Source organism: Carboxylicivirga taeanensis, assembly GCF_051851475.1.
GTDB classification, from domain to species: Bacteria; Bacteroidota; Bacteroidia; order Bacteroidales; family Marinilabiliaceae; genus Carboxylicivirga; species Carboxylicivirga taeanensis.
Map to the genome: position 1 here is coordinate 1 of NZ_JBPUSJ010000002.1, position 115343 is coordinate 115343.

95 protein-coding genes and 5 tRNA genes (1 of these 100 running past the window's edge) are annotated in these 115343 nt (G+C 42.9%); 44 read left to right on the forward strand and 56 right to left on the reverse strand.

All coding sequences use genetic code 11. The features are described from left to right. Positions 1–163 precede the first annotated feature (163 nt). Entirely contained in the window at positions 164–1036 is an 873-nt protein-coding gene (locus ACSX1H_RS03495) for a hypothetical protein (RefSeq protein WP_439182246.1), read from the reverse strand. Between the two features lie 230 nt (positions 1037–1266). Beyond that, on the reverse strand, positions 1267–2187 hold the full coding sequence (locus ACSX1H_RS03500; RefSeq protein WP_439182247.1) for a hypothetical protein: 921 nt from the start codon (positions 2185–2187) through the stop codon (positions 1267–1269). Positions 2188–2709: 522 nt separating this feature from the next. Between ACSX1H_RS03500 and ACSX1H_RS03505 the strand changes: the two genes are divergently transcribed. Next, complete coding sequence (locus ACSX1H_RS03505) at positions 2710–4569, forward strand: helix-turn-helix domain-containing protein (RefSeq protein WP_439182248.1); 1860 nt, start codon at positions 2710–2712, stop codon at positions 4567–4569. Positions 4570–4753: 184 nt separating this feature from the next. After that, positions 4754–5434: a hypothetical protein gene (locus ACSX1H_RS03510; RefSeq protein WP_439182249.1), complete on the forward strand. Its 681-nt coding sequence runs from the start codon at positions 4754–4756 to the stop codon at positions 5432–5434. A 94-nt stretch (positions 5435–5528) separates the two neighbouring features. On the opposite strand, the gene ACSX1H_RS03515 is transcribed toward ACSX1H_RS03510, so the two are convergent. The 12 genes from ACSX1H_RS03515 to ACSX1H_RS03570 form a co-directional block, all read right to left on the reverse strand. After that, positions 5529–6329 (reverse strand): YybH family protein, encoded by an 801-nt coding sequence (locus ACSX1H_RS03515; RefSeq protein WP_439182250.1) that lies wholly within the window; start codon positions 6327–6329, stop codon positions 5529–5531. 240 nt (positions 6330–6569) lie between these two features. Then, positions 6570–7289 (reverse strand): sulfite exporter TauE/SafE family protein, encoded by a 720-nt coding sequence (locus ACSX1H_RS03520; RefSeq protein ID WP_439182252.1) that lies wholly within the window; start codon positions 7287–7289, stop codon positions 6570–6572. Between the two features lie 4 nt (positions 7290–7293). After that, complete coding sequence (locus ACSX1H_RS03525) at positions 7294–8217, reverse strand: YeiH family protein (RefSeq protein ID WP_439182253.1); 924 nt, start codon at positions 8215–8217, stop codon at positions 7294–7296. Positions 8218–8290: 73 nt separating this feature from the next. Then, entirely contained in the window at positions 8291–9178 is an 888-nt protein-coding gene (locus ACSX1H_RS03530) for a LysR substrate-binding domain-containing protein (RefSeq protein WP_439182254.1), read from the reverse strand. 178 nt (positions 9179–9356) lie between these two features. Beyond that, complete coding sequence (gene katG / locus ACSX1H_RS03535) at positions 9357–11522, reverse strand: catalase/peroxidase HPI (RefSeq protein WP_439182256.1); 2166 nt, start codon at positions 11520–11522, stop codon at positions 9357–9359. Positions 11523–11818: 296 nt separating this feature from the next. Further along, complete coding sequence (locus tag ACSX1H_RS03540; protein ID WP_439182257.1) at positions 11819–12247, reverse strand: hypothetical protein; 429 nt, start codon at positions 12245–12247, stop codon at positions 11819–11821. Positions 12248–12287: 40 nt separating this feature from the next. Then, the gene (locus ACSX1H_RS03545; RefSeq protein ID WP_439182259.1) at positions 12288–12905 is read right to left on the reverse strand and encodes a hypothetical protein; all 618 of its coding nucleotides are present in this window, start codon (positions 12903–12905) and stop codon (positions 12288–12290) included. Positions 12906–12946: 41 nt separating this feature from the next. Further along, on the reverse strand, positions 12947–13471 hold the full coding sequence (locus ACSX1H_RS03550) for a GNAT family N-acetyltransferase (RefSeq protein ID WP_439182260.1): 525 nt from the start codon (positions 13469–13471) through the stop codon (positions 12947–12949). Positions 13472–13559: 88 nt separating this feature from the next. After that, complete coding sequence (locus ACSX1H_RS03555) at positions 13560–14009, reverse strand: copper resistance protein NlpE (protein WP_439182262.1); 450 nt, start codon at positions 14007–14009, stop codon at positions 13560–13562. Positions 14010–14081: 72 nt separating this feature from the next. Beyond that, a complete protein-coding gene (locus ACSX1H_RS03560; protein WP_439182264.1) occupies positions 14082–14591 on the reverse strand; it encodes a hypothetical protein in 510 nt (169 codons plus the stop codon). 44 nt (positions 14592–14635) lie between these two features. Further along, entirely contained in the window at positions 14636–15277 is a 642-nt protein-coding gene (locus tag ACSX1H_RS03565) for a TapB family protein (RefSeq protein WP_439182266.1), read from the reverse strand. A 476-nt stretch (positions 15278–15753) separates the two neighbouring features. Next, positions 15754–16203, reverse strand: a complete 450-nt coding sequence (locus ACSX1H_RS03570; protein WP_439182268.1) for an OsmC family protein — start codon at positions 16201–16203, stop codon at positions 15754–15756. A gap of 168 nt (positions 16204–16371) precedes the next feature. Between ACSX1H_RS03570 and ACSX1H_RS03575 the strand changes: the two genes are divergently transcribed. Together ACSX1H_RS03575 and ACSX1H_RS03580 are read left to right on the forward strand one after the other, a co-directional pair. After that, a complete protein-coding gene (locus ACSX1H_RS03575; RefSeq protein ID WP_439182269.1) occupies positions 16372–17037 on the forward strand; it encodes a Crp/Fnr family transcriptional regulator in 666 nt (221 codons plus the stop codon). A 140-nt stretch (positions 17038–17177) separates the two neighbouring features. Then, complete coding sequence (locus tag ACSX1H_RS03580) at positions 17178–18014, forward strand: DUF4382 domain-containing protein (protein WP_439182271.1); 837 nt, start codon at positions 17178–17180, stop codon at positions 18012–18014. A 142-nt stretch (positions 18015–18156) separates the two neighbouring features. Here ACSX1H_RS03580 and ACSX1H_RS03585 read toward each other — a convergent pair whose 3' ends face one another. The 4 genes from ACSX1H_RS03585 to ACSX1H_RS03600 form a co-directional block, all read right to left on the reverse strand. Beyond that, the gene (locus tag ACSX1H_RS03585) at positions 18157–18660 is read right to left on the reverse strand and encodes a hypothetical protein (protein ID WP_439182273.1); all 504 of its coding nucleotides are present in this window, start codon (positions 18658–18660) and stop codon (positions 18157–18159) included. Between the two features lie 363 nt (positions 18661–19023). Next, complete coding sequence (locus ACSX1H_RS03590) at positions 19024–19704, reverse strand: deiodinase-like protein (RefSeq protein WP_439182275.1); 681 nt, start codon at positions 19702–19704, stop codon at positions 19024–19026. Between the two features lie 177 nt (positions 19705–19881). Beyond that, on the reverse strand, positions 19882–20880 hold the full coding sequence (locus ACSX1H_RS03595; RefSeq protein ID WP_439182277.1) for a TRM11 family SAM-dependent methyltransferase: 999 nt from the start codon (positions 20878–20880) through the stop codon (positions 19882–19884). A gap of 305 nt (positions 20881–21185) precedes the next feature. Next, positions 21186–22595 (reverse strand): M64 family metallopeptidase, encoded by a 1410-nt coding sequence (locus ACSX1H_RS03600; protein WP_439182278.1) that lies wholly within the window; start codon positions 22593–22595, stop codon positions 21186–21188. Between the two features lie 177 nt (positions 22596–22772). Here ACSX1H_RS03600 and ACSX1H_RS03605 point away from each other — a divergent pair, with 177 nt between their 5' ends. Then, positions 22773–23240 (forward strand): hypothetical protein, encoded by a 468-nt coding sequence (locus tag ACSX1H_RS03605; RefSeq protein WP_439182280.1) that lies wholly within the window; start codon positions 22773–22775, stop codon positions 23238–23240. A 47-nt stretch (positions 23241–23287) separates the two neighbouring features. On the opposite strand, the gene asnA is transcribed toward ACSX1H_RS03605, so the two are convergent. After that, a complete protein-coding gene (asnA, locus tag ACSX1H_RS03610) occupies positions 23288–24325 on the reverse strand; it encodes an aspartate--ammonia ligase (RefSeq protein ID WP_439182282.1) in 1038 nt (345 codons plus the stop codon). Positions 24326–24589: 264 nt separating this feature from the next. Here asnA and ACSX1H_RS03615 point away from each other — a divergent pair, with 264 nt between their 5' ends. Next, complete coding sequence (locus ACSX1H_RS03615; RefSeq protein ID WP_439182284.1) at positions 24590–25279, forward strand: PAS domain-containing protein; 690 nt, start codon at positions 24590–24592, stop codon at positions 25277–25279. A gap of 245 nt (positions 25280–25524) precedes the next feature. Further along, positions 25525–30024 carry an InlB B-repeat-containing protein gene (locus ACSX1H_RS03620; RefSeq protein WP_439182286.1) on the forward strand — a complete coding sequence of 1500 codons (4500 nt, stop codon included), beginning with the start codon at positions 25525–25527 and terminating at the stop codon, positions 30022–30024. Between the two features lie 108 nt (positions 30025–30132). Here the strand turns inward: ACSX1H_RS03620 and ACSX1H_RS03625 are convergent, their stop codons facing one another. The 6 genes from ACSX1H_RS03625 to ACSX1H_RS03650 all read right to left on the reverse strand — a co-directional run bounded on the left by ACSX1H_RS03625 (position 30133) and on the right by ACSX1H_RS03650 (position 41004). Beyond that, a complete protein-coding gene (locus tag ACSX1H_RS03625) occupies positions 30133–32436 on the reverse strand; it encodes a beta-N-acetylhexosaminidase (RefSeq protein ID WP_439182288.1) in 2304 nt (767 codons plus the stop codon). 273 nt (positions 32437–32709) lie between these two features. Next, positions 32710–33210 (reverse strand): outer membrane beta-barrel protein, encoded by a 501-nt coding sequence (locus tag ACSX1H_RS03630; protein ID WP_439182290.1) that lies wholly within the window; start codon positions 33208–33210, stop codon positions 32710–32712. 89 nt (positions 33211–33299) lie between these two features. Further along, entirely contained in the window at positions 33300–33797 is a 498-nt protein-coding gene (locus tag ACSX1H_RS03635; RefSeq protein WP_439182291.1) for a hypothetical protein, read from the reverse strand. Between the two features lie 70 nt (positions 33798–33867). Beyond that, complete coding sequence (locus ACSX1H_RS03640) at positions 33868–36006, reverse strand: DUF3857 domain-containing protein (protein ID WP_439182293.1); 2139 nt, start codon at positions 36004–36006, stop codon at positions 33868–33870. A gap of 104 nt (positions 36007–36110) precedes the next feature. Further along, positions 36111–38012: a transglutaminase-like domain-containing protein gene (locus ACSX1H_RS03645; protein WP_439182295.1), complete on the reverse strand. Its 1902-nt coding sequence runs from the start codon at positions 38010–38012 to the stop codon at positions 36111–36113. Positions 38013–38202: 190 nt separating this feature from the next. Beyond that, a complete protein-coding gene (locus ACSX1H_RS03650; RefSeq protein WP_439182296.1) occupies positions 38203–41004 on the reverse strand; it encodes a T9SS type A sorting domain-containing protein in 2802 nt (933 codons plus the stop codon). Between the two features lie 397 nt (positions 41005–41401). Between ACSX1H_RS03650 and ACSX1H_RS03655 the strand changes: the two genes are divergently transcribed. The 5 genes from ACSX1H_RS03655 (at position 41402) to ACSX1H_RS03675 (ending at position 49948) form a co-directional block, all read left to right on the forward strand. Further along, positions 41402–41956 (forward strand): RNA polymerase sigma-70 factor, encoded by a 555-nt coding sequence (locus ACSX1H_RS03655; protein ID WP_439182297.1) that lies wholly within the window; start codon positions 41402–41404, stop codon positions 41954–41956. A gap of 134 nt (positions 41957–42090) precedes the next feature. Beyond that, positions 42091–43266: a FecR family protein gene (locus ACSX1H_RS03660; protein ID WP_439182299.1), complete on the forward strand. Its 1176-nt coding sequence runs from the start codon at positions 42091–42093 to the stop codon at positions 43264–43266. Positions 43267–43436: 170 nt separating this feature from the next. Beyond that, entirely contained in the window at positions 43437–46988 is a 3552-nt protein-coding gene (locus tag ACSX1H_RS03665; protein WP_439182300.1) for a SusC/RagA family TonB-linked outer membrane protein, read from the forward strand. A gap of 39 nt (positions 46989–47027) precedes the next feature. Next, complete coding sequence (locus ACSX1H_RS03670; protein WP_439182302.1) at positions 47028–48542, forward strand: RagB/SusD family nutrient uptake outer membrane protein; 1515 nt, start codon at positions 47028–47030, stop codon at positions 48540–48542. A gap of 74 nt (positions 48543–48616) precedes the next feature. Continuing rightward, positions 48617–49948, forward strand: a complete 1332-nt coding sequence (locus ACSX1H_RS03675; RefSeq protein ID WP_439182303.1) for a TlpA family protein disulfide reductase — start codon at positions 48617–48619, stop codon at positions 49946–49948. 196 nt (positions 49949–50144) lie between these two features. Here the strand turns inward: ACSX1H_RS03675 and ftcD are convergent, their stop codons facing one another. Together ftcD and hutI are read right to left on the reverse strand one after the other, a co-directional pair. After that, positions 50145–51833 carry a glutamate formimidoyltransferase gene (gene ftcD / locus ACSX1H_RS03680; RefSeq protein WP_439182304.1) on the reverse strand — a complete coding sequence of 563 codons (1689 nt, stop codon included), beginning with the start codon at positions 51831–51833 and terminating at the stop codon, positions 50145–50147. A gap of 199 nt (positions 51834–52032) precedes the next feature. Continuing rightward, on the reverse strand, positions 52033–53280 hold the full coding sequence (gene hutI, locus ACSX1H_RS03685) for an imidazolonepropionase (RefSeq protein WP_439182306.1): 1248 nt from the start codon (positions 53278–53280) through the stop codon (positions 52033–52035). A 754-nt stretch (positions 53281–54034) separates the two neighbouring features. Here hutI and ACSX1H_RS03690 point away from each other — a divergent pair. The 5 genes from ACSX1H_RS03690 to ACSX1H_RS03710 all read left to right on the forward strand — a co-directional run bounded on the left by ACSX1H_RS03690 (position 54035) and on the right by ACSX1H_RS03710 (position 58067). Next, complete coding sequence (locus ACSX1H_RS03690; RefSeq protein ID WP_439182308.1) at positions 54035–54709, forward strand: hypothetical protein; 675 nt, start codon at positions 54035–54037, stop codon at positions 54707–54709. Between the two features lie 180 nt (positions 54710–54889). Beyond that, on the forward strand, positions 54890–55084 hold the full coding sequence (locus ACSX1H_RS03695; protein ID WP_439182310.1) for a hypothetical protein: 195 nt from the start codon (positions 54890–54892) through the stop codon (positions 55082–55084). After that, on the forward strand, positions 55077–55268 hold the full coding sequence (locus ACSX1H_RS03700; RefSeq protein ID WP_439182311.1) for a hypothetical protein: 192 nt from the start codon (positions 55077–55079) through the stop codon (positions 55266–55268). Before ACSX1H_RS03695 ends, ACSX1H_RS03700 begins: the two co-directional genes overlap by 8 nt. A gap of 554 nt (positions 55269–55822) precedes the next feature. Beyond that, a complete protein-coding gene (locus ACSX1H_RS03705; protein ID WP_439182312.1) occupies positions 55823–56278 on the forward strand; it encodes a hypothetical protein in 456 nt (151 codons plus the stop codon). 199 nt (positions 56279–56477) lie between these two features. Beyond that, entirely contained in the window at positions 56478–58067 is a 1590-nt protein-coding gene (locus ACSX1H_RS03710) for a YfcC family protein (protein ID WP_439182313.1), read from the forward strand. Positions 58068–58177: 110 nt separating this feature from the next. On the opposite strand, the gene ACSX1H_RS03715 is transcribed toward ACSX1H_RS03710, so the two are convergent. Then, positions 58178–58759: a hypothetical protein gene (locus tag ACSX1H_RS03715; RefSeq protein WP_439182314.1), complete on the reverse strand. Its 582-nt coding sequence runs from the start codon at positions 58757–58759 to the stop codon at positions 58178–58180. A gap of 123 nt (positions 58760–58882) precedes the next feature. Between ACSX1H_RS03715 and ACSX1H_RS03720 the strand changes: the two genes are divergently transcribed. The 3 genes from ACSX1H_RS03720 to ACSX1H_RS03730 all read left to right on the forward strand — a co-directional run bounded on the left by ACSX1H_RS03720 (position 58883) and on the right by ACSX1H_RS03730 (position 63696). Then, positions 58883–59437: an NUDIX hydrolase gene (locus ACSX1H_RS03720; protein ID WP_439182315.1), complete on the forward strand. Its 555-nt coding sequence runs from the start codon at positions 58883–58885 to the stop codon at positions 59435–59437. 72 nt (positions 59438–59509) lie between these two features. Beyond that, positions 59510–60157: an urease accessory protein UreH domain-containing protein gene (locus ACSX1H_RS03725; protein ID WP_439182316.1), complete on the forward strand. Its 648-nt coding sequence runs from the start codon at positions 59510–59512 to the stop codon at positions 60155–60157. 122 nt (positions 60158–60279) lie between these two features. After that, positions 60280–63696, forward strand: coding sequence for a sensor histidine kinase (locus ACSX1H_RS03730; protein WP_439182317.1), 3417 nt, complete (start codon positions 60280–60282; stop codon positions 63694–63696). A 52-nt stretch (positions 63697–63748) separates the two neighbouring features. Here the strand turns inward: ACSX1H_RS03730 and ACSX1H_RS03735 are convergent, their stop codons facing one another. After that, positions 63749–64315 (reverse strand): DUF4251 domain-containing protein, encoded by a 567-nt coding sequence (locus ACSX1H_RS03735; protein ID WP_439182318.1) that lies wholly within the window; start codon positions 64313–64315, stop codon positions 63749–63751. A 27-nt stretch (positions 64316–64342) separates the two neighbouring features. After that, complete coding sequence (locus tag ACSX1H_RS03740) at positions 64343–65554, reverse strand: acyloxyacyl hydrolase (protein ID WP_439182319.1); 1212 nt, start codon at positions 65552–65554, stop codon at positions 64343–64345. A gap of 158 nt (positions 65555–65712) precedes the next feature. Here ACSX1H_RS03740 and ACSX1H_RS03745 point away from each other — a divergent pair, with 158 nt between their 5' ends. Next, positions 65713–66672 carry a lipid A deacylase LpxR family protein gene (locus ACSX1H_RS03745; protein WP_439182320.1) on the forward strand — a complete coding sequence of 320 codons (960 nt, stop codon included), beginning with the start codon at positions 65713–65715 and terminating at the stop codon, positions 66670–66672. On the opposite strand, the gene ACSX1H_RS03750 is transcribed toward ACSX1H_RS03745, so the two are convergent. Continuing rightward, entirely contained in the window at positions 66662–67561 is a 900-nt protein-coding gene (locus ACSX1H_RS03750) for a DMT family transporter (RefSeq protein WP_439182321.1), read from the reverse strand. The two genes, ACSX1H_RS03745 and ACSX1H_RS03750, sit on opposite strands and share 11 nt — an antisense overlap. Before the next feature lie 84 nt (positions 67562–67645). On the opposite strand from ACSX1H_RS03750, the gene ACSX1H_RS03755 reads away from it, so the two are divergent. Continuing rightward, positions 67646–68353 carry a pseudouridine synthase gene (locus ACSX1H_RS03755; RefSeq protein WP_439182322.1) on the forward strand — a complete coding sequence of 236 codons (708 nt, stop codon included), beginning with the start codon at positions 67646–67648 and terminating at the stop codon, positions 68351–68353. Here the strand turns inward: ACSX1H_RS03755 and ACSX1H_RS03760 are convergent. Then, positions 68316–69233: a YitT family protein gene (locus tag ACSX1H_RS03760; RefSeq protein WP_439182324.1), complete on the reverse strand. Its 918-nt coding sequence runs from the start codon at positions 69231–69233 to the stop codon at positions 68316–68318. The genes ACSX1H_RS03755 and ACSX1H_RS03760 overlap by 38 nt on opposite strands. 72 nt (positions 69234–69305) lie before the next feature. Continuing rightward, the gene (locus ACSX1H_RS03765; protein WP_439182325.1) at positions 69306–70427 is read right to left on the reverse strand and encodes a GNAT family N-acetyltransferase; all 1122 of its coding nucleotides are present in this window, start codon (positions 70425–70427) and stop codon (positions 69306–69308) included. A gap of 119 nt (positions 70428–70546) precedes the next feature. Here ACSX1H_RS03765 and ACSX1H_RS03770 point away from each other — a divergent pair, with 119 nt between their 5' ends. From ACSX1H_RS03770 to ACSX1H_RS03780, 3 genes are all read left to right on the forward strand, one after another. Beyond that, a complete protein-coding gene (locus ACSX1H_RS03770) occupies positions 70547–71605 on the forward strand; it encodes a DUF3810 domain-containing protein (protein WP_439182326.1) in 1059 nt (352 codons plus the stop codon). A gap of 163 nt (positions 71606–71768) precedes the next feature. Beyond that, the gene (locus ACSX1H_RS03775) at positions 71769–73217 is read left to right on the forward strand and encodes a TrkH family potassium uptake protein (protein ID WP_439182327.1); all 1449 of its coding nucleotides are present in this window, start codon (positions 71769–71771) and stop codon (positions 73215–73217) included. A 63-nt stretch (positions 73218–73280) separates the two neighbouring features. Continuing rightward, entirely contained in the window at positions 73281–74732 is a 1452-nt protein-coding gene (locus ACSX1H_RS03780) for a TrkH family potassium uptake protein (protein WP_439182328.1), read from the forward strand. 6 nt (positions 74733–74738) lie between these two features. Here ACSX1H_RS03780 and ACSX1H_RS03785 read toward each other — a convergent pair whose 3' ends face one another. The 7 genes from ACSX1H_RS03785 to ACSX1H_RS03815 form a co-directional block, all read right to left on the reverse strand. Next, positions 74739–75083, reverse strand: a complete 345-nt coding sequence (locus ACSX1H_RS03785) for a helix-turn-helix domain-containing protein (protein ID WP_439182329.1) — start codon at positions 75081–75083, stop codon at positions 74739–74741. A gap of 502 nt (positions 75084–75585) precedes the next feature. After that, a complete protein-coding gene (locus tag ACSX1H_RS03790) occupies positions 75586–76200 on the reverse strand; it encodes an L-threonylcarbamoyladenylate synthase (protein ID WP_439182330.1) in 615 nt (204 codons plus the stop codon). Positions 76201–76293: 93 nt separating this feature from the next. Further along, positions 76294–76376 (reverse strand) — tRNA-Tyr (locus ACSX1H_RS03795). A gap of 44 nt (positions 76377–76420) precedes the next feature. After that, a tRNA-Gly gene (locus tag ACSX1H_RS03800) sits at positions 76421–76493 on the reverse strand. Positions 76494–76509: 16 nt separating this feature from the next. Continuing rightward, a tRNA-Thr gene (locus tag ACSX1H_RS03805) sits at positions 76510–76583 on the reverse strand. A gap of 3 nt (positions 76584–76586) precedes the next feature. After that, positions 76587–76672 (reverse strand) — tRNA-Tyr (locus tag ACSX1H_RS03810). A gap of 53 nt (positions 76673–76725) precedes the next feature. Next, positions 76726–76799 (reverse strand) — tRNA-Thr (locus ACSX1H_RS03815). Between the two features lie 322 nt (positions 76800–77121). Between ACSX1H_RS03815 and ACSX1H_RS03820 the strand changes: the two genes are divergently transcribed. From ACSX1H_RS03820 to ACSX1H_RS03830, 3 genes are read left to right on the forward strand one after another with little or no spacing between them, the layout of a single operon-like run. Beyond that, positions 77122–77715 carry a DUF4199 domain-containing protein gene (locus ACSX1H_RS03820; RefSeq protein WP_439182331.1) on the forward strand — a complete coding sequence of 198 codons (594 nt, stop codon included), beginning with the start codon at positions 77122–77124 and terminating at the stop codon, positions 77713–77715. A 1-nt stretch (position 77716) separates the two neighbouring features. Beyond that, on the forward strand, positions 77717–78667 hold the full coding sequence (locus ACSX1H_RS03825; RefSeq protein ID WP_439182332.1) for a glycosyltransferase family 2 protein: 951 nt from the start codon (positions 77717–77719) through the stop codon (positions 78665–78667). Then, positions 78667–79386: a class I SAM-dependent methyltransferase gene (locus ACSX1H_RS03830; protein ID WP_439182334.1), complete on the forward strand. Its 720-nt coding sequence runs from the start codon at positions 78667–78669 to the stop codon at positions 79384–79386. Before ACSX1H_RS03825 ends, ACSX1H_RS03830 begins: the two co-directional genes overlap by 1 nt. On the opposite strand, the gene ACSX1H_RS03835 is transcribed toward ACSX1H_RS03830, so the two are convergent. The 3 genes from ACSX1H_RS03835 to ACSX1H_RS03845 all read right to left on the reverse strand — a co-directional run bounded on the left by ACSX1H_RS03835 (position 79376) and on the right by ACSX1H_RS03845 (position 81357). Then, on the reverse strand, positions 79376–79825 hold the full coding sequence (locus ACSX1H_RS03835) for an NUDIX hydrolase (protein ID WP_439182336.1): 450 nt from the start codon (positions 79823–79825) through the stop codon (positions 79376–79378). The genes ACSX1H_RS03830 and ACSX1H_RS03835 overlap by 11 nt on opposite strands. Before the next feature lie 68 nt (positions 79826–79893). Beyond that, positions 79894–80802 carry a tRNA (adenosine(37)-N6)-dimethylallyltransferase MiaA gene (gene miaA, locus ACSX1H_RS03840; protein ID WP_439182337.1) on the reverse strand — a complete coding sequence of 303 codons (909 nt, stop codon included), beginning with the start codon at positions 80800–80802 and terminating at the stop codon, positions 79894–79896. Positions 80803–80808: 6 nt separating this feature from the next. Beyond that, on the reverse strand, positions 80809–81357 hold the full coding sequence (locus tag ACSX1H_RS03845; RefSeq protein ID WP_439182338.1) for an IS1096 element passenger TnpR family protein: 549 nt from the start codon (positions 81355–81357) through the stop codon (positions 80809–80811). A gap of 141 nt (positions 81358–81498) precedes the next feature. On the opposite strand from ACSX1H_RS03845, the gene ACSX1H_RS03850 reads away from it, so the two are divergent. The 11 genes from ACSX1H_RS03850 to cobA all read left to right on the forward strand — a co-directional run bounded on the left by ACSX1H_RS03850 (position 81499) and on the right by cobA (position 92788). After that, positions 81499–81978, forward strand: a complete 480-nt coding sequence (locus ACSX1H_RS03850; protein WP_439182340.1) for a DUF302 domain-containing protein — start codon at positions 81499–81501, stop codon at positions 81976–81978. Between the two features lie 32 nt (positions 81979–82010). Then, positions 82011–82439 (forward strand): c-type cytochrome, encoded by a 429-nt coding sequence (locus tag ACSX1H_RS03855; protein ID WP_439182341.1) that lies wholly within the window; start codon positions 82011–82013, stop codon positions 82437–82439. Positions 82440–82496: 57 nt separating this feature from the next. Then, on the forward strand, positions 82497–83732 hold the full coding sequence (locus tag ACSX1H_RS03860) for an aminotransferase class V-fold PLP-dependent enzyme (RefSeq protein WP_439182342.1): 1236 nt from the start codon (positions 82497–82499) through the stop codon (positions 83730–83732). Positions 83733–83741: 9 nt separating this feature from the next. Continuing rightward, positions 83742–84908: a BamA/TamA family outer membrane protein gene (locus ACSX1H_RS03865; protein WP_439182343.1), complete on the forward strand. Its 1167-nt coding sequence runs from the start codon at positions 83742–83744 to the stop codon at positions 84906–84908. Between the two features lie 208 nt (positions 84909–85116). Further along, positions 85117–85539 (forward strand): RrF2 family transcriptional regulator, encoded by a 423-nt coding sequence (locus ACSX1H_RS03870; RefSeq protein WP_439182345.1) that lies wholly within the window; start codon positions 85117–85119, stop codon positions 85537–85539. A 21-nt stretch (positions 85540–85560) separates the two neighbouring features. Next, on the forward strand, positions 85561–86484 hold the full coding sequence (gene cysK, locus ACSX1H_RS03875) for a cysteine synthase A (protein WP_439182346.1): 924 nt from the start codon (positions 85561–85563) through the stop codon (positions 86482–86484). Between the two features lie 271 nt (positions 86485–86755). Continuing rightward, positions 86756–88555 carry a diflavin oxidoreductase gene (locus ACSX1H_RS03880; protein WP_439182347.1) on the forward strand — a complete coding sequence of 600 codons (1800 nt, stop codon included), beginning with the start codon at positions 86756–86758 and terminating at the stop codon, positions 88553–88555. Between the two features lie 18 nt (positions 88556–88573). Beyond that, positions 88574–90292, forward strand: a complete 1719-nt coding sequence (locus ACSX1H_RS03885; protein WP_439182348.1) for an NADPH-dependent assimilatory sulfite reductase hemoprotein subunit — start codon at positions 88574–88576, stop codon at positions 90290–90292. Positions 90293–90298: 6 nt separating this feature from the next. Next, positions 90299–90526 carry a DUF2061 domain-containing protein gene (locus tag ACSX1H_RS03890; protein WP_439182349.1) on the forward strand — a complete coding sequence of 76 codons (228 nt, stop codon included), beginning with the start codon at positions 90299–90301 and terminating at the stop codon, positions 90524–90526. Positions 90527–90537: 11 nt separating this feature from the next. Continuing rightward, positions 90538–91047: a precorrin-2 dehydrogenase/sirohydrochlorin ferrochelatase family protein gene (locus tag ACSX1H_RS03895; RefSeq protein WP_439182350.1), complete on the forward strand. Its 510-nt coding sequence runs from the start codon at positions 90538–90540 to the stop codon at positions 91045–91047. Between the two features lie 16 nt (positions 91048–91063). Then, complete coding sequence (gene cobA, locus ACSX1H_RS03900; protein ID WP_439182351.1) at positions 91064–92788, forward strand: uroporphyrinogen-III C-methyltransferase; 1725 nt, start codon at positions 91064–91066, stop codon at positions 92786–92788. Between the two features lie 118 nt (positions 92789–92906). On the opposite strand, the gene ACSX1H_RS03905 is transcribed toward cobA, so the two are convergent. The 6 genes from ACSX1H_RS03905 to ACSX1H_RS03930 all read right to left on the reverse strand — a co-directional run bounded on the left by ACSX1H_RS03905 (position 92907) and on the right by ACSX1H_RS03930 (position 100425). Continuing rightward, positions 92907–94970 carry a peptidylprolyl isomerase gene (locus tag ACSX1H_RS03905; RefSeq protein WP_439182352.1) on the reverse strand — a complete coding sequence of 688 codons (2064 nt, stop codon included), beginning with the start codon at positions 94968–94970 and terminating at the stop codon, positions 92907–92909. Positions 94971–95085: 115 nt separating this feature from the next. Beyond that, complete coding sequence (locus ACSX1H_RS03910; RefSeq protein ID WP_439182353.1) at positions 95086–96348, reverse strand: hemolysin family protein; 1263 nt, start codon at positions 96346–96348, stop codon at positions 95086–95088. Between the two features lie 54 nt (positions 96349–96402). Continuing rightward, complete coding sequence (lptC, locus tag ACSX1H_RS03915; protein WP_439182354.1) at positions 96403–96981, reverse strand: LPS export ABC transporter periplasmic protein LptC; 579 nt, start codon at positions 96979–96981, stop codon at positions 96403–96405. A 4-nt stretch (positions 96982–96985) separates the two neighbouring features. After that, on the reverse strand, positions 96986–98335 hold the full coding sequence (locus ACSX1H_RS03920; RefSeq protein WP_439182355.1) for a tetratricopeptide repeat protein: 1350 nt from the start codon (positions 98333–98335) through the stop codon (positions 96986–96988). A 31-nt stretch (positions 98336–98366) separates the two neighbouring features. Beyond that, complete coding sequence (gene bamG, locus ACSX1H_RS03925; RefSeq protein ID WP_439182356.1) at positions 98367–99671, reverse strand: BamG family beta-barrel-assembly machinery protein; 1305 nt, start codon at positions 99669–99671, stop codon at positions 98367–98369. A gap of 22 nt (positions 99672–99693) precedes the next feature. Then, positions 99694–100425, reverse strand: a complete 732-nt coding sequence (locus ACSX1H_RS03930) for a type III pantothenate kinase (RefSeq protein WP_439182358.1) — start codon at positions 100423–100425, stop codon at positions 99694–99696. Positions 100426–100522: 97 nt separating this feature from the next. Here ACSX1H_RS03930 and ACSX1H_RS03935 point away from each other — a divergent pair, with 97 nt between their 5' ends. Then, positions 100523–101557 carry a response regulator gene (locus tag ACSX1H_RS03935; RefSeq protein ID WP_439182359.1) on the forward strand — a complete coding sequence of 345 codons (1035 nt, stop codon included), beginning with the start codon at positions 100523–100525 and terminating at the stop codon, positions 101555–101557. Here ACSX1H_RS03935 and mfd read toward each other — a convergent pair whose 3' ends face one another. Beyond that, positions 101558–104911, reverse strand: a complete 3354-nt coding sequence (mfd, locus tag ACSX1H_RS03940) for a transcription-repair coupling factor (RefSeq protein WP_439182360.1) — start codon at positions 104909–104911, stop codon at positions 101558–101560. 224 nt (positions 104912–105135) lie between these two features. Next, complete coding sequence (gene fbp / locus ACSX1H_RS03945) at positions 105136–106161, reverse strand: class 1 fructose-bisphosphatase (RefSeq protein WP_439182361.1); 1026 nt, start codon at positions 106159–106161, stop codon at positions 105136–105138. A 162-nt stretch (positions 106162–106323) separates the two neighbouring features. Here fbp and ACSX1H_RS03950 point away from each other — a divergent pair, with 162 nt between their 5' ends. Beyond that, positions 106324–107583, forward strand: a complete 1260-nt coding sequence (locus ACSX1H_RS03950; protein WP_439182362.1) for an aspartate kinase — start codon at positions 106324–106326, stop codon at positions 107581–107583. A 94-nt stretch (positions 107584–107677) separates the two neighbouring features. On the opposite strand, the gene ACSX1H_RS03955 is transcribed toward ACSX1H_RS03950, so the two are convergent. From ACSX1H_RS03955 to ACSX1H_RS03965, 3 genes are all read right to left on the reverse strand, one after another. Continuing rightward, on the reverse strand, positions 107678–108187 hold the full coding sequence (locus ACSX1H_RS03955; protein ID WP_439182363.1) for a hypothetical protein: 510 nt from the start codon (positions 108185–108187) through the stop codon (positions 107678–107680). Positions 108188–108205: 18 nt separating this feature from the next. Then, entirely contained in the window at positions 108206–109543 is a 1338-nt protein-coding gene (locus tag ACSX1H_RS03960) for a dihydroorotase (protein ID WP_439182364.1), read from the reverse strand. Between the two features lie 150 nt (positions 109544–109693). Further along, complete coding sequence (locus ACSX1H_RS03965; RefSeq protein ID WP_439182365.1) at positions 109694–110428, reverse strand: polyprenol monophosphomannose synthase; 735 nt, start codon at positions 110426–110428, stop codon at positions 109694–109696. A 512-nt stretch (positions 110429–110940) separates the two neighbouring features. Here ACSX1H_RS03965 and ACSX1H_RS03970 point away from each other — a divergent pair. Then, a complete protein-coding gene (locus tag ACSX1H_RS03970) occupies positions 110941–111342 on the forward strand; it encodes a GFA family protein (RefSeq protein ID WP_439182367.1) in 402 nt (133 codons plus the stop codon). Between the two features lie 220 nt (positions 111343–111562). Here the strand turns inward: ACSX1H_RS03970 and ACSX1H_RS03975 are convergent, their stop codons facing one another. Continuing rightward, positions 111563–113221 (reverse strand): uridine kinase family protein, encoded by a 1659-nt coding sequence (locus ACSX1H_RS03975; RefSeq protein WP_439182368.1) that lies wholly within the window; start codon positions 113219–113221, stop codon positions 111563–111565. A gap of 336 nt (positions 113222–113557) precedes the next feature. Continuing rightward, positions 113558–114037: a Dps family protein gene (locus tag ACSX1H_RS03980; protein ID WP_439182369.1), complete on the reverse strand. Its 480-nt coding sequence runs from the start codon at positions 114035–114037 to the stop codon at positions 113558–113560. 119 nt (positions 114038–114156) lie between these two features. Here ACSX1H_RS03980 and ACSX1H_RS03985 point away from each other — a divergent pair, with 119 nt between their 5' ends. Together ACSX1H_RS03985 and ACSX1H_RS03990 are read left to right on the forward strand one after the other, a co-directional pair. Beyond that, entirely contained in the window at positions 114157–115104 is a 948-nt protein-coding gene (locus ACSX1H_RS03985) for a hydrogen peroxide-inducible genes activator (RefSeq protein ID WP_439182371.1), read from the forward strand. A gap of 167 nt (positions 115105–115271) precedes the next feature. Further along, positions 115272–115343, forward strand: partial view of a DEAD/DEAH box helicase gene (locus ACSX1H_RS03990; protein ID WP_439182373.1) — the start only. It continues 1254 nt past the right edge of the window; only the first 72 of its 1326 coding nucleotides appear in the window; the start codon lies at positions 115272–115274; the stop codon falls past the right edge of the window.

The following is a 115343-nucleotide window of genomic DNA, read 5'->3' on the forward strand; positions in this document are numbered from 1 at the left end:
TCTTACGAACTTTCCAAAATGAGCTGAGCCAAAGCGTTGTATTTGAGTTTATCTTTTCATTTCAAAGCCAAATCAGCGATTTGGCGCTGGTTGCCAGAGATGCGAACTTTACAAAACCCTACGAACGCCTTATGCACTATTGCGGTTTGTTGGGCACAGTTATTTATTTTCTCAGGATTTTTAATATCTTTTCTAACAACCTTCTAGAAGTCCGATAAAAATAGTAGTAATGAAAGTACTGTTTTCTGTAAGTATTCACTACGTTCTTCATTTCAATAAATTCATTTGTTGATTGCATTAACGGACTATCAAATATTCTACTAGCTGGTATTTTATGATTTTGCCTACAAATTTCCATTGAGGGTTCCACAATGTCAGTATAAGTTACAAATGGATGTGTCCTAGTTCTTGGGTCTTTTTGTTGCCAATCGCTGAATTTTTTGTCCAACTGAGAATAAAACATTGCATAATCTTTGTGAATTTTTTGTCCATCCACAAATAAAGCCGTTTTTTCAAATAATTTGCGGTATTCTTCTAGCCCTTCACTATATAGGTCCTTGTAATTATTATATTTTACAATCATTTTTTCTAAGGCACTATAAGATGGTTCTTCCATAAACTTTAAACCCCTTATCAAAGACCAAGTTCTATGAAATGCAGTTTCACGCAAGCCATTCTTTTTAGGGCACAAAGAGTATTTACTATGAAATGCCAAATAGATGTCACTATAATTAAAATTTAGGAACGTGTCCATATATGATAGGCTGACATGCTTAATTAACCAATTCTCGAAATATTCTATATGTAAAGTGTCAATTAATTCCTTAATGCATTTCTCCTTCTTTACTAATTCTCTTATAGTTCTCTCTATTAATTTTCGGAAAGTTCTTCTTGTATTTCTTCGACTGATATAGGATGCGTATAGGTTAAATAAGAACTTTACAATACCTCCTGTAAAAAAGACAAATAATGTAATAAAAATAGGAACAGATACATTGTTATCAACTCCAAAATATTCGTTAATAAATTCTATCATAAATTGCTCTTTGAAATCATTTGCTCAATTGTGCCCAACGGCCTGCCGCATGGCGTCGTAAGGCGATTTAACCTTACAAACTTTCAAATTGAGCGGCGCCAAAGCGCATATTTTGTTTTACATTTCCTTTTAAAGCCAAATCTGCGATTTGGCGCTGACCGCCGAAGTTGCGAACCAACCAAAATGAGTGGAACGCCTTATGCGCTATTGCGGTTTGTTAGCACCCGTGTTTATTTAAATTCTTCATCTATTTCTTTTAACATTGTTTCCAGTTCAACGACTCTATCAGAGAAGCTATCCATAAAAACCTCAGCATCATAATTGTTGAGAAGATTATCTTCTGAAATCCAAACATTCATTCTTTCTAAAATATAATCGATTCGTCTAATTACATCTTCAACTCCTTGCAGCGCTGATATTTTTCCATACCTCTTTATAATTTGCTCTTTAACTGATTCAATTGTTGATTTTATTATTGAGAAGTTCATTTCAGCCAAAGGGTAACTATTATAAATTCCTTCATAGACCTTACTAATGGAATAACTAATACCGTTTGTCAATTCACTAATTTTATTGTCTGTAAATTGTTTCTTATGTGCTTCATATTCCTTTTCCATAAGCTCAATAACATTATCTAAAATTCCGACTACACTATTTTCTTGTTTGTCTTTAAGTTCTTGAATCTTTACATCTCGGAATAGATGTTTATTCAAATCTGAATAATGTGACATTAATCTAAAATGTCCATTAGAAATAGAGTATCTGGCAATAAAATGAAATGATTTGTCTTTTCCTCTTTTAGTAGGATGGCCAATAGAATCATTTCTCAATTCTCTTACATGATAAATATCTGGATAATCCTTCTTCCAATTAATTTCCTTGCCAAATAATGCCTCTGATAAATGATTGATGGCGTCTTGTTGTAAAAACAGAGCCTGTAATAAACCATATAGGTATAAGTACCCTCCATTATTTGAGGAAAATGAAGGCAAACTAAAAAAATCATTAATTGCCAGTTGTGTATCTCCAATAACATCCATAGAAGCACATAGCTTATTCCATTTGGCCTTATCTTCCAACAAGGCCTGCAATTTCCATGGATGGTTTACCAAATCACGGATTCTGTTTTCTCTTTTCTCTACTGCGTTCATTCTGCATGGGTGCTAACTAATTCATATCCGCACCTATTACCGATACATCGCCAATAGCCACTATTACTAAGCAGATACAAGTGGTAATGGATTTATATGTTTTAACAGTAGGCGTTTTCGTTTAAATGTTTTTATGTGGTTATGAGCCTTTGTTTATTCAAATAATCCCCCTTTGGAGCTGTAGCTTACCTGTCTTATGAAGCTAAATTATAATTTATTTCCACAGTAGCCTACTTATCCTAATAAAATGCCGGATAGTGGTGACGAATCCACTTACAGAAGGAGAGAGTGTGAGCGATGGTCTGTAGTTTGGGCAGCTTACCCAAGTTGTCGGGGTGCACAGCCCACGTCATCTGTGCAATAATTAGCTGTTTAGCTAAGCGGTACTATGTCAATTGTCCTCGAGCCGGCCGGGCTGACACGCCTTAACTGCCAGAAGAAGTAATTATTAGAAAGTTAATCCTTACCATTTGCCAAAATATATTGTAATTTACCAATAGGCAAAATGAATGAAGGGACGCCATGGCAGATGATAAGTTTTTGAACAAGGTTAAAGCGGTTATTCTCCAGCACCTTACCGATGAGGACTTTAATGTGAATGAGTTGGCTGCGGCAATGGGGCTGAGCCGCTCACAGCTATTCAGAAAGCTAAAGGAAGAAACCCATCATTCTGCAACGGTTATCATTAGAGATATTCGGCTGGAGGAAGCCCTGAAGTTGATTGAGCAGGAGCAGTACACTATTGCCGAAATTGCCTTTCAGGTGGGGTTTAACAGTCCCTCTTATTTCAACAAGTGTTTTCATGAGAAATATGGTTATGCCCCCGGCGAGTACCAGAAACTTAGGCACATGGAGGCTAACAGGCAGCGCGAACAAGGGAAAAAGGGCGTTCGCATTAAAAACATTATCTATCCGCTTGCCGCAGTAGGCCTGCTTCTCATTATTATACTCCTATTGGGCGAAAAGCGCCATACAGTGGCCCTCTCGCAGCCGGCCGAAGAGCCGTCTATAGCCGTGTTGCCCTTCTTGGACCTTTCTCCGCAGCAGAACAGGGAGTACGTGGCACTGGGTCTTACCGATGCCATTATTCTGGAGCTATCTAAAGTCCGCCATCTGCGTGTTGTATCGAGGGGTTCAGCCGAGTTTGCCCAGGATTCCATTAAGCATTATCCGCTCATTGCTAAAAAGCTGGGGGTTAATCTCCTGCTGGAGGGCTCAGTGGTGTATGTCAACGACAGTTTAAGGGTGAATGCCCAGTTAATTGATCCGGTGCCGGACGAGAAACATCTGTGGGCGCAAAAGTACGAACAGGATGCGAAGGATATCTTCCGGATTACCAACAGCATATCCCGCTCAGTGGCCAATGAAATTCAGCTGGCTGTTACGCCGCCTGGTACTCAATCAGCAGCACTGGAAACGTCTGTTAGTTATGAGCCATACCTGAAAGCAAGGCATTTATGGCAGCAACAAACGCCTCAGTCCCTGCAGGGGGCCATTGAGCTGTTGAAGCATACCATTGAAGAGGATTCAACTTTTGCCCCCGCTTTTAGCCTGCTGGCAGAGTGCTATATCAGTGTGAATAAATTTATCCGTAACAATGAAAAAAAGCTGCAAAACCGGCAGGAGGGACGGTTGGCTATCGACAGGGCTTTGGAAAGGGCCATCGCCTTAGATGGTTCGCTGGCCGAAGCGTTTATCACCAAGGGCAATATTTTGGGTAAATTTGATTATAACTGGCAAGGCATGAAGGAGATGGTTGAGAAAGGGCTTGAACTCAATCCCAACAATGCACTGGGCTATAGTTCGCTCAGTCAATACTATTCGGTAAAGGGTGATATGCCCAAAGCTCTTGCTATGGCCAGGGAAGCCGAAAAGCGAGATCCCCTCAACCCACGCACCTGTAGTTTGGTTGCCAAATGCTATACCTTTTCCGGCTTGTATGAGCAGGCTATCAGGCAATACAGCTATGTTCTGGAAATGTTTCCGAGTTACGGGTTTGCCTGGGATGGCATTGGTTATGCTTATTACATGCAGGGCGATAAGGCAAAGGCCCTGGCCGCCTGGACCGAACTGCACCGGTTTATTGGCAACCACGATTTGGTTGAATACTACCAAAGAGAAAGCTTTGATAGGAGCATCGACTATTGGCTGAAACAAACCACTACCGGCGAAAAGATGTACTGTTCCAATCCGGCTATTATTGCAATGGTTCATTTGTTTGTGGATGATAAAGATGGAGCCATGGACTACCTGGAGTTTGCCTATAAATACAAGGATCCTGATTTGCCATTTATAATCCTGCTGCCCAGTTTCAATAAACTGACTGATACCCCTCGCTTTATGGCCATTGCAGAGCAGGTGGGGGTTCAAATTCCCCGGTAATTAATGGGGCTTACGCTATCCGGCGATTCTAGGGTTGGGGTGTAGGATTCTAACAAAAGAGATGCAACATCAATGCCGGGCTTTCTTATGATTTGAACCATCCGTTTAATACGATGCACTATTTGTTTAATGGCCTGCAACACTTTATGTATGAACTTTGACAGGAACATTAAAATCAATAGCCATGAAAAAGTTTAACTATTTGTCAATTGTATTTATTCTTTTATTGCTCTTTGTTGCCTGCGAAAAAGAAATTAGCGACGTTCAGCAGCCCTATCAAGCCGAATTAAAAGCCGGTAACGCGGATAAAACCAAGCTAACAGGTTTTGATGAATGGGGGTTTAACTACACGGCCCGCCTGTTCGACGGCTACCTTATTAATGCCATGTTTGGCGATCCGGCCTTTATGTACATGCCGCACTATAAAGACATGGTTTATAAAGGTGAAGGGGTGAGCTTCTGGGAAGCTCTTGTGGCCAAATACCCCTACTTTGTGAATATGATGCCTGCTGGCCTGCTCGATTGTAAGCTGATGATGAAATGGAATGATGCCTTGCTATCGAAAGAGGCGGTTTACCCGGATACATGGGTTGATTCCGGCGCCTGGATTGTTTTTCATTACCAGATGGATGATGGAGAGCAGAAATGGACCCAGGTAAGAACACTGGTAGCCAGTAAAAGTACCGATATACTGGATGGTGATTTTTGGTACAATGCCGATGGTGATGAGATTGGAAAAAAATCGTACTACTGGCCCGAATTGATTATTGTTAAGGTGATCAATAATGGAGATAATCCGTATATTCCTTTCGCTATGCCTGATGATTACCTAAGCCCCAATGGAGCAGGAGTTGGTAACTACTAATACAGCAATAGCCAATGTGAAAATAGTTGGCTAAGCAGGATTGCCCCCTTTGGCAGGAAGGGGGCAATCCTGTTTTTAGACATTGCAGGAGCGTTTACCGACTAACGGGTACTACATACATCATTTCCTGCTCAATGAGGCAGGACTTAAAATCTTCCAGATACCGGTCGGCATCTTCTTCCGAGTAATGACTGAACAGGATTGTTTTTACATCATGCGTATGCTGTGGCTTTAGCGGATCGATAAAGTAAAGCAGTTCAGCCTGTCCCTTGGGTTGGTTAAGAACTTTAAACAAGCGGGCTGTGGCCTTTGAATCGGCAAAGTGTTTTTCAAACGCCGGAAAAAATACATCCTTGGCAAAAGTTGTGAGGTGCTCGAGCTTATCGGGCTTAACTTTAGTAATTACCAGGGCCAGCGTATCATTCATAGTGGCTCTGGTGGGCATTGGTCTGGAGCTGTTCCAGATGTCTTTGTTAATTTTCCAGGTATTGTCCTCTTTTTTCCAAACTACCAGGTATCTGCCTTCATCAACCAATTCATTATCCAGCGTGAAATACTGATAGGTTCCCAGCTCATTGGCAGTATTACCATAGGCGATGGCTTCGGAGGTAGACAGTTTAAGGGTGCCCATGCCATAGGCAAAGGCGTCGTGCCACATCTGCTCAACGGCAGCGATGCCCTCCACGGTTTTTTGGTTCGATGGCAAAATAACTGCATCATTGGTGTGGAGGCTGGTGAGCGTCTTGACATCCCGATTTTCGATGGCTGTCATGTAGGTTTTATTAATCGCCTCTATATCAGTAGTAACATCAACAACCTTTGGCGCACAGGCACTAATAAGCAGCAGGAGCAGAGCGAAGTTCAGGTTTCTGCGGACAAACAGTTTTGTTTTCATAACACAATGGTTTTTTTAGGTAAGTACTGCAGGAAGGTTAAGAGATAATTGAGCAGCACAAGTTAAAGTCCTATCGCGTTTTTGTCAATTATTCATTAGGTCATACTCGCGCCGAGGATGGTGCCTTTTGTCGTACTTTATTGATAAAAATCGGCCGCCTGTTCTTTTACCTGGAATAGTGCTATTAAAGGTGTCATCAAGTAATCTGACACCTTACGCGGCTCGTATTTGTCTTGCAGCTTACCCAATTATTAGCATCAGACTCGATAGAAGGGTTATAACAATGTTGATAAGCCGGAAATTACTGCCAGGTATAAGCCGGTTAAGTCGCTTGCCGGCTATTGTGCCCATTAACAGGATAGGCACAAACACCCCAACTTGTTTTAGACTATCCATTGTTAGGAGGCCGGCCGGGATGTAGCCAATGATGGCAATGGAAGCGGTAACTACGCTGAACCAGGCAAATACCTCCCTGAACGCCATTTTATCGATATTGGCTTTATTCAGAAACAGGGCCAGAGGAGGTCCGCTAACCGAAATCGAACCCGTTATTACTCCAATTACTGCTCCTGCCGCCAGATAAGTCCAGTTCGAGAGTTTCTTGAGAGCGGTTCTCTGGGGTTTTAGCGAGAGGAGCGTGATAATGATAAACGCCCCACCGGTTACATGCACCAGCAGCTGTTCATTAATAAATTTAAGGAGCAAGACCCCTGCGATTGTAAAGAGGCCACCTGAAATAATCAGCAGGCGTTCCTGTTTATTAACGAGCTTTCGTTCTTTCTTTTGCAGGATGATAAATATGGAGGCGATGAAATTGCAGATCATCAGAACCGGTATAATTTCTGTCGGACGGTACCACATGATTAGCAAAGGCAGCGATATCAGCGCGAAACCAAATCCGGTGATGCCCTTTACCAGACTGGAAACAGCCACAATTAGTATAATCCAGATGTTAGGCATAGTATTAGTTCATTAATGCAATTAGTGATACAACTCCGGTAATGATCCACAGAGTAAGGCCAAGGGCAAAACTCTTGAAGCCCGATTGTTTAATTTGCTGCACCGAAATGCCGGAGCCAATCAGGAGCAGCGCCACCACCATGCCGCGCTTACCAAGCCAGTAAAGGTGTTCGTAAGTGCTTGAGTACGATGGGAACAGGTAAGCAAACAAAATGGCAACCACAAATAGTAGAATAAACCAGGGAACAGCTACCTTCTTCCCGTTTGTGGTTTTATTGAAAAGGGCTATTACGATGGATAGAGGGATGATCCATAGCGCTCTGATCAGCTTGACTGTGGTGGCTATTTGCAACGCCTCTTCGCCATAAACGGCTCCGGCACCTACCACCGAGCTGGTGTCGTGAATAGCAATGGCTGCCCAGTTGCCAAATACTTCCTGGCTTAACCCAAGTGTATGTCCTACCAATGGAAACACCACCAAGGCCACCGCGTTAAGTACAAAAACCACAATGAGCGCAAAGGAGTTCTGATGGCTTTTGCTGTTAAGAATGGGAGAAACAGCAGCGATGGCACTGCCTCCGCATATGGCGGTTCCGGCTGCTATCAACAGGGAAATGTTTTTTTCTACTTTGAATAGGTGCCCCAACAGCAGGCCGGTCAGCATTACCAGTATAACCGATATACAGGTTTCGATAAACCCATTTTTTGATGCTGCCACCACTTCGGTAAGCTGCATGCCAAAGCCCATGAGCACAATCGACCCTTGTAAAATAGCCGAGGTATACTGCTGTAAGTTTTTTGGCCGCCAACCTAAAAGTGAAAAGGTGATGCCTGCTGCCAATGCTAAAGCAGGTGATACGAAAGGTAAAAAACAGGCGGCAATTAATACCTTATATAGCCAAGTGTAATTTGTAGTTGCTGTTTTCATGCTTCAAAAACTTTCGTTCAAAAGTATTGAAGCTCCATAATCAAAGCAAATACATAATTACTATCACTAATAATTAAAAGTTATAGGAGAATAGGAATGTTTCAAACAGTTCTACCAGTCGACTCTTGTGGCCCTGCTTAAAAGCGGCTCTGAAGGTTCGGGGAATACTAAAATCGGTTACCTTGAGTTTGACCAGACTTTTCATATAGAGCTCGCTCAAAGCTGCTTTCTCCGAAATAATGGCCAAACCGTCAAAGTCCTGCAGAAAGTTTTTGATGGATTCGGTACTGCCTAAATGGATCAGGGTGTTTAAGCTATCGAAGGCAATACCTTGCTGTGTAAACGCTTTTTTAATAACGTCAAGCGTGCCGGATCCTTGTTCGCGTAGCACAAGCGGAAAGTGAAGTAAGTCGTCTTTACTAATGGTTTTTCGCTTGGCATAAACGCTGTTTGCCCCGGTTACCACAATCAGTTCGTCATCCATAAAACGTTTATAACTGATGCCGGCCTGCGACGAATTATTCTCAACCAGTGCAATATCGACCTGATTATTCAATAAGAGCTGCTCCATCTCAAATGAATTGCCATTGATGAGGTGAATCTGAATCTTAGGGTAACGCTTATGAAACGAGGCTATGGTTTTGGGAATTACATACTGCGAAATGGTGGAGCTGGCGCCAATAATAAACTCGCCGGATACAGAATCATGAAGTTGACTCATCTCAAAATCAAGCTCCCGGTATTGGGCGGCAATTTGTTTGAAGGCGTTGTATACCTTTTTGCCGGCGCGGGTCAGGTATACTTTATTGCCTGTTCGCTCAAACAGGCCTATGTCGTAACGGCTCTCCAGCTCTTTAATGTGTTTGGTTACAGCCGGCTGACTGATATTCAGATGTTCGGCGGCCTTTGAGAAACTCAGGTGTTCGGCCACGGCAATAAAAACACGATCGCGGTAATCCATAAGTGCTATAAAATGGGTTGTTAAAGGTAAAATTAGTTAAGAAAATGGCAAAGCTGGCGATTGACTCTAAGAAAATGCTCCGTTGGCAGGCACGAAGGTAAAACTAATGCGCTTATGCATCTAAAAAAGGCCAGACTCAAAGAGGGCCCGGCCCTGTTATTTACAAGCCGTTTAACTGTTATAAATCGAAGCGGTCCAGGTTCATCACCTTATTCCAAACCTGTACAAAGTCTTTTACAAACTTTTCTTTAGCGTCGTTACTGGCATATACCTCGGCCAAAGCGCGCAGTTCTGAGTTGTAACCAAAAAGCAAATCGGCCCGGGTAGCCGTCCATTTTATCTTACCGCTTTGCCTCTCTTTGCCTTCAAACAGCTCCTCATCATCTGCAGTGGCACTCCATTGGGTGTTCATGTCCAGCAGGTTAATAAAGAAGTCGTTGCTTAACACTCCGGGATTATCGGTTAATACTCCGTGTCTGGAGCTTTTGTAGTTAACGTCCAGTGCGCGCATGCCACCAAGTAAAACGGTCATTTCAGGGGCACTAAGGTTTAGTAACTGGGCCTTATCAACCAATAGGGCTTCGGTAGACATCTGGTACTTTGTTTTCTGGTAATTGCGGAAGCCATCCGACAGGGGTTCTAATACCTCTATTGACGTCTTGTCTGTTTGCGCCTGTGTGGCGTCCATACGGCCAGGCGTGAAGGGTACCTCCACGTTAAAACCACCGGCTTTGGCTGCTTGCTCAATTGCCGCACATCCTCCTAATACAATCAAATCGGCCATTGATACTTGCTTGTTTGAGTGACTGTTAAACTCTTTCTGGATAGATTCCAGTACATTCAGTACTTTGTTCAGTTGTGCCGGATTGTTAGCTTCCCAGCTGCGTTGAGGTTCTAAACGAAGGCGGGCACCATTGGCTCCTCCTTTTTTATCAGAGCCACGGAACGTACTGGCTGATGACCAGGCGGTGTAAATCAGTTCGCTTTTGGTAAGTCCCGACTTGATGAGTGCTGATTTGAGTTGTTTAATATCTGCATCGGTAATTACGGGATGCTTAGCCTCAGGAATTGGGTCTTGCCAGATAAATTCTTCTTCAGGTAGTTCCGGCCCCAGGTATAAACTACGTGGTCCCAGGTCGCGGTGGGTGAGCTTAAACCAGGCTTTGGCAAAGGCAATGTCAAATTCTGCAGGATGTTCATAAAAGCGTCTGGATATTTTCTCATACTCAGGATCAAAACGTAGCGATAAATCGGTGGTGAGCATGGTGGGCAAATGCTTCTTATCGGAATCAAAGGCATCAGGAATGATTGCCGGAGAATTTTTGGCGATCCATTGCTTGGCGCCGGCCGGACTCTCGCTTAATTCCCACTCGTTTTCCAATAGAATTTGAAAAAACTGATGGCTCCATTTAGTAGGGGTAAGGGTCCAGGTTACTTCCAGACCCGAGCTAATGGTATCGGCTCCTTTTCCACTGCCATGCTTACTTTTCCAGCCCAATCCTTGCTCTGCCATAGAGGCAGCCTCCGGATCGGGTCCTACATTATCAGCATGACCAGCACCATGGCATTTACCAAAGGTATGTCCGCCGGCTATCAGGGCTACTGTTTCCTCATCATTCATGCCCATGCGGGCAAATGTTTCGCGTATGTCGATGGCGGCTGCCAGTGGGTCGGGATTGCCATCAGGGCCTTCGGGATTGACGTAGATAAGCCCCATTTGCACGGCTGCCAGTGGTTCTTCCAGCTCGCGGTCGCCCGAGTAGCGCCTGTCTTCCAGCCACTTACCTTCGGACCCCCAGTACACATCCATGGCTGACTCCCATACATCGCTGCGGCCTCCGGCAAAACCAATGGTTTTACAACCCATGGCCTCCAGGGCCACATTGCCGGCAAGTATCATTAAGTCGGCCCAGGAGATGTGTTGCCCATACTTTTGTTTGATTGGCCACAGAAGTCTTCTGGCTTTGTCCAGGTTGACATTATCGGGCCAGCTGTTAAGTGGGGCAAAGCGCTGTTGGCCTTGATTGCCACCACCTCGTCCATCGCCAATGCGATAAGTACCGGCACTGTGCCAGGCCATGCGAATAAACAGTGGTCCATAATTGCCAAAATCGGCCGGCCACCAGTCCTGTGAGTCTGTTAACACCTTTTTGATGTCGTTTTTCAAGGCAAAGTAATCCAGACTGTTAAAAGCAGTTTTATAATCAAAGTCTTTGTCCAAAGGATTGGATAAGGCAGAATGCTGCCTAAGAATACTCAGGTCGACCTGATTGGGCCACCAGTCTTTATTGTCCATACTCATTTTTGCCCCCTTGTGAAAAGGGCATTCACCTGATTTTTCCATAACTAACTATTTTTTGATTGCTTGTACACCCCGGTAACGGCATCATTGGCATAGGTGTGCAGTGTATGTTTCATGATAGGGTGTTTAGTGAATCATAAAAGTTACAGATAACCCCGTTAAGTTGCAAGTGCGGGTATTGTTAAAATATTATCTGTTAATTATTTAGGTGGCGGGTGGTCCATGTGTTGGGTTCTGTGTCGGTAGCGTGTAAGGTACAGAGAAGCCGTTGAATAACATGGCATCGATTGGATTGCCTACAGTGTGAAGCTTGCGTTTAGGTGCTGTTTGGCTTTCTATTATTTGCCAGTAAATTCAATGACTTGATCATTCAGGCGAATGGGAATGGAGTCGTGCGGAACTCCTCTGACCAGGTACAAAAACTCAAAACAACAATCGCATTCGTTGTAGCGAGTGTTTAGTTCGTAAATAGCAACCCCATCTTTATAGAGTGTGTCAGTTATCTGGGGAGTGAGCGAATAATACAGGCACAAGGTGTCGTTAACCAGTTGGGCATCGGTTGTAAGCGGTTCGTCTTCATGAGCACAATTGGCGGTGAACCGAATATTTACGAAGCAGGTATCGTTTCTTAGATACAGGTTTGTCACCCGATCTTTGTTACTTGGACTGGCAACATCATCTTGACAGGTCGATGGATAGCACTTAATGAGGTGAGTACTTTGAGCCTTTAAACTTGAGGCAAGAGCTAATACAACGAGGAATATCATTAGTTTTTGCCTGTTAATGTTGGTTTGGGACATGGATTATTTAGTAAGTCGTGTTTCTCAAATATGAATGTATCCTCTGCATGGAGGTAAACCAGCGCTCAATGGTTTGAGGGTCCATCACCCATTCCTGCGGGTTTAGTAATGCAAAATGGGAGACTTCTTTTAGTTCCGGAACAAAATCAACATTGGTTTCATTCAGCGAGAAGTTCATAAACATGTCAGTGCTTAAATTTTCTATCATCATCCGCTGCAGGACTGAATTGCTGAAGTAATGCCTGACACTTGATGCATTATTCCCGCTCGTTACTACTTTGGAATCAAAAAAACGACTGTTGGTTTTGAGTACCTTGGCCGCTAAAAATGGGTTGAGTTTGTCAATAATATTCTTGGGCCGGAAGTTGAGTTGTGTCGCTTTTGGGATAGCTGTTTTAAAGTAGATGCCGCAAAAGATGTTTGGTCCACTTATCCCATTGTAGTAGTCGCTGAAGAGAACGTAGAAGAGCTGCTTGTGCTCATCATAGGGAATGTAAACCGTTCGTTTAAAATGCGGTATTTTTCGATAAGCGGGCAGTGTATATTGTTCTTCTTTTAAAACGATTTGACGACCGCTTCTTTTAGCAAAATCCTTTAGTTTATCAATGTTTGTACTTTCTACCATGAGGGTCTGATTCTGTTTGTTAAATAATCAGCTTTTATCGATTAACGATGAGCGCTGTTTGTTTTTTCAATAATATACTCCAGAAAGGCTTTCCCTTCGCTGGTTTGGCCAGCTCCGGTTTTGAGCATTCCACATTTCTCAGATAAATTGACAGAGCTTTTGTTTTGGGCATACATCCTTGCAACCAGTGTATGTGTTGGCAGTGTATTGAACGCATAGTTGATAAGTCCGAGGCACACTTCTTGTCCGTAGCCTTTTTTCCAATACTTTGAATCGATGATATAGCCCAGTTCCAGTTTTTCAAGGCTATTGAATGAGTCGAATAAGCCAGCCTCTCCAATCACTGTATTGTCTACTTTTAATACAACGGCAAAAATGCCCGTCCCAAGGTGATATTGACGGTTGGCACGTTCGTATTTATTCATCAGCTCTTGTTGTGTCCAACGGTAGTTGCCATCGGCGATAAAGCGCATATTGTTCTTTTTGCAATAGATGGTGCAAAGAGGCTCAATGTCCGAGTGTGCGATCTGACGAACGAGTAATCGTGAGGTCTCGAATACAGTCATTATAGCTGGTTTGATTGACTCCTTTGTATTGGAATGACGATAGGAAGCGACCGAGTAACTGGTGAATAGCTTGTTGCAGACCTTTTTCTTAATTAATAGGAGCTTTTTTTTTGAGTATATAATGGGAGGCAAGCTCGCCACTAATTCTGTTTCCTTCCTTATCTAAGTGAATTAACTGACCTTCGCCTACGAAGTAAAGGTGTTCTTCGATAGTTATTTTATTGTTGTCATCCGACCAATAAAAAGTGCCTGTAGTAGTTTCTGGTTCACCATCTTCATCGATGTACTCAGTGGTTTTTTGGTAAGTCCCATTTTCTTTAAGTTGGATGTTGATTTTAATCCCAGGGCACGAAGCACAAGGAAGTATGCCTGCATAATGGCCGGCCCAATCCAAGGCAATTTTTGCATTATGCATATCAGCGAACTCATTTTGATGGTTTTGCTGCTTCTGTTCTGATTTATTGAAGTTGCATGCGCTGAGCGTCAGGAGCAAAATAAATAGAGCGGTGTGTCCCGGGAGATTCTTTATACTAGTCATGTGTTTGATTTTTGATGAACAAAGATAGGTTCTTTTCAGAGGGTTGTATTTGTAGAAATTATTATTTGAGTTTTACTCTTCAAAAACTTTTTCGATTCGAATACTTTGGGTTTTATCCAGCAGAATCAGCGGGATGCTGTTGAGATTGATTGAGTAGGTGAGTAGCTTATCACCATTGTTCACCATCGCAATGGCCTCTTCATCAAGTTGTGCAACCAGGAGCGTTTCACCATCTTTATCGCACAGATTAAAGCTGAAGTATTGTTTTCTGCTTCTATCGTTGTTGATATGTAGCTCTTTAATTTTTACGGTGGTTGTAAATTCGAGCCGCCAACATTCCATGCCATAGCCATACCCATAGCCTGCATCCATGCCACTGTTATATTCAAATTTGGCCAGACCTCTTTTTACAATTGCCTGTGACTGCACCGGCAATTCAACGGATGCGCTGGTGAAAGTAAAGTTGGTTGTGATGCCTCCAGTCTTTTCGAGCAGTGATTGTGAGTGGGCTTCTGTACCCGCAAGGAGTAATATTGTAAAGGCAAGAAATTGTTTTAGTATTGCAACAGGGATGTGGGTCATAGTTGTTGAATTAGGGGGTTTAGTTCAAAATTAGTAAAATAAAGTTATTTTATTAATTCATAGCTGATTAGCTCTTGCGAAGAGAGTAGGGATTTTAATTCGAAATGTTCACTTTTCACAATGCCAATGTTTTTTGCAAAGTAGTACCTGAAAACATTTTCTCCGGCGTTGGGCGATTGTTCAAAAGCTATACAGTTAAAAGTTCCGCTTGGTGTTGTAATTAGCGTGTCAGAATTGAGGCAGGTGACTAGCAGTGTTCGACTCAAAAAACTTCCATTTTCATTTAGTTGCACATTATCTACCGCCCAGGATTCTCCTTTTTTTGCATCATACTTGTAATAAGTTGAGGAAACAAGTAATGTATCAACATCTGAAATCCCGCCCACTAAAATCAGGTTGCCATCTATATCTTTATTTATTAGAAAGGTAGCGTTATGTGGTCTTTCACCGATGTTATAAGCATATCCTTCAAAGCCGGAGATGATTGTTTTCTTGCCAATCTCATTTATGATTGTATCGATGTATTCAGTCGCATAGTTTTCCCAAGTCTGTTGATAAGTCCATGAGTTGTTTTCGTGAAGCGGTAAAAGGGCTTTCGCGTGATCTGTTATTGTATCTTTTTGGCACGATGTTGACAGAAGAGTCAGGCCTCCCAGAAAAAAGAATAACGTAAAAAAGTTTTTCATTATCAAGATATGGTTAAAATGAATGAATACAGTTGGGTTTTATTATGATGCTTTCGTGAGCCAAACTATAATTATATTTTCCTCGTCTGTTTATTTACTCATTGATATAAATAAAGGTAACCAGATTTATGTTAGTATGATAACCTGTGCTTCACAAAAATCATTTTGTAACTTTCCCCAATCATCGTTTCCTCTATTCACCTGGCAGTGTGGGGGAATCATTACCTTTTCACCGTACTAAATTAATCGATTTCATGAGATGGACGAAATTGTATCAATTTAATTGTTGTGGTTGGTAATGTGTGGGTGAGCAATTGACAGCAGAATGAAAGTTTTGTGTTAGAAGAAGATTTTGCTACCTGTTAGCCTTAGGTTTTTATGTAATGTGAAAGGAAAAAAAGACCCGGTCTGTCCGATAGTTTCCTATCAACAAACCGGGGGAAGGTATGCATATTCATGTAAGTGTTTGCGCTTATCTAGCTAACTTTAACCTCTACTGGTGTTTCGCGGCTAAGGTTATCAAGTACCGGACTGCGGTCGGCCATAACGCTTCGCCACTTTTCGATGGTTTCAGTATCCGCATTGGTTTCGGGGTGCAGCTCAATGGTAATGCCCTGGTAGCCGGCACGATCTTCAGTAGGCATTCCAAAAAGTTTCATGGGGTTAAGTTGACCTGTAATATTAATTTTAAGATCACTCAACTGCATCTCCAGCTCAGTGGCCACTTTAAAGCCCAAAATGTGCATGCATCCGGCTAAGCCACAAAGAATGTATTCAACAGGGTTGGGCGCCTGGTCGGTGCCACCCAACTGGCTGGGTTCGTCAATTAGTACATTAAACTGTCGCACTTTTATTTCAGACAAGGAACTCGATTTGGTAGTTGACTCCACATTAAAATCGATGATTTGCTCTTGTAATGTTTCCATTTGAAAAAATTTAATTTAATACTTTTACAAAACTATAGCTTTGTCTGCGTGTGGTAATGGATGCAAGCATGTATTAAACTATGGGGTGGGGTGTAATTTTACACCCTTGTAAGGGGCGGGGCATACTGCTTAGCCAGCCAACATATAACTATTGAATAATTGTAGCTTATGGAAATTATTTATCCAACGGGCAGTACCTGTATTAACGAGCTTCGGGTTGAAGAGAAGGCCGAACTGTTTGATAGCGCCAAATACCTGGATTTTAAGCTGGGTGAGGTGGTGGTTAAGAAAGGAGCTCCGGTTCATGATTTGTACTTGCTGCAGGCAGGCACTGTCGAATTAGCTCTCGACGATGATCGCAGTAAACAGTCCCTAATGCTGCTTTTCCCGGGGGAGATTATTGGTATTAACTGCGCTTATTCAACCAAAAACTATCGATTTTCAGCACGTGCTCTCACCGATTGTAAAGTGCTTATTATCGATTATCAGCTATTTACCCGTTTGCTAACCAGTAATCCGCGCTTTTCCATGGCTTTTATTCAGTATATATCCATGGTGAATGAGAATTTTCTCAATTGGCATATGAAGCTGACAGAGCGTAATTCGGCTGGCGCATTGGCTTTTTTATTGTGCGAATTCGAAAAGAGCTACGGGCAGCGTTCGTTTGAAGTGCCACTAACCAGGAGTGATATAGCCCGGGTAATTGGTTTCTCAAAAGAGAGCGTACTGAAAAACCTGGCTGACTTCAGAAAGGAGGGAATTGTGGAAAGTGAGGGTCGTAAAATCACCATCCTTAATTACGAACGACTTCAGGATATTTCGGCTTACGGCTAGTGGCTTCAAAAGCAGGCTGTGTGCCAATTGCAAAAGGCTTATTGCTGTGTATTACCTGGTAAAAATATAAGCGGGTGAAAGTAACTTTTAGGTGTTTATAACGTTTTACAGCATTGAAAAACAATTAAGTGTTACTTTTTATGGACGGAAAACATTTGATTGCCATCATGGCGATCGTATTTGCAAGCCTATTTTATAGCTGTAGCAGTGATGAGGTACCTTCTAATGGTCAATTGAAAATGCAACTGGCAGGTGCATCTTTTCCAAGCGATCTGGTGGAAGCCGCTAATGTCATCATTAATAAAATTGAAATCCGAAAAACGGATGATGAAGAGGGTAGTGCCTTTATCACCCTCAGCAATGAGAAGATGGAGTTTAACATGCGGGATTTATCCAATGGTGTATCTACTCAGTTGCTTGACAAAAGAATGGCTGCAGGCGAATACGATCTGGTTCGCTTATACGTAAGTGCAGTCAGCATCAAACTAAAAGATGGACGGGTGTTGGTCGAAAACGTGCCTGGTGATGATGAAACAGGAGTTGACCTATTTATAGAGCCGGTTCTCAAGATAAAAGGAGGGGTAACATCGGACCTGCTGCTTGCTTTAGATGTGAGCAAATCCTTTGTGCTTGAAGGTGATTTATCCGCTCCCACCGGTGTTGAAGGCTTTTCTTTCACACCTGTAATAAAGGCTGCAGATCTGTCAATAACTGGCAGCCTGAAAGGCTACATTATGGATGCCACTGAGACACCTATTGAGGGGGTTCGGGTTCTTGTGCTGGATGGGCAAGAGGTATACACGACCACTTTTACCGATGCGGCGGGTAATTTTGCCATATTGGGGCTGGAAACCGGCATTTACAGTCTGGTATTCGAAAAGCAAGGCTATAAAACCATTACCATAGATAAGGCAGAGGTGTATGCAGCCAATACCACCATTGCTGAACTGATGATGGGGATTGAGGCAGTAGACTAAGGACCTATTTTGCAATAATATAAAAACAGGGAATTCGTTTGTGAATTCCCTGTTTTTGTTTTTTCAAACTGGTGTAGCTGTAACTTATTAGTTGTTGCCGATATTTATTTCCAAGTTCTTTTAAGGTAATACGAATGGATTTTTAAAATCCAATACCCACATGCAGCCCCAAACTGATGTGCACATCCTCCGAATCGGTAGCCACTTCGAGCACAGGGCCAATATGAAAGTCTTTTATTTCGAATTCGTAGGTGGTTTCAAAGTGCATCGCAAAGTGACCTTTACTATGCCCGCCATCTTCAAATGCAATGCCGGGCGACAAGTTAAAGCTTAAACGGTCGGTAGGGCGGTAGGCACCTACCACACCAATCGTATTATGGCCGTGATGGTCAAATATACGTTCGTACCCCAGTCCGATACCAAAGGGTGAGTGTGGTTTCATGTAAATGTAGTGCAGGTGCAAGCCGTAGGCAAGCTCTTTTTCGCTGGTGAAATACACCAGCGAATTGGCAACTCCCAGCTCTGAAGTGTGGTTGTGATGATGATGCTCATCGTGATTTTCAGATTGCGCCTTTACAGGCACCAAACAGATTACAGCCAGTAAGGCTGTCAGGACCAATTTATTTTTTGTACAAACGTGTTTCATGCGATTTTTTTGAAGATTAAACCAATAGTTGACGGTTTTGTTTTTCAGAAAACAAAAATAGTACGAACGGGGCAAAAACTATAGTTGGTATTTGTAATTGCTGAGAAAATTAATGAGACATCATTCCAAGGGCATTAATGGAGGCAATGCGATTGGTAGTTAATTGCTTTCCGATGTTTACCTGCCTGTTTTCTACTGATTAGCTGCTCCCGTAGTTTCCTCAAAGGGAGGATTGAGCGAGCCTGATGTTGGTGTTTTAAATACTCTTCTGTTTTTAATTGCTTACTATCTTTGTAAACGCATGGTTACGGATGCGTCAATCATCATGCGCAAAAGTAACAGGGCGTGTGGCTTCATATTTTATTATCGATGACTGTTGGTCAGATTTTTTATGGCTGCTTCCCATTGCTCTACTTCCTGATCATCAAAAGGGCCTTGTGAAGAGCGAAAGCGAATGCTGCCTTCGCCATCGATCACATAAAGGCGCTCGGGTGAGCCAGCATAGAGCTTATCTACACTGTTGTGCATATCATCCAGGGCTACCGGCATCTTTATTTTTTGGGCTTTTATCCAATCTCTGGCTATGGCAGCGCGGTCGGCTAATGTGGCTGGTTGGTCATATACCACATTATCTTTAAGGTTAACAGGAATAAACCAGCTGTTAACCGGGTGCATTTCATACACATAAATGTGCAAAAATGCAGCTTTGTCCTTGTAGTTCTCGTAAATGGTGTTGATTCGACTATTGTGCCGGCGAAAGATGGGGCATGTGTAGCTGCCTAATACCAAAGCCAATGGTTTGCCTTTATAGTTGTCAAGCGAAACAGCTGAGCCATAGCACTCACCAGCTTCGTTAATGGGAGTGACCAAAAAATCAGGGGCCTGATTATTGAGTTGCGCTTTCATGCTCTTCTCTCGCTTGTTGAGGTCGTTTTTAATCTGGTGCCATTTCTGTTCGGTAAAGTCAATGGCTGCCTCAAAAGCTGCCAAATCTTTTGTTAGCAATTCCTGCCTCAGTTGCTCTGTTAAATCTTCTTTCTTCATTGTTAGTTATGACCTGTTGCAGTTAGCGTTATGTTACCTGCGGGTATATTAAGGCTGTTTTATATGTTGCTTCGGTTCCGCCTCTTTGTATTTCAACTAAATTTAATTGCAATAGTTCACTGTTTGCATAAGGTTATTGATTATTTATAAGTTCTTTGCCCTATTTGAGTTTTAAGCTTATAACGAATTGAGGCTCATGCATTCAGTTGTATTTGATGCGCTTACTGCACAAGTGGTTTTTTCACACACCCATATCTTTCTGGTAAAATTTACTTTTCCACTTTTACTCACACTGCAAACATCCGAAATTGTTAATCCGGCCTTCTTAATTAAAAGAGAAATATCAGTGGTGGATACAATAACAAGTCTGTCAGTAATTTTGGCTGTTGATTCGATGATGTGCAAAGTATTGGCATCATCTGAGTGGCTAAAAATATTGTATGGTAAATCGATAATAGCGGCATCATACCGGCTGCTGATGTCTTTGATATCGGAACGGTAAACATTCGATGTGTAATTGAAGTGCGCAAGGTTTGCCCGCGCCTGCCTGCACACCTTCCAGTTAATGTCGCAGCCTTCGATGATATTGCCCGAGAAGCAGGCCTCCAGCATTATTGAGCCCACACCACAGCAGGCGTCCAGCAATGTTTTTTTCTTGTTGGCTTTTGTTGCAATGTTAATCAGGGCTTTGGCAATGTGGATGTTAATCGAATTACTGTAAGCAAATGGCTTTTGCTTGTGTTTATGCCAGGCAAAATTATTTTTCACCAAACTCCCAAAATACCAAACGCCTTCGTGCACACAAAGGGCATAGGTTATGGTGGGATGATAATAATCCGGAGTGCCTTCAATGCTGTAACCGATGTCCTTTAATTTCTCAAGTCGTTTCGCATATTCAGTTGAATCTGCCTCCAGAACTAAATACTCCACCTTGAAACCCTCAACACAGAGTCCTAATTTTTTAATGTTGTTGATAAGTGTTGGGTAATCGTTTGCGCACAGCATTACATCCAGTCTTTTTTTAATAAAGGCACTGGTGGATGGTTCAGCTTTTATGTTGGATAAGAGCTGCTTATTCTTTTCTTCCTGCTGAAAAATGTATCTCGATTCAAGTTTGCATAGCTCACTCTCTGTCTTGTCGTAGCTAAAAAAGTAGATGTGTTTGATTCCCTGCATTTAGTTTTTTGATTGGCTATCCGGGAAGGCGAAGTGCGCGTTAACCTGGTGAGCAGTTTAAATTATGTGTCTGCTAAATTAGAGTTTTTAGGTCAATAAGTTATCCCGACGATAGCTTATGTTGGCTCCTTTGCGGAAAATAATCGCCGGGCAATGATTAGCTGGTAAAATACTCTGCCAGGCTGTTGTTGGGTAGTCGAAAAAGATGAAAACATCTCAGGTTGGAAGTAATGGTGTCAAATGTTAATTTGCCTTAGTAGATAAAAAAGAAAAGGATGCCTTCTCCGGCATCCTTTGTCATTCTTTTATTGAGTGTATTGTTCAATAATTAGTTTAATGGCTCTTTGGCAGGCCGGGCAAAAATGATCGTGCCGCGTAAACATAATGCAGTTCGCCGCACTCCGATACAAGCCATTGGCTTTGTACTGAGCCCCTTCAAAAGCGCCTACGTGGCCACTGTATTGCATGTTAGCCAACAGCTGGTCGTCCCATGCCTTTTTATCGAGGAAGAAATCTTCCATGACTTTTTCCTCCACTTTGGCCTTGCGCATCTCAACCCGTTTCTTTTGAACCTCAATACTGTGCTTATCATACGTTGTTTTTTCCCAAGGAGTTGGGAGCGGTGTATGAGGGGTCAGAAGTTCTTTCCATTTAATTGTTTCGGGATTGGTATTGGCGGTTACATTCAGCTCCCAGGGTTCCAGGTGCTCGGCATCCATTTCATAGGCGGTGGCCGAGGTGTAGTATTCATCAGCCAGATCGGCAAAATGGTGGCCAAACTCGTGTACAAACAGGTACTCCTGAAACGCGTTGTTAACGGCTGCCGTAATGTACAGGTTGTAGATGCCGCCACCTCCGTAAATAGAGTCGTTCATGAGGATGGCTGTGAATTCGTAAGGTACAGCAGCAGAGGCGTTGCGTATGGTTTTGTTATCGTAACCCAGTGCGTAACGCTCCGAGTCGAAAGCCCCATAGGTAACGGATAGGGCTGAGCGGGTATGAATGCCTTGATGTGGATGATTTACTCCTGAATGTGGTGCAGGTGTTTCAACTGCGCGGATGGAAAACTGATGCTTTTGTGAGGCAAAAGGTTCGGTACTCAGCAGTACTTCGGCAAAACGATGGGCATCTTTGTGGAATTTGTCCATGTCTTCCTTGCCATAGCCTTCGCCCAATACAACAATGTCAACTTGTTTTTCGGGTGCGCCATTCACAACGATGTCAAAGGTGTTGTAGTGTTTGTCAGCCGCAGCGCGAAAGGCTCTGTGGTGATTGGGATCAACCTCATAGGTCCACACCGGGTCGAAGCCATTACGGATGTTGCGCTTGTAAATAGTCACATCAACCTTATTTTTAGGCCAGGGGAAGCGCAGTGATTCATGGAAACTACCCCAGTTCTCTTTGGCTTCGGGCGTGGTTTCCCATTCGCCGTATATGCTTGAATAGCCTCGTGAATAGAGGATCTTGCCGCTGGCCGGATCCTTCACTTCAAAAAAGTATTTCCCTAACCGGAGTTCATCAATTAAAACCGTTTTACTGCCGGCCCATTGGCCATCGTTAACCATTTGATCAAAAGCAAAGTGCTCTTCGTGGGCTGTGCCAATGTGATTATAGTCGAGGCGCATGGTTGCGTTGGTAAAATGCTGTTGGTACTGTGCTGCAGCCATAATTGTTGACAACAAGACCACAAGTGATAATAAATATTTGCGATGCATACGATTTTAGTTTTGAGTTTAATAGAGTGCAAGTTAGTGAATATGCAAATGGGAAAAAGTGTTTTTTGTCATTACAGCCTGGCTGGACTGGACTTTAGTGCACGTGAGGCACTTCCCATTCGGTTTTGGGGTGCTTTAAGCTAATATTATTATCTTCAAGTCTATAAACCTCTGCCGATGAAAAACGTAACTAGCTGCTTTGGAAAAACCTTTGGACCAGTTGGCTCCTTTAGTGGAGTTGTTCTGTTTACTCTAGGTGTAGTATTCTTTATAATGGGCTACCTGGGAGCAATTATTTTGGTGCTTATCGGTGCGTTTATCGCTTTTACAAAGCCATATACAACCATCGATTTCGAACAAAGAAGGGTGCGCAGCGGCGATCTGCTGTTTGGTGTTGCTAAAACAGGCAAGTGGCAGAAAATACAAGCGGATATGCAAATTGGGTTTTGGCACTCAAATAAGGTCTACCGGACATACAGCAGAAGCAACAGGGCCTTGGATATTACTCAGGAGCAGGATCTGATTTGCTTATTTGATAAGCGTGGAAAGAAGCTGATGAATTTGCAACGCCTTGACAATGCAACGAGTAAAGATGTTGAATTGGATCGCTTGTCAAAGCTCATGGGCATCGAACGGATGGGGTAAGAGAAGCTTCCTTAGCATCTGCCAGATACTAAGGAAGTGTTGGATAGTTATACAAGAATAATTTTATTTTCCTTACAGGTTTGTCGCATCTCATCCGGCCAAATGCTCGACTGAATTTCACCAATATGGGCTTTGCGCAGGAAAAACATACATAGGCGCGACTGACCAATGCCGCCTCCAATAGACAGGGGCAATTCTCCTTTGAGCAGGCGTTGGTGAAACAGCAGTTCAGCCCGTTCGGGGCAGTTTTCGATGGCCAATTGCTTGTTCAAAACCTCGGGACTCACACGGATTCCCATCGAAGATATCTCAAATGAGCGTTCCAGAATAGGATTCCATACCAGTATATCGCCGTTGAGTCCATGATAGCCGTTAACGGTTGAGGTACTCCAGTCATCATAATCAGGAGCGCGGCCGTCGTGTTTCTCTCCGTTCGACAGTTGGTGGCCGATACCAATAATAAATACAGCTCCATGCTCTTTGGCAATGGCATCTTCGCGTTCTTTGGGTGATAGCTCGGGGTATTTATCCAGCAGATCCTGCGATTGAATAAAAGTAATGGTTTCGGGCAGGATGGGCTGAATAGCCGGATAGCGCTCAAATACCACAAATTCGGTGCGCTTCATCACCTCGTATATTTTTTCAACAATGTATTTCAGGTAATCCAGGTTGTACTCTGCGCTTGATATATGGCGTTCCCAGTCCCACTGATCCACATAAAGAGAGTGAATGTTGTCCAGCTCCTCATCGGGGCGAATGGCATTCATATCGGTATAGAGGCCATAGCCCTGTTCAATCTCATAGTCGGCCAGCATCATGCGTTTCCATTTGGCCAGCGAGTGCACGACTTCAGCTTTCTGATCATTAAACTCTTTAACCGGAAAGGCCACCGGGCGTTCCGTTCCGTTCAGGTCATCGTTGATGCCGGTTCCCTTCATAACAAACAAAGGAGCTGTGACTCTGCGTAAGCGTAATTCAGCTGAAAGGGCGGTCTGAAAATGATCTTTTATCGTTTTAATAGCATGTTCGGTTTGTTTTAAATCCAAAACAGGCTGATAGCTTTTAGGTATAAATAGTTGTGCCATTCTATATTGTAATGATAAATTATTATTAAAAACGATTCAAAAGTAATGAAATAAAAGCAAAAGACAATAAAAATAGTACAATCTAATCAAATACACCCAAATATGATGACAGATAGAAAGATGACGAGTGCTTATTCTTTGGAACGGACTGTTGGTGATTAGGCGCTCATGCTGTGAAATGTTAGCCGTCAACTAATTATTAAGAGATGAACAAAATTTTAGTATTTTCGGCATGCCTTAAAACTCTGAATCTACTTTGTGAATATGAAGCTGACTGAATTAATGCATTCCATTGAGAAATCTGCCTCCAATACGACTGGCCACTTTCTGCTGTCGTTGCAAGGGGTTATTCTGGTGTGTAATGGCTACGGTGCGCGCCTGTTCAAGTTTGCTTCTCCCACGCAATTGATAGGGCGGCACCTTAACGACCTGGTGCCCGAAGAGTTTGCCAGCCACCTTCCCGAAGAAATTACAGAGGAACATTTAACCAATGGGCAGTTTTTAGAGCGTGTGAATGTTTGTGCAGATGGCGAGCTCATACCCACCCTGGTTAAGACCCAGCGGGTACGAGTGGATGACTTGCAGTTGATTGAGTGTTTTATCCGGTTGAATGAGGCGGCTGATGAGCCTATTAAAGCCCTTCGGTACCGACAAACGGCCGATCTGCTCAAGTGTGAAGTGATGCGACTAAAGCGGCAGGTTAGTCAATCGAAGATTCAGGCCTTAATTGATCAGCGCCTGGTAAAAGCTGCTTGTCGCCTTCAGATACCATTTACACAGGGCGACCTCTTATTTTGTTCCTTGCTTACAAGTGGCTTATCCACTAAAGAGATAGCCGAACAACTTAACATTACACTGGCATCGGCCTATAAGCAGCGTAAACGCATCCGCAAAAAGTTAAGCTTGCCTGTGGAAACCAACCTCTATCATTACCTGATAAGTATTATTGACTAAGCCAGCAGATCAACTTACTGCTTTTCTCGTTTTACATCGAGCAGCTGTGCCTTTAATGTTGGCAGTATTCCCTTGAGCAATTGACCCCATTTTGTCCCCATTCTGTTTTTGTTGTTTCTGAGCAGCCTCAATACTTTCGTGGCCACAGGCATTGACCCACTCAACACCCAAAGCGGAGAGCACTTGCTGTTTTTCCTTTTTTTATCTGTGTCAATGTACTTCATCAACTTTAATTGATTCAAATTATGAAAACATCACACCTGAAGAGAAAAGGTCGAAGCATAGCAAAATGCTGTATGCTGGTATTGCTAAGTATCTTTTTTACACATTTTACTATTGATGCTCAAAGCACCACAGAAACCCAGCCCGTGAAGCCCACTATGGGTGATGGCAGCGCGGAAAATCCCTGGCACATCGAAAATCTGGCCCACCTCAGGTGGTTGTCGGAAGTGTATGAATATAATAAAAATGCACAAAGCTACACACTGATAGCCAATATTGATGCTGCCGAAACAAAGACCTGGAATGGGGGTAAGGGCTTTCAACCAATTCCTTCGTTTTATGGGCAATTTATGGGCAATGGCAATACCATCAGTAACCTTTATATTAATAGACCAGATGAACAGTATGTGGCCTTATTTTCGCAAGTATCTGATGCGACTCTGAAAGGACTTATTTTAGAATCCGTTGATATAACAGGTGGAGAATTCGTGGGAGCTTTGGTTGGTTCTTTGGGTACGTATACAAAAATGACAAAACTGAAGCAATGCAGTGCTAGTGGTAAGGTTACAGGCAAGAAGTATGTAGGCGGCTTATTAGGTAGTACACTTAATGCTTGCGTGGAATTGTGTTATGCAAAAGTTGAGGTTACAGGCGAGTCTGCTATAGGTGGTTTTTCGGGTCGCATAACAAGTGGGGCTTTGGTATATAACTGTTTTGCGCAAGGCGAGGTTTATGGCCCCAATGATGAGGTTGGTGGATTTGTTGGTTTGGCGGATTATAACGGCCGGATAAAAAATTGCTACTCTACCACGCCTAATGTCGGTTTTGTTTCACGTTTCTCTGCAGCTACAATAATTGATTCTTATTTTGTTGGAGCAGGGGTGGATGAAGGAGCTACCGGGTTATCGCCCGAACAGATGGCCGATCAGCAACAATTTGAGGGCTGGGATTTTACTGGTGTTTGGGGCATGGCGGTCCTGGATGAGTTAGCACCGGGGCAAACCTTGCCGTATTTCAACTGGCAGCTGGGTAAGCACGAGCTGTCAATAGCAGCTAACCAGGCCGAAGTGGAAGTAACAGGTGATGGGCACTATGACCCGGGCGATCAGGTGACCTTGTCGGCTGCAGGTGCCTACCCTTTCTTGCACTGGGAGTGTAAGGGAGAGGTGCTATCCAGTGAGCCTACCTATAGCTTTGCTTTTGGCAATGAGCCCATGCCGGTAAAGGCTGTTTTTGGTGAGGCCATGTACAGCTATGGCGGAGGCGATGGTACAGCCGGTAACCCTTTTCAAATAGATGATTATACCCACCTGTTGCTGTTGGCCTATAATATGGCTGATTGGGAAAAGAACAGCCATTATAAGTTAACGGCTGATATTGATATGACGCCTTTAACTTTTAGTAAAGGGTTCTTACCCATTGGAAATGGGGAGCTATTTTTCTCCAGAAAGGTATTTAAAGGGCAGGTGAACGGGAACTTTAAAACGATTAGTAACCTGATGGTGAACCGAACTGATTTTTCTAAAATTGGATTATTTGGTAAGGTTGATGCATCGCTTATCCGGAATATTGGACTTGAGGATGCAACTGTTAATGGTCAATCTCAAACAGGTGCTTTAGTGGGTGAGGCAGTAAATACGCTTGTGCTTAACTGCTATGCTACAGGAATTGTTACAGGCGAGGATGAATTGGGTGGACTTATAGGAGTACAAAGAGGTTCTAATTCCTTTTTAAAGAACTCATATGCCGACGTGCAGGTAAATGGTAAGAATTCAGTAGGAGGCCTTATAGGTTCTAATGGTGGTGAGATAGATAATGCCTATGCACATGGCGAAGTTATTGGTTTTGATTGTGTGGGTGGATTAATTGGAACAAATTACTCCCAACAGGTGGTGAAGACATATGCAAGCGGGGCTGTTACAGGGACTGGTAAAGCAGGAGCTTTGGTGGGAAGTAATCCTTACGGCCCTGCAATACACGACTCATATTATCTTGAGTGCGCTCTGAATAATGGCATCGGTCAGCCACTGGCAGAAGATGCCTTTGCATTGGCAACTTCATTTCCGGGGTGGGATTTTAAACAAACATGGACCTTTTTAGCGCGAAATAGTACAAGTGGGCAACAGATGTACCCTGCTTTTCTCTGGCAAACGGGCCTTGAAGAGTTAACGATTATTTCCAACTGTAAAGAAGTGGAGCTAATTGGCGCCGGCCATTATAAAGCAGGCACAAAAGTGGAACTGTGGGCCACGGGCGCTTATGCCTTTAGCCATTGGGAACAAGATGGTGTAAAGCTATCGGACCAAAACCCGTTTATTTATACGCTTGAAAGCGGTGGCGCTACCATTAATGCGGTGTTTGAGGCCGAGATATATCCCTTAGGTGGCGGACAAGGCACTCCGGAGGCCCCTTATCAGCTTGGGGAGTTAACTCAGCTGTTGCGTTTAGCTTATGATCCCTTGGTGTGGGATAAGCATTTTGTTCTTACTCAGGATATCGACATGAGTAATTATCAATTTCCGGCTGGTTTTAAGCCGATAGGATCAGCTAATATACATCCCACTATCAAATATTTTAGCGGAACACTAAATGGCAATGGTAATGCCATAAGGAACCTTTATATCAACAGGCCTGATGAGTCTGATATTGGATTGTTTGCGAACATTAACAAGAGTATGATTAAGAATATATCTCTAATTAATGGAGAAGTTAAAGGACTTAACGGTGTAGGTTTGCTTGCAGGAAGTAAATTAATATCAAAATTAACCAATATAGTGTGTTCTGGACATGTTGAAGGGCAAAACTATGTTGGTGGTGTTTGGGGGTATAACCGAGATATATACCTTGTCCAAGGGAGCAAAAATAATGTTGAACAGGTGCGGGTTGAGGTATCTGTTAAAGGAAAGAACTATGTAGGTGGAGTGGCCGGAAGCAGTTGTTGCCAGCTCCAATTAACTGCGGCTTTTGTTCAAGTGAATGGAGCAAGCACGGTTGGTGGCTTGTTAGGTGAATCTTCAAATGGTAGAACAGAAAACAGTTTTGCAATTGGAACAGTAACAGGAACGGGTTATAACATAGGTGGATGTATCGGCCGTGGTTATGGTTACGCTGGAGGTGTTACAAACTGTTATGCTTTTACTGATGTGCATGGTGATAAATGGGATGCCGGGGGATTGATTGGTGCAGGTTTTTCAAATGATTATATTGTAAGCTCTTATCGCAAAGAAGGAGTTGGAGGAGAAAGGAATACCCGTGGTACGGCAATGGCAGCAGCAGACTTTGCACAGCAAGCTAAATTTATTGGCTGGGATTTTAAGGATGTGTGGGTAATGTGGACCGATGACAATGGCATCAGGTCACCACGTCTGCGCTACCAGTTACCTGGTTTAATACCCGTATCCATACAGGTCAATGGAGGCCGGCAGCAGCCTTTGGCTGGTGTTCAGCTCAATATCTCATCGGTTGGCCAACTTACAACGGATGAGCAGGGGAAGGTACAATTGGAATTACATGCCAGAGACTATCGTGCCACCATAAGCGCTAACGGTTATGCAGCTATGGAAAAAACATTTGCTGTATCGGCCACGGAGGCAAGCTTTGCCTTAAACCTGATGCCTGTGGAATACACAATCACCTATCAGCTCAATGGCGGTGTTAATGCTGAGGGTAATCCAGTTGCATATACCGTTGAGGATGAGTTGTTGGAAGTGTTGCCTCCGGCTACCCGCGCAGGTTATGCCTTTAAAGGTTGGTATAATAATGCTGAATTCACAGGTGAGCAGGTGACAACTATTCCACAGGGCAGCACTGGTGATTTGGAGCTGTTTGCTAAGTGGGAGCCCATTGCTTATATCATCATTTATCAACTGAACGGCGGGGCAAATGCTGAGGGTAATCCAATAATGTATACCATTGTTGATGAGTCTATTAGTTTACAGCCGGCTACGCGCGCAGGCTATGCTTTCAAAGGTTGGTACCATAATGCTGAATTCACAGGTGAGCAGGTGACCTCCATTCCACAGGGCAGCACGGGCGATATGGAGTTGTTTGCAAAATGGGAGCTGATAAGCTACGGCATCACCTACCAACTCAATGGCGGTGTTAATGCTGAAGGGAATGTGATGAACTACACCATTGAAGATGAAATGCTAAGCCTACAGCCAGCTACCCGCGATGGCTATGTCTTTAAAGGTTGGTACAGTAATGCTGATTTTACAGGGGAAGAGGTGACCACCATTCCACAGGGTAGCACGGGCGATATGGAGTTGTTTGCGAAATGGGAGCTGGCCACATCTGTCAGCGAGCTAGAGGAGACAAGTAAATTATACCCTAATCCGGCTTCGGGAAGTGTTAATATAGAAGCAGAAGCCAATACGCTGGTTGTATTCTACAATGTATCGGGTCAGCTTGTGAAGCAAGTAGTAGCGCTTGGCGGTGCGGAGGTCATTAGTATTGCCGATTTAAAACCGGGACTTTACATTGTGCGGCTGGGCGATGAATATATCCGTCTTTTAGTGAAGTAGTCGCTAATGAATGAATAAAATATAACCTAAGCCCTTAAAAAGAAGGAAGGTGTCTCACGCACGAGGCACCTTCCTTTGCTTTTAAGGATTTCTGACAGCTCTGTGTCTTTATTCCACTACAATTTCATCGATAAACAGGAATACGCCCATTTCTTTTAGCTTCGGGTACTTAGCTTTTACCTTGATAAACTGTGTTTTTACGGTTTCAAAATTCACCGGAATATGCGTATTATTAACGGTTGACGACCATGGTGGCTGATAACGTACTGAGTTTTCCCAAACACCCACCGGTTGATAATCTTTACCGTTGTCCGACACGAATACTTCAACGGAGGCAGGGTAAAAAATGCCGGCCCCATTTTCTTCAATGCAGCTTAATTTAAGCGAGCTGATTGCTTGAGCTTCACTTAGTTCAATGCTGGCCTCAAAATCTTTGTTCAATATACCAAGCCACTTGCCATTGCCCCACTTATCGCCTCCGAATTGTGTATCGGTAAGTGTTGCCGCACCGCTCGAAGCGTATTTACCTTCGGGAGCTGAGTGCAGTGTTACAGTGGCGCCGGCTGCTTTATGAAGAATCGCTTCCTTAATTTCTGTTTTACCGGTCACCTGTTCATCTTTTGTGGCAATGGTTTTAATGGTGGCCGACTCGTTAAGCAGAAAGGGCTGCTCGTATAAAGTGGCATTTTCAGGATTCGGTTCAGAGCCATCGGTTGTGTAATAGATATCAGCATCTAACTCAGTAGTGAGGCTCACTTTTAACTGCTTTTGTTCCCGTAGCAATTCAATCTGAACACTTGGGCGCAAGGCGCTGTAGGCATAGTTAATATCCATGGCCTCGTAATGCTTCAGCATCTGGTTCATTTTTTGCCTGAAATGCAACCAGTTTTTTGTGTTGGGTGCCTGCCAGGCTATTTCAGACAAGGCGGCAATACGTGGAAACAGCATGTATTCCACATGCTTTTCGTTGGGCATGTATTCGGTCCAAATATTGGCTTGAACGCCCAATAGCTGTTCAAGGTGTTTTTGTTCTACTCCGGCAGGAACCGGCTCGTAATCATACACTTTTTTAAGTGGTGCATAGCCCCCAAAGGCTTTGGGTTCTTGTGGACTGAGGCTTTGGTAGTGGTCGAAATACAGATGCGAGCCGGTGGTTAAAACCGTTGGGTGCCCTTCTTTTAAACAGTCGGCCGCCCCCGATTCGGCTCCCCAATACATCACTGTGGCTGTTGGTGAGAGCTCACCTTCCATTATTTCGTGCCAGCCGATTAAGCGACGCCCTTTATTTTTCAAGTAGGTGTCAAAATGGTTGATAAAATGACTTTGCAGCTCATAGGCATCATAGCCTTTGCGTCGCATCATCTTCTGGCAATCAGGACAATTGTTCCAGTTGGTTTTATTCACTTCGTCGCCTCCAATGTGGATGTACTCCGAGGGGAATAGTTGTAATATTTCATCCAGTACCTCCTCCAGTAACTGATAGCCTTTTGGGTTACTGGCGCAATACACGCCACTTCCTTTGATATAGTTACCACTGGCATCTTTACAGGTGAGGTGCGGGTAACATTGAAACACGACTTCGGAGTGGCCGGGTAATTCTATTTCGGGCACCACCGTAATGAACCGTTCGGCGGCATAGGCCACTATCTCACGCACTTCCTCCTGCGTGTAAAAGCCTCCGTACTTTTCTTCCTTATCGCCTTCGCGCCACACTTCAAATTCCTGCCAGGGCATAAGGTCAGGCTTTACTTTGCGCCAGGCACCAATATCGGTCAGTTCAGGATGTGATTTGATTTCGATGCGCCAGCCAATGCCATCAACCAGGTGCCAGTGAAACACGTTTAACTTGTGCATGGCCAGATAGTCGATGTATTTTTTTATGAACTCCTTAGGCATAAAATGGCGCGATACATCCAGGTGCATGCCTCGCCATTCGAAGCGCGGGCGGTCGGTAATGGTGCCTGCCGGTAAGCTCAGCTCATTCTGCGTGCTTTTTATGTCAGCAGGTAATAACTGTCTGATGGTTTCCACTGCGTAGAATAAGCCTTGTGGGCCAGCTGCTTTAATGCTGACTGTTTCATCGGTAATATTTAGGACATACCCTTCGTTGCTTAACGAATCCAGCTGATGGTCGTAAGCGAAAATAAAAGCCGGTTGCGCCGCTGCATCTTTTACTTTCCAACTGGTTTGGAAATCGATTTGGCAGATTTCGCCAAGCAGGGAGATGGCGGGTAGCATGCTCGAGTCTTCGACAATAACAGGAGTAGAAGCGCTAAATTCGAAGGCGCCAGTTTCACTCATAGCCACTTGTAAAGGTTCGGGGATAATGGCAACGGCTCTTGGCTCTTTTGTTTGACACGCGGTGGTCAATAAAATAATGATGTACGTTAAAAATGTTTTCAGCTTTATCATCTGTTCAAATTTATTTTTCAATTGCCACATGGAACTCGCCAACTAAGTCAATTCCCTGTGTGAGAAAGCTCTTCTCATGGCTCGTTTCATAATTGTGCTTGTTTGCAGGTAGCTAAAATAGAGTAAATCAGCTGGAAACCTTTAGTCGGTAAGGGGGATAATTGTTCAATTATTATTGCCGAATGGCTAAAATAAGGTGAGAAAATAGCAGCCAAAAAAAACGACTACCCAATTGCAGGTAGTCGTTTGTTGTTATCAATGCTTTTCTCTTTGTTAGAAGAGGTATTGAACACTTGCTCCAATTCGGAAGTAGGTGTCTTCAGTAATTGTAAAGCGTGCTTCTGGAGCTAAATTAAACTGCTCAGATAGCTTATAGTTCATACCAACCCCTAGGTTTAAACCAACATTTGAGTCAGAAGCTGATCCACCAATCCCAAATGGGTTGGCTGGTATATCAAGCTTTACAGAAGTAATGTTTAATCCTCCAATTCCATAAAAGTTCATTCTTTCATCTTCCTGATGGAATACGTAGTGGGCATCAAAATCAAAGATGTTAAATGTTAGATAATCCTTTTCGAAAATGTGGCTGTAGCCAAAAGCACCTTCCCACTGATCAGTAAAAGCATAAACACCGTTAAGGTTGATGCCGATATTGCCAATCTCAGTTGCATATACCAATCCGGCACCGGCTCTTATTTTTGAAGAATCGAACGATTGTGCAAACAGGTTGCAAGAAAGGATCAAGGCAAAAATCAATAAAAAACTCTTTTTCATGATAATCAATTTTGTTGAGGTTTATTTATAATCTTTCCAAATATAGATAATTAAATTATTTTACAGTATTCTGGTTCTCACCGTTTTTACTAATTCACACTGAACATGACTGAAAAATCACCCCTGTAGATGCCGGTGAACGTCACGCCATCCACCATTGTCAGGTCCATGTCGAGCGTGTAATTGCTGCCTCCATTATGTGTAATAGTAACACGGCCGGATTCGAGGTTAGATGTGGTTATATTGGTCATCTCACTATCGGTGAACATGTAGTTGGTGAGCCAGTCGTTGAGCACTTTATCGCCTTCCTCGGTGGGATAGGAGTAACTGCCTGGGATGGTTTCACGTGTATAGGTATCTATATCGATAGCCAGGTTTTTAACACCACTGGCATTGCCGCCAATTAAGTTAATGACGGTGTGACCGCCATCGCCTGCTGATATGCCCATAATGTTCGCCTCATTGATTGAGAAATCGATCCCATCTGCCTTTAAAGAGTTTGAGTTGGGGCTTTCATCATCTTTGCTGCAACTCAGCAGGCTTAAGAAAATACATAGTGCTAATGTGGTTTTAAACAGGTGTTTCATGTGTCCGTTTTTTTAATTGTTTTGTTACATGGAGCTCTTAGTATGCCGCGTACGGCCGACTTCTAACTCGTTACTTTTTCTTGAGCAGCAGTTTCTGGCTCGAAAAATTAGCCGCTGCGTTCATAAATGCAATGTAATTGGGCCAGGTATCCGCCTTATCGTAAAGGTTGTTGTAGTACTTTTCAGTTTTAAGAATCAGCTGACTGCCTTTCTGTGTGGCTGTGCTGATAAATCCTCCCTGGGGATTGGTCTCTTCGGTGTTTAGCTTGTCAATGCCCTGAACGATATAACCATCGGGTATATTAAGCGTAATGGTATAGGCGTAGGAGCGCGGGCTGTGCTGAAAAATGCCTTGGTGGCGTTCCAGTTCATCCTTTTCCAGGTCGGTCTGTTTCTGAATTAGTTTACCTATTTCAACAATGTAGTTACGTCCTGCTTTTTTTACCAGCTCCTTGGTTGAAAAGGTGTAGCTGTATTTCATTTCGGGTAGGGTATCGAAGCGGCCGCTTTGTACAAGTCTGAAATCACCCACTGTATCCACTTTAAAGTCGTAGTTATCCTGCGTCATTTCCTGCAGTGCCTCATTGCGGGTTTTCTCCCTGTTATTGAGGACTGATTCCCGGAGCGACATCAGTTCTTTTTGACGCCTTCTTGAGCCCATAAAATCTGAACTCATCTCAAATTTGGCACTTTCCTCTTCCTTACAATCGTAATAATCCAACAGCGAGTATTGAGCGTATTTTTTAATGTATCCATCCGTTGCTGCTTCAACAGTAATGTCCGCTTTTTCCATATCACTGCCCAAATCAATGGTCAGTTGGCTGTTTTCGTAGTTATTTTCTTTGCCAATAACAGGCAGAGTGATTCGCTTGGGCTGCCATTTCTTATACTTAACATTGCCATCAACCACATAGGCCTCTGTGCCCATCAGGTCGGCATTAAAGTCGCCCGGCAGGCAGAAATGGTCAACCGGCGACAGGTATAAATAGTCATCCCCTTGCTTTACTCTCAGCAGGTACCTCATTTCATGCTCCAGCAATAAGTCGTCAATGGACGCGATGTCTCTAGGAATGGCTATTACAATGTCGTGAGGAATTTTTAGCTTAGCCAAAAAGGTGGTAAAGCGGTGAAGGTTTTGGTACGGGTTACCACTGTTGGAGCCCCAGTTGCCCCCGTTGGTCACGATATTCTCTTCGTCCCAGCCCAACTCTTCATTACGGCGGAAGTAGAAGCCGGCTTTCGCCTTTTCAAAGTTGCTGGCGCGCTTTGGCTGGTTCTTTTTAACATACTTAACCATGGGCTTGCAAATGGTTAAGGTGTTTTCAAGTACATAGGCCAAAAAGTCGGTCATCTCCTCGTTGCTTACTTCACTTTTTACCTCGCCAGGTTTGCCCAAAAGGACATCGTTTTGGCGCATGGCTTTGCCCGATGCATAAGCGGCCCTGAATTTGATGCATGGCAGCTCGCGGTAGGGATGAAACCAACGCATCTCTTTTACTTCTTCGCGGTCTTTGTCAACAAGGGTGTAAATTATGTCATCTCCGTCATCCTCCACTCTTTCTTTGAGTTGCGGAGCCCCATTGCTCGATTTTAGCGAGATGAAGCAGCGGCGTTGGGCTTTAAATTCAATGTGTTGTTCAACTACCGGATATTCTTGCGGCAGGTAGTACTGTACCGGATCAAAATAGTACATGTAGGTGCTTAGCGGAATGGTTTCTTCTCTGTAAATGTAATAATCCAGAATATCGCCGGCTTCCAGTCCGGGAATGGCCATTTTTTTGTAGGCATAGCGCGAGCTTCTTTCCTTCATTTCCATCTCTACTGCCTGGCTATTATCGATTATTACTTCCCGGCCATCTGGCTTAATAAGTTTAAAACCAGTGTACACTTCAAGCCCCCTACGCTCCGCCGGGAAGGAAATTTCAGCGTATTCGTTCAGTGCACTTTTGTCGTTCAGCTTGATGCGCATATGGTAAATGTTATTGGCCTGAAGCTTACCTATAAGAATAGGTTTTTTATATTCAAGACGGTTCAGTTTTGCCAGTATAATGGCCGATTTATCCTTCCATTTCTCCGGCACATCGGTGGCATTGAACGCCTGATTATCTGATGACCACATGGCTTCCTGAATGGCATTGCTGCGCTCGTCAGCCAAAACATGAAGGCTGCTCAATAGCATGGTGACTATTGCCAGTGCGATTAGTTTCATTGTATGCATGATTTGATGTTAGATTTTTAATGTGCTCAACAAAAAGATGGCTGTCGTTTTAACGGCCCGGTTACTTAACCCTGCCGATGACAGGCTTTAAGCACCTATATCTTTTTTAGAATGATTTGATCGTTGTAAAATGTATTCAACTGCTTTACAATTGTGTTCCAGGTTTCAAATTCATCGGGCAATATTTTGCCTTTAGCAATGGTAATGCTGTTGGTGTAAATAATAACTCCCCCTTTTAGCTGGTAGTTGACATTTACGTTGATGTTATTGCTTTCATAGCTGATTTTTTCGGGGAGGTGACTGAGTTTGTAGCCTTTCGGGATACTCAGCTTTTTGGTGGTTTGGTTCATTATTTTTCGTCCAAAATCAAACGCACTCAGGCGATCTTTTTCAATGTCTGTGCGACTCATCGATTTTTCCCAGTCTAACTCCACAAACAGCTCTTTATCAAACTCATTTACTTTGTTGTTAATACGAAAGTTGTAGTCTATTTTGAGTGGTTTATCTCGTTCTGTGTCAGGGGCGTTGTTAACTTTTACCAGATCTTCATTTGTTGACTCAGCTACCGATAAAAAGTCGTACAGTTTGGCTTTGTCTTCCACTTTACTGTTGTTGGAGAGGTAGAGAATCGATTTTTTGGTTTCTCCGTTGATTTCAATGTTTCCTTCGCCAACCAGGCAGTGGTCTTTTATGGTGATGTTTTCGGTGCGGGCCACCAGGTTTTCATCGGCTGTATGGAGAGGTACCATTTTTCGCATGTAGTTATCCCCATCTTCAATGAGCATTTCTTTCCCCTGAATGCGTTCTGCAATCTTATTCAACGCAATGTATTTCTCAGTTGCATCAAGCACATACATCTTATCGTTAGCAAACGCGGTACATATCATATGGTTGTCAACCGCCAGTGAAGGCAGGTCGTAGTTGTAAGGTATTTTACTGGTGCCTATCCAGGTTAAGCGGGCATCAATACCCGCTACTTCGAGCATCGATTTGGTGAGGATGGCCATCCCTTTACAGTCGCCATAGCGGTTGTTATAAACAGTTTGAGGTGCTTCGGGTTTAAAACCGGCAATGCCATCTTCAAACGCGATGTATTTGATGTTTTCCTGTATCCAATAGTAAATATTTCTAATTTTCTCTTCATCTGTTTGCGTGCCTTCTGTTAGCTCCTTTACGGTTAATTCGTAGGCCGAATGGTCAACATCCACAGATTTTGCCAGGCTGTGGTACCAGTTGTATAAATCATCAGTAGTGGCAATGATGTTCTTTGTTTCTCCATTAACCTGATAGTTCTTGGTTACAACTACAATGTGCGGGGTAGAGTGCAGCAGGCCCGGTGAGTTACTTTCCTGTTCCATCTCATCCAATTGCCGGCAGGTGTACTCAATGTGCTTATTACCATCTTTTTCACTTTCTTCCTTCGTGATGTCGTAGCCGTCAAAATTCATTTCCACCAGTTCAACAGTGGTGTGGGTGGGAATGGTAAAACTAATAGTTCGCAGAAGCGTGGGTTCCTTGTCCTTAAAATAAACTTTCGTCAGGTATTTGGGGTCTTTGTATTTTTTTTCTGCCGAAAAAGTGACTTCTGTGGCTTCGTGAAGCATGGTAAAACTATAGTGCCCGACTTTGGCATCTGAATAAAAGATGTTATCCACTTCATAGTTGCCAAACAGTTTGTTGCAGGTAAGCCTGCCCCTTCCAGAGGTGTATTTGGCATTGCCATTTATGAGTTCTATATTATCATTGTAATACACATTTTTGTAATAGTCAACAGCGCTGTTTAGTGAGATGAGGTCTACCTGATAGGCTTCGTGGGCTACAAGTAGGTTATCTTCAATTTTGAACTGGATGGCCGTATGGCTTTTGGTGGCCACTACCTTATCGTCGCTGTACTGTTTTTGCAAAACCTGTGCTTTCTCAGGGTCTGTGAATTTTTTTTGAGCCTGCGTGGTAACCGCACAAAGTAGCATAGCAAGTGGCACTAATAATTTTTTCATTTTGAAAAGGGGTGTAGAAATTACTATCTAAAAATAATTATGATTGGGTTACGAGATGCTATAGGTTTTGTTTCGTTCAGAAGGGATAATTAATAAAATCCTTTACACTAAATGAAATAAGGGAGGAGATGAGCATAAAAAAAGCGGCTACTGGTGTCAGCGCCGCTTTTAATAAGTGATAATGTTATCTTTAGTATGCTGTTTGTATCAGCTTGCCACTGGTAGATTGGTTTCCGCACTTTAGTTGATAAAAGTAGATGTTACTGCCGGCAACCGGGCTTCTGAATTTGAAAGCATATTTCGTTTGGGCGCTTACCGGGCCTTCGTATAAACACTGGAGCAGTTCGCCATTAACTCCATAAATGTTTAACACTGCATAGTCATCGTCCGTTGGCGTGAATTCAATGGTTGTTTGATCAACAAACGGGTTGGGATAACTCTTTGATGCAAGTTTTGGTTGCACATTAATATGCAATGTGTCGAACATGATGCACTGGCCGGCTTTGTAGGCGACCAAAAAGGATTGGGGAGCAGTTTCGGTACATAACTTAAATTCCAAGCTAAATGATTCGGGATGCTTGCCAAATCCTTCGATGTTATCAATCTTAAACCCATAAAGACCGGTGGTTGGGTCGGTTGAGTTCATTTCTACCGGCCAGTTTTTGGAGTTGCTCACCTCGCTGACAGCCCCTTCGTCGATGTGGATAGTCAGATGGGATAAATCGTATTGGCAATTGCCATTGGTGATTACTTCAGCAGTGTATTTGTAGCAGCCGTCATCAGTCAACTCTATTTTCATTCCAGCAATATCCAAACAATTGTTCTCGCAGGAAGGGACTTCCGGAGTTTCACCTTCCGTGTCGTCTTCATCTGTTGAGTCCTCGCTTGAGCAGCTTAAGGTGATTGTATTGCTGGCGGTACAGCCATCTTTACTGGTTACCTCTAATGTTATGGATGCACTGCCTTCGCCCGATGAATACAGGAGCTGATCAGCCATTTGATTCAGGATCAGCCAATTGTTCGTTGTATGGATGGTCCATTTATAGGTTTCTGCATGTTCAGTAACGGCCTGCAGTACATTATCTGCTGAATTACACAGCGGTGCATTAACGGGGGCTATTATTTTGACCGATGCCTGCGTCGCTGCATCAATTTGAACAGTTTGGGTCAGGCTGCAGCCAATCGCATCTTCAATGGTGATAATGTACTCGCCCGGCTCCAGGTTAGTTCGTTGTAGGCCTTTATAGCCATCGGACCAGATGGCTACATAAGGGTCACTGCCTTCAGATGGTGTTATTGTAACGGCACCGTATGGCTGGTTGCAATTGGGTTGAACGACATCAATATTCGCTGTTAGTACGGCCTCCGGGCGCTCAATAAGTGTTTTTTGGGTTATACTGCATCCATTGGCATCGATTACTGTCAATTCATATTCCCCTTCTTTATCAACAACTAGTTGCTCATCGGGCAGCAGTTCATCGTTGTAATAAATGTCATAAGGCGGTGTTCCTCCGGATGGATGGATTGAGACAATCAGTGTTGAGTCACTTTCCTCACAGCTTTGTTTGCTAACCTGTGTATTGATGCTTATTTGCTGCGGGTTAGTCACTTGAATGTACTTACTCCGCGTACAGCCCTTAGCATCTGTAACACTGACTGAATACCATTCATCTCCGGCGAGGCCATCTATAGAAGCTCCACTCTCCCCATTACTCCACTGAATGTCATAGGGGGCTGTGCCATTTGATATGTCAATGGAGATAGCGCCTGTTTGGTCGCCATAGCAAAGTGGCTGTTCAACGGTTGGTATAATGTTTAGTTTTTTTAGGATAACATAACCTCTTTGCGTTATAGAACATCCATTGGCATCGGTGATCACTACTTCGTAGCTGCCGCTGTTAAGGTTATCAACAGTAGCGGTTGTTTCGCCATTGTTCCATGTGTAGGCATAAGGAGGCAGACCGCCTTGCACATCCACCGTTAACGCGCCATTCCCTTCTTCGTAGCATTCCAGGTAGTGGGAGCTGATGGAGGCTTTTAAGTCGGTTTTAGCCGTGATCGGATAGCTGACTGTTTGGGTGCAGCCTGCAGCGTCGCTCAGTGTTAGTGTGTAGGTGCCTTCGCCCAGCTGGCTGATTGATGAGGTGTTTTCGCCGTTGCTCCACTCATAAGAATAAGGCTCAGTGCCGCCACTGGCAGTTACCTGTATGGCTCCCAGCGATTGACCGCATTCTGTATTGGTAATTTGTGCCGTGCCTGATAGAGGCGCGGGTTCTGTAATTGTTGCTTCCAGACTCACCGTAGCTTCCGTAGCATCTGTAATGGTTACCGAATAGCTGCCGGCAGCCAGGTTCTGAATATTTGCAGTGGTGGCACCATTGCTCCAGCTGTATCGGTAGGGCGGAGTACCGTTGCTCACCGTTACACTGGCTTGCCCGTTGTTGCTGCCATAGCAAGTAATAGGAACCGTGGTAAGGCTTGCTTCCAACTGCTCATTTGATAGTTGAATGCTATCAATGGCAATGCAGTTGGCGGCTTTGTAGGCTACCTTAAAGGTGTCGTATTTTAGCTGATTAAGGCATTCTTCTGTTTCAAAATAAACGTGGTACTGCAAGGTGAATGTGCTGTTTTCACCGTCTTCTCCAAAATTTTTAATGTCATCTACCTTTAAACCATAGATGCTGGTGGTGGCATCGGTACTGTTTATTTCCATGGGCCAGTTATGGGAGTTGTTCACTTCAGTAACGGTGCCACATGGGACTTCAACAGTAAAGTGAGACAGCGCTGCGGTACAATTTAAGGCTTCAACTTTTAGTTCAATAGCCAGATAGTTGTCAAACTCATTGAAAGTGACCAGTTCGGTACTAAAGCACTCCTTGCAGTTGGCGGCGGGTTTTTGGGCGATTATGCCTGAGATCCAACCGTGGAAAAAAACTAATACTAGCAAGGTGAGCAGTTTTCTGAACTGCTTTGTGGTGTAATTAGAATTCATGTGTAATGCGTTTGGGTGTTTGGTTTATACTTTTTGTCAGGCAAAATGTTACGTTAATCACGAATAATCTGATACTAATCAAATCATAAGAATCGTATTTAAAACTGTTTAGTAGTGAACAGATATGAATTATTGCTCTATTATTTAAAGTTTTATAAAAAGGTGATTAATAATGTGAGAGTCGATGAGTAAAAAATCAGATTGAGCAATATTTATTAGGTTGGAAAGGGGTTTGATAGACGCGATAAGACTATAATGTACTTTAGTTCAGGAATAGTGATGGTTTTTGTTTTAATTATTGAACTAAAGTTCAATAGTTGTTGTATTGGTTAATAGTATTTTCAAAGTGTTTAATTTAAATATTTATATTTGGGCCTTTCAAAGAAAACTTACATTGATGCAAATTGAGGATAAGATAGTTTTTAATGAAATTAAAAGAGGAAACAAGGAAGTATATAGACGCTTGTTTGATGAGTATTATAATAAGCTAGTGTTATTTACTCAGAGCTACTTGTTTGATCAGCAGGAAAGTGAAGATCTTGTTCAAGATTTGTTTGTTTACCTTTGGGAAAATGCCAGAAAAGTTAGTATAACTATTTCGATTAAAGCCTACTTTTATCAGGCTATCCGCAATAGATGTATCAATCACCTTAAGGCTCTCAAAGTAAAGGATAAAAACCATTTGCTATATCTGGATGGAATGCTGCAGGCAGATGATGACTTGCAACATTTCGATCCGAAAATATTAGAAGAGATTTTGCAATCAATTGAAGAGTTGCCTGTTCAGATGGCTAAGGTATTTACTATGAAGGTATTAGATGGCTTAACTCGCGAAGCAATTGCTAAAGAACTTAATATTTCTGTCAATACAGTTAAAACGCAGTTGCAGAGAGCCAGACTGCGATTAAGAGAAAAACTACTGAATAAAACTGGTTTATTTTTCTTTCTGTGATTTATACAATTTTAAATTATAGGTGATTATTACCAATGTTTTAGATAAGTTTTTACAAAAGTTTAAAATAACCTACTTTTTTTGTCACCCGTTCATCTTTTAGTTTGTCTCACTCCAAAACGAGCCAATAAAAAATGATCAAGGAGCATAGTAATATAGATATTGAACTGATTCATAAAAGCGTTAAGTCTGACCTTACTAAGGATGAAGCCAGGCAGCTAACGGAATGGTTATCGGACAGTAAAAGTAATGAAGACTACTATGGGAGGGCGGTGTTTTATTATAAAACAAAAGGTGTCTACAATGTCAAAAGTATTGATAAAGTAGAGGCTTGGCGCAAACTCGAAAACCGTTTAAAAAGTGGGAGGCGTTACTCAATGAAGCACTGGTATGCTTTAGCAGGTTCAGTTGCAGCGGTTTTGGTTTTAATTATTATGGTAACGTTAGCTATTAAGCAGCCTAGTGAAAAAATATACGTGTCCCAGCAGGCCGTTGTTATTGAACATGGCAGCCGAAGTGCTGAACTAGAGTTAAGCGATGGAAGAAAAATAAGGCTTGGAACGGGAAGTCAGGACGTGATTGAAGATAACGGTGCTGTTATCAACCTGGACGATGAAGAAGTCTCCTATGCTAGTGAACAAATCAGGTTGACAAGTCATAATCTCAAAAATGTCATCCGAGTAGATAGGGGAGAAGAGTTTAATCTTAAACTGGCAGATGGAACAAAAGTCTGGATTAACTCATTAACCGAAATTCGATTTCCGGTTGCATTTGATGGTGCTATCCGGGAAGTTGAAATATTATCTGGAGAAGCTTATTTTGATGTAGCACGTGATGTTGACCGTCCATTTGTGGTTAAGACACCTGGACATGATGTCGTTGTTCTTGGTACCGCCTTTAATATAAGTTGTTATGGAAATGATGAAGCAATTGAAACCACGCTTGTCGAAGGCTTAGTTCAAATCAATAATCTGAAGGGAACAGAAGAGTCTATTATCATCACCCCAAATCAGCAATACGTGTATTCTAAAACCACATTTAAAACAGAGGTGAAAACAGTAAATGCAAAAGCTTATGCAGCCTGGACGAAGGGGGTGTTTTTGTTTGAAGATGCACCTTTAGAAGCAATTTTTAAACGCTTGGAGCGCTGGTACAATATTAATGTCTTTTATGTGGACGGGAGTTGTCGGGATGAAATATTTAGTGGACAGTTACCTCGCTTTGAGAATGTAGACGTAATCCTTGATATGATGGGTAAAATTAGTGATGTGGAGTTTGAGCTACAGGGAAATACTGTTATTGTGAAGTAGTTATTTGATCACCCCCCAATAAAAAAGAGCAGAAAACTGGTCCTTTTCTACTCTTTAATTTTAAGGGTGATCATCCCTATAATAAATTCAATAATTAATGCAAAACTATGAAAAAAAAATCGAAATGGCTATTTGACTTGATTATAAGCCAAAGGCGTACATTGTTCGTTATGAAGAATCTAATTCTTTTTGCCTTCATTTTAAACCTTCAGGTATCAGCTTCTACTCTAAGTCAGGATCGAGTGACGCTGAACTTGAGGAATGTTAGTTTGAAGGAGTGTCTAAAAGCAATAGAGCAACAGACTAATCTTGGATTTTTGTATAATGGAAGAGAGTTAAGTAAGGTGGAAGGTATTTCCATTAATGTACTGGATGAGCAGCTTAATGATGTACTTGAACCACTATTGGCCGAAAAAGGTTATGCATTTTCGGTTGAGAACGGAGTGATCTTGATTCATAAAGCTTCGGTTCAGTTAGAAGACTTGAGTGTGCCTGTACAGAACCAAAAGGTTAGTTTAAAAGGTACAGTGAAAGATGAAGATGGTGAGCCGATACCGTTTGCTGCTATTAGTCTAAAGGGCACAGCAAGAGGTTGTGTATCAGCAATTGATGGAACTTTCACTCTCGAAATAGAACAGAAAGAAGGCATTGTTTTGGTAATTTCCTGTTTAAGTTACAAAACCGTAGAGCTGCCTGTTGAATTACCAATTGGTCAGCAGCGTCACTATGATATAGTGCTCGAGCAAGAGGTGCAGGGCCTTGATGAGGTGGTTGTAACCGGCTATCAAATATTGTCCAAAGAAAGGGCCACAGGCGCTTTTGATAAGGTCGATAAAGAGCAGATTGACAAGCCATCATCGAATATATCTGAACGATTGGTGGGGACCCTGGCTGGTGTGCAAACAACCGTAGATGCCAATGGAAATGTATCTATGGAGGTACGCGGAAAAACCAGCTTTAGTGGATATGGAGATCAGCCTTTAGTGGTGGTTGATGGCTTTCCTATTCAAGGTGGTTTATCGAGTATTAACCCAAACGATGTGGAGAGCGTGACCCTTCTTAAGGATGCGGCAGCTTCTTCAATTTGGGGCGCCAAATCGGCCAATGGTGTCATTGTTGTTACAACTAAAAAGGCTGCCAAAGGGAAAGCAAAGGTGGAGTTCTCGTCTTTCTGGAAGATATCGCCTAAACTGGATCTGGACTATGTGAATCCGTTGGCCAGCAGTGCTGAGGTGATTGAATACGAGAAGCGTGGCTTTAATTCAGATATGTTTGGAGGTCCCTGGGCTGCACCATCTTTTACTCTATCTAACATAGATACGCCTCATTCTTTAGGCTATATCGCCATGAACGACTACCGCTTGGGACGCATTACTGAGTCGGAAATGAATGCGCGCCTGAATCAATTATCTAAGCTGAACAATAAAGATCAGATTAAAGATAACCTGTTGCAAAATCCGTTTACACAGCAATACAACCTAAGTGTGTCGGGTGCCAGTGAGCGTATGTCCAATATTTTAACCTTAATGTATGAAGGCAATAAAGACAACTTCAAGGAAAACAAAGGTGAGAAATTTATGGTCAATTATCGTAATCAGCTGAAAGTCAACAAGTGGCTTGATTTTGATTTTGGTGCCATGATACAGCTAACGAATAGAACCAATAATGGTGTTAGTCTTAGAGATATTAGTTCCTTATCGCCTTACGACATGCTGAAGAACGAGGATGGTTCATTGACTGATTTAAATCATCTAAATTACTATCAGCCAATACTAAATGAGTTGCTCGACAAGGAGGCCTTCCCATATGCCGATTGGTCGTACAACCCAATTGATGAGATTCAGCACCGCGATCGTACTAACCGTCGTTTGAATGTACGTTTGCAGGCAGGTTTGGGTGTAAAGATTTTACCTGGCCTTAACTTGGATAGTAAATTTATGTATGAGCAGTTTACATCAGCCAATAAAACCTACTATGCAGAGGAGTCGTTTACCATGCGGAGCTTAATCAACGAAACCTCTGAGTGGAATCGGACCACTGGTGAAGTAACTCAGAATGTGCCTTTTGGAGGAGCTTTGCAGCAAAGCTCATCAATGGTGCGTAACTACAATTTTCGTAATCAGTTGAGTTTTAACCGCACATTTAACGATAAGCACGCCATTAATATTATTGCTGGTAGTGAAATCACAGACCGCGTGACAGAGTCGAAATACGATGCGGATATCGTTGGCTATGATGATGATAAGTTAACAGTGGGGCGTTTGTTGAACGATTATAAAACAGCGAAAATGTGGAATGGCTGGCCACTGGCATATGCTAGATATTTCCATCCGATAAGCTTATACAGTATGCCAGCATTTGGTTATGGTACCGACCGCTACTTCTCGTTGTATTCTAATATGTCCTATACCTTTATCGATAAGTACACGTTTTCAGGTAGTATCCGAACCGATGCCTCAAACCTAATTACAGATGATCCGAAATATCGCTATTCACCATTCTGGTCAACAGGTATAGGCTGGCAAATGCACAAGGAGGACTTTTTAAGTAGTGTGGATTGGTTAGATCGTTTACACCTGAGAGCTACCTATGGTTTTAATGGTAACGTCGATCGTTCAACTTCGTTTAAACCATTAATCAGTATACCAGGTACACCAGATGCAGTTACCAACGACATTAAGGCCAGTGTGTCAAGTTTTGGGAATCCGACATTGCGTTGGGAACGTACCCGTACCATTGATGTTGGTGTTGACTTTGCCATGTTGAAAGGTAAGTTATATGGTACTTTAGATCTGTATAATAAGCGTAGTGAGGATTTGATTGTAACCCAGTCGATTCCTTCGGTACATGGAACTAAAAGCGCGAGATTTAACAATGGAACCATGCTCAATAAGGGGATTGAGATAACCCTTGGTAGTAGCTTACCAATTGTTGGTAACGACATTGTTTGGAATGGAAACCTGAATGTATCATATAATAAAAACGAAATTGAAAGCTTGTATAAAACAAGCTATGACTTTTATGACATGACCGGTAATAGCAACCCGACTGTAAAGTATGTTGAGGGACATAATGTGAATACCTTGTGGTCATTACGTTATGCCGGACTGACAAATGTGGGTACAGAGACGGACCCAGAGATGACACCTTCTTTCCATGGTGTTGATGATGAGCAATATACTTTCCGTGCATGGCCTCCGGGAGTCGACGCACGCGAGTACATGTCTGACGAAGGAACAACGGTAGCACCTTATACTTTAGGATTCCGCAACACTTTAAAGGTATATGATTTTGATGTGTCGTTTATCATCACTGGTAAGTTTGGTCATGTGTACCGTCGTCATTCGTTCAACTATCCGGCTATGTCGCAGGGTAATAACCTGGTAAATAACAAATATTCAGAGGTAGTTAATGGGGATCCTAATGAGATAGTTCCAATTCCTGAGCAGGAGAGAAAATACTATTTCTGGGGACGCTTCTATCCATATCTCGACTACCTAACTGCTGACGCATCGCATATTCGATTCCAGGAAGTGAATGTCAGCTATAATGTGCCAAAGCGCATCGTTACCAAGTTAGGGTTTGAGCGCATCAGGGTATATAGCCAGGTGAATAATCTGGGAACCATCGTATTTAATGACTATGATGAGGATCCTGAATACCCAATGGGTGGTATGAAACCACAGGCGATGTACACCTTTGGATTTAATTTCACATTGTAAAAACTAAATCCGGTTAATTAAAAATTAAAATCTATCAAAATGAAAAAATATAGTAGCTTACTTTTAGTTTTTATAGCTCTGCTATTGACTGCTTGTGACGACTTTCTTGATAAAGAGCCCAATAAGTCATCCAATGTGGTGCCCACTAAGGCCGAACATTTCGATGCCTTGCTAAACAGTTACCGGAGTTTTGCATCCGAGGGTAATCGTGATGTGATACATGGCAGTGATGATTATGGACTTTACACCGATCTGTTTGATAACAAAGATATTTATGGTGTTAATATTGTGCAGTTTGCCACCTGGGATGTGGAATATCTACCAGATTATGAGCGCCCCTACTGGCCACACGAATGGGCAAAAATATTTGAGGCCAATATGATTATTTCTAACCTGGATAAGATGGAGGGTACACAGGAAGAGATAAGTTTTCTGGAAGCTGAGGCTCATTTTGTGAGAGCCTACAGTTATTATCAATTGGTAAATACTTACTGTCTGCCATATAGCGAAGAGAATATGCAGGAGATGGGACTGCCAATTAAACAAACCACCAGCTTTGAAGAAGCCATAGAAAGAGCCTCGCTTGCAGATACCTGGACCTTAATAACAAGTGATTTGGAAAAGGCGCTCAAATTACAGCGCGAATTGAAGTTTGACGATGATAAGTATCGTATTTGGCGAGCCAGTACGCCCGCGGTAAACGCATTTGCTGCACGTGTTTATCTCTGTATGCACGATTATAAAAATGCGAAGAAATATGCTGAAGCTGCTTTGGCTGAGCACGGTGAATTAGTGGATTACAATACTGAGATGTACTATTCTGATTTTGTTGAAGATGTAACAGTGGGGGATGGGGACGTCCGTATCGTTTATCCAATGACTTTCGATGGAGGTATGTATTCGCAGAATAGTATGGCCTGGAAAGAATTGTACTATTACCGTTATTTATATAATGGAAGTGAGTATTTCGTGCCTTCTAAAGAGTTGTTGGCACTGTACGACCAAACCCATGATTTGCGTTATAAGTACCATGTGGTAGAAGACTACTCATATACTCGTGGCATGGTTGATCCGCCGTTGAGCTATCCGTCTTACGTTTTCTGTGAAAATGGTTATTTGCCAAGTGGACCTACTGTTGCCGAAATGCTGTTAATTAAGGCAGAGTCAGAGGTACGACAAGGTGAATGGGAGCAAGGTCTGGCCACAGCCAACCAGTTGCGCGTCAAACGTATCAGTAGCGATGCGCCAGCCGATGTGATTAACTTGTCGGCCGTCAATAAAAATGAAGCCTTACAGCGCATTATTGACGAGCGACGTCGCGAAATGCCATTTACACAGCGCTTCTTTGATGTTCGTCGTTATAACAACAACGACGATGCAAGTGATGATGTGGTAATGACACGTGAGTTTTACCCTTATAATTTATCAGCTATCCATGGTAAGGAAGAGCCTATTACCTATACTTTAGATAAGAAGTCGAGGAAGTTTGCACGACCGATCACTACCTATGACATAACTGTTTCAAAGGGAGCCATTAAACAAAATACTTACTAGCCTTAACCAATTGTATTCATTCCGGACCTGGCTTGCCCGTGTCCGGAATGATTTACAGAAATATTGCTTTGAAAATGAAACAGACTTTATTTACGATATTTGGCCTGGCACTCATTTGTGCGGCATGCACCCAAAAGCCATTACAAGAAGTGCATTTAAAGGGTACACTAAAGAATTTTTCACCGGTAGAAACCATGCGTATTGAAACACCCGAAGGGTATATTCTGCGCGAGACAGTTGAAATTAAAACCGATTCTAGCAACTTCTTCGATATAACAATCCCGCTTGATCACCCAACCTATTTCCGTTTAGGTCGCAATACCTTGTATTTATCACCTGGCGATGACTTGACCATGGAGGTGGACTTGAATGACCCGAATGCGGCATTGTTTAATGGAACAGGTGCCGAAGCGAATCGATATCTACGAGCCAAGCCTTTTCCGAAAGGGGGCTCATACATTCCCAATGTTAACTTAATGGACCATCCTGATTTTGACGAGGTGATTGAGCGCCTGGAGAAGGTGGTTGAAAATGCTAATTTGCAACTAGACAGTCTGAGAAATGTTAGTGAGCATTTTAAAAAACTGGAGAAGGGGCGTATCCAATTTGATGCGGCCAACACCCTGCAGAGCTACGGTTTTTATGCAAGTTGGATGAAGAAGATGAGTGATGAAGACGCTAAAAGCTTTAAGGATAGTGCTGATACCTACTTTAAACCTGTTGTAGAAGCTTATTTAAAGGATAGTAACGATCCTGATTATCTACACTTGGATACCTATCGTGGTCTATCTCAGTCGGTGCTTAAACAGTTTGGGACCAGTCAGGTCAATCAGGAATTGGTCGACTTTATCGAGGCTTCGAACCTTTGCTATGGTTTAGCTTCTATGGGACCGGTTAAGCAGGTATTGGAACAGCGTGCTGAGGTGGAGGCTAAAATTCAAAGCGAAAAGTATAAAAGGGTAATTGGTAAAGCATTTCATAAATACGAAGTGCTTGAGCCGGGTAATCTTGCTCCTAACCTGACCTTTAGTGCGCTGGAAGGGCAACAGGTCCGTTTGTCCGATTTTAAAGGCCAGATGGTTGTAATAGATGTATGGGCCACCTGGTGTGGTCCTTGTAAAAATGAAGCGCCTTTTTTTGAAGAATTAGCCCAAAAGTATAGTGATAAACCGATTCACTTTATATCAATTAGTATTGATTCTAATAAGAAAGCATGGCAAAGATATTTGGATGAGCATCCTAAGACATCGCAACAGTTTATTTGTAATCGCAGTGAGTTTAAAAGCTATGAATTATTTGGTGTGCCTAGGTTTATAGTGATCGATAATGATGGAAAGTTTATTGATGCATTTGCTCCTGCCCCCTCTAATCCTGATTTCGAGAAACTAATTTCAGAGCAACTTTAAGTGTTTCTTGACGGATAGGTATAATATTATAGGCGAATTGAATACTGATTTCTTAATACACCTTAATAAGGCTGCCACTTAGGTAGCCTTACTTATTTTGTTAATCAGGTTTGGAGGTTGAATGCTGTAAGTTGGCATAAAAAAACGGCCACCATCAAGGCAGCCGTTTTGCATAAAAGTAAAGAATTGGGTTATGCTAGATCTTGCTATTCACAATCTCCAGGATCTCTTTTTCTTCTTGAATCGCCTTATCTTCAATCGCTTGACCTTCGGCAAGAATACCATCCACAAATGATTTATCATCCAGTCCGGCCGCATTGATCTTCACATTGAGGAAAGCGCCCATCACAGCGGTACGAGCACATAAAGCTCCTACACCTGCATCGGTTACGGAGTTGGGGTTGCCAATCTCGGCCATGGCACGAATCACTTCAAAGCCTTTGAAAGCCACTTTCATTACACGGAAAGGTACTTCAATGGCGTACTTGGTAGCTTCATCAATGGCTTGTTTGCGGGCTGCTTTTTCTTCATCCGTGCCTTTTGGTAAGCCAAAGGCATCCATAATGCGGTTGAAAGCATTGGTATCCTCGTCCACCAGGCTCAACAATTCTTTCTCCACAGCCATGCCTTTTTCGGCCCAGTCGCTGAATTCTTCCCAGCGCTCGTCCCAGCCACGTTTGTGTGCCGACAGGTTAGCCACCATGGTGCCCAGGGCAGCGCCCAATGAGCCCACATAAGCTGAGATAGAACCGCCACCGGGAGCCGGCGACTCAGAAGCCGTTTCGTCAGCAAACTCAGTCAGGTTCATGTCAATGAGTTGCTTCTTATCGTCCTTCAGGATGTACTCAATAATTTTTTTGTCCGGATCGAATGGATAGAGCTCGTCTAATCCCATTGATTTCACGGCTATCTTGATGATCTCACGCTCAGGAATACCCGTTGAGCGCTCTTGCTTGCGCAGGAAGTATTTACCGGCATCCAGCATGGCCTGCAAAGGCACCACACCCACCAGCTCCGAACCGGTTACGCGAATACCACGGGCATTAGCACGCTCATAAACCGCCTCATAGGCTTTATGTAAGGACGTAACGGTGATGTCGGTCAGGTTCATGGAGATTTGTGCAATACCATACTCTTCAATGTACCAGCCAATGCCTTTTACCGATTTCAACATGCCCGGTACATTCACCGGATTGCCGTTTTCATCTTTTACAATTTTACCCGTTACCGGATGGCCTTCGCGTTTTACACGGCCGCGCTCACGCACATCAAAGGCAATGGCGTTGGCACGACGGGTGGACGTGGTGTTCAGGTTCACGTTATAAGCAATCAGGAAGTTACGGGCTCCAACAGCAGTTACACCCGATTTGGCCACGCTCTCATTCCATTCTGCAGGACCATAATCTGGTTTCCACTCGGCTGTTACTATGCGTTTTGACACTGCTTCGTATTCACCCTCCCGACAAGTGGCCAGGTTACGGCGCTTCTCTTCTTTAGCAGCAAATTCGTAGCAGTAGATAGGAATATTTAATTCGGTGCCTATCCGTTCGGCCAATTTATGGGCATAAACAACTGTTTCTTCCATGCTGATGTTGGCCACCGGTACCAATGGGCACACATCGGTAGCTCCAAAGCGTGGGTGCGCGCCTTTGTGATGACGCATATCAATCAACTCCTGGGCTTTTTTCACTGCCTGAAAGGCGGCCTCACACACTTCTTCAGGTGTGCCCACAATGGTTACTACAGTGCGGTTAGTAGCTTGTCCGGGATCCACATCAATTAGCTTCACACCGTCTACTTTTTTAATTTCATCGGTGATTTTCTCAATAATGCTCATGTCGCATCCCTCGCTGAAATTAGGAACGCATTCGATTAGTTGTTGCATGGTATTTAGTCTTTTGTTGATTTTATAATTTAGTGCGCCGTGCGTTGTGCCAAGTGCATTTTATTTCATTTTGTTGTCAGTTGAACGGCTAATGTTTCAACTGGTTTTAGGCCTTGCCTCTTAGGTCTTTTATCTTCTTTTATTACTCCGAAGATCGCTGTTCGAAGTCGGGATGTATAAAGCCGTTAGCCAACAACTATTAGCTGATAACACCATTTAAAATGGTCGTTTCCACCTTATTTTCGCCGTAGGCGTAGGGCAGGTACTCAATGCCGGGAATGGACTTGGTAATAATTACATTAGCCTTCTTACCCACACAGATAGACCCTAGTTCTTTATCAACTCCCATGGCGTAAGCCGTATTTTTAGTAACCGCATGAATGACTTCCTCGGGCAGCATGCGGTATAAAACACTTCCCATGGCCATTATCAGCTGCATATTGCCCGATGGCGATGAACCGGGGTTATAATCAGAGGCCAAAGCCACCGGCAGGCCGGCTTCCATCATTTTACGGGCTGGTGCATAGGCCATGTTCAGAAAGAAAGCCGCACCCGGCAAAATGGTGGGCATGGTTCCCGAATCTTTTAAGGCCTTAATTTCGTCATCACCTGTGAACTCCAGGTGGTCTACCGATAGGGCACTGTATTTAACGCCCACTTGAATACCACCCGAATAGTCCAGCTCATTGGCATGAATCTTAGGTGTAAGGCCGTATTTAGCGGCAGCATTTAAAATCCGATCGGTATCTTCTACGGTAAAGAAACCCACATCGCAAAAAACATCCACGTAATCGGCCAGTTGCTCTTTGGCAACAGCAGGCAGCATCTCATTAATAACTAAATCGACGTATTTCTCTTGCTGACCGCGGTATTCCATTGGTATGGAGTGAGCACCCAAAAATGTTGACTTAATGGTGAGCGGACTGGCCGCTTTTAAGCGCTTAATCACACGTAACATCTTCAGCTCACTTTCCAGTGTTAAGCCATAGCCACTCTTTATCTCAACAGCCCCGGTTCCCCATTTAATAATTTCCTGTAAACGCAGCATGGCATCCTCAAAGAGCTGATCTTCACTGGCTGTTTGCATCAATTTGGCCGAGTTAAGGATACCGCCTCCACGAGCCGCAATTTCTTCGTAGCTCAAGCCTTTGATTTTATCCACGTACTCCACATCGCGACTTTTAGGATACACCAGGTGGGTGTGCGAATCGCACCAGGCTGGCAAAACTAAACGTCCGGTTGCGTCAATCACCTCTATATTTTCCCCAAGCGTTGTTTCATCCAGTTCATCCATTGAACCGAATGCATGAATATAAGGGCCCTTTATCAATAGGTAGGCATTGTTAATAACAGGTAGCTGGGCCATTTGGGCACCGGCTATGTATGGTTGATTCTCTTTTTCAGTCTGAATCAGTTGTTTTATGTTTTTGATTAATAGCTGCTTCATGAGAAACTTTTTATCCTTGTTTTACGGATTTAAAAGTAGAATAATTGTGGCATGGATGTCTATGATTTTAATCAATTGGGTTTTTTAAGTCCACCGCGCGGAGTTCACCGTTTTTAGGCAAAAGGGAGCAGTGAGTCTCAAGCACCCAATTAAGGCAGTGGTTAGTCAGTAGATGGAAGTCCGCGGTCAGTATTGAGAAGCAAGCACTGTTTCGATAAGTACAGAGTGCGAACGCATTCGCAATGGTTATTGAATGCCCGTAAGAAAATGTGTAAGAGCCGTCCGGCTTGTGGACAACTCTATGCCCACAAATACATAGAAGGGAGCAGTGCTTACTGTGCACAAAATACAGAAGCTTTAATAACAGCAAATTATTCATATTTAAACGATTATCTTCTCTTTTTGTCGGTTCATCAACAAAATAATATTGTTTATCAATTGAAAGGCATGCATCTAACTTTAAGTTCTAATTTCACAGGTACTAATCGGAAATATACCGCCTCCCTAGCCGGGGTTAATGTGAGAGTTCTTTGGGGCGGAAAAACAATAAAGGAATAATTAAGGTGTTGGCACTGGGTGCTGATGGTGGGTGATATGTAGCGCCGCTCGGCGTAATTTGCAAATTACGTCGAAACTAATAGGTAGTTTAAAACCACCGGGTAACTTAAACGAAGTCGCAGACTTCGCTTAGAAAGGGGGAAGAATAGACGAAAATTTACTATTGCCTTATGAGACAATTTAATTACATTAAAAAATGAATAAACTATCAATTAAATCAATTATTGACTTTAGAAAAAAGTCAGATAGACGTAAAAAGACCTTTGCTCAGAACCTACAAATAGAAAAAGAAAAAAAGGAAACAGATGGAGGAGGAGACTATTGGGTTATTTGTTTAAGCGCAATTAGTAACGCATTTAAACATAATGATAATAGTATCATTATTGATAAGATACATGAGTTTGAGGCGAAATATGAAAACACAGACCTTAAAAGAACTAAGGACATGTATGAAAGAAATATTGCTATTCTGTATAAGTATGAAGATTACGATTTTAGTAGATGGATTCCAAAGGTGAATTTTCAAACGATTAAAAAGCATCGGCCAGATTTTTTATTGAATATTAAAGGGCTGCAAGTTGAGGCTTTGCCACATCATGTTTTTACTTTTCAAGATGAAAATAAGGAAATCGGAGCTATATGGTTCATTGCTCAGTTAGATGGGTACGAGAGAGATGAATTGGCAATGTTTACAGACATCCTTCATCGGTATCTGGAACTGAATTTTTCAAAGAAATACATTATTAATGCTGAGTTCTGTATTGCTGTTGATGTTGTTAATCAAATTGAAATTAGTTATGCTCAAATATTAAAAGATAATATACCTCTTAAACTAAATTCAACCCTTGAGGAAATCAGAAAACTGATGTAGCATAAAAAAACAGTCTCCCCGTTTGGCGTAGCGTCACGCTACGTCATTCTTACCTCATGTTGGCGTAATTACAAATTACATCGAAACTAATAGGTAGTTTTAAACTACCCGGTACCTCAAACGAAGTCGTAGACTTCGCTTAGCGAGGCCTACTTTTAAATCACATTAAACCAAACCACTATGAAAAAAACCAGAATGACTTTAATCGTTTTCGCCGCTATTATTATAGCCGTGCAGGTGTTTCATGTAAACTACAGCGATTTAAGCTGGGGAGTTAATGCAGCTGCCTATATCGGCATTTGCTCCATGGTGTTAGTGATCATTGCTATGGTGGCTTCTAATAGACATGATAAAAAGAACCAAGCTAATGACTAAGGCACCAGCCAAACGCACCACCTACCTGCTCGAAGTAGGGGAGTCGGAAGCCGCCACCAAAGCCAAAGACGAAGCCCTGGGTAAACTGGACAGATGGATGTCGGAGTTTTATGCGGTGGCCCGCATTGCCCTCGAAGACCAACCTCAATTACTCGAAGCTTTGGGCAAAGCTGTGAAGAGTTAATGCCAAACCAATCGAATTAAAGAGAGCAAAAACCCATCAGTTAGTTAATAGCGATGGGTTTTGTGCTTAAGTTAACAGGAGTTCAGCAAGGAGCAGACAGCTCCTGGTGTTTAAAAAAGTCCGGATGGGTATCTGGAGGCTTTCTGTCTGAATCCTTCTGAAGAACAGATGACAAGCTGTTGGACGAATCATGCACAATAAGCCACCGCTAAAGCACCTCAGCCATTACCGTCCACTTTTGTCTGGGATTGGAATAACCCCATCCGAAATTTCGATGCATAGATAATTAGCAGATAAAATTAACTTTGAGGCTAATTTTAAATGGCACCTCTTGTTCAGGAAATTTAGCCTTTAAACGATTTAATGTTGTCTGCAAACAGGCCGTATAAAATAGCAAGTTACACAAAGTGACTACCGATGGCGGGTTTCAGCCGACACAAAAAAATATAGAAACAAGAAACGACCATGAATTTTAGCGTGCTAAATTACACGCCTGAGCATGATTAAAATTCATTGAGCGTTCTATCTGATAAATGAAGATAAATTATAATCATATGAAAAACATTGCTATTTTACTTTTTTTACTCCTGCCTGTTGTGGCATCAGCCCAAATGTCGTTTGATACCGGAAATGCACGGCTGGAAACAGATTTGAATTCGATAAATGCCAGAGCAAATTTAGATTTTGGTGCTTTTAAAACTGAGTTAAGCATTGGCTATAATATATCGGAAAAGAAAATAGAGTATATGCACGGAAGCCTGGAGATGGCTCCGGGAGAAATTTATCTGGCACTTGAGATTTCTAAAATTTCAAAAAGGCCAATCGATGACATTTTGTGCATATATAACGACCATGGCAGCAAGGGATGGGGATATATTGCCAAACAAGTGGGTATTAAGCCTGGTTCCGAAGAGTTTCATCAGTTAAAGCGGCATTCAAAATATAAAAGCAAAGGCCACAGTAAGGGGAAGGGGAATGGTAAAGGAAACGGTAAAGGTAAAAAACGATAGGCGCTCATTAGAAACGATGCTTATTACAGGTGAATGCCTAATTGAACTTAGGTGTTGCCACATTAAGGTTGGAGACGTTTAAAAACAGTTCATTTGCTACCTTTTACAACCTGAAATTTTATTTTTACGCTTATTCGTAAATCACCCTATTCAGTATTGCGTATTACTTTTAGTACACACATCTAGATCTTTCAAAAATATGTTTAAAAAAGTTCCACACACTTATGTAATTATTTTCTCTCTCGTTATTTTGGCCGCTGTGGCCACCTGGTTTGTTCCGGGAGGTGAGTATATTCAGAAAACGACAGTGGTTGATGGCGTTGAGCAAACGCAGATGGTGTTTCAATACATCGATAGTCAGCCACAAACCTGGGAAGTGTTTGCTTCCATGGTGCATGGTTTCGAAAAGGGGGCCGGTATCATCATCTTTATTCTGATGATTGGCGGTGCTTTCTGGATAATGAATGCCTCTAAAGCAGTGGATGTAGGTATCTTCTCCTTTTTACATTTCGTTAAACGCCTGGATAACTACAGAGCCATTCGCTTCTTCGGCGCCAATAATTTGATTCTAGTGTTAATCATGCTCATGTTTTCGGTGTTTGGGGCAGTGTTTGGAATGAGTGAGGAAACCATCGCCTTTATGGTTGTTTTAATTCCTTTGGCGATTTCGATGGGCTACGACAGCATTACGGGCGTGGGCATTGTTTACCTGGCAGCTCACTTGGGTTTTGCCGGCGCGGTACTCAATCCTTTTACCATTGGCATTGCACAGGGATTGGCCGATTTGCCCTTGTTTTCGGGCTTTGAATACCGTTTGGTATGTTGGTTCGTTATTAATCTGGTTGGCTTTGCCTATATTCTTTGGTATGCGGCAAAAGTGAAGAAGAATCCTAAAGCTTCACCGGTTTATGAGCAGGATGCCTACTGGCGTAACCGCGGTGCCGAGCACGAAGAGGAGCTGGATAGGCCTACTCCACGCGCGGCCTGGTGGGCCTACGGCATCACAACTCTTGTGGTGGGTTTATTTGCTTTTAATCACCCCGAAACAACACTTAAAGTGGGTGGTGGAGAAGGGGTCACCTGGCCGGTTGTGCCGGTTATGGCGGGCTTGTTTGCCCTTACAGGCTTCTTATCGCTGCGTAAGCGGGTCCACTTTTTCATCCTTAACTTGTTAAGTTTTACTATTCTGTTTTTGGTGATTGGTGTGATGGGTTACGAGTGGTACATCACCGAAATAGCCGCCCTGTTTTTAGCCATGGGTATATTATCGGGTATTTCAATGGGGAATGATGCCAACACCATCACCAAGCTCTTTATCGAGGGTGCCAAGGATATAATGTCAGCCGCATTGGTGGTTGGACTGGCCGGCGGCATTATTGTTATTCTCGAAGACGGCAAAATTGTACATACCATTCTGCATGCGCTGGCTCAGTCAATGAGCGATCTGGGTAATATTGCGTCAGTGGGTATCATGTACATGATTCAGACACTGATTAATATATTTATTCCAAGTGGTTCGGCTAAGGCCGCCCTCACCATGCCCATTATGGCACCTTTCAGCGATTTAATTGGTTTATCGCGTCAGGCAACGGTGATGGCCTTTCAGTTTGGCGATGGCTTTACTAATATGATTACGCCCACCTCACCGGTACTGATAGGCGTTTTAGGCGTGGCCAAAATACCTTATACCAAATGGTTTAAATGGGTGGCCCCATTAATTGTGATCATGATTTTATTAGGATTTTTGCTCTTAATACCAACGGTAACCATGGAGCTAAATGGCTTTTAATAGTGGCTGAAATGTTATAACCTGAATTACGACCTGGAGAGTTCAAGAGATAGAGGGTAACCAATGATAAAGGGTGGAGGAGAGCTTCCGCCCTTTTTTAATGAACTGCCTTAAAAAACTTTCGCTGCTTTTTTCTGCTCACTCTTTAGCTCCTCAACTACTTTTTGTAGCGTCTGTATCTGATTTTTCTGTTCTCTGTTTTTATTGGTCAGATGGAGGTTGTTCTCCAGTAAATTATCTTTGGTACTTTTGAGATTATCGATTTGCTGAAGTAAATTTTGCTCCCTTTTGGTCATGCGCTCCATGCGTTTGTCGAGCGACAGGTTTTTATCCAATACTTCTTTGAGGTATTTTTTCAGAAAACCTCTCTCCCTTCGGTGTTCCTTTAGTTTATTATTGGCTGCATCCAGGTGCTGCAGCAAGCCGGTTTTTCTTTTTAAGAGGTGGTCATATTCTTCAGACAAATCATCCAGTCGCTGGGCAAGCAAGTCGCATTCTTTTTCCATTCTTCGCAAAGCCAGTCGCAGGTTAAGGCGTTCTGCCTTTTCAAACCCCCACTTTGTTCGTCTGTAGTGAATGTTATTTCTATCTAAATAAACATTGTCAATTGTTGGGTGTTGCTTCAGCTGAAGGGCATACGCTAAAATGTCGTAAGCCGAAACAGGCAACCGGCGGTTAGCATTATCAGGCATAAAAGGCTAAGTTTCTGATTACGGATAATCGGTTAATTATTACAAATATAAGTCTCTATATGTTATTTGGTCAAATATTTTGTATCATTAATGCCTTACTTGGATGAAAAAACAATAATTATTATGAATATTAACAGTGGTAGTACGCAGCCTAAAGATGTGATCAGGTATTGTGCGAAATGTGGTTCTGACCAATTTACTTACGATGGCACAAAATCTTTCAGGTGCCAGGCTTGTGGGTTTCATTTGTTTATTAATTCGGCAGCAGCTGTGGCAGCCATTATCTGCAATGCCAAAGGAGAGATTTTACTAACACGGCGTGCTTTTGAGCCATGTGCCGGAATGCTTGATCTACCAGGTGGTTTTGTCGATCCCATGGAAACAGCTGAAGAGTGTGTCGCTCGCGAAGTGAAAGAAGAATTGAACCTCACCGTCAAATCGATGCGCTTTATTGCCTCCTTTCCCAATGAGTATGTGTTTTCGAACTATTCGGTTTTTACAACCGATCTGGGATTTGTATGCGAAGTAGACAATTTTGATAACATGCAGGCCAAAGATGATGTGAGTGCTTATGAGTTTATCGATAGCTCAGCCATCGATTTTAGTCAGATTAGTTCCGAATCGATTAGAAACCTTTTAAGAGTCTACATTTCCCTGGGCTCGACTGATTTAGATTAAAAATAAATAAGTGACGAACCTATTGGGTAGCTCATCACATCCGTTAATTATTCTTAATTTTAAAAGAAAAAAATGAGTAGCGAACTTCAAGTTCTTGTTATAAGCGCGGCCTCTATTGGTTTTTTCCACACCTTGTTTGGGCCCGACCACTACCTGCCTTTTATAATGATTGGTAAAGCCCGTTCGTGGAAGCTGGGCAAAGTAATTGCTTTAACGGTTCTTTGTGGCATTGGTCATATTCTGAGTTCAGTTTTAGTTGGTATGATTGGGATTGCCCTTGAGTTGCAGGTGGAAAAACTCAATTGGTTTGAATCTTTTAGAGGGAACCTTGCTGCCTGGGCTTTAATTGCATTTGGTTTGTTGTATGCTTTATGGGGTGTTAGGCGCATGTTTAAAAAGCATCGCCATGGACACATGGATAAACTTGAAGATTCTAAAAACATTACGCCCTGGATACTCTTTATAATATTTGCCTTGGGGCCTTGTGAGCCGCTAATTCCGATATTAATGTATCCGGCCGCAATAGAAAGTGTTGGTGCGCTTGTTTTGGTCACCAGTGTATTCGGATTAACCACCCTATTCACCATGACGGCCGTTGTATTGGCAATGTCGTATGGATTATCGTTTGTTAATTTAAAACGTTTCGAAAGACTGGGGCATCCCATTGCAGGCTTTGTTATTTTCCTGTCTGGATTGGCGATACAGGTACTGGGCTTGTAATTTGAAAAGTTAGCAGTAATAGCATTTATCGGCTATAGTGTTTGAATAATGCATTAACCAAATGAAATATATATGTTAGCTAACTTAATATTTGCATCTTAAATAATTAAACAGCAGGAGTTTTGGAGAGGGTAAAATACGCGTGTGTCTTGTTTATAATGGGGGTGATGAGTCTGTCGGCTCAAAATTTTGCTTTTCAGAACTATGGGGTGGAAGAGGGGCTTGAGCATCCTTTTATCGAAAGTGTGGTGCAGGATTCGACCGGATATACCTGGATTGGGACCACTGAAGGTTTATACATTTTTGATGGCATTTATTTCGATTGCTTCCGGCACGATGTCAATGATTCAACTTCCATTTCCGATAATCTGATAAAGGCTTTATATGTCGATCCGGATAAAAAAGTACTGTGGGTAGGTACACGTCTGGGCGGTATCAACAAATTGTCATTAACCAACTTTAAAGCTGAGCAGATACAACGAAAAACCGATAGAGAGCATAAAATTGGTATCGGTACAGTTAATGTTTTAAGTAGGTACAGAAACTGGTTGCTTATCGGAACTAAGGAGAATGGGCTTCAGGCTTATCATTTGGAAAAGCAGCAGTTTATTGATCTTACTATTAATCGCTCACGTTCAGACTACGAGGTGCTGGATCTGGTGCATCGCGATGGAGTATTGTTCGTTGGAACCGATAATGGCCTTTACCACTATTTGTTGGATGATATGGAGAAGGGACGGTTGCAGATGAGCAAGGTGGCCGCCCTGGAACGATTACAGCGAGCAAATGCGGTCAGTTTTTTGAATGACTCAATGCTGGTTGTGAGCTCCAATACCGAGTTAGTCAAATATGCCCTTTCGAGCAGTAAGCTATCTGCTCTCTATCAACGCACGCCTGATGTCGCCATGCTTACCGGTCATATAATTGACGAATGTAATAATATTTGGTTGGGCACCTATGGCGATGGATTAATGCGTCTTAGCCCAAACGGAAAACTGCTTAACTGGCATAAGGCAAAAGTTGAAGATGAGGCTTTGGCAAATAACTGGGTCAGTTCATTACACTATTCTGCTAAACACAAACTCTTGTGGGTGGGCACTAAGGATGGCTTATCCATGTGTACAAAAAATAAGCTGAGGTTCAAACACCTTCGAACCAGACGCAATGCCGGGCGGATGGCTGATAACCTGTTTTTTTTGCATAAAGACTATAAGAATCGCTACTGGTGGTGGACGCATACCGAGCTTTATTATAAAGATGGAGAGAAGGAGCCGGAGGTTTTTGCTCTTAATAATTCAAAAGGGTTAAACCAGGATACCATTAATTGCGGCTATGAAGATAAACAGCATATTTTGTGGGCAGGCAGTTATGAAGGGCTCTTGGCAATTGATTTAACTAACGATTCATATGCGCGTACCCTTTTTAGTCATGCAGATGTGAATGCACGTAATTTGAACATTATCACTTCCATATTGCCACACAAACAAACGTTTTGGCTGGTTACGTTTGCCGGAGTTATTCACTTTAAATCCGAGGAGGATTATCAGGTTTACCCTTTTCCTGATAACCTGGTGGATGATATGAGTTTGAGAACAACTTGTGCTATTATTGATAATCAAGGGGTATTATGGATTGGTGACAAAGAAGGGTGTTTAACCTCCTTTAACCCGGCAACCAGACGGTTTGAGCGCTACTCATCGGCGGTAACTACCTCTCAGGGAAAGGTCCGGTTCAATTCAATTATGGATTTGCATGTGCAGAACGATAGCACCCTATTTTTGGCCACTTATGGCATGGGCTTACTTCAGTTTGATATCGACAATAAGGCGTTTGCTCCCATCATGGAGAACGAGATGTTGTCCACAAACATCTATTCTATCCATAAAGATCGCGAAGGCTTTTTGTGGATGAATAGCAACTCGCGAATTATCCGCTTTGATCTTGATACGAAACATCTGATGAGTTTTGGTCGATATGACGGCGTCAGGTGTCGCGAGTTTAATCAAACTTCTCATTTTCAAGGGGACAATGGTGAGATTTTAATGGGAGGTTTTGGTGGGTTTGTAGAGTTTAATCCCAACGAATTCATGTATAATACTAAGGTACCCGATGTGGATTTAGGCTCCTATTCGGTCTATAATGATCGGGAAGTAATTGGCGGACAAGTTTACGATCACTGGGTGTATATTGGTAAAGACACACTGGAAATCAACACAGAAGATAAACAGATATCTTTTTATGCCAGCGTATTTAATTATTGGAATGCTAACCGCAATATGATTGCCTGGCAATTGGAGGGGTATGAAGATAATTGGGATACCTTAATGGCAGTAAATGCCAAAACATACGTTTCTTTGCCCGAGGGCAGTTATACCCTCAGAGTAAAAGCTTCAAATAACGATCAGGTATGGAACGAAGAGGGCGATAGTGTGGTGCTGATTGTGAAACCACCTTTTACCCGCAGTCGCCTATTTAAAGGCATCGTTATCCTGTTTATGGTTATTCTGGTTTACTTTGTTTACATTCTTAGAATCAGGTATCTGAATAATCAGAAAAAAATCCTGGCAGAAAAAGTGCTGGACAGAACCCGGCAGCTACAAGCTGTAAACACTGATTTGGAGGATAGTAGGGAGGAGATTCTTAACCAAAAGAAAGAACTGGAACTCCATCGTTATTATCTGGAAGAACTAGTCAAGGAAAGAACAGCAGATTTGGAAGCTGCCAAATTACGAGCCGAACAGGCTGATCGGCTAAAAACAGCTTTTTTGGCGAATCTGTCCCATGAAATAAGAACACCAATGAATTCTATTGTTGGCTTTTCGACCCTCTTGGGCAGCAATGTTTATAGCGCTGAAGAGCGAAAAGAATTTGCCAGCGTGATACAAAAAAGCAGTGATAGCCTTTTAGTGTTGATTAATGATATTCTGGATATTTCTCGTATCGAAACAGGTCAGGTTGCCCTGATTAGACGCGATGTGGATGTATATGCACTTTGTAAAGATGCTTTTAAGTCCCTAAGGCTAAGTGTAAAAGAGGGAGTGAGGTATGAGCTCGATATGGAAGGAAATATTGGTGATCTGACGGTTTGTACCGACAGGGAGCGCTTGAAGCAGGTGTTGATCAACCTTCTGAACAATGCCCTTAAGTTCACATTGCGAGGACATGTGAGGCTGGTTGTTCGTCAAGGCGAGAAGGCTTTTGCCATGCTTGACGAATCATTTGATCGAATACAAATGCCTGATAATATCGTCCTCTTTGCTATTATGGATACAGGAATAGGCATCTCCGAGGATGAATATGAGAAGATTTTTACCCCCTTTCAAAAAGCGCACAGTGGTCATGATGTGCATGGCGGTATCGGTTTGGGGTTGAGTATTGTTAAGCAATTGGTGGAGATGCTGGGAGGAAAAGTCTGGCTTCGCTCACAGTTGCAGAAGGGCACCACTTTCTATTTTTATATACCTAATAACCAAAACGGATACAGCGAAAGTCATCTGGGTAATTCGGCTTTCGACCAAAACAATGGAGCACACCTTTAGCTCATGCTTTTTAGTGTGCTCCCACTGTCAGTTAAACCTGACTGATTCAATATCAGATAATTGGTGTTCCTTTGTAAACTGTTGATTGAGATAGTGGTACAAGAATGCCCCGGTACTGAATTCTGCCCGAGGTATTGCCTTGCACCGTAGCGTTGGCAATTTGACCGTCCGAATTGCAATCGAGGCGTATATCAAATGAGCCGATTGCTGAGCTCACATAGAGGGTGATGAAGTAGGTGCCTTTCTTCTCATTTTTTTTAACTTCATACTTGGTGACTCTGCCACGCACAGAAACACCGCCAACTCCATTTGCACCCATCCCGGTATCAGAACCAAGCTGCACAAAAGCTTCATCTCCTTCCATGGCAATAAAGTTTAAATTGCTATTTACGATGATGGAGCTGCCCCGCTTGCCCGCTAAAGAGTTGGCTTCGAGCACCCATTTTTTCTCTTCTATGGAGGTAGCTATTACCTTGGACATAGCTTCCGATTGTTTTTTCTGCTCAAGTTTTCTTATTTCGCGCATTTCTTTGCGGCTTAAATGTTTCTTATCAGTTTCCTGAGCAATAGCCCCATTCATAAGGCTCAAGGCGAAGATTACTAATATTAGCTGTTTCATAGTTTTTAGGGGTTATTTATACATTCGTTAGTTCCACTTGATACGATAGCCGATGTTCCATTCTATCACTTCGGCCACCGAAAAGTTGTGAGCTCTTACCAAAAGGCCAACATACATATCGTTTTTAAAGTGGTATTTTAAGCCAAACTTCTGGTACATTAGCGGGTTTGAGTGTTCATCTTTTTTACGTAAAGCTAAAAATCCCATGTAAGAGGCAACTGATAAACGGTCGATTGTGAACTCGTAGGTACCATAAATACCCAACATCAGCTTTTCATAAGTTTTATCAGCAAACTCCACCGTTGGTGCCAGGCTGCCATCGGCCGGGTTGGTTATTTTAACATTTGCTTTTTCATCGTAGGTAAGGTCAAGGCCAACACCAAATTTATTTTTCCAGGTTGTTTGCTTTAATATTGCTGCCGATAGGTTTAAATAAGAATGCATGATGTCGGCCGTGCCTCTTTCATCTGTCGGATTGCTAGGTTCATTAGGGTTGTTGTAAAGCACATTGCTCGATCCCGATCCGAGCTGAATAGCAACCTCGTAGTGCTGTGGGTAGGTGGGTTGAGGAGTTTTAATTAAAAGAGGACGATCTTTAAAATGGTAGCTCACCTGAAACGATGGATTCAGCAGGTTAATTCCGCTATTCGGCTTTTTTGTGCCTCCATTTGAAAAATGCGTAAATCCAAAGGCGCCACGTAACGACCAACGGGTGCTGAGGTAATATTCGTAAAACAAATTAGCATCGATGTAAACTGTGCGGTAAGAGCCAATGGCAACATTAAAAGGATTGTCGTATTTATTATATGGTTTCCAGTTATAGGTGAGTCCAAACCCCAGCTCATAACCCCACATACTCTTCTCTTTGCGTTTAATCGGAAAGCCCATAAACCCATACAATGCTGTGGGAGTTCCTAATTCGTCCACATTGAAGAAGTTGGCGTTGTAAAAGGCAAAACCAAAATAGGGAAAGTTAAAGATGTGATGCCACTCTTTGCTTCCATCTGTTTGAACGCCGTAGGCAAGACTGAGCGCCTGGTAGTAATCAATCACCTGGTTGGCATCATTTTCTCCCTTCAGAAAGTCGTTGGTTTGTAATACTCTGCCTGCGTGGTAGCGCAGCGACATGTAATTATAGCGTTTTGATTTTTTCGATTGAGTAGTGTCGTTAACTTGTGCTTGCTGGGCGCTTAGTTGTATGCTAAAGCAAGTGAGAATGAAAAGAGTAATTAGTTTCATGTGTGAGTTGTTAAGGGATTTAGTCTTTTGATTTTTATTGTAAACAAAAATAACTAATTGGTTAAAGAGTTTTTGGCACGATGTAAGTTAGTGATATTTTTTAAGTTTTATTAATAAAATATGGCTCAAACTTTGATGTGTATCTGCAAATTAATCAGATGATTAGGAAGAAAAGGTTCTTAGCCACAATTGCATTCAGTTGGGTAGTGCTGATTTCTGCAAGTAGTCAGCAGACTCTCCAAAACAGCTACTATCAGCTCCGGTGGGATAATGATGTGTTTATGATGACCGATTATTATTACACGCAAGGAATGTCTTTTACAATGTACCATCCGGTTATTACGCATAATCCTCTTAACCTTGTTTTATTAAAGCCCGGGAACCACAAAAATGTGATGTATGGGGTGTCTGTTTTTCAAAAAGCCTACACACCAAAGGATATTAAGAGTGATGAGATACAATTTTTTGATCGTCCATACGCAGGTGTATTAGTTTTTAGTTCTCATTCCAATGCTGCTAATCCGGAAACCGGATGGCTGCTGAAAGCTGAGTTGGATTTAGGGGTGATGGGGCCTGCTTCGGGGGCCGGTAAGGTGCAGTATAAATACCATGATTTTGCAGATATTCAACTACCCAATGGCTGGCACAATCAGCAATATAATTGGCCGGTTATCAATTATAACATTCAGGCCTATAAACAATTGTATGAAACCCCATATACTGGTTTTTATGGTAAAGGAGCTGCTCGCATTGGTACTTTGCACGATGAGGCTTCTTTAGGTCTGTTGTTCAGAGTTGGTAAAATGCCCGGATACATTGAAAGCCTGGGCTTGCCCCTGCCTAATAGTAATCATTCCTGGCAGCTGTTTGTGTGGACCGAGCCCAGCTTAACTGCCGTTGCGTATAATGGAACACTCATGGGAGGATGGCACCGGAATGAAAAGATTCATTACATTGAGTTTGGGGAGATGAATAAATTAATTGGTACCTGGCGAACCGGGCTCAGCGTTGGCTATCATTCATTTGGTCTTACTTTTGGTGTTGTTTTTCAATCAAAAGAATTTAAATCAGGAGCTCCTCATTGGTATACAACTACCCGGCTATTTCTTACTTTTTAGCAACCAACAGGCTGTAAATCACCACTGAGGCACCGATTATCATCATTCCGGCAATAGAGATAATGTCGGGCGATTCATCAGGTAAAATTACCCAGCTTAAGGTAGCCCCAAAAACGGGGATGATGAATTTAAAAACGTTCAGGTCGGAAACTTTAATGCCCGGTTTTTGCAGGAGGAAAAACCAGATTGAGAAGGCCGTAGCAGACAGAAAACTCAGCCATGATAGTGCCAGATAATACTCAGTAGGATAGTCAAATCCGGAAAATGGTTCGGTCAGAAGTGAAAATAAAAATAGTGAAAAACCACCCAGTATCATCTGTATGGCATTGAGAATAATGGGCGAAATAGTGGTTCTGTTTTTGCTGACAAATACATTGCCAATGCCCGAGGCTATATTGGCCATAACGAGCAGAGCCATCCCCGCCAATTCACTCCATTCACCCGGTCCACTGACACCTTTTGGAAGAGCAATGAGAACGATGCCTCCAATCCCTGAAGAGATGACCAGTGTTTTGCGCAGGCTCATTTTATCATTGCTCATCATAACGTGGGCGGTGAGGGCTGCAAACAGTGGCTGTGAACCAATAATAATTGCTGCCAGGGCACCATCAATTAAGGCCACCCCCCAGTAAAAAAGGGCATACAATATAAAGGTTTGAAAAGCAGATACTTTAATAATGAGCCAGATGTTTTGTCGGATGGCCGTCACCAGCTTTTTAAATGAAGGGACGAGGGGGAGCAGCAGCAGGCCGGAAAAGAAAAAGCGCAGACCAGCGAATTGGATAGGTGTTGTATACTTGAGCCCAATTTTAATGCCAACAAAGGCCGTTGACCAAAGGAGGCAAGCAATAATCGCTAATAGTGTGTTGCGTACAGTTTCTTTTTGCATAATGCTGGTTATTAAGGCGCACAAAATTAGTAAGTATTTTGAATTGCGGGCAAGAAAGCACCGGGAAGGCGCTATCTTTGTTAAATGGATATAACAGCCAATGATATTATTTATCAGGATGAGGTGATGATAGCGGTGAATAAACCCGTTGATTTGCCCGTACATAAGAACGATTTTATGCCTGCTGATGCAGCTTATCTCACAAAAGCAGTTGGCCTGCTAACCGGGAAATCGGTATTTCCGGTGCATCGGCTCGATTCAAAAACATCGGGGGTCATTGTTTTGGCCTTTACAAGGGAAGCGGCCGGAGAACTCGGTCGTCAGTTTGAGCAGCGTCAGGTTAAGAAGGAATATCTGATGGTGTGCAAAGGGGCTCCGGGAGAAGGTGTTTTCGATAATCCCGTTTTAATCAAGAAAAAGAAAAAAAGACAGAGTGCAAAAACCTGGTATCAAACACTTAGATCGGTGGAAACAGGTATCTGCTATAAGCAAGAGGTAAATGTGGGGCTTAGTTTAGTACGAGCCAGACCTGAAACTGGTCGGTGGCATCAGTTGCGCCAGCATTTTGCGATGAATCGGACTGATATTCTGGGAGATACTCAACATGGCGATTGGACCCTCAATAAAATTATGACGGAAGTAACAGGTGTGAAGCGCCTACTCTTACATGCCAGTACATTGCAGTTAGAACATCCTGTGACCAAAGAAAAAATAAGCCTCGAAGCAAAAATGCCTGAGGCTTATGAAAAAGTTCTTACTCAATTGGCCGGGGTGCAGTATTCTTTGGTTTAGAGCTTTTTTTGCTGTTGAGTGGTGGTTTGTATTGGTCAAAACCGTGGCCATAAACCGCCATTACATTGGCAACCGAAATAAAAGCATCCGGATCTGTTTCTTTAATAATCTGAAACACCATGTGCGATTCCGATTTCTTAACAATGGTGATAATAAATTCGCGATCGCCGGCATAGTAATAGCCGCGTCCTTTTAAAAAGCTTAAGCCCCGGTTTATCTGCGACGATAATTTATCGGCTATCTCCATGGGTTTTTGCGAGATGATGAGGATTTGAACCGATTGGCGCGAACCGGTTAGCAGCATATCGGCAATGTAAGACATGAGACCAACCACCACAAAACCAAACACCATTGTTTCCAGCGACTCAAATACAAAGAATGAGGAACTGATGATAAAGATGTCGCAAAAAACCATGATGCGACCCGGACTGATATTGTGGTTTTTGTTGATTATCATGGCTATTATTTCGGTGCCACCGGTACTTCCTCCCTGAACAAACAGGATACCGATACTCGCCCCAACCATACCGCCACCGATAATGGCCGCCATGAAGCGATCGCTCACTATCGGGTCGGTGATAAAGTAAGGAAAAACCGTAATAAATACCGACAGTGTAACCAACGAGTAAATCGTTTTAAAACCGAAGCCTTTACCCAGAATCTTCATCGATAATAAAATCAGGATGGAATTCAGTACCAGGTTGGTCGGACCAACTGGTAATTCAAAAATAAAATACAATAACGAGGATAGCCCCATTACACCACCACCAACTATATCGGATGGAATGATAAATCCGGTCCAGCCAACGGCACTTACCATCAAACCCAGTGTTATAATGGCGTAACTCTTCACTTCTTTTAAAATAACTGCTCTTGTCATCTCTTTTACCCATTAAAAAAGGTGCCTGTTAAACAAGCACCTTTTCATCAAAAAATCTTCGTTTATTGTGTATTATAGTGCTTTTTTGTAACAGCGTTTTCTTTTATGCTGGATATGCTCAAACGATTTCCACATTTGTATAGCCACATGGTTGTTTTCCAACATCCCGGTTGTTTCAACATACTTTACTCCGTCTTCTTTGGCCGTTTTCCAAAGGTCATTCATCAGCAAGGCAGCAACCCCCATTTTTTGCAGCTCAGGCTTAACACCTGTAAGCATTAAATCCATTTCCTTAGGATGTTTAAGGGCTTTCATAATGTGCCACCAGCCCAACGGCCACAGCTTGCCTTTAGCTTTTTGCATGGCTTTTGAAAGCGATGGAAGGGCAATTAAAAAGCCAGCCAGCTCATCTTCTTTGTCGAGGATGATTTTCACATAGCGGGGGTTCAATATCGGAAAGTACTTTTTGATATAGAATTGCACCATCTTATCGGGCAATTCGAAAGTTCCAAACAGCTCTGAAAAGGCTTTATTGAACAGGGCGAATACTTTTTGTTTATATGGCTCCAGCTCTTTGCCTGATGTGAAATTAAGCGCTTTCAAACCGTAACGCCTGGTAAGCATATCGGCCACTTTAAAGGCTTTTTCGGGCAGTGCATCCGGAAATGTAATTCGGAACTCTAACCAATCAATTTCTTTCTCGTAACCCAAGGCATTAAAGTGCTCCTGGTAGTAGGCCATGTGATAGTCGGAGGCAACCGACGGCAGCCAGTCATGGCCTTCAATCAAACAGCCTTGATGATCGAGGTTAGAGAAACCCAGGGGCCCCTGCACTTCCACCATGCCTTCAGCTTTTAACCATTTTTCGGCCGTTTCAAACAATAATTTGCTAACTGTTTTGTCATCAATAAACTCAGGGCGCGTAAACCGGCCAATGGACTGCCCTTTTTTCTCTATCCAGAGTGAATTAATTATGCCGCCAATACGTCCAACGCATTTACCATTCTTATAAGCGACCCAAAGTTTCACTTTACAGAAATCAAATGCAGGATTTTTTTCCGGCACAAGGGCGTCCTTCTCTTCCTGTATCATTGGAGGCACCCAGTTGGCTTCATTTTTATAAAGCGAATATGGCAGCTTAACAAAGTCGTTAAGCGTCTTATTGTCAATTACCTCTTTTATCTCAATAGCCATTTTGGAATTTTTTTTCTGTCGCGAAGTTAATACATAAATTTGGCTTAATCCTGAAAAAAAGCGATAATAGAAAACCGATAGGATTATTTTTTCGCTGACAGATTATCTATTTTCGTGTTATGAAGAGAAATTGGCTTAAGAAATGTTGTTATTCAGTGACTTGTGTGGCTGTGGGGATGGGTGTTTTGGTATTTATATTAACCCGTGTGGCCTTACAATATCCTCACTTGGTGGAGAATTGGTATTCACGAGGCTTGTATCCGCTGGTTGTGGCGGCTTTAACAGCTTTTAGCAATCTGGTGTCTTTTTCATTGGATGATTTGTTTTACGCAGGCTTGATTACTTATCTCATCATTAATACAATTCTGTTATTGATGAGGCGATTACGGTTTCTAAGCTTTGTGAAACGGCATTTGGTAACGGTTGCTATCGTTTACAGCGCGTTTTATGTGCTGTGGGGGTTTAATTATTACCGCAGTCAGTTAAATGAGCGGCTCGAATTGCAGGCGGCCGAGCCTGATGTAACCGAGTTAATGCAGGTTTTTGAATGGTTAATTAATGAAGTCAATGAGAGCTATACCCCAATATACACGATTGATCGGCCTGAGGTGCTGAGGCTTATCCGAAAGGAGTACGAGGCACATGCTGATTTTCTGCGGGTGGAAGTGGAGGCGCTTGAGTTTAAGCCCAAACCCATTTCGTTAAGTCGTTTCTTTGCTGCCGCTACCATTTCGGGCTATTACGGGCCGTTTTTTGGCGAAACACATGTTAATAGCTACATGTTACCCCTTGGTGTGCCGGTTGTTATGGCCCATGAAATAGCGCACCAGCTGGGTGTGACCAGTGAGGCCGAAGCCAACTTCTATGCCTGGTATATCTGCAGTCACTCGCCGGATAAGCGTTTGGCATACAGTGCTAATCTACATCTGTTAAGGTATTTTATTTACACTTGCCATCGCTATGAAGGCTATCGGGAGTTGGCAAAAAAGATTCGCTATGAGGTACGGCACGATTTCTATAAATCGCATCGTCATTGGATGGCTTTAATGAATAATAAGGTGGAGCTGGTTGCTACCAAAGTAAACGATGCCTATCTGAAAACCAATAGTGTAACAGCCGGGATTGATGATTATGACGGCGTAGTGAAATATGTGATGGACTACAAAACATCACAATAGAAGCAATAAACCCGATTGGACCTGTTTATTCGTTTGGATCCTATTATGATGAAACCATACCACTTCGAGCACATAAAGTGGGGTGAATTTCCCTCTTTTTTTATTCATCATTTATATATAAGGCAAAAAAATATGAACTTTGCATCCGTTTTAATTGGGAGGGATGTTAAACTATCGTTTTATAGGTAAGGTGCTGGGGCATATTCTGCTTGCACTGAGTGTTTTTATGCTGGTATGTGCTGCGGTGGCGTTTTTTTATGGTGAAGACGACATGCAGGCGCACCTGATGGCCGCTTTGGCCAGCATGAGTTTTGGTGGCGTAGCCAGTTGGCTTTGGCGTTCCACGCCTGATGAGGTAGGACGTCGGGAGGGCTTTGTGATTGTTACCTTAGTTTGGGTGGTTATGTCTTTGTTTGGCAGTTTACCTTATATACTTAGTGGCACTATTCCCGGGTTTACAAACGCCTTTTTCGAAACTATTTCGGGCTTTACCACCACAGGCGCCTCTGTTGTGAGCGACATTGAAGCACTTCCGCACGGCATATTGCTATGGCGGAGCATTACACACCTGATAGGAGGAATGGGGATTATTGTATTGGCCGTAGCCATATTGCCCTATTTTGGTTTTGGCGGTATGTCACTTTATAATGCCGAAGCAGCCGGTATCACCAACGATAAGTTGCATCCGCGCGTCAAGCACACGGCCAAACTGCTTTGGGGAATTTATGTGGTGCTCATTTTGCTCGAAACAGGATTTTTGATGCTGGGCGGTATGCCTCTTTTTGATGCGTTATGCCATAGCTTTGCCACCATTGCTTCAGGCGGTTTTTCTACAAAGAATGACAGTATAGCCGGTTATTCGCCCTATATTCAGTATGTGATTATTGTGTTTATGCTTTTTGCCGGCACCAATTTTACCTTGTTTTATTTTGCGTGGAAGGGAAAATTTAAAAAGGTGACTGAGAACCGGGAGTTCAGGATGTATTTAAAAGTGATAGCGATTGTTACAGCCATTGTTACCATTACCCTGGTTTTCCTCGATCACCATAACGGTGAAGAATCGTTCCGCAAGGCCTTGTTTCAGGTGGTGAGCTTACTGACAAGCACCGGCTTTGCAACGGATGATTATACCGCCTGGCATCCCTATTTAACCTACCTGATGTTTTTGTTGCTCTTTAGCGGCGCCTGTGCCGGCAGTACTTCGGGCGGCATCAAAATTATGCGACATTCCATATTGTTTAGGAATACTTTGCTGGAGTTTAAACGAATGGTGCATCCCAATGCGGTTATTCCTCTTAAAATTGAAGATAAACCTGTATCATCAGATACCGTGTATAAAGTGCTGGCCTTTGTGATCCTTTATATGACCATATTCTCCATTGGCACCTTTGCCCTCACCTTTTTTGGGATGGATATGGATTCGGCAATGGGCGCAGCGGCCACTACAATGGGAGGAATTGGCCCGGGCATCGGTACGGTTGGTCCGGTAGATAATTTTTTCGCAGTGCCTCAGGCTGGTAAGTGGATATTGTCTTTCCTCATGCTGCTTGGCCGGCTTGAGTTGTTTACTGTATTAATTTTATTCTCACCGCATTTTTGGAAGAATAATTAGTATAAAAGTGCTTTATATTAGAAAAAATAACATCTTTGCTTCTTAATCTCTGCTGGTGGAATAATGCTTAATAAACGATTTATAATTCTTGTACTGGGACTGCTTTTGGTAGTCGAGGGGGTTTTTATGCTGTTATCAGCAGGTGTGTCGCTTTTATATGGCGAATACGATTTACCTTACCATTTAATTGCCGCAGCCATCTGTATTGTTTTGGGGGGGATAACCAGTTTTATGTTGCGAAAAGCACCCAAGGACATTGGTAAGCGCGAAGGCTACCTGATTGTTGCTTTAGTGTGGGTGGTATTTTCCTTTTTTGGTCTGCTGCCTTTTTACCTGAGCGGAGCCATCCCTTCCTACACCGACGCCTTTTTTGAAACCATATCGGGGTTTACAACTACCGGGAGTAGCATTTTAAATGATATTGAGGCATTGCCGCATGGCTTATTGTTTTGGCGAAGTCTGATTCAGTGGTTGGGTGGTATGGGAATCATCGTGCTTTCTCTCGCCATTCTGCCCGTATTAGGGGTAGGTGGGATGCAGATGTTTCTCGCCGAAGTACCTGGGCCGGCTCCCGACAAATTGCACCCGAGAATTACAGAGACAGCTAAGCGCCTGTATGGTATTTACGTGCTGTTTACAATTGCCGAAGCTATTCTGCTGGTGTTTGGTGGCATGACGCCGTTTGATGCAATCTGTCACTCATTTACCACCATGGCTACCGGAGGTTACTCCACAAAACAGGCCAGTGTGGCCTATTTCTCATCGCCCTTTATTCAATACACTATTATACTGTTTATGTTTGTTGCCGGCGCCAACTTTACATTGTCATACAGTGTGCTGCGGGGGAAGGTAAAAAAGGTCATTAAGGATGAAGAGTTTCAGGCTTACACCGGTATTATTATTGGGGTAAGTGCCTTGGTTGCTGCTGTTTTATACTTCACCGAAGAGAATATATTCATTGAAAAAGCCTGGCGTGATGGTTTATTCCAGGTGGTGTCAATTATTACCACAACCGGTTATGCTACGGCCGACTATCTGTTGTGGGTGCCTTTCTTGAGTATCGTGATTTTTTTACTCATGTTTACGGGCGGCTCGGCGGGTTCAACAGGCGGAGGTATTAAAATTGTGCGTATCGTACTGCTCATGAAAAACAGCTTTTTCGAGCTGAAGCGCTTGGTGCACCCCAATGCTGTGATTCCTGTCAGGTACAACAACAGGGCTGTTAATCAGGGCATCATTACCAATGTGCTGGCCTTTATTGTTATTTACATGATGACTGTTGGCATTTCGATGATCATCATGAGTATTATGGGCTATGACCTGGACACGGCTCTTGGTGCAGTGGCAACATCCATTGGTAACATCGGGCCGGGATTGGGCGATGTTGGACCTGCATTTAACTTTTACGAAGTGCCGGCTTTCGGAAAATGGTTTCTGTCCTTTCTGATGCTGATTGGCCGTTTGGAGCTGTTTACTGTTATCTTGCTGTTTTCACCGTATTTCTGGAAGGAGTAATTGGTTTTACTCCTGGCGACTTTTAATGAGTTGTTCTACTTCTTCCAATGTTGAAAGAGGCAATGAGTTGAGCTCCCTGGTTAGGTCAAACACCTTTTCTGTCCGACGCAGTTCGTTTAAGGGGTGATTGGCCGGTATTGACAGGTTACTTGGCGTCCATTCCATAAAATCGTTGGGTGTGCAGCCTATGCGTACGCATAAGCGTTCCAGTAAATCCAGATTTAAGCGGTTAACACGGTTGTTCTTCACTTTACTGGCAAAGCTTTCTGAAAATCCGGCTTTACGAAGAAAAGTAAATGGACGGTCGATGGCTTTGGCTTTAAAAATGCGGGTAAAATTGTATCGCAGCATGGTCAATGAGGTTTAGTTGGTTATTGGTTGAAGCAACTTGCGTTAACCGTACTTTAAATTGTTTAAATAGCAAGTTATATTATTTATACTACAATGTAAATAGCGTCAATCAGTCCATATTAGTCTGAATTTGTAGTCAATCATTTTATAACTAAAAAGTAGTTGCGCCAAAAAGTATATTAATTAGTTATAAGCAAATGGTAATTGGTTGTTCTTGTGTTTAAATTGTTCATAAGTATAGAAAAGTGGTGTCAAATAGAAAATAATTAGTGAATCACCAGTGGACGGTGGTATTATTTGCCGATAGGTGAGGTCGTGTTATACTACGAAACGTTCTCAGAACGCTGCATGGCTCGAATATTCGTGTATAACCCGCAGGCTGTTTCTTGTTTCCCGCAGATAGCGCAGATTTACGCAGGGAAGGCGTTATTTATTAAAGGGAAGAAATTTTCCAAAGTTCTCAACTTTGGAAAAGTTTTAGGGAAGAAATCGTCAGGCGCAGTTAGAGTTCAATTTCCCCTTTCCCATACCTCACAACCTCCAGTTCATCGCCGGTACAATCGATTATAGTAGATGGTTCGTTGTTGCCAAAGCCGCCATCAATCACCACATCCACCAAATCGGCAAATTTTTCATAAATCAGTTCCGGATCGGTGGTGTATTCAATAATATCATCTTCGTCTCTAACGGAAGTGGAAAGAATCGGATTGCCCAGCTCTTTCACTAATTCCCGGATAATGTTGTTATCGGGCACCCGGATACCAATGGTTTTTTTATTATTCTTGAAGAGTTTGGGCACATTGCTGTTGGCAGGTAAAATAAACGTGTAAGGCCCCGGTAAGTGCCGTTTCATGAGTTTAAACACATGGTTGTTCAAGGGCTTGGTAAAATCAGAAATATGGCTGAGATCGTAGCAGATAAAAGACAGGTTTGCCTTTTTCAGGTTGATATCTTTGATGCGTGCTACCTTTTCAACGGCTTTGGCATTGTTAATATCGCAGCCAATGCCATAGATGGTATCGGTGGGGTAGATGACGATGCCACCATTACGAAGAACCTCAACGATTTTTCGTATTTCCTTTTCATTCGGGTTTTCCGGATAGAGTTTAACTAACATGGTACCTCCTTAGTTTGCTTAAAAATAGCAAATTAAATCCAAATATTCAGATACAAAAAAAGGTTCTGCTATTGCTAACAGAACCTTTTTTTGTGGGGAGAGCAGGATTCGAACCTACGAAGACATAAGTCAGCGGAGTTACAGTCCGCCCCAGTTGGCCACTTTGGTATCTCCCCAACTGATAAATTCAATAAAAAAGCCATTCAAAAGAATGGCTTTGAGCGGAAGACGGGGCTCAAACCCGCGACCCTCAGCTTGGAAGGCTGATGCTCTATCAACTGAGCTACTTCCGCAATAATTAAAATATTGAGCCTGTGGAGGGACTCGAACCCCCGACCTGCTGATTACAAATCAGCTGCTCTAGCCAGCTGAGCTACACAGGCAAATGGTGGGGAGAGCAGGATTCGAACCTACGAAGACATAAGTCAGCGGAGTTACAGTCCGCCCCAGTTGGCCACTTTGGTATCTCCCCATCAATCACTTTCAATATTTTTAATCTTTTCTCACAACTCGTTTGTTGTTGAGAGCCTGTGGAGGGACTCGAACCCCCGACCTGCTGATTACAAATCAGCTGCTCTAGCCAGCTGAGCTACACAGGCGGGTGGGTAAGCTACCCATATCGCACTGCTACAACCGTCTACCCTTGCTGCCGCCAGGCCCTGGGGGAGTTCAACAGGAGCTAGTCGTATGGGACTTACCCGTGTTTGTTTCTTGATTGCGGATGCAAAAGTAGGGCAATTTTTCATCCTTGCAAATATTCAGCACTACTTTTTTTTGCTGAAATAGCTAAAGTGGTGAAAATGAAAAACAAAATTTTTCATTTTTTTTATTGATAGTTGATGGCCAAATTAAATCTTGGCCGATTCGCCGGGTTTAAAAGGATATTTGTATTTTAGATGTCGATAACTTAAAATCTAAATTATGGAAAATGAAAACAAGACTCCATCTAAAAGTTGGATCAATAACGGAGTAATATTCGGGGCCGTCCTGGTTGTTATGAATGTTCTGATGTATCTCGTGGTTGACCTGGAGAAGATTTCCTTGATGGGATTTGCCGGAATTGGAATCGTATTCGGGTTTTTACCTGTAATTATTGGCTTAATCATTATCATCAGAAATTACCGAAAGGAACTGGGAGGCTATATGAAACTAAAGCAAGGCATGCTGTATGGAACTTATGTAACATTTGTGGCTGCCGTTATTGTTGCGATATATTCTATCGCTTTCAATAATTTCATTGATCCCGACTATGTGCAAAAAACTCAAGAGGCTGTTATAGAAAAAACATACAATTTTATGGAATCAAGCGGTGTTCCTCAGAGTGCTATTGACGAGCAGCTTGGTGAAATGGAGAAGGAAATGCAAAAAGAGGTGGATAATGCTAAATTGATTTCGCCATTGAAATCTATTCTTTATACCACTATTATGGGGTTTGTTATTTCTCTTATCTTAGCAGCAATATTTAAAAAGGAGCCTTCGGTGTTTAATACCACAGAAGGGGTAGAAGAAGCTTAATATGGATTTATCAATTGTCATCCCCTTATATAACGAGGAAGAGTCAATCAACGAATTATATGCATGGATTCAGCGGGTAATTGACCCGCTGAATTGGTCTTACGAGGTTATTTTTGTTGATGATGGCAGCAATGATGCCTCGTGGGAAAAGATACACACCTTACGTAAGGAATCACAGCATGTGCGTGGGATTCGCTTCCGGCGAAACTATGGTAAGTCGGCTGGCTTGTTTTGTGGGTTTGATGCTGCACAAGGCGACGTGGTGATTACCATGGATGCCGATTTGCAGGACAGCCCGGAAGAGTTGCCCGAGTTGGTGCGTATGGTTAAGGAGGATGGCTTTGATATTGTAAGTGGCTGGAAAAGGAAACGCTACGATCCGTTGGGTAAAACACTGCCTAGTAAACTGTTTAACCGCACCGTCCGCATGGTGTCGGGCATTAAATTGCACGATTTTAATTGTGGGTTAAAGGCCTACAGAAAAGAGGTGGTGAAAAACATAGAGGTGTATGGCGAGATGCACCGCTATATTCCTTTAATTGCCAAGCAAGCCGGATTTAACCGTATTGGCGAAAAAGTGGTGCAACACCAGGAGCGGAAGTACGGCGTATCGAAGTTTGGCATTGAACGCACCATCAAAGGGTTTCTCGACCTGTTATCGGTAACATTTATTTCCAAGTTTGGCAAGCGACCCATGCATCTGTTTGGTGCCTTTGGAACACTCATGTTTATTGTTGGGTTTTTGTCCGCACTTTGGTTGGGTATAAGTAAACTGTGGTATGTGTATCATAATATTCCGGCACGCCTGGTTACCGATAGTCCTTATTTTTACATTGCGTTGGCCAGTATGGTGATTGGTACCCAGCTGTTTTTGGCGGGCTTTTTGGGCGAATTGGTGTCGCGCAATGGTAGTGAGCGTAATCAATATCATATTGAAGAAACAATTAACTAATGGCATTTTATAGTGAGATAGTTGAGGCCTATGATGCAATTTTTCCTTTGAATAAAAAGCAGGTGAGTTTTGTTCAGGAGGCACTGGGAGGTGCTTTGGCAGGGAAAACTGTATTGGATATTGGATGTGGCACCGGTTCATTGGCCATTGCGCTGGCCCGGCAGGGTGCCAAAGTCAGAGCTTTTGATTACGATGAAGAGATGGTGGCCAAAGCCGAAGAGAAAAGGCCCCAGGCACTCGATCTTCAGTTTCAGCAAGGCGATATGAGAGCTGTGGGCGATTATTTCCAACCGATGGGCTTTGAGGCGGTGTTGTGTTTTGGCAACACATTGGTGCACCTGAACGCACTCGAAGAAGTGGAGGCCATGGTGCAGCAATCGGCCCATCGACTAAAAGCTGGTGGGAAGCTCTTGCTGCAACTTGTAAATTACGACCGTGTAGTCGGTGAGCGGGTGGTAAGTTTACCAACCATACAAACAGATGATTATGCCTTCGTGCGTAATTATACACATCGCACTGATGGTAAAATTGATTTCTCAACTGTGTTAAAAACACCTGGTTCTATTGTTGAAAATACCGTTCCTTTATTGGCGCTTGCGCGTCAGCCGCTGGAAGCCATTCTCAATAAGTACTTTTCGGAGGTACAATGTTGGGGTGGTTTTGACCGCTCCGAATGGACAGCAACAACTTTTCACCTGGTAGTGGAGGCTAGAAAGTAGCCTTCAGCCGTTCAACAACCTTTTGGTCAATGGGGAAGGTGAATTGGCTGGGCGATAATTGATTAATTGCAAGCCATCTGAAAGCCTGAGCGCCCTCTTCTTGCGGAATGTTATTTGGGGTTCTGGTGGTAGGTATTACCGCTTTATTTGCTAATTCAACGGTGTAGTAAATGCTTAATAGCTGCATCTTATTAAAGAAGCGTGCTTCCTGAAAGTAGTCGGTGGTGTAAAAGTGCTCTTTTATATGCACTTCCACATTTAATTCTTCTCTAAACTCGCGTTTTAAACACTCAAGTGTTCCTTCTCCATATTCCAGGCCGCCGCCAGGGAACTTGGTCATGTACATGCCCATGCGGTACTCGTCGGTCACCAGAATTTCGTTCCGATCATTGACTAATAAGCCATACACGCGAATATTAAAGCTTGGAGAGGTTGTCATAGTGAAGAAAAACACCGGGCCATAAAGTTTGTAAACCGCGAGCAAGGATTTGCTTGTGGCCCGGTGGGTTAAACTGATTCGATTTGTTTATCAACAAATTTAATAATTTCTTCCGTTTGGCTGGGGTGAAACCAGTTTATTTCTTTGTCGCGCCTGAACCACGACAGTTGACGCTTGGCATAGCGGCGTGAGTTGCGCTTAATCAACTCAATGGCCTTATCGGCATCGTATTCGCCATCCCAGTGGGCAAATATTTCTTTGTAACCAACTGTGTTGAGCGAATTGCTTTCTTTCAGGTGGTAAAAGGCTTTGGCTTCCTCAAAGAGTCCGTCTTCCACCATTTGATCTACACGCGCATTAATGCGTTCGTAAAGCTGCTCCCGCTCCATGTCTAAACCTACTTTCAGAATGTTGAACGGGCGCTTCCGGCTCGAGTTGGTTCGCAAAGAGCTATAGGGTTGTCCCGTCATGAGGCACACTTCAAGTGCATGCATCACGCGTTTATGGTTCTTTAAGTCAACCTGATTATAGAATTCCGGATCGAGCATTTTCAATTGACCACGTACCGCTTCCAGTCCATCATTATTGTATAGGTCCATCACCTCCTGTCGTAATTCCGGGTCAATGGTTGGCAGTTCGTCAATGCCTTTGCACACGGCATCCACATACATCATTGAACCGCCTGTCATCATTACTTGTTGGTGTGTTTCAAAAAGTTTTTCGAGGAGCTTTAATACATCCTGTTCAAACTGGTAGGCGTTGTAATAGTCATGAACCGAATGAGTGCCAACCATATGGTGTTTCACGCGCTTAAGCTGCTCCTCAGTGGGAGCAGCAGTTCCTATTTTCAATTCTTTAAAAAGCTGTCGGCTGTCTGACGAAATGATTTCAGTCTGTAAATGCTCGGCCAGTTGCAGGCATAATTCAGTTTTGCCAATGCCGGTGGGGCCAATTAGTACTATCAGTGTATTAGTCATTGTGTGCTAGTATTGGTCAGCCAGGTCATCCAGGTTTAAATCGTCATCGAAATGGTCTAAATCGTTAAATTTCATGGAGTCGAGCGTGCCGTCAAACTCATCATCAAATTGGTCTAGATCTGGCTTTGTGGTCTCTTCTGTGAAATCACCTATCATAATTTGCTGAGGTGTTTCGCCCTCATTGCGGTAGCAGTTAGGCTTATCCAGACTGCCCTTTTTTATTTCTATTACCTCGATAAAAAATGCTCTTTCGGAGAAAAAATCAAACACATAAAGCAGGCGTTGTCCTTCTTCAAATAGAAAATCGGAAATCAGGGTGTTGTGCATTACTTTTATTTCGGATGAATGTCCTTCTGACATGTCCAGTAAAGTAATTTCAGATTCCTTGTTCCACCCACTATCGGTGGTGAAAAATGAAGCCATCTGTGAGGCATCGTAGTTAAGTGTATCCTGTATGCAAGCGTGCAGATCCGCAAAGCTTAGCGTATCGTCTATTGCTATTTCTTTCACGAAATTATCGACCTCATTCGATAATATCCTCAGGTAAATAATCATTACGTTGTTTTTTGGTTGTTGGAGTCAGATCTTCAAAAGTATGAAAAATAACGTTTAGCTGATATATTTTGTTTGTCAAAAGGGTAAACATTGCCCTTGTAAGAATTGTTACTAACACAAATTAAAACGATTCGAAATATTATGAAACAAATGGTTTATTTACTTGTAGGATTGGTCGTTGGTGCAATTGTAACGCTTTTTGTGATAAAAAATATGGCGCCTAAGATGATGCTCGTTGAGAGCAAAAGTCAGTTTAGTTTTGAAGAAACGCTTGAACGTTTGCAGCAGGCGGTTGATGAGAAAGGATGGAAAACGCCTTATGTTCATGATCTGCAGGCTACAATGGCCAAGTTTAACTATGATGTTAAGAAAGTGAAGGTGATGGAAGTGTGCAAGCCAGATGTGGCGCAAATGATACTCACCAAAGATGACGAGCGTATTGCCTCTTCGCTGATGCCTTGCCGCATATCTGTCTATGAAAAAAGTGACGGTCAGGTATATATATCGCGCTTGAACAGTGTTAAAATGGGTGGCCTGATGGGCGGTGTTATTAAGCGGGCCATGGATATAGCCGGTAATGAAAGTGAGGAAATTATTCTCGAGGCCGTTGGGCAGAACTAATTAAAAATCAACCTAAAATAATCGAATAGCTTATGCAGAAGGTAATCATTTTGGCTTTTGCCGTGTTTCTTATGGCCTGTAATTCGTCAAACGGAAAAAAAGAGAGTGGCGTGCAGGTTTCTAAATCCGAACAGTTAAAAACAGACACACATCCGGGAGAGATTCAGTATAAAAGACACTGTTTATCGTGTCACCAGAAAAATGCGGGTGGAATACCTGGTATGTATCCGCCTTTGGCCAAAAATAAAGTGGTTTCAGGGGATAAGGAACCCTTAATTAATATTGTGTTGCACGGTATGAGTGGTGAGATAGAAGTGAATGGAGTGACATATAACGGGGTGATGGCGAGTTATAAAAACCTGTCGGATGAAGATATCGCGGATATATTGAATTACTTACGTTCGGGCTTTGGCAATTCAGGAGAGGCAATTACTCCGGCTGAGGTTAAGAGTTTGCGATAGTTCGGCTTGATAGGATTTTAACTATTTTTACAAGCCTAAAAGCAAACAAACCATAAAATGAGTGATAACAAAAAGGGGTTTATAACCCGTTCATTGCATACTAGTTTTCCCAAGCCGGATGCTTACAATGCATTGCATATGCCGGTGTACGATGGCGTGGCTTATGAATTTGAGAGTGCTGAAGAGATTGCAGACACATTTGCAGGTAAAAAATTTGCACATGCCTATTCTCGTACTTCCAATCCAACCGTTGAGTATTTTGAGCGTAAGATGCAGGCTGTGACTGATGCACGTTCGGTCATCGCCTTGTCATCGGGTATGGCCGCCATATCGAATGTGCTCATAAGCTTGGTGGAAAGAGGAGGTAATGTAGTTGCTTCCAATCAGCTGTTTGGTCATTCCTATGCCTTGTTGAAGCAAACGCTGCCCGCTTTAGGGATTGAAGTGCGTTTTGTTGAAATGACCAATATGGAGGCGGTTCAAAAAGCAACAGATGAACAAACACGGGTATACTTCTTTGAGACCATTACGAATCCCCAGCTCGAAATTGTTGACTTGTCACAATTAAGTTCGCTAGCCAAAGCTAATGGGGTTGCTGTGGTTTGTGACAGCACCATTACGCCACCTTATGTTTTTCGCTCAAATGAGTTTGGAGTGGATGTGGAGGTAATGTCCACCACGAAATTTATTTCTGGTGGAGCCGCTGCTTTTGGTGGGGTGGTAATTGATAATGGTACTTTCGATTATGCGAGTTTACCAGCCTTGAAAACATGGGCCAATCAATTTGGGCAAGGAGCTCTGGTGGCGCGCATTCGTAAAGAAGTATTCAGGCATCTGGGAGGTGCTATGACTGCTCATACGGCTCATTTTATGAATATGGGCCTCGACATTATGCCCTTACGTGTGGATCGCTGTGTGGAAAATTGCCTGCAGCTGGCAGCCTTTTTTGAGGCCCACAAACGCATAGTGGCCTGCAATTATCCGGGTGTGGAAGGCACTAAAGGATATGAGTTGGCGCAACTGCAGTTTTCGGGTAAGCCCGGTGCTGTCATGACTTTCGATCTGGAGTCCAAAGAGGCCTGTTATCAGTTGTATAATCGTCTGAAGGTAATGCGGCGAGCAACTAATTTAAATGACAATAAAACGCTCATTATCCATCCCGAATCAACTATTTACGCTGAGTTTTCGGAGCAAGAAAAGCGTGAGATGGATGTGCGGCCAACCATGATGCGTTTGTCGGTTGGGATAGAAGATATCGAGGATTTGATAGGAGATTTTACCCAGGCTTTGTAATTTTACAGGATGTGTAAATTCGGACCATTAGCAGTTGTAATGCTGCTTGTATTTAGCGGAGGCATTAGGGCCCAAGAGGAGGTAAAAAGTGATTCGTCCAGTCAAACATTGGTTGAACAGGCGGCTGTATTGGTTGAGGAGGTAATCGATATGGTGACGATTGAGCGGGGACGCAATACTTTTTCGTTCTACCCGATGGCAGGTTATTCACCGCGAACCGGTTTTGAACTGGGACTGATGCCGGTATGGCGCATCCGACCGAAACAGTCCGCAGCCAGTCCCTATTACCGACCGTCAACAATAGCGCCCTCTATTAAGGTGTCTACAAAGGGCATGTACGATTTGGAGTTGGATGCAATGATTTTTACTTCAAGCCGATGGATGTTTATTTCTAAGTTTCAGTACCTTTTCTTACCGGATGAATTTTATGGTATAGGTAACTATACCAAGGAGCCACCTTACTCAACATACGATATTAACCGCTTTGCCTTTAATACGGATATTCTGAAGGGGATTAGCGAAAGCCTGTTTTTAGGCCTTCGCCTGGATGTAAACTATGACCGCTACTCTAATTATAAGGGCGAGCTTTTGAATCCCTCTGTTCTTGGTTACGAAGGAGGATGGGCCAACGGTATCGGACCGGGAATGGCCCTTGATAATCGTGATGATCAATTGTATCCCACAAAAGGCTGGTTTATAATTTTTTCGGGCACTGCTTATAATGATTTTACCGGCAGTGATTACCGGTTTGTGGCTGCTAATCTGGATGTTCGAAAATTTTGTTCATTCAATAGTGATAAATCCATTCTGGCGTTGCAGGCGGTTATGAATTCAACCTTTGGTGATGTGCCTTTCTATAAACTTTCATCTATTGGTGGAAAACGCATGCTGCGTGGAATTGCCCACCCTTATCGCTATTTGGATCAACACTCCTGGTTTGCACAGGCCGAATGGCGACAGCATATTTGGTGGCGTCTTGGTGGCGTGCTTTTTAGTGGGGTTGGTAAAGTTTCTCCTGAGTTCCTGCAGCGTCCATTCGCCGATTTGCACCTTGTTGGTGGCGCAGGCCTGCGTTTTAGAGTATTGCCCAAGGAGGGCCTGAACTTTAGAATGGACTTTGGAGTGACCAATAGAGGCGATAATGGCGTATACTTCACCATTAGGGAAGCGTTCTAAAACTGATTCTTCATACCTCTCTCAATACCTATTATTTAGGTAGGAATACAGGAAACTCATACTGTTTTTTTTATTTGTGTAACTCTCACATTATCAAACGCTAATATCATACCCTACAAAACAAATAGGATAAAAAAGTATTTTATTTTTTGGACTTGCTAATAATCTGATTGATATTTGCTAACAGAAAAAAGTAAAATAGTAGGATATGTTTCCAAAGAAAGTACATTATGGCTTACGCTTTTTATTAACCTTGTCGGGTTTAGCAGAGGGAACTCACCTTGGAGTAGCCGAAATTGCTGAACGGGAACAGTTATCGGTAAAATTTTTGGAGGCTATTGCTGTGACCTTGCGTAAGGAGGGAATTGTGGATGTGCGGCGAGGTGCCGGAGGCGGCTACAGTTTGTCACGCCCTTTAAAAGAGATAACACTTTACCAGATTGTATTGGCTCTGGATGAAAAGCTGGAAAAAGAAATCTCAACAGAGGGGGAGCATAATACTGAAAAAGCAGTTGGGCGATTTCTGTTAAGCGTACGAAACGATTATGGGCGCTTGCTTCGAAAAGTTACTTTGGAGAAACTGAAGAACTACTATGCCGAAGAAAATGAAAGAATAATGTATTATATATAACAATATTAAACCGTAGAAACCATGAGTAAAATAGCGCAGAGTATTACCGAATTAATAGGAAAAACACCCTTAGTAAAAGTGAACAGGTTGGCCAATGGTGCAGGCGCCGAAGTTGTAGCTAAATTGGAGTTTTTTAATCCAGCCAGTTCTGTAAAAGATCGTATCGCTTATGCCATGATTGCGGATGCTGAGCAAAAAGGCTTACTGGATCAAGATACCGTGATTGTGGAGCCCACCAGCGGGAATACAGGAGTTGGTTTAGCTTTTGTGGCAGCGGTTAAAGGCTATCGCTTGATTTTAACCATGCCTGAAAGCATGAGCATTGAGCGTCGCAAGCTACTGATTAAGTTCGGTGCCGAGTTAGTGCTGACTCCAGCCGAAAAAGGCATGAAGGGGGCCATTGAGAGGGCTGATGAAATAGCTGCGGAACTGCCTAAAGCTTTCATTCCTCAGCAGTTTAATAATCCTGCCAATCCGGCTATTCACAGATGCACAACAGCCGAAGAAATTTGGGAAGACACGGATGGTAAAGTAGATATTTTTGTAGCGGGTATTGGTACCGGAGGAACCATAACAGGCGTGGGTGAGATTCTTAAGGAGCGTAATCCCAATGTGAAAATTGTGGCTGTAGAGCCGGAAGCTTCACCAATCTTGTCAGGCGGTCAGCCTGGTCCACATAAAATTCAGGGCATTGGTGCCGGTTTTGTGCCAAATGTGTTAAACACCGATGTGTTTGATGAGGTGGTGAAGGTAAGCAATGAAGATGCCATTGAAACAGCTCACAAAGCCGCCAAGAAAGAAGGTATCCTTTGTGGTTATTCCTCTGGAGCTGCGCTGTTTGCTGCCATTTCCGTGGCACAACGTCCTGAAAATGCCGGTAAGCGCATCGTGGTGGTATTGCCAGATACCGGAGAGCGCTACCTGAGCAGCTTCAACATCGACTAAAAAAACTTCAGAATAACTTGAAATATTAAATGGATGTAAACCGTATGGTGGTATTTTACCACCGTACGGACTAGCATCTAACACCCCAAATTTTCAGAGCGATGCCACAGCATAGATGTAAATATTGCAGCTCATCATACCGAATGCCCGGCCGGGCATAATATCATTCTTAAGGCCGGAATAATCTTTCGGTTGATTCATAATTAGATAGTGTTTTTATAGGCGGCTTTTTGCTGCAATTGGTTGTATTACAAGATAAATACGATTTAGGATGTCACAGCATATAACAACCGGTATTTTATCGGACACATTACTCGGTGAAGCTAATCACCTGGTGAATAAACTCTCTAAGGAACAGTTGCTTTGGTTAGGTGGATACCTGTCTGGCATTGGATTGAACGGACAGTCAAATACTGCACTTGCATACCAGCAGGAGGTTACAAATGGAACAGGAATAAAGGGTAATCAAACATCAACAGCAAGCCTTAAGGTGTTGGTAGGTTCACATTCAGGTAATGGCAAACTAGTTGCCAGGCAGCTGGTAGAGCAGGCCAAAAACACCAAGCTGCAACTGGACGTAAGTAGTATGGGTGATTTTCGTCCAAAGCACCTGCAAAAAGAAGAGAATGTAGTTTTTATTGTTTCCACCCATGGGGAAGGAGAGCCGCCGGTTGAAGCAGCCGATTTGCATAAGTTTCTCGGTGGTAAGCGGGTGGGCGATATCTCGCAGCTGAACTATGCCGTTGTAGCATTGGGCGATAGCAGTTATCAGTTCTTTTGTAAAACTGGTTTGGATTTTCATAATCGCTTAAAAGCACATGGTGCCAATGCCTTAAGTGAACCTTTACTCCTGGATGTTGACTTTAAGGATCAACTCGATAATTTGCCCGATACTGTTTTGGCACTTTTCGGCAATTTAAAAAGTTCTTCCTCTGAAACAGTTACTTCAGCGGTAGGTGCACGTAATATTACAGACGGTTTAGTGGAGGCTGAGCTGATTGATAAGGTGCTGTTGAATGGACGGGGTTCCAATAAGGAAACCTATCACATTGAGCTGGATATTGAAGGAACAGGCTTAAGCTACCAACCTGGTGATGCACTGGAAGTGTATGCGGTAAATAGTAGCGAACTGGTGCAGCAACTCCTTACCAAACTCAATTACACCGGCGATGAACCGGTTGTTCATAAAGGAACATCCTATACAATTAGCGAGCTCTTGAAGCACCATAAGGAAATTACAGTCGTTACGATTCCTGTGTTAAAGAAATTATCAGCTTTTGTAAAAGAGCCGGATTTGAACCGTTTATTGGATAAGCGCGATGAGTTGGACAGCTTCCTGTATGGTAGCGATTTACTGGATGTTTTGTCCGACTTTAGCTTATCTATTCAGCCGCAGGAGTTGGCTGATGCCTTACGAACCTTGCCACCCAGGGCTTATTCCATCGCTTCCTCACAGTCGGAAGTGGGCGATGAGGTGCATCTCACAGTAGGGGCCGTGCGCTATGAGAAGAATGAACGCCCTCACCAGGGTGTGTGTTCAACCTTTCTAATTGATCAACTGGATGAAGGCGCTAAAGTAGCGGTGCAGATTAAATCTAATGAGGGTTTTCGTTTGCCTGCTGATGATAAGGACATCATTCTGATAGGTGCCGGGACTGGTATTGCGCCTTACCGCGCTTTTTTGCAGGAGCGGGCCACTGCTGAGGCGACCGGTAAAAACTGGCTGTTCTTTGGTGACCAGCATTTCGAAACAGATTTCTTATACCAGGCTGAGTGGTTGAAGTATCGGCAGAAGGGGGTGTTGTCAAAAGTCGATGTGGCATTTTCACGCGATCAGGAGGAGAAGGTTTACGTGCAGCACCGAATAAAAGCACAGGCTGACGAAGTATATGCATGGCTGCAGAATGGGGCAACCATTTATGTGTGTGGCGATCGTAAGACTTTGGCCAGAGATGTACAACAGGCTTTTATTGAAATACTGCAGGAGCAAGAGAATATCTCTTTTGAGCAGGCTGCAGAGCGCTTGCTGCAGCTGAAAAAAGAAGGTCGTTATCAGGAAGATGTTTACTAACCAACCAAAAACAAGCACATGACATTGAAGCAAAACAATCTGCCTCAGCCGCAGGCCTGGAAGCCTTCTGAGGTGGAAACCATAAAAACCAATAGTAATTATTTGCGCGGTACACTTGAGCAAAGCCTCAACGATGCCATTACCGGTGCCATTGCTCCTGATGACACGCAGCTGATTAAATTTCATGGGAGCTATCAGCAAACCGATCGGGATTTGGATGAGGAGCGCAAGAATCAGAAGTTAGAGCCGCTGTACAGTTTTATGATTCGCGCCAGGGTGCCGGCCGGTATTTCAACTGCAGCTCAATGGCTGGCAATGGATGAGCTGGCTGATAAATATGGCAATGGTACATTGAAACTAACAACACGTCAGGCTTTTCAGTTGCATGGAATTGTGAAAAAGAACCTGCGACAAACCATGCAGGGAATTAATGATGCGCTGTTGGATAGCATAGCCGCCTGTGGTGATGTCAACCGCAATGTGATGAGTACCTCCAATGAAGGATTGTCGCCTGTGGTAGGTGAGCTGGCCGGGTTTGCAAAAGCCATTAGTGAGCATTTGTTGCCTAAAACAACGGCCTACCACGAAATATGGTTGAACAAGCAGCTGATTACCGGCGGGCAGCAGGATGAGGAGCCTATCTATGGCAAAACGTACCTGCCGCGAAAATTTAAAATTGCCATTGCTGTGCCTCCTTACAACGATACGGATGTATTTGCCAATGACATTGGATTGATTGCTATTGTTAAAGACAATCAGTTACTCGGCTACAATGTGGCAGTTGGGGGTGGAATGGGCAAAACCTATGGCATGCCCGAAACCTATCCTCGCCTGGCCGATGTAATTGGTTTTGTGCCAAAAGACAAAGCACTTGAGGTAGTGGAGGAAATAGTGAAAGTGCAGCGCGATTTTGGGAACCGGGAGAATCGTAAGCTCGCCCGTCTTAAATATACGCTCGACCGGATTGGTTCAGAGGTCTTTGTTGAATTATTGCAAGCGCGACTGGGATTTGAGTTGGAGGATTCTAAACCTTATTTGTTTGAGTCTAATGGTGACGTGTTTGGGTGGAAGAAAGCGGCTGATGGTACCTGGTTTTTAGGGCTGCACATTGAGCACGGACGTATTAAAGACACGGATGCTTTGCAACTGAAGCAAGCTTTGAAAGAGGTGGCGCAGCTTGGAGTGTGTGACTTCCGCCTGACTGGTAATCAGGGTTTGGTGCTGGGTAAGGTTATTACACGTGATAAGCTGAAAATACAGGAGATATTAGGGCGTTATGCCGCAGGTGATGCACAAAAACTATCCGGATTGCGAAAGCATGCCATTGCCTGTGTGGCTCTTAATACTTGTACTATGGCCTTCGCCGAAGCAGAACGCTACCTGCCTTCCCTGGTGACTAAGCTGGAGTTGTTGTTGGAAAAGTTTGGTTTGTCAAATGAAGATATTCTCATACGAATGACGGGCTGTCCCAATGGGTGCGGACGTCCATTTCTTGGTGAGATAGGCCTGGTGGGGCGTGCCATGGGTAAGTATAATCTTTACTTGGGAGCTGGCTTTGCAGGGGAACGTCTGAATACCTTGTATAAGGAGATGGTATCGGAAGCAGATATTCTGCAATTGCTGGAGCCTTTATTTGAAAGTTATGCTGGTGAGCGAGCAGCAAAGGAACGCTTTGGTGATTTTCTGGTTCGAACAGGTGTGATTGAAGCATCTCAGCAAGTTCAATCCATCAAATAAGCGGCCATGAAAGACAAACGATACAGAAGCATCATCAAAACCATATCGTGGCGGGTGACAGGTACCATCGATACCTTTCTGGTCTCGTGGCTGGTTACAGGACGCCTTGGTCTGGCGGCCTCCATCAGCATGGTGGAGGTGTTTACCAAGCTCTTGCTTTACTATCTGCACGAACGACTCTGGAACCGCATAAAAATAGGGCAGGAGAAGATCGAACCAGACTATCAGATTTAAAATACGCATGTATGAATTTTTTACCCATTAGTATCAATATCGAAGACGAGACCATCCTGATAATCGGTGGGGGAAAAGTGGCCATTCATAAAATTGAATCGCTGGAGCGCTTTACTCATCGAATCAAGATCATCGCCAAAGAGGTGGTGCCCGAAATTCGTCAGCGCAGCTTTATAGAGATTGTAGAAAAAGAATATGAACCGGGCGACCTGGATGGCCATCTTCTGGTCTATGCGGCTACCAATGACAGTGTTCTGAACAGCCGGATTCGGGAGGATGGCAAAGCCAGACGTTCCATCGTTAATGTGGTGGATAAGCCCGGGAATTGTGACTTTGTTTCGCCAGCCATTTATAAACAGGATAATATGACTGTAGCAGTGAGCTCCAATGGTGAGAATGTGTTTGCAGCCATTCATTGGCGCAACCAGATTCGTGACTTGGCGCAGAGCAATCAGATTGGCAGCTCGAAAACCAAGGAAATTTTTCGGCAGGAGTTTCACGCTGCCAATCAAAAGTCTTAATCATTTAAAAAGTAACATGATGCAAATACAGATACAGGTTTTAGCACCCGTTTTCAATAGTGTATATCACCAGCTAAACAAGGTGTTACCCAAAGGGACAGAGCTGATGGTGAGTAGCCATCGGTATGAGAATCGATTGGATGCCGAACAATTGATGGCCATGCTGATGAAGGGTGTTGACTGTATCGTTGTGCCAACCAATAAGGTGCATTATCCGATTCATGCAGAAGTGCCTGTTGTGGCTGTGTTGGCTAATGAGGACGATGAACTCAACCCGCTTTTGTTACTTGGTTTGAATCAGGAGAAGGCACAATTATTTTCACAGCTGGAGGGCGACTTACGCTTGCGCTACGGCAGTGTAGCTATCGCTGGTTTTGGCCCCGGAAACCCTGAGCTGCTGACCCTGAAAGCGCAGCGTTTAATTGAGGAGGCTGATATTATTTTTCATGATGATTTGCTGGATGATGCCTACCTGAATGCCTACAAAGCTGAGAAAGTATATGTGGGTAAGCGAAAAGGGAAGCACAGTGCGCACCAGGGAACCATTAATGAACTTCTGTATAGGGCAGCACTGGAGGGAAAGCAGGTGTTGCGCCTGAAGGGTGGTGATCCCTTAATTTTTGGACGCGGGGGTGAGGAGCATCACTACTTAACGCAGCGTCTGGTAGATGTAGAGATGGTTCCTGGCATTACGTCAGCTTTGGCTGCTGCTGCTGATGCGGTGGTGCCGCTCACATCGCGTGGAACCAGCACCTCGGTAGCTTTTACACTTGGACATGATGCGCTGTACAACCAGTTGCCTAAGGCCGATACACTCGTATTCTATATGGGCGCCTCTCAACAGAAGCCCTGGGCAAGACGATTGGTCAAAGAAGGATGGCCGGGCAATACGCCTGTGGTTTGTGTTCGTAATGCGTCATTATCAGATAAGGAAATTCGGCGCTACACGCTCGAGGAATTATTATCCAGCGAAACAGTATTGCCTGCGCCGGCCTTATTGCTTGTTGGGCAATCGGCCGGTCAAAGCGGTTATCTTCCAGCAAAAAAGTGGCTGTACACCGGCTTGGATGTAAAATATTTTAGGGAGGAAGGAAGGGTTGTGCATAATCCGTTAATGGAATTACAGCCCTTACCTTTAGTTGAAGAGCATACGCGGGTACTTCAAAATCTGAAGGCCTTTGACCGCATTGTGTTTGCATCGCCCTATGCAGTGCATCATTTTATACAAGCACTTTTTAAACTTGGTTTAGATGCCCGGGTTTTGCACAGAAATGAGTTAACCTCAATAGGCGTTTCGACGTCTGAGGCACTGAAGGAATATGGCCTGAATGTTAAACCAGCTTCGAACGATAATTCGTGGCAAGGGCTGGTCAACGCTTTGGAGGCTGAGGAGCTTACTAATGAGTCGGTCCTGTTTCCCTGTTCCGAAAAAGGCCTTGATAAATTGCCAGCAGCAATGGAGGGGCTTGGAAATCACGCTTATCAGCTGAAACTCTATAAAAGTGTTCTGCCAGAGCGAGCAGTCCGGCATAACCTGGAAGATTTTTATGGTGTCGTATTGACTTCACCAATTGCTGTACATCACTTCTTTCAATTGTATGGTTCCGTTCCTTCAGACTTGGTTTTTCGGGTAAGGGGTAATTATACTCGAAAAGTATTGGAACAATACATCGGTCAGTTAGGGGTTACTAATAAGTTGTTGGTTGGTAAAGATACTTCAGAAATGGAAGCCTGGTTATAGTTCAGCATCGGTGTTTTACGAAAAAGAAATGGGGCTATCACCAAAGCAGCTGGCCACAAGGAGGTATAAAAAAAGCGGAACAAAACTGTTCCGCTTTTTTTAAGTAAACATTATGATATTAAAAGAACTTACTTCTTTCATCAGTAATTTCAGCTTTACTGCGGATTGCCTCAGTTGTTTGGTAATCCACTTTAAAACCAGTGCTCTGAGATAGCTGAGCTTTTTCAGCATCAACAGTCACCGTGTTGTTGGTTACGTTATTTACCTTAACCGCATATACCCCGTTGTTTCCAGCTACAGGAGTGCTCACCTCACCAACTTTAGCGTTGGTAGCTAAGGCAACTAATGCAGGCTCAACACCAGCACCTGGCACCTGGAAGGCACCGAAATCAATTTGGCTGGCACTCATTACTTCGCTGTTGATAGCAGATGCTAAGGCATTCAAGTCATTGCCCTGCTTTTTGCTGTTCATTTCTTTAATGATAACCTCTGCTTTTTTATCGTTGCGAAGTTTTCTTTCAATAGACGCTCTTACCGCTGAAACAGATTGGTAGCCTTCTTCTTTCGCACCAGTTAGGAATGCAATAACGTATGAATCGCCAAACTCGAAGATTGGTGACATTTCATTTACGTCAGATTCGAATGCCCAGCGAACCATTTCGCGTGATTGCTCCAGGTTATTAACAGTTCTGTCATTAGCTTTGATACTTCTGCCATAACGCTTAACCAGGTTATCGGCCGTAATGACTTCGTCAAACTTCTCAATAGTATTGTTTAGCGAAGCAAACTTGGCTGCCTGAGCATATACCTGCTGATTGGTTTTTGTGCTGTAGGTAATATTGCGCTCTAAAGTAGCAATGTTGTATTTAGTAACTGGCTTACCTTTATCCTGAATGTGGATGATGTGCGTTCCAAACTGGCTTTCAACTTTTACAATAGATCCTTTAGGATTTTCGAAACAGGCATCATTAAAAGGTTTCACCATCATTCCTTCAGCAAACCAACCCAGGTCACCGCCATTGATAGCAGACCCCTGATCCATCGAATTTTTACGGGCGATATCAGCAAAATTTGCACCTCCCTTAACTAAAGCATACAGGCTATCAGCTAAAGCAGCATCACCTACCAAAATATGGCGGGCTTTTACTGAGTCAGGAATTTGCTTGATAGCAACAATTCTTGATAGTTTATAAGTGTCGTTTTCCAGGTATGGACCGTACACCTCGTTTACCGAAGCCCCTTTTACAAAACCCTGAAGGGTAGAGCTTAGTTGCTCAAACTTTAGGTTACGATCAATGTAGTTGGATTCTGAGTTCATATTTACGTACTGGATGGCGTCCGTTTCAGGATTAGCAAATTCAACTTTTGAATTTTCAATCCATTCAGCTGCCATCTGACGATCTTCTTCAGATGGTTTTACATCGAATGAAACATACACAACATCGCGCATAGCGTCCTGCTTGTAGTTGTTTTGATGCGCATTGTAGTAGTCCTTAACCTCTTTCTCCGACACGCTAACTGCTGAATCAGGAACCGATGTGTAACGTTTAACCACAAAATCGAAATCAACTTTGTTTGCTTTAGCCTCTGCTTCTGCCTGTGCTTGAGCAGTAGTAACAAACATTCCTTTTTTGATTAGATCGCGGTATTTGGTAAACAAGCGCTCTTTTTTGATTTGTTTTTCGAGAAACAACCAATAAAAGTTAGCATTTGGATCTAAGTTTTTTTGCTGTAGGAAGTTGATTACCTGAGCTCTGTCAAATGCACCTGTCTGTGGATTTGTAAACATCTGACGAATCTGAGGGTGCACATTTTTACCTGTAGCCATCTCAAAAATCTCATCAGCTGTTACCTCTATTCCTAAATCTTCATATTTTTCGTTCATTATGATATCCTGAACCATTTGATTCCAGGCTTGCTCACGAATTTGGTAAGATGTATTTTCATCCAAAGCCGAAGACCGGGCATTGAGCTTGTAATAATCTTCAAGTTCAGTCACATAGCTTTGGTATTCAGGATAAGACACAGATGTTCCATTAATTTCAGCAATCTGCATGTTACGTCTTCTAAAAATGGAATCTCCTGAACTCATTAAATCACCTAATAAAAAGGCTAGGAGCCCTATCGCAATCACGATTATGAGTAATCCAGATTTATTTCTAATTCTCTCTAATGTTGCCATTCTGTTATTACTTAAAAAATTATGTAGATTTCAAAATCAGGTTACGAATATACAAAAAAATGGGACACACGATAAGCTGCAACCATCTTTGCCGCAATAAAGTTTTTGTTAACGATTAATCTGTTTTGTAACTCAACTTAATCAATTCTATTTTGGCATTACTGGCCTCTAATATTTCAAAGGTAAACTGCTCAATGCTTATAACGTCGTTAATCTCCGGAATGGATTGATTATGAAAAAGTATCAGACCCGCTATGGTTTCATATTCATCCGAATGGGGCAGGTGGAATGGGTATTTTTCATTGAGGTAGTCTATTTCCAGTCGGGCTGAAAAAAGGTACTCATTTTCGCCTACCCGTTCTTCAACATGTTCCATGACATCATGTTCGTCATTGATCTCGCCAAATATCTCTTCAAGAATATCTTCTAAGGTCACAATGCCAGCTGTGCCCCCAAACTCGTCAACTACCAGCGCAATACTTTTGTGCTCTTTGGTAAAGAGTTCAAGCGCCTGATTCGCCGTCATCGTTTCGGGGATGATCGAAATTGGGCTGACAATGTTTCGGATTTTTTTTGGGTGCTTAAATAGAGAAGATACATGCACATAGCCAATAATGTTATCTATACTGTCTTTATACACCAGTATTTTGGAAAAGCCTGTTTCGATAAACTGTTTGCGCAAAGGCTCGAGTTCCTCACTTACCTCAATCACCTGAAGGTCGGTCCGGGGGATGATACATTCGCGGATTTTAAGCTTGGAAAAATCCAGTACGTTTTTCAGCAGTTTGATTTCGTTAACCCCTTGTTCGTCTTTATCACTTTTTTCGTGATGCTCGGTAAGCAGGTTGTCTAAATCAATTTTGCTAAGCATCCAATTGGCCTGTTCCGGTGCTGTTTTAGCTTTCAGTATTTTTTGAATGATAAAATCAGAAACCAGCATTGTTAAACTGCTGATGGGGTAAAAAAGCAGGTAAAAAAACATCAATGGCAGCGCAAACACGTTCAGTATAAATGTTGGGTGAATACGGAATAGTGTTTTGGGCAAAAACTCAGCTGTTATAAGAATGACCAGTGTTGAAAACGTGGTTTGAATCAGCAGCAGCCAAATGCTCGATTCGAAATACTGGCTGATAAATGGTTCGATCAAATCGGCCATGTATAAGCCATAAACTACCAAAGCTATGTTGTTTCCAATGAGGATGGTAGAAAGAAATAAGCCTGGGTTCCGCACAAAGCGATCGATGATGCCAGCCTGCAAGGGATGTTTTGTTTTGTTTAACTCCAACAGTAGTTTATTGGAACTAAAGAAGGCCATTTCACATCCGGAAAAAAAGGCGGATAAAACAAGAGTAAGTGTAATTATTAGATAGTCGTCCATTTAAGTTTTAGGCTGTCTTTAACAGGTAAGATAGAAAAAAGCTATGAAATATAATTATTCATCAAGCTCTAAATCCCCGCTTAAATTTTTAATTCGCCAGTTTTGCATGTTTTGGTCTGCTTCGAAACCTGTACCGGTGTAAACACTTTCACCCTGACTAATCGATACAAACTTGTCTGAATAGATTTTCTCCGTCTTCATGTCCCAAAACAACTGTTCGGTGCTTAAAACTTCTCCCTTTTGGTTAACGGCTTCCACATCAAAGTTTAATTCCCATAACTCCTTTTTGTCGTAGAAAATGGCATTGCCACATTTTATCTGGGCATCTATTTCACCATTGCTCTGGTACATGATACAGTGAAGGCCTTGGGGGAAATCGCGGTAGGGCTCTTTTTTACGATCGTATTGCAGCATCTCAGGAGTGATAAACCTTAGCTTAACTTTGCCCGAGTCGGTAATGGTTGTTTCCAGCTCTTCAAGAATAAGCGAAGGTATTTCTTCCCTGTTGGTAATGGCGGCAATAGCCTCGGGTTTATTCGACTGGCATGCCGACAATAAAAAATAAACAGCAAGCAGTAATAAACTGCTTGCTGTATTTATAAATTGAATTCTATTTTTTAATAAAGGTATCAAAGCTTTATTTTTTAACTCTAACGGTAGTTGTTGTGCCAATCCAGCCATTAATTTTATAGTTGTCACCGGCTTTTAATCCCTGGAAGAAGATTTCTTCTGTATTTGGGAAATACTGTGAATAAAGAGCGATGTTTTCATTCGCTTCAGCCGCAACATTGCCATCTACAGCCTTTGCTTTTGCAAACTGATCTACAGCAGCCCAATATACGGTTTTGTGCTCAAATTCTGTAGAGCCATAGCTGCCCGCGCTAGCTGCGTAAGCCTTACCAATTAAGATGTAAGGATCACCCCATCCACCGCGTAATGCGATTGCTTTAAGTGCTTCAGCTCTTGTTTGGCTATATTTCTTTTGCGACATGTAAACTAAACCAAGCGTATGGTGGTATTTGGCTTTGCTGTCGGCATCTTCTTCCAGCGTAATGGCTTCGTTCAAATAGCTTACAGCTTTCTCTAAATCACCTGTTTTCATGTACATACGAGACAGGCCAAAAGCTGATGAAGATGAAGGTTCAATGTTGTGCAGGTGTTCAGACGACTTGTAGAATAGTTCTGACTCACCGCAATCGCCCTTGGCTAATAAGCGGTTAACACGCTTCAACCAGGCAAGATCATCAGTATGATCGGCTAATTGAGGGCCAAAAATTTCTGCCAAAGTTTCGCAGTTAGCAGCACCACTTTGAGCAAATATTTTCTCAACGGTTCCAATGGTTTCCTCAATCTTGTCAGCATACTTTGGCAATGATGTCTTTTGCGTATTCAATGTTTCGGTCACATCTGTGTAAATGTTAACCAGCTTTTCACCCGAAAGCTCATCTAACTTATACATGGCCGCACTGTTCACCATATAGGTCAATAATGCAGGATACTGTGTTTTTACACCCAGATCTTTGTATGAGTTTTCTAATAATGGTTGAGCTTGCTTAATCGTTTCCACATCATCACGATTATGACGCAGCATGGTAATGGCTTTCTTACCCATGATATAAGCTGTTGGGTAGCGCTTGTCGTTACCAAAGTATTTGGCACGCTGGTCGTATACTTTCATTAGCAGATCATAGTAAGCTGCTTTTTTGGCCGCATCCTTTTCCTTCACGTACAAGGCCTCAACAATTCTTTCACCGTGCGAGTATAAGTTCTTATTGGAAGCCGGACATTCGTTGAAAGCAATTTCCCAGCGCGGAAAGGCTTCAGCATAGTTCTTTTGTTTGTAGTACTCGTAATAAAGCGAAAGATTTTCCAAACATCTCAAGCTATCTTCCCCATGGCCGAACTTCGACCCATCTTCAACTCCTTTTTGAGCAAATGCAGATCCAGTAAACAGGAGTCCTGCAATTAATAATGTAGCAATTTTCATTGGCATGGTATTCTGGTTTTTCGTATTAGTTTTAATCAAATTTCCGTTTCATGAACCAATATTCGTGCAACGTCAGGTTCATCGATAAGCGCATATAGTTTTCTTTAATTAAACTATTATTCGTTGTACCTCGTTGACCCCATTCGAAAGCAAGGTTGAAAGACGTTTTACTTCTTTTTAATGGTAATCCCAGTCCAAAAGTTATGCCAAAGTCTTTCAGGTGATCGCCACCGGCCGATTCAGGCATTACCAGGTACTCTTGGGTATAGGAAGTACCAATGCGATATTTAATGCGACTTGGGTAAAAGTTAGCGCTTCTGTAGTTGGGTATAAATTCCAAACCAAACGCAATGCTTTGCTCATCACCAATGGTGAAAACATTCTCATTGGTGGTTGAACTGTTTAATCCAGGGAATGATGATTCGCTCCATTTTGACAGCGAGTAGTCAGCCGTAACAGTCATCATGTCGTCAATGTTATAGGCTAAACCAACACCAAACTTTTCGGGGAGTTCTAAGGCATTGCCTTTAAACTTAGTTTCAGTAAACTTAAGCGAATCGGCATTAATGATGGTTGTTCCATCACGATCGAATCCGGTACCGGCTGCCACTAATTTTGTGACTTTGCCTCGCATACCGGTTTTAGGCTGATAGATGGCCCCGATTACCAGGTTATGACGCTCTTTTAAGTATAATTTATATTGTGCACCAAAATCGATGTAAAAATCATTGATGGATATTTTCTCAGAAGTGGCCACCTTAAAACCGAAGGGGTCGTTGGGGAATTCAGCCAGTGAATTGTGTTCAACACTTCCAAAAATGTAGGAAAAGTGTGCTCCAAACGATAAGTTCTTGATAGGACTGAGGGCTAAGCCCGCATAGGCTTTTGTTGTATTGCCACTGCCCTGATAGTTTGACCTTGTGTAGTCACCATCACTGACGGTTATGTCCGCTGATTCGCTATCATCAAAAAACTTGTAGCCCACTAATGATTCAGGTTTTACCCCAATCGACATAAACCCCCATTTTGATAGTGGATAACCAATGGCAAAATAAGAGAAGTTCATATCAGAAAAGCGTGTACTGGCTTCTTCTGTTTTTATTTTCTGCTCAAAACCGGTTATACCTCCCTCAAAGAAAAAGGAGATCGAGTCCATACTATAGTAGGATGCCGGGTTCACATTGTTTAGGTTATAGGAGCTACTAAGAGCAATACCTGTGTGTCCCATCGCTGCATTTCGGCCAAATCCGTCGGCTTGCAGTTCTCCAATTCCATAGCGAGAGTATGGAGAGTATGTTCTGTTTTGCGCTAAAGCGGCATGTGAAACAAAAGCCACTAGTAAGAAAGTTAAAACAACCTTATATATATTGTGCATTGTGTTCTAGTATTCTGTTAAGTCCAATAAGTACTAAATTAGGATGTACAAAGATGGGATTTTTTAATTTCCTTGCAAAAAATTCTGCATCACCACCTGTTATAATTGTTTTTAACCTTTTATACTGGGAGCTTAAAGCTTGTATTAAGCCCTCTATTTCGAAGGTCAGGCCATGCTGAACACCGGCTCGAATGGCTTCATGAGTGGATGAGCCGACAAGTGGTGTATTGGCTTCTTTTGATAAGTGGGGCAGCCTGCTGGTAAAGTGATGGAGTGCTTTGAAGCGCATGCTCAGTCCTGGCGAAATGTTCCCGCCCCGGTATATGCCATCACTTACCAATTCATAGGTAATAGCTGTGCCGGCATCAATTATCAGCAGATCGTTATCAGGATAGAGGCTGATGGCGCCAGCAACGGCCGCCAGTCGGTCTTTGCCAATTGTTTCTTTGGAGTTGTACTGCCACTCGAAAGGAAGTGGCGTGGTATGGCTAAGATCGATAATTGCTGATGTAACTGTTTTTAAGTTGGTCACTAATTCCTCATGTCTCTCCTTAACAACTGATGATATGATGATTTGTGTAATGTGAAACCTGTCATTCAGCTGCTTAATGGTTTTTTTATCAAGAAAATCAGATAAATCAGAGTGGATGAGCTTACACTGGTCAAAAATCCCAAATTTCAATTGTGTATTTCCCCGGTCAATAACTAAATTCACGTTGCAAAGTGTATTGGTAATCAGTAGTTCGTTTTATTTTTTTCAGCTGCAAGATACGAAACAATATGCAGCTTGTTCACTAACTCAGATGCTTTATATGAGAAAAGTCCTTGTTGTAGAAGACGATAAGTTTATCTCGGCAATATTTACCATGTTCCTGCGCGAATTGGGGCATGAGTTAATAGGTAAATGTGCTGATGGAAAGGACGCTGTGCGCTTATGTCATCGTCTGAGGCCGGATGTTGTGCTGATGGATATTCACCTGGAAGGGGAGATGGATGGCATCCAAACGGCGGAACAACTGCGCAGGGAGTTGGATATTCCGGTTATTTATGTTTCCTCAGACACCAGTAGTCAGGTCATCAAGCGGGCTATTGTGTCTAATTCCTATGGTTTTTTGGTGAAGCCGGTTAATCGCAAAGAGTTGGGGATTGCCATTGATTTAGCCTATTACAAGCACAAGGTGGATCAGGAACAACGTGAGCGGGAACGGGGCTATCGGCAATTTATTAGCGAAGCCTCCATGCCCCTAATGATTTTAAGCGAGGGGCGCATTCAATACCTGAATAATCTGGCGCTCGATTTGTTTAAAACGCATTACATGGAAGATGTACTGCTCTCACCATACTTGCATTTTGTGCACAAGGATGATCAGCCTCAGGTAGAATCTTTACTCGATAATTTCAGGGCGCATGGACATGGTTTTGAGCAAATCAGTATTGCCATGCAAGATGTGCATGGTCAGTCGTTCTTTGCACAAATATCAGGATCTTCCATCATCTTTAATAAGAAGAAATCGCTCCAGATAACTTTAGTGGATAATTCTAAAGAAGTATATGCTCATAAGCGGGTGGAGTTATTGCTCGATTACCTAAATAGTCTTGGTCAGCCCTACTTTATAACCGATGCCCGCCATAAGGTAAAAGAAGTGGCTCCCCACGAGCTGTTTCAGGATGTCCCGCTGGTGGGGCAGCGAATTAACCAGTTGGGCAGCTGGTTTGCTTCGTCAGATAATGGGACCTTAACGCTTACAAAGGGCCAAATTAAGCAGGCTTTTATGGCACAAGAAGTGCTTGATGCCACAGGCGAGGTCTATGAATTACTCTATGTGCCAAAGATTAGGCCGCAATAGCTACTGTACTATTTTTTCCTGCATATCACTTATTAAATGCTTGACTTCTTTAATGGTTTTTATGTCCCTGATGATCAAATATAACTTGCTTTTACCTTCTTTCATCGTGGCTTTTTTGGAGTTGTGCTGTATCCAAAGCAAGGTGTTTCTGAACAGAGCCGATTGGTAAAATGGCGACTCCTGGTTGGAGACAAAATAGAGGTATAGCAGGTTGTTTTTGAAGATGATTTTTTCAATTCCTAACTGCTTGGCCATGCGGCGTATGCGAACCAGTTCGAACAGGCGCTGCCCGGCTTCCGGAATTGGACCAAAGCGGTCAATCAGGTTGGATTCAAATGCTGCCAAATCAGCCTCCTCTTCGATATTGTCCAGCTCCCTGTAAAGATGCATTCGTTCGGCAACGTTTTCAATGTAGTCTTCGGGTAACCTGAGTTCGGTATCGGTTTCAATCAGGCAGTCGCTCACAAACACTGTTGAAGAAGCAGTCTCCTCATCTTCAAAGGTATCTTTGTATTCTGTTTCTCTCAGCTCGAGCAGGGCTTCGTTAAGAATACGCTGATAGGTTTCGTAGCCAATATCTGAAATGAATCCACTCTGCTCTCCTCCCAGGACATCGCCGGCTCCGCGGATATCCAAATCTTGCATGGCAATATTAAAGCCGCTGCCCAAATCAGAAAATTCTTCGACTATCTTCAAGCGGCGGCGAGCTTCTTGTGTTAATGTGGAAAGTGGGGGCGCCATAAGGTAGCAAAAAGCTTTTTTATTGGAACGCCCTACGCGTCCGCGCAGCTGGTGCAGCTCACTCAAGCCAAAGTTGTGTGCGTTGTTAATAATAATGGTATTGGCATTAGGGATGTCAAGACCCGATTCAATAATGGTGGTGGCAATCAGTACATCGTACTCTCCTTCGATAAAGTCGAGCATTATTTTTTCGAGTTTGGGACCCTCCATCTGCCCATGCGCCACAATGGTTTTTATCTCGGGCAAAATTCGGTTAACCATGGCTTCCACCTCTAAAATATTCTGAACCCGATTGTTGATAAAAAATACCTGGCCGCCGCGCTCGACTTCATAAAGGATGGCTTCTTTAATGATCTCCTCATTCATCACATGCAACTCGGTAATGATTGGGTGGCGGTTGGGCGGTGCGGTGTTCAGAATGGACAGGTCGCGGGCTCCCATGAGTGAAAACTGCAGGGTACGCGGAATGGGTGTAGCAGTAAGGGTGAGCGTATCGACATTAACTTTGAGCTGTTTCAGCTTTTCTTTAATGGCTACACCAAAGCGTTGCTCTTCGTCGATAATGAGCAGTCCCAGGTCTTTAAACTCAACATCTTTACCTGTTAGGCGGTGTGTGCCAATTAAAATATCTACCTGCCCTTCTTTGGTTTTTTTAAGCGCTTCTTTAATGCTTTTGGGTTTACGCAGGCGACTAACGTATTCTATATTGGCCGGAAAATCCTTCAGGCGTTCTTTAAAAGTTTGGTAGTGCTGCAGGGCCAAAATGGTGGTGGGCACCAGTACAGCCACTTGTTTATTGTCAGCTATTGCTTTAAAGGCTGCCCGAATCGCAATTTCTGTTTTTCCAAAGCCTACATCACCACAAACCAGACGATCCATTGGGGTGGTTTTCTCCATATCTTCCTTAACGGCAACGGTGGCTTTCGTTTGGTCCGGTGTGTCTTCAAAAAAGAAGGAGGCTTCTAATTCGGTTTGCAGGTAGGTGTCGGGTGAAAAACGGAAGCCGGGTTCGGATTTGCGCTTGGCGTAGAGGGCTATCAGCTCCCGGGCGATGTCTTTAACCTTGCTTTTGGTTTTGTCTTTTAGCTTTTGCCAGGCCGAAGTGCCTAGTTTGTTGATTTTAGGTGGTGTCCCATCTTTTCCTTTGAACTTACTGATGCGGTGCAGAGAGTGGATGTTAACCAGAAGCACATCGTTGTCGCGGTACACCAGCCGGATGGCTTCCTGCGGCTTTCCGTTGACGTTTTGAGTCACCAGTCCGCCAAACCGACCAACGCCATGGTCGATATGTACCACAAAATCGCCGGGGTTAAGTCGGCTCAGTTCTTTGAGTGAGAGCGCTTGCTGCGCGGCTTTGGCTTTTTCGGTTCTTAATGAAAATTTATGGTAGCGTTCAAATATTTGGTGGTCGGTGTAAAAGCAAAGTAAGGCTGTGTGATCAATAAACCCTTCGTGCAGGCTGTGGTTGATTTCACCATATTTGAGGTCGATGCCCCTGTCATGAAAAATGGCCTTCAGACGTTCAAATTGTTTGGTGTTGTCCGATAAAATAAAGCATCGGTACTGCTCGCTTTGTTTTTCTTTGAGATTCTGCTCGAGGAGCTCGAAGTTTTTGTGAAAAACAGGCTGTGGTGACGAGTTAAACTCAATGGTGGTTGCATTGGAGAGGAGCGAAGGCTTACTCAGCGCAACGATGGGAAAATTCAAACAGTCGCTGTAAAAGGCTTTAAAAGAACAAACACTGTCGGGAGAAAGGAAACTGTATATTTTCTCGTCATCTTCCTCTATCTCCAGATTTTGTGAGGCAATTTTCTCCTCAATAATCGCCATGCGCTGCTCAATAAAGTCCATGTCGTCCACCCAAATTTTGCATGTTTCGGGCAGATAGGCCGACAGGGTGGTGAGGGTTTGTTTATTTTGATTTTCAGTAAGGTTAGGGACGATAGTGACCTGTTCCAGCTTTTCTTTGGATAGCTGATTTTCGAGATTAAACTTACGGATGCTGTCCACTTCATCACCGAAAAAATCAATCCGATAGGGATCTTCATCAGAGAATGAATATACATCGATGATGCTGCCTCTGACCGAGTATTGTCCCGGTTCAAACACAAAATCTACGCGCTGAAAATGGTATTCGTTTAAAACATCTGTAATGAATGAAATATCCAGTTGATCGCCCTTATTGATGATCAGGCGGTTTTCTTCCAGTAAATCGGCCGATAGAACTTTCTCAACCAATGCTTCGGGGTATGAAATAACAAAGAGCTCATTTTTACCACTGTGTAGTTGACTCAGTGCCTCCGTTCTCAGCAGTACATTTTGCGAATCCTTTTGTCCATACTCGGGCGATCGTTTATAGGACGAAGGCAGGAAAGAAACAAACCGGGCGCCGCATAGCTGGGCGATGTCGTTATATAGATAGGCGGCTTCCTCGCGGTCGTTGAGTATTACCAGGTGTGGCCCTTCCTTTAAAAGAGCGGCTTGTATGACAGACTTTAAGCTGCCTGTTAACCCTTTTAAAACAGTGTGGCTCCGAGGGGTGGCCAGCGCTGCCTGAATTTGTTTAATTAATTCACTTTCCTTGTATAGATCAAGTATTTGATTGACTTCCACGATTCACTAGTTTACGGCAAAAGTAGTCGAAAAATATGATTGCATGAAACCGGTGTTCGGATCAATAAAAAACAGGCCTGCTTGCTTAATGCTGCAAAGTAGGCCTGTTTCAATTAATAAACGCGTGTTAGGTTATGATAGTAATTTACGCTTTAAAAGTAATTTATAATTGTGTTTAGCTATCACTCTTCAGGTTCTGTTTAGGTCTGAGGCAAAGTGAGTTATTAGCTATCTTTTCCGTATTTTTTTAGATAGTTCTCTACTTTTTCAACCATCTTTTTCGAACCGGTATAAAATGGTGTGCGCTGGTGAAGCGATGAAGGCTTTAGTTCCATAATGCGCTGCTCGCCATTGGTGGCCATGCCGCCCGCTTGCTCTGCCAAATAGGCAATGGGGTTGCATTCGTACAGTAGACGTAGTTTCCCAGTTGGTGCATTCTCAAATTCGGGATAGATGAAAATACCGCCCTTCAGCAGGTTGCGATGAAAATCGGATACCAGTGAGCCAATGTACCTCGACGAATAAGGACGATTTGATTTGGAATCTCTTTCCTGGCAGTATTTAATGTACTTTTTAACGCCTTTCGGAAACTTTTTATAGTTGCCTTCATTAATCGAGTAAATGGTGCCCTCCTCAGGGGTTTGAATCAGTTGATGGGAGAGACAGAATTCGCCAATTGAAGGGTCCAATGTGAAGCCGTTAACTCCATTGCCTGTTGTGTAAACAAGCATTGTTGAACTGCCATAGAGAATATATCCGGCGGCTATCTGTTCAGTACCTTTCTGTAAAAAATCCTCCATGTTGGCTTTAGAGCCTTCTGGGGTGATGCGTCTATAAATCGAGAAGATTGTTCCGATAGATACATTCACATCAATATTGGACGAGCCATCCAACGGGTCCATTAAAAAAACGTATTTGGCATTTCGAGAAATTTCATCGTCAAAAAAAATGAAACTCTCATTTTCTTCGGAGGCAATGGCGCATATTTCGCCACAACTGTGCATGGCATCAATAAAGTATTCGTTGGCAATAACGTCAAGCTTCTTTTGCGATTCACCTTGAACATTCGTATGGCCTATATCTCCCAACGCATCCACCAAGCCCGCTTTGTTAACAGCCCGGTTCACGATGCGGGCCGCTGTGCTAACATGGTGAAGCAGGTGAGAGAAGCCGCCATCTGCCTTGTAATCAAGGCTCATTTGGCTTTTAAGGATGAACTCGTTTAGTGTAGTTACTTCGAATTTAGTCATGAAAATTGGAATTAAGTATTAGTCTGAAAGATAGCTAATGGTGTGATTATTAACAATGATAAGGCTCACTTGTTGTAATCTGTAAGGAAATAGTTATAAATTGAAAGTTATTTTTTGGTTTGTGTTTTTTTGCGAAACCAAGTGAAGATGTAATTTTAGGGCATGAGAGTATTTAAGTTTGGAGGCGCATCAGTAAAGGATGCTTCAGGTGTTAAAAACCTGTCTCAAATTGTAGGGGCAGTTAAAGAACCCTTGATTGTAGTTGTATCGGCAATGGGCAAAACGACCAATGCCATGGAAACTATTGTTGAAGCTTATATGGAGCGAGATATGCGCTTGGTGCAAGAGCGTTATCATCAGGTCCGGAGCTATCACCTGCAGGTTGCAGAGGAGTTGTTTGGGCGCGATAATGCTTGCCTTAATGACTTACTGAGTCAGCTGGAACAGAAGCTGGAGATGGAGCCTTCTCTTAATTATGACTTTGAGTATGACCAAATTGTGCCGTTTGGTGAGTTGTTTAGCACCACCATCATCAGTGCCTACCTTAACAGTATAAAATTACGGAATGAGTGGCTTGATATCCGCCGATATATTCGTACCGATGATTGTTTCCGAAGTGCGAATGTTGATTGGCCACTCACCGAGGAGTTGTTGGGCGCAAAGCTGGCTGATAGTCAGGAGCAGCTGTTTGTTACGCAGGGGTTTATTGGTTCCACCGAAACAAATCTGACCACAACGCTGGGGCGCGAAGGTTCTGATTTTACCGGCGCCATTATTGCGCATGTTTTAGATGCCGAGAGTTTGGTTATATGGAAAGATGTGCCTGGGGTGCTTAATGCCGATCCGCGTTGGTACCCGCGAGCAGTTAAAATTGATGAGCTTTCTTACTGGGAAGCCATTGAGCTAACCTACTATGGTGCACAGGTAATTCATCCAAAAACGCTCAAGCCCCTTCAGAATAAGCAGATTCCATTGCTGGTTAATTCTTTCCTTAAGCCGCAATTGCAGGGAACAATTATTCAAAGCAGCGAGCAAAGTGGTGAGCTGCAGCCTATTTTTGTATTGAAACAAAATCAGGTGCTGATTTCTATGTCGCCTAAAGATTTTTCTTTTATCGTGGAAGAGAGCTTAAGTGGTATTTTTCAAATCTTTTCGAAGCATCGCATTACATTAAATATGATTCAGACTTCAGCACTTAACTTTTCGGTGTGCGTAGATGATTCGAAGCGCTTGAAGGCGGCTATTGATGATTTGCAGGAGTACTTTGATGTGAGGTATAATGAAGATATCGAATTAGTTACTATTCGGCACTATACCGATGAGGCAATTAACGAACTTATTGAAGGTAAAGAAGTGGTTGATTCGCAGGTGAGTCGAAAAACTGCTCGTTTTGTCTTAAAAGCTTCGGAGTGGAAGTTTTAATGAATTAGTTGGTAAATGAAGCACTACTGTTCCCCTTTTGATAAAGGGGAACTAGCATCATAAGCAAAGAACATAAAGGCTTTCTAATTGATGATTAATCTCTCATTTTCACATAAAAAGCCGCTTTGTAGCCCAGTAATTCACCATCTTCCGACAGGTACTCGTAGGCCAGTAAAATGGCATGTACCTGCTTGGTCATTATCAATTGTTGCTCATCAAAGTGCCAGGTTTCCCAAAATTGTAATTTGGCTACCTTATCCCGCTTGAAATCGTCCTGGTCTTCTATTGCTTTTACCTCTGCAACTGTCAGTTCCTTGTGGGTGCTATAGCTATACGCTTTTGCATTGTGCTGGTAGATGGCATCAAATACCTGGTTGACCAGTTGCTCTCTTTTGAGACGGCTAAGACAGTGTTCTGTCCACGTGTCATAAGGATCGGCGTTTTTAATGAGTACCGGGTAAATAATGGTGTCGGCCAGGCATGTTCCCGGAGCCGGGAGAGTGGCTGCGCTGTTGGTTGAAGCAGGCTGATTACAGGCCTGTAGTAGAATGAAAAAGCACATGGCAGCTGGTGCCAGGTGCTTTATTATGTGGTTGATATTCATTATTTATTAGCTGTGTGTTTATCGATCGAAAACCAAACGTTCACCTCTGATTGATGGATTGACTTTTCCGTTGGAGTAGGCTAGCTGACCATTGATTAGTGTGTGTACTACTTTATGAGAAAAGCGGGTGCCTTCAAACGGCGACCATCCGCATTTGTAAAGGATGTTTTCCGGGGCAACCTCCCAGCTGCTGTTCGGATCAACCAATACCAAATCTGCCTTATAGTCTTTTCGGATAAAGCCGCGCTTATTTATTTGAAATAAAATAGCCGGGTTGTGGCTCATTTTTTCTGCCACCAGCTCATAGCTAAAAACACCCTGTTTAACCATTTCCAGCATAGAAACCAAGGCGTGCTGCACCAATGGGCCCCCCGAAGGCGCACTGAAATATTTGTTGTTTTTTTCCTCCATGGTATGTGGGGCGTGGTCGGTTGCCACTACATCAAGGGTGCTGTTAAGCAGGCCTTCTCGCAAAGCTTCGCGATCTTTTTCAGATTTAACAGCCGGATTCCACTTAATGCGTGCCCCATATTTGTCGTAATCGGCATCGGTGAACCACAGGTGGTGCACGCACACTTCGCCGGTTACTTTTTTCTCGCTAAGTGGCATGTTTTTGTCTAAAAGTTCCAGTTCCTCGGCCGAACTTAAATGTAATATATGCAGGCGTGCCCCGTGCTTGCGTGCCAGTTCAGATGCTTTTTTTGATGATTTATAGCAGGCCTCGGCTGAGCGAATAACCGGATGGTATTTAAAGGGCATGTCCTCACCAAACTTATTCTTATAAATGGTGGTATTCTCCCTGATAATATCTTCATCTTCACAGTGAGTGGCAATAAGTGTCGGACTTTCGGCAAAAATACGCCCAAGAATAGCTTCGTTGTCCACAAGCATATTGCCTGTTGATGAACCCATAAATACTTTGATGCCACATACTGTTTGTGGATCTGTTTTCAGAATTTCCTCAATATTGTCGTTAGTGGCTCCCAGATAGAAAGAGTAGTTGGCTGCTGAGTCAGTGGCCGCAATCTGAAATTTTTGTTCTAGTATTTCGTGGGTGGTAGCTTGCGGCTTGGTGTTGGGCATTTCCATAAATGAAGTAATTCCGCCGGCTACAGCTGCTCGCGACTCACTTGCAATATTGGCTTTCTGAGTTAGTCCTGGCTCGCGAAAGTGTACCTGATCGTCTATTGCACCCGGGAACAACAATAATCCATCTGCATCGATCTCCTGATCGGCCTTTGGAAGTTCGCCATTGGTTATAATCTCCTTAATGAGATCGTTTTCGATAAAAACACTCCCAATGAATTTTTTGCCTTCGTTTACAATGGTGGCATGCTTTATTAATAAGGTCGACATATTTATGAGTTGATATGTTTACAATTTATTATGCTTGATTTACTTATTTCTCAAACACCGCTCAGTCAATTTAGTTGGCTTTTTTGCAAAGTTCTAAATAATTATTTCTAAAATCCATTGATGCTGCCGATGTTTGTGTGGTGTTCATCACTATCTTTTGTAGGACTTAAACCAGCTGGATATTTTCATTTTAATAACGCCCCAAACGGCTTCATTAAAGATGCCGCCGCTCATTTTGGAGGTTCCTTCGGTACGATCGGTAAATATGATAGGTACCTCTACAATATTAAAACCAAATTTCCAGGTTGTGAACTTCATTTCTATCTGAAACGCATATCCTTTGAGCCTGATGTTGTCGAGCTGGATGGTTTCCAGCACTTGTCGGCTGTAGCATTTAAAACCGGCGGTTGTATCCATCACTTTCATGCCGGTAACAAAGCGCACGTAAACGGATGCAAAATACGACATTAGTACACGTCCCATGGGCCAGTTAACGACGTTAACACCCGAAATATAACGCGATCCAATGGCCAAATCAGCGCCGGCCAGGCAGGCATCGTGCAGGTTTATTAAATCTTTTGGAGGGTGCGAAAAGTCGGCATCCATCTCAAATATGTAGTCGTATCCTTTTTCAATGGCCCATTTAAAACCAGTGATGTAAGCCGTTCCTAGTCCCAGTTTACCAGCGCGTTCCAAAATATGTAGCTGCCCTTGATGTGTTTTCATCAACTCTTTAACAATGGCGGCCGTTCCATCTGGCGAGTTGTCATCAATGATTAGTACTTCGAAGCGTCGCGGTAAGCCAAATACCGCTGCTATGATGGCCTCAATATTTTCTTTTTCGTTATAGGTCGGTATAATAACCAGGTTTCTTGTGTTCTCCATAATGCCTTGCTCAAGCGTGTGTGGGTATGCCCTTAATCAATTTAAAGGCTAAAGGTAATAAGAATATCGATTGAGCGTATATGGATAGTGATTAGTAGTCAATACTCAGTAGTGTAGCAGCAGGCAGTTCGAAAGTCGGTAGTCCGTTGCAAATCACACCTGGTGAAAATATGGATGATATTAGCTTTTGGGAACTTTAGGCTGATATAAGGCCAAAGAGTGGTGCCTCTGTTTTGATGAATGGTCTGAGGCCGGTTATGGCCTTCGCCGGAAGGGAGCGCATCTGAGCTGTGAGATGACTATAATCTATTGGTGGTTAGTGTTCTTGTGCTTTTGATTACACGACATTATTTATATATTGGGATGGTGGTGTTAAATGCAGGGATTAATTTTTTATGAAAAATGAATAGGTGAAACTATTGGAAAGCAGTTTGTGGTTAAATATTCACAATCGTTTAATACTACTTAGCTCTCTGAAAAGTCTTTGATAATTGAATAAATAGAAATTAAAAATGGAACATTTAGGTTCGTGTTTATGCCGAAAGGTTAAATATCGGGTAACAGGCAGTTTTGACGGATTTTATTTGTGTCATTGTCGCTATTGCCAAAAAGGCACAGGTTCGGCTCATGGTGCCAATCTGTTTTCAAATGCCGGCCAGCTGCAGTGGTTAAAGGGGGAGCATGAAGTGCGCAGGTACCAGCCGCCAAGGAGCAGACATGTAAAAGCGTTTTGTAAAAATTGTGGCGCCGCACTGCCCAACTTGCAAATGGATGGAAAGGTATTGGTGGTGCCGGCAGGAAGTTTGGATACAGCACTGACGAAACGGCCGGATGGCCATATTTTTGCTGCTCACAAGGCAGAATGGGAGGAGTCTCTGGAAAAGGTTCCTTACTATCCTATCTTGCCAGAATAGTTAAGCGTGTTTTGTTTATGACATGCTGAAGTGTTCTTTAAGGGCTTACTTTCTGAATCGTGCTCTGTAGTTGTCGCGCATTACTTATTCAGACGACTCAAAACTCAATAGTTTAGTCAGGGGTATCCGTATTTTTCAGTTCTGCACAAAAAAACAACAACCATGCGCAAGTACATGGTTGTCTTTAAATTATCATTTACTTTGTCATTAATGCAGTACATCAATACTCGAAGCTACTGCCGCCTAAAAACTCTCTGATGATTGATGTTGGAGGTATTCCATTGGCCTGTATAGGTTTAAAGTAGCTGAAGAACTTCAACAGACGCCTCGCTTCAACAAATTCAGGTTGATTGGGCTGTACTTCCAGTAAAATTGGCTCGGCCTGCTGTTTTAGCACCGAAAGCTCATAAAGCAGGGCAGTGTTAAACATAACGTCAGCCTCCTCCTGATACGGAAAGATGTGTTCATCTTCTCCGCGTCGCACGCTGGCCCAGCGGGATATGGTATCCTGCGCCGAGTAGTTGCGGTATTTATAATCGCGCACAATGCGCCTGATTAGGCGGTTATCGGTGGTGTGAATCAGGTTTTGATCATCGATATTAACCGAGGTGAGGGCAGACACGTAAACTTTAAATTTAGACTGCTCGGGAATAAGGTGTGTTAGCTGTGGGTTAAGACCGTGAATCCCTTCTATAATCAAAATATTATCCGGACTCATGCAAAGTTTTTCGCCATCGTAGTAACGCTGTCCGCTTTCGAAGTTAAATTTTGGAATTTCTACCTCTTTGCCAGCCAGCAGGTCGAGCAGTTGTTGGTTAAATAGTTCTATGTCCAGGGCCTCCAGGGCCTCAAAGTCATACTGGCCGTGCTCATCCAGTGGTGTATTTTCCCGGTTAACAAAGTAATTGTCGAGCGAGAGGTTGAGAGGTTTCATGCCGGCTACCATTAGCTGGATAGCCAGTCGCTTACCAAAGGTGGTTTTTCCGCTTGATGAAGGCCCGCTGATGAGTACCAGTTTAACCGATTTCTTTCGGGTTTCAATCATATCAGCAATATGACCAATCTTTTTTTCGTGCAGTGCTTCCGATATTTTAATCAGTGTTTCTGCTTTTCCGTTGCTGCATGATTCGTTAATATCAGCCAGGTTTCTAACGTTGAGTACCTTGTTCCATTGGCTGAACTCCTGAAAAATGTCAAACATTTTATTTTGTACAACAATGTCCTCCAGTTCATTGGGCTGAGTGCGTTTAGGAATCTGCAGCAACATACCGTTATAGTATTTAATCAGGTCAAACACCTTCAGGTAGCCGGTGGATGGAACGAGGTAACCATAATATAACCCAATGTGTTTTTCCAGTTGATGATAGGAGGTATACATCTGTCCGCGATGACGAATAAGGGCTGTTTTGTCCGGCTGGTTTTGCTGTTCAAAACGCTTGATGACTTCCTCTGATTCTTCTTCGTGGCGGATAAAAGGGGTGTCTGAATGAATTATCTCTTGCATCCTGCTTTGAATGGCCAATACATCCTCAATGTCAAGTTCTTCTCCTTCCAGGAAGCAGTAGGTACCCTTCGAAACGGAGTGTTCAATGCGCAGGCATGCGTTGGGATAAAGCTCATTTGCTGCTTTATACAGGACTAAGGATAAGCTGCGGATATACATGCGCATCCCATCTGGCCGGGTAATATCAATAAACTCAATGGTTTTCGGATGGTATATTTCGTAGGATAACTCACGCAGTTTATTATTGACATAGGCACCCAATATGGGGGTTTTAAGTTTAATGCCCATGTCTTTTGCAATTTCCTCAAGGGTAGAGCCTGCTTTGTAGCAGTTTACCTTGTTGTTATTGAGGCATTTTATATGAACTGTTTTCATTTATATTGCATTTATTTTTATTGGCTAATAAAAATAGGATAATTACTGCATATTAAGCATAAAGTTTGCCTAAAATGGTAGAATACCCTGTTCAATTCAGTAGGAACAGGATTGAAGATGCAAGCAGTAGGCAATATTTTGAGCTGATGTTTAGTTTTTTGAATACGTGCAATGTTCTTCCAGAAAGGAAGAATAACCCAATGTGGAAGACTCAGTTTTCGGCCGATAGGGAGCTTACAGCGGGAAGGGTTTTGCAGGCAAATACCTTTGCTCAGTTATTCACAAAAAAAAGCGCCCGGGTGATGGGGGCGCTTTCTGCGGTCAAACAATTATTTGTTACTTACTCAACCAGGAGTGTAACATCCAAAGTGTTTTTTCCTGCTGACTGAGGTAATCGGTTAACAGGGTGATTGTACCTTCGTCATCTGCCTCCTGAGCTAATGGCAGTATTGCTTTTTCAAGTTTAATAAGAGTTGCCATGTTTTCCAGGGTAAGTTCCATACACTCGTGACCCTGAGTCACATTCTTTGCCGGTTTTATTTCTGCCTGCTCCAGGTAATCGCTAAAGGTGTGCATTGGTGTGCCACCCAATGTTAACACCCGTTCGGCAATTTCGTCCACTTTAACAACTGCATCGTTGTATAATTCTTCAAATTTGAGGTGAAGCTCAAAAAACTTTTCCCCCTTAACGTTCCAGTGGAAACCGCGCAGGTTTTGATAATATAACTGATAATTGGCAAGGAGCTTATTGAGCTCATTAACGAGTTGTTGGCTTTCCTGTTTTTTTAGTCCTAATAGTTCATTAATCGTCTTCATAAAGTGTTTGGTTTTATTTGTTTTAAATGTTATTACAAATATACGCACCCTATATGTATCAATCAAATAGATATATTTTATATCTTGCATCGATATTATTTATACTAATTGAAACACAAATGCTTGGACTAAACTTGCAGCAACTCGAATACCTGGTTGCTGTTGATAACTATAAACAGTTTACTATTGCCGCTGAGAAATGCTTTGTAACGCAGCCCACCTTAAGTATGCAAATCAAGAAGGCTGAAGAGCAATTGGACATTGTGATTTTTGATCGTACGAAGCAGCCTATTTTAACTACTCCTGTAGGTCAGAAACTGGTTGATCAGGCCAGAGTGGTGATCAATGAATACAACCGTCTTGAAGAAATTGTACGCGAAGAATCCGGGCGGATAGAAGGCAGCCTCACCATTGGAATCATACCGTCGCTCGCTCCTTATTTGTTACCATTGTTTGTGGGGCATTTTAAAAAGCATAATCCGCTGGTTAATATTTCTTTTAAGGAGATGATTACCGAGGAATTGGTTAAAGCGCTAAAGCAGGATGTGCTGGATGCTGCTATTTTGGTAACACCATTGGAGGAAAATGATATTATTGAGCAGCCATTGTTTTATGAGGATGTACTGATTTATGCACACCCTAATCACTCTTTACACAAAGTAGATGTCCTAACGGTAGATATGCTCACGCCATCGGGCTTATGGCTGCTTGATGAAGGACATTGTTTTCGTTCGCAGGTGTTGAATCTTTGTGAGCTGCAAGAAAATTTGAGTTCAGATCTGCCGCTGCATTTTGAGAGCGGTTCGCTGGATACCATTCGAAAAATGGTAGATGCCGAAGGCGGCTATACCTTGCTTCCTGGTTTGGCCGCCGAAGAGCTGGCTTTTGACTTGCATAAGCAGGTTAAAGAGTTTGAATCGCCAGTGCCGATGCGTGAGGTGAGCATGGTGTACTCCAGGGCTTTTTATAAGCGTCTGCTGCTGGAGCGACTGGCCGATTCGGTGAAAGCCAGTGTGCCAGAAGAAATGCTGGATAAAGAACGTGGCCATGTTGTAGAATGGAAGTAACATTGCTGCTGCAGAAAGGCAGCAATGTATGCGAGTGCGCGTTTGGTGTGGGAGAAATACGTATCAGCCGAGGAAATGATGCCGTTTTATTGGTGAATGTGTGAATTAGTGCCCTGTTGATTGTTTGGGATCGACAGGTCTTCTAACTATTCAACTATCTTTGCAGCATGCAACAATTACAAAAGGCAAGTAAGGCGGTTCTGCACCGCCTCAATATTCAGGCGTTAAACCCCATGCAG

What these genes read in the sequence shown, in the direction of transcription:
- ACSX1H_RS03495 (WP_439182246.1), bottom strand. Translation starts at nt 1,036, where the DNA reads ATGATAGAATTTATTAACGAATATTTTGGAGTTGATAACAATGTATCT.
- ACSX1H_RS03500 (WP_439182247.1), bottom strand. Translation starts at nt 2,187, where the DNA reads ATGAACGCAGTAGAGAAAAGAGAAAACAGAATCCGTGATTTGGTAAAC.
- ACSX1H_RS03505 (WP_439182248.1), top strand. Translation starts at nt 2,710, where the DNA reads ATGGCAGATGATAAGTTTTTGAACAAGGTTAAAGCGGTTATTCTCCAG.
- ACSX1H_RS03510 (WP_439182249.1), top strand. Translation starts at nt 4,754, where the DNA reads ATGAAAAAGTTTAACTATTTGTCAATTGTATTTATTCTTTTATTGCTC.
- ACSX1H_RS03515 (WP_439182250.1), bottom strand. Translation starts at nt 6,329, where the DNA reads ATGAAAACAAAACTGTTTGTCCGCAGAAACCTGAACTTCGCTCTGCTC.
- ACSX1H_RS03520 (WP_439182252.1), bottom strand. Translation starts at nt 7,289, where the DNA reads ATGCCTAACATCTGGATTATACTAATTGTGGCTGTTTCCAGTCTGGTA.
- ACSX1H_RS03525 (WP_439182253.1), bottom strand. Translation starts at nt 8,217, where the DNA reads ATGAAAACAGCAACTACAAATTACACTTGGCTATATAAGGTATTAATT.
- ACSX1H_RS03530 (WP_439182254.1), bottom strand. Translation starts at nt 9,178, where the DNA reads ATGGATTACCGCGATCGTGTTTTTATTGCCGTGGCCGAACACCTGAGT.
- katG (WP_439182256.1), bottom strand. Translation starts at nt 11,522, where the DNA reads ATGGAAAAATCAGGTGAATGCCCTTTTCACAAGGGGGCAAAAATGAGT.
- ACSX1H_RS03540 (WP_439182257.1), bottom strand. Translation starts at nt 12,247, where the DNA reads ATGATATTCCTCGTTGTATTAGCTCTTGCCTCAAGTTTAAAGGCTCAA.
- ACSX1H_RS03545 (WP_439182259.1), bottom strand. Translation starts at nt 12,905, where the DNA reads ATGGTAGAAAGTACAAACATTGATAAACTAAAGGATTTTGCTAAAAGA.
- ACSX1H_RS03550 (WP_439182260.1), bottom strand. Translation starts at nt 13,471, where the DNA reads ATGACTGTATTCGAGACCTCACGATTACTCGTTCGTCAGATCGCACAC.
- ACSX1H_RS03555 (WP_439182262.1), bottom strand. Translation starts at nt 14,009, where the DNA reads ATGACTAGTATAAAGAATCTCCCGGGACACACCGCTCTATTTATTTTG.
- ACSX1H_RS03560 (WP_439182264.1), bottom strand. Translation starts at nt 14,591, where the DNA reads ATGACCCACATCCCTGTTGCAATACTAAAACAATTTCTTGCCTTTACA.
- ACSX1H_RS03565 (WP_439182266.1), bottom strand. Translation starts at nt 15,277, where the DNA reads ATGAAAAACTTTTTTACGTTATTCTTTTTTCTGGGAGGCCTGACTCTT.
- ACSX1H_RS03570 (WP_439182268.1), bottom strand. Translation starts at nt 16,203, where the DNA reads ATGGAAACATTACAAGAGCAAATCATCGATTTTAATGTGGAGTCAACT.
- ACSX1H_RS03575 (WP_439182269.1), top strand. Translation starts at nt 16,372, where the DNA reads ATGGAAATTATTTATCCAACGGGCAGTACCTGTATTAACGAGCTTCGG.
- ACSX1H_RS03580 (WP_439182271.1), top strand. Translation starts at nt 17,178, where the DNA reads ATGGACGGAAAACATTTGATTGCCATCATGGCGATCGTATTTGCAAGC.
- ACSX1H_RS03585 (WP_439182273.1), bottom strand. Translation starts at nt 18,660, where the DNA reads ATGAAACACGTTTGTACAAAAAATAAATTGGTCCTGACAGCCTTACTG.
- ACSX1H_RS03590 (WP_439182275.1), bottom strand. Translation starts at nt 19,704, where the DNA reads ATGAAGAAAGAAGATTTAACAGAGCAACTGAGGCAGGAATTGCTAACA.
- ACSX1H_RS03595 (WP_439182277.1), bottom strand. Translation starts at nt 20,880, where the DNA reads ATGCAGGGAATCAAACACATCTACTTTTTTAGCTACGACAAGACAGAG.
- ACSX1H_RS03600 (WP_439182278.1), bottom strand. Translation starts at nt 22,595, where the DNA reads ATGCATCGCAAATATTTATTATCACTTGTGGTCTTGTTGTCAACAATT.
- ACSX1H_RS03605 (WP_439182280.1), top strand. Translation starts at nt 22,773, where the DNA reads ATGAAAAACGTAACTAGCTGCTTTGGAAAAACCTTTGGACCAGTTGGC.
- asnA (WP_439182282.1), bottom strand. Translation starts at nt 24,325, where the DNA reads ATGGCACAACTATTTATACCTAAAAGCTATCAGCCTGTTTTGGATTTA.
- ACSX1H_RS03615 (WP_439182284.1), top strand. Translation starts at nt 24,590, where the DNA reads ATGAAGCTGACTGAATTAATGCATTCCATTGAGAAATCTGCCTCCAAT.
- ACSX1H_RS03620 (WP_439182286.1), top strand. Translation starts at nt 25,525, where the DNA reads ATGAAAACATCACACCTGAAGAGAAAAGGTCGAAGCATAGCAAAATGC.
- ACSX1H_RS03625 (WP_439182288.1), bottom strand. Translation starts at nt 32,436, where the DNA reads ATGATAAAGCTGAAAACATTTTTAACGTACATCATTATTTTATTGACC.
- ACSX1H_RS03630 (WP_439182290.1), bottom strand. Translation starts at nt 33,210, where the DNA reads ATGAAAAAGAGTTTTTTATTGATTTTTGCCTTGATCCTTTCTTGCAAC.
- ACSX1H_RS03635 (WP_439182291.1), bottom strand. Translation starts at nt 33,797, where the DNA reads ATGAAACACCTGTTTAAAACCACATTAGCACTATGTATTTTCTTAAGC.
- ACSX1H_RS03640 (WP_439182293.1), bottom strand. Translation starts at nt 36,006, where the DNA reads ATGAAACTAATCGCACTGGCAATAGTCACCATGCTATTGAGCAGCCTT.
- ACSX1H_RS03645 (WP_439182295.1), bottom strand. Translation starts at nt 38,012, where the DNA reads ATGAAAAAATTATTAGTGCCACTTGCTATGCTACTTTGTGCGGTTACC.
- ACSX1H_RS03650 (WP_439182296.1), bottom strand. Translation starts at nt 41,004, where the DNA reads ATGAATTCTAATTACACCACAAAGCAGTTCAGAAAACTGCTCACCTTG.
- ACSX1H_RS03655 (WP_439182297.1), top strand. Translation starts at nt 41,402, where the DNA reads ATGCAAATTGAGGATAAGATAGTTTTTAATGAAATTAAAAGAGGAAAC.
- ACSX1H_RS03660 (WP_439182299.1), top strand. Translation starts at nt 42,091, where the DNA reads ATGATCAAGGAGCATAGTAATATAGATATTGAACTGATTCATAAAAGC.
- ACSX1H_RS03665 (WP_439182300.1), top strand. Translation starts at nt 43,437, where the DNA reads ATGAAGAATCTAATTCTTTTTGCCTTCATTTTAAACCTTCAGGTATCA.
- ACSX1H_RS03670 (WP_439182302.1), top strand. Translation starts at nt 47,028, where the DNA reads ATGAAAAAATATAGTAGCTTACTTTTAGTTTTTATAGCTCTGCTATTG.
- ACSX1H_RS03675 (WP_439182303.1), top strand. Translation starts at nt 48,617, where the DNA reads ATGAAACAGACTTTATTTACGATATTTGGCCTGGCACTCATTTGTGCG.
- ftcD (WP_439182304.1), bottom strand. Translation starts at nt 51,833, where the DNA reads ATGCAACAACTAATCGAATGCGTTCCTAATTTCAGCGAGGGATGCGAC.
- hutI (WP_439182306.1), bottom strand. Translation starts at nt 53,280, where the DNA reads ATGAAGCAGCTATTAATCAAAAACATAAAACAACTGATTCAGACTGAA.
- ACSX1H_RS03690 (WP_439182308.1), top strand. Translation starts at nt 54,035, where the DNA reads ATGAATAAACTATCAATTAAATCAATTATTGACTTTAGAAAAAAGTCA.
- ACSX1H_RS03695 (WP_439182310.1), top strand. Translation starts at nt 54,890, where the DNA reads ATGAAAAAAACCAGAATGACTTTAATCGTTTTCGCCGCTATTATTATA.
- ACSX1H_RS03700 (WP_439182311.1), top strand. Translation starts at nt 55,077, where the DNA reads ATGACTAAGGCACCAGCCAAACGCACCACCTACCTGCTCGAAGTAGGG.
- ACSX1H_RS03705 (WP_439182312.1), top strand. Translation starts at nt 55,823, where the DNA reads ATGAAAAACATTGCTATTTTACTTTTTTTACTCCTGCCTGTTGTGGCA.
- ACSX1H_RS03710 (WP_439182313.1), top strand. Translation starts at nt 56,478, where the DNA reads ATGTTTAAAAAAGTTCCACACACTTATGTAATTATTTTCTCTCTCGTT.
- ACSX1H_RS03715 (WP_439182314.1), bottom strand. Translation starts at nt 58,759, where the DNA reads ATGCCTGATAATGCTAACCGCCGGTTGCCTGTTTCGGCTTACGACATT.
- ACSX1H_RS03720 (WP_439182315.1), top strand. Translation starts at nt 58,883, where the DNA reads ATGAATATTAACAGTGGTAGTACGCAGCCTAAAGATGTGATCAGGTAT.
- ACSX1H_RS03725 (WP_439182316.1), top strand. Translation starts at nt 59,510, where the DNA reads ATGAGTAGCGAACTTCAAGTTCTTGTTATAAGCGCGGCCTCTATTGGT.
- ACSX1H_RS03735 (WP_439182318.1), bottom strand. Translation starts at nt 64,315, where the DNA reads ATGAAACAGCTAATATTAGTAATCTTCGCCTTGAGCCTTATGAATGGG.
- ACSX1H_RS03740 (WP_439182319.1), bottom strand. Translation starts at nt 65,554, where the DNA reads ATGAAACTAATTACTCTTTTCATTCTCACTTGCTTTAGCATACAACTA.
- ACSX1H_RS03745 (WP_439182320.1), top strand. Translation starts at nt 65,713, where the DNA reads ATGATTAGGAAGAAAAGGTTCTTAGCCACAATTGCATTCAGTTGGGTA.
- ACSX1H_RS03750 (WP_439182321.1), bottom strand. Translation starts at nt 67,561, where the DNA reads ATGCAAAAAGAAACTGTACGCAACACACTATTAGCGATTATTGCTTGC.
- ACSX1H_RS03755 (WP_439182322.1), top strand. Translation starts at nt 67,646, where the DNA reads ATGGATATAACAGCCAATGATATTATTTATCAGGATGAGGTGATGATA.
- ACSX1H_RS03760 (WP_439182324.1), bottom strand. Translation starts at nt 69,233, where the DNA reads ATGACAAGAGCAGTTATTTTAAAAGAAGTGAAGAGTTACGCCATTATA.
- ACSX1H_RS03765 (WP_439182325.1), bottom strand. Translation starts at nt 70,427, where the DNA reads ATGGCTATTGAGATAAAAGAGGTAATTGACAATAAGACGCTTAACGAC.
- ACSX1H_RS03770 (WP_439182326.1), top strand. Translation starts at nt 70,547, where the DNA reads ATGAAGAGAAATTGGCTTAAGAAATGTTGTTATTCAGTGACTTGTGTG.
- ACSX1H_RS03775 (WP_439182327.1), top strand. Translation starts at nt 71,769, where the DNA reads ATGTTAAACTATCGTTTTATAGGTAAGGTGCTGGGGCATATTCTGCTT.
- ACSX1H_RS03780 (WP_439182328.1), top strand. Translation starts at nt 73,281, where the DNA reads ATGCTTAATAAACGATTTATAATTCTTGTACTGGGACTGCTTTTGGTA.
- ACSX1H_RS03785 (WP_439182329.1), bottom strand. Translation starts at nt 75,083, where the DNA reads ATGCTGCGATACAATTTTACCCGCATTTTTAAAGCCAAAGCCATCGAC.
- ACSX1H_RS03790 (WP_439182330.1), bottom strand. Translation starts at nt 76,200, where the DNA reads ATGTTAGTTAAACTCTATCCGGAAAACCCGAATGAAAAGGAAATACGA.
- ACSX1H_RS03820 (WP_439182331.1), top strand. Translation starts at nt 77,122, where the DNA reads ATGGAAAATGAAAACAAGACTCCATCTAAAAGTTGGATCAATAACGGA.
- ACSX1H_RS03825 (WP_439182332.1), top strand. Translation starts at nt 77,717, where the DNA reads ATGGATTTATCAATTGTCATCCCCTTATATAACGAGGAAGAGTCAATC.
- ACSX1H_RS03830 (WP_439182334.1), top strand. Translation starts at nt 78,667, where the DNA reads ATGGCATTTTATAGTGAGATAGTTGAGGCCTATGATGCAATTTTTCCT.
- ACSX1H_RS03835 (WP_439182336.1), bottom strand. Translation starts at nt 79,825, where the DNA reads ATGACAACCTCTCCAAGCTTTAATATTCGCGTGTATGGCTTATTAGTC.
- miaA (WP_439182337.1), bottom strand. Translation starts at nt 80,802, where the DNA reads ATGACTAATACACTGATAGTACTAATTGGCCCCACCGGCATTGGCAAA.
- ACSX1H_RS03845 (WP_439182338.1), bottom strand. Translation starts at nt 81,357, where the DNA reads ATGATTATTTACCTGAGGATATTATCGAATGAGGTCGATAATTTCGTG.
- ACSX1H_RS03850 (WP_439182340.1), top strand. Translation starts at nt 81,499, where the DNA reads ATGAAACAAATGGTTTATTTACTTGTAGGATTGGTCGTTGGTGCAATT.
- ACSX1H_RS03855 (WP_439182341.1), top strand. Translation starts at nt 82,011, where the DNA reads ATGCAGAAGGTAATCATTTTGGCTTTTGCCGTGTTTCTTATGGCCTGT.
- ACSX1H_RS03860 (WP_439182342.1), top strand. Translation starts at nt 82,497, where the DNA reads ATGAGTGATAACAAAAAGGGGTTTATAACCCGTTCATTGCATACTAGT.
- ACSX1H_RS03865 (WP_439182343.1), top strand. Translation starts at nt 83,742, where the DNA reads ATGTGTAAATTCGGACCATTAGCAGTTGTAATGCTGCTTGTATTTAGC.
- ACSX1H_RS03870 (WP_439182345.1), top strand. Translation starts at nt 85,117, where the DNA reads ATGTTTCCAAAGAAAGTACATTATGGCTTACGCTTTTTATTAACCTTG.
- cysK (WP_439182346.1), top strand. Translation starts at nt 85,561, where the DNA reads ATGAGTAAAATAGCGCAGAGTATTACCGAATTAATAGGAAAAACACCC.
- ACSX1H_RS03880 (WP_439182347.1), top strand. Translation starts at nt 86,756, where the DNA reads ATGTCACAGCATATAACAACCGGTATTTTATCGGACACATTACTCGGT.
- ACSX1H_RS03885 (WP_439182348.1), top strand. Translation starts at nt 88,574, where the DNA reads ATGACATTGAAGCAAAACAATCTGCCTCAGCCGCAGGCCTGGAAGCCT.
- ACSX1H_RS03890 (WP_439182349.1), top strand. Translation starts at nt 90,299, where the DNA reads ATGAAAGACAAACGATACAGAAGCATCATCAAAACCATATCGTGGCGG.
- ACSX1H_RS03895 (WP_439182350.1), top strand. Translation starts at nt 90,538, where the DNA reads ATGAATTTTTTACCCATTAGTATCAATATCGAAGACGAGACCATCCTG.
- cobA (WP_439182351.1), top strand. Translation starts at nt 91,064, where the DNA reads ATGATGCAAATACAGATACAGGTTTTAGCACCCGTTTTCAATAGTGTA.
- ACSX1H_RS03905 (WP_439182352.1), bottom strand. Translation starts at nt 94,970, where the DNA reads ATGGCAACATTAGAGAGAATTAGAAATAAATCTGGATTACTCATAATC.
- ACSX1H_RS03910 (WP_439182353.1), bottom strand. Translation starts at nt 96,348, where the DNA reads ATGGACGACTATCTAATAATTACACTTACTCTTGTTTTATCCGCCTTT.
- ACSX1H_RS03920 (WP_439182355.1), bottom strand. Translation starts at nt 98,335, where the DNA reads ATGAAAATTGCTACATTATTAATTGCAGGACTCCTGTTTACTGGATCT.
- ACSX1H_RS03935 (WP_439182359.1), top strand. Translation starts at nt 100,523, where the DNA reads ATGAGAAAAGTCCTTGTTGTAGAAGACGATAAGTTTATCTCGGCAATA.
- fbp (WP_439182361.1), bottom strand. Translation starts at nt 106,161, where the DNA reads ATGACTAAATTCGAAGTAACTACACTAAACGAGTTCATCCTTAAAAGC.
- ACSX1H_RS03950 (WP_439182362.1), top strand. Translation starts at nt 106,324, where the DNA reads ATGAGAGTATTTAAGTTTGGAGGCGCATCAGTAAAGGATGCTTCAGGT.
- ACSX1H_RS03955 (WP_439182363.1), bottom strand. Translation starts at nt 108,187, where the DNA reads ATGAATATCAACCACATAATAAAGCACCTGGCACCAGCTGCCATGTGC.
- ACSX1H_RS03960 (WP_439182364.1), bottom strand. Translation starts at nt 109,543, where the DNA reads ATGTCGACCTTATTAATAAAGCATGCCACCATTGTAAACGAAGGCAAA.
- ACSX1H_RS03965 (WP_439182365.1), bottom strand. Translation starts at nt 110,428, where the DNA reads ATGGAGAACACAAGAAACCTGGTTATTATACCGACCTATAACGAAAAA.
- ACSX1H_RS03970 (WP_439182367.1), top strand. Translation starts at nt 110,941, where the DNA reads ATGGAACATTTAGGTTCGTGTTTATGCCGAAAGGTTAAATATCGGGTA.
- ACSX1H_RS03975 (WP_439182368.1), bottom strand. Translation starts at nt 113,221, where the DNA reads ATGAAAACAGTTCATATAAAATGCCTCAATAACAACAAGGTAAACTGC.
- ACSX1H_RS03980 (WP_439182369.1), bottom strand. Translation starts at nt 114,037, where the DNA reads ATGAAGACGATTAATGAACTATTAGGACTAAAAAAACAGGAAAGCCAA.
- ACSX1H_RS03985 (WP_439182371.1), top strand. Translation starts at nt 114,157, where the DNA reads ATGCTTGGACTAAACTTGCAGCAACTCGAATACCTGGTTGCTGTTGAT.